Origin of the sequence: Pseudomonas sp. Wu6 (assembly GCF_019891515.1) — a bacterium.
Classification (GTDB): Bacteria; Pseudomonadota; Gammaproteobacteria; order Pseudomonadales; family Pseudomonadaceae; genus Aquipseudomonas; species Aquipseudomonas orientalis_A.
On record NZ_JAFLXH010000004.1, the window covers coordinates 1 to 115,343 of the forward strand.

The 115,343-nt window shown below is 57.8% G+C and carries 90 protein-coding genes and 6 pseudogenes (1 of these 96 running past the window's edge); 49 read left to right on the forward strand and 47 right to left on the reverse strand.

Annotated features, from left to right (window positions below):
• Nucleotides 1-329: 329 nt before the first annotated feature.
• Entirely contained in the window at nt 330-683 is a 354-nt protein-coding gene (locus J1G34_RS03465; protein ID WP_003436536.1) for a winged helix-turn-helix transcriptional regulator, read from the reverse strand.
• 103 nt (nt 684-786) lie between these two features.
• Between J1G34_RS03465 and J1G34_RS03470 the strand changes: the two genes are divergently transcribed.
• Nucleotides 787-1,533, forward strand: a complete 747-nt coding sequence (locus J1G34_RS03470) for an NADPH-dependent F420 reductase (RefSeq protein WP_222993314.1) — start codon at nt 787-789, stop codon at nt 1,531-1,533.
• A gap of 24 nt (nt 1,534-1,557) precedes the next feature.
• On the opposite strand, the gene tnpC (J1G34_RS03475) is transcribed toward J1G34_RS03470, so the two are convergent.
• The 3 genes from tnpC (J1G34_RS03475) to tnpA form a co-directional block, all read right to left on the reverse strand.
• Nucleotides 1,558-3,108: an IS66 family transposase gene (tnpC, locus tag J1G34_RS03475; RefSeq protein WP_222993316.1), complete on the reverse strand. Its 1,551-nt coding sequence runs from the start codon at nt 3,106-3,108 to the stop codon at nt 1,558-1,560.
• A gap of 83 nt (nt 3,109-3,191) precedes the next feature.
• Nucleotides 3,192-3,527 carry an IS66 family insertion sequence element accessory protein TnpB gene (gene tnpB / locus J1G34_RS27050; protein ID WP_003436528.1) on the reverse strand — a complete coding sequence of 112 codons (336 nt, stop codon included), beginning with the start codon at nt 3,525-3,527 and terminating at the stop codon, nt 3,192-3,194.
• Nucleotides 3,524-3,856: an IS66-like element accessory protein TnpA gene (gene tnpA / locus J1G34_RS03485; RefSeq protein WP_065093823.1), complete on the reverse strand. Its 333-nt coding sequence runs from the start codon at nt 3,854-3,856 to the stop codon at nt 3,524-3,526. The genes tnpB (J1G34_RS27050) and tnpA overlap by 4 nt, the downstream gene beginning before the upstream one ends.
• A gap of 327 nt (nt 3,857-4,183) precedes the next feature.
• On the opposite strand from tnpA, the gene J1G34_RS03490 reads away from it, so the two are divergent.
• The 3 genes from J1G34_RS03490 to J1G34_RS03500 all read left to right on the forward strand — a co-directional run bounded on the left by J1G34_RS03490 (nt 4,184) and on the right by J1G34_RS03500 (nt 8,812).
• The gene (locus J1G34_RS03490) at nt 4,184-6,100 is read left to right on the forward strand and encodes a methyl-accepting chemotaxis protein (RefSeq protein WP_043205934.1); all 1,917 of its coding nucleotides are present in this window, start codon (nt 4,184-4,186) and stop codon (nt 6,098-6,100) included.
• A gap of 449 nt (nt 6,101-6,549) precedes the next feature.
• A complete protein-coding gene (locus tag J1G34_RS03495; protein WP_056859366.1) occupies nt 6,550-7,332 on the forward strand; it encodes a DUF4253 domain-containing protein in 783 nt (260 codons plus the stop codon).
• 262 nt (nt 7,333-7,594) lie between these two features.
• The gene (locus J1G34_RS03500; RefSeq protein WP_056859365.1) at nt 7,595-8,812 is read left to right on the forward strand and encodes a DUF1444 family protein; all 1,218 of its coding nucleotides are present in this window, start codon (nt 7,595-7,597) and stop codon (nt 8,810-8,812) included.
• Between the two features lie 365 nt (nt 8,813-9,177).
• Here the strand turns inward: J1G34_RS03500 and J1G34_RS03505 are convergent, their stop codons facing one another.
• From J1G34_RS03505 to merR, 4 genes are all read right to left on the reverse strand, one after another.
• Nucleotides 9,178-10,317, reverse strand: a complete 1,140-nt coding sequence (locus J1G34_RS03505; protein WP_222993318.1) for a hypothetical protein — start codon at nt 10,315-10,317, stop codon at nt 9,178-9,180.
• Between the two features lie 253 nt (nt 10,318-10,570).
• Nucleotides 10,571-11,662: a bifunctional transcriptional activator/DNA repair enzyme AdaA gene (locus tag J1G34_RS03510; RefSeq protein WP_012723700.1), complete on the reverse strand. Its 1,092-nt coding sequence runs from the start codon at nt 11,660-11,662 to the stop codon at nt 10,571-10,573.
• Between the two features lie 84 nt (nt 11,663-11,746).
• Nucleotides 11,747-12,583, reverse strand: a complete 837-nt coding sequence (locus J1G34_RS03515; RefSeq protein WP_222993320.1) for an isocitrate lyase/PEP mutase family protein — start codon at nt 12,581-12,583, stop codon at nt 11,747-11,749.
• Nucleotides 12,584-12,952: 369 nt separating this feature from the next.
• Nucleotides 12,953-13,384 (reverse strand): Hg(II)-responsive transcriptional regulator, encoded by a 432-nt coding sequence (merR, locus tag J1G34_RS03520; RefSeq protein WP_003425050.1) that lies wholly within the window; start codon nt 13,382-13,384, stop codon nt 12,953-12,955.
• 71 nt (nt 13,385-13,455) lie between these two features.
• Between merR and merT the strand changes: the two genes are divergently transcribed.
• The 5 genes from merT to merB are packed head-to-tail and all read left to right on the forward strand — an operon-like array spanning nt 13,456 to nt 16,915.
• On the forward strand, nt 13,456-13,806 hold the full coding sequence (merT, locus tag J1G34_RS03525) for a mercuric ion transporter MerT (protein ID WP_003425049.1): 351 nt from the start codon (nt 13,456-13,458) through the stop codon (nt 13,804-13,806).
• Nucleotides 13,807-13,823: 17 nt separating this feature from the next.
• Nucleotides 13,824-14,099, forward strand: coding sequence for a mercury resistance system periplasmic binding protein MerP (merP, locus tag J1G34_RS03530; RefSeq protein ID WP_003425048.1), 276 nt, complete (start codon nt 13,824-13,826; stop codon nt 14,097-14,099).
• Nucleotides 14,100-14,111: 12 nt separating this feature from the next.
• The gene (gene merC / locus J1G34_RS03535; protein WP_003425046.1) at nt 14,112-14,546 is read left to right on the forward strand and encodes an organomercurial transporter MerC; all 435 of its coding nucleotides are present in this window, start codon (nt 14,112-14,114) and stop codon (nt 14,544-14,546) included.
• 35 nt (nt 14,547-14,581) lie between these two features.
• A complete protein-coding gene (gene merA / locus J1G34_RS03540; RefSeq protein ID WP_003425044.1) occupies nt 14,582-16,264 on the forward strand; it encodes a mercury(II) reductase in 1,683 nt (560 codons plus the stop codon).
• 12 nt (nt 16,265-16,276) lie between these two features.
• Nucleotides 16,277-16,915 carry an organomercurial lyase MerB gene (merB, locus tag J1G34_RS03545; RefSeq protein ID WP_003425042.1) on the forward strand — a complete coding sequence of 213 codons (639 nt, stop codon included), beginning with the start codon at nt 16,277-16,279 and terminating at the stop codon, nt 16,913-16,915.
• A 92-nt stretch (nt 16,916-17,007) separates the two neighbouring features.
• Here the strand turns inward: merB and J1G34_RS03550 are convergent, their stop codons facing one another.
• From J1G34_RS03550 to J1G34_RS03575, 6 genes and pseudogenes are all read right to left on the reverse strand, one after another.
• Entirely contained in the window at nt 17,008-17,307 is a 300-nt protein-coding gene (locus J1G34_RS03550; protein WP_003425039.1) for a plasmid pRiA4b ORF-3 family protein, read from the reverse strand.
• Between the two features lie 3 nt (nt 17,308-17,310).
• Nucleotides 17,311-18,816 carry an IS66 family transposase gene (tnpC, locus tag J1G34_RS03555; protein ID WP_003425038.1) on the reverse strand — a complete coding sequence of 502 codons (1,506 nt, stop codon included), beginning with the start codon at nt 18,814-18,816 and terminating at the stop codon, nt 17,311-17,313.
• Nucleotides 18,817-18,853: 37 nt separating this feature from the next.
• On the reverse strand, nt 18,854-19,198 hold the full coding sequence (gene tnpB, locus J1G34_RS03560; protein ID WP_003425037.1) for an IS66 family insertion sequence element accessory protein TnpB: 345 nt from the start codon (nt 19,196-19,198) through the stop codon (nt 18,854-18,856).
• Nucleotides 19,195-19,491 (reverse strand): annotated as a pseudogene (locus J1G34_RS27560) (transposase); the annotation flags it as partial. The gene tnpB (J1G34_RS03560) and the pseudogene J1G34_RS27560, both read right to left, overlap by 4 nt.
• A 498-nt stretch (nt 19,492-19,989) precedes the next feature.
• Nucleotides 19,990-21,312 (reverse strand): chloride channel protein, encoded by a 1,323-nt coding sequence (locus J1G34_RS03570; protein WP_065945817.1) that lies wholly within the window; start codon nt 21,310-21,312, stop codon nt 19,990-19,992.
• Nucleotides 21,313-21,447: 135 nt separating this feature from the next.
• A pseudogene (locus J1G34_RS03575) lies at nt 21,448-21,593 on the reverse strand (potassium transporter TrkH); the annotation flags it as partial.
• Nucleotide 21,594: 1 nt separating this feature from the next.
• Between J1G34_RS03575 and J1G34_RS03580 the strand changes: the two are divergent.
• Nucleotides 21,595-22,020 (forward strand): annotated as a pseudogene (locus J1G34_RS03580) (methyl-accepting chemotaxis protein); the annotation flags it as partial.
• A gap of 171 nt (nt 22,021-22,191) precedes the next feature.
• Nucleotides 22,192-22,557 (forward strand): histone-like nucleoid-structuring protein, MvaT/MvaU family, encoded by a 366-nt coding sequence (locus J1G34_RS03585; RefSeq protein ID WP_003191435.1) that lies wholly within the window; start codon nt 22,192-22,194, stop codon nt 22,555-22,557.
• A 42-nt stretch (nt 22,558-22,599) separates the two neighbouring features.
• On the opposite strand, the gene J1G34_RS03590 is transcribed toward J1G34_RS03585, so the two are convergent.
• From J1G34_RS03590 to J1G34_RS03615, 6 genes are all read right to left on the reverse strand, one after another.
• Nucleotides 22,600-22,731, reverse strand: a complete 132-nt coding sequence (locus J1G34_RS03590) for a DUF2256 domain-containing protein (protein ID WP_083221774.1) — start codon at nt 22,729-22,731, stop codon at nt 22,600-22,602.
• Nucleotides 22,732-22,762: 31 nt separating this feature from the next.
• On the reverse strand, nt 22,763-23,158 hold the full coding sequence (locus J1G34_RS03595) for a hypothetical protein (protein WP_032901075.1): 396 nt from the start codon (nt 23,156-23,158) through the stop codon (nt 22,763-22,765).
• Nucleotides 23,159-23,279: 121 nt separating this feature from the next.
• Entirely contained in the window at nt 23,280-23,855 is a 576-nt protein-coding gene (locus J1G34_RS03600) for an SH3 domain-containing protein (RefSeq protein ID WP_347709489.1), read from the reverse strand.
• A gap of 90 nt (nt 23,856-23,945) precedes the next feature.
• On the reverse strand, nt 23,946-24,377 hold the full coding sequence (locus J1G34_RS03605; RefSeq protein WP_065930955.1) for a hypothetical protein: 432 nt from the start codon (nt 24,375-24,377) through the stop codon (nt 23,946-23,948).
• Nucleotides 24,374-24,583, reverse strand: coding sequence for a hypothetical protein (locus J1G34_RS03610; RefSeq protein WP_065945829.1), 210 nt, complete (start codon nt 24,581-24,583; stop codon nt 24,374-24,376). The genes J1G34_RS03605 and J1G34_RS03610 overlap by 4 nt, the downstream gene beginning before the upstream one ends.
• A 51-nt stretch (nt 24,584-24,634) precedes the next feature.
• Entirely contained in the window at nt 24,635-25,696 is a 1,062-nt protein-coding gene (locus J1G34_RS03615) for an SDR family oxidoreductase (protein WP_222993322.1), read from the reverse strand.
• Nucleotides 25,697-25,941: 245 nt separating this feature from the next.
• Here J1G34_RS03615 and J1G34_RS03620 point away from each other — a divergent pair, with 245 nt between their 5' ends.
• Nucleotides 25,942-26,406, forward strand: a complete 465-nt coding sequence (locus J1G34_RS03620) for a DUF3429 domain-containing protein (RefSeq protein ID WP_122528465.1) — start codon at nt 25,942-25,944, stop codon at nt 26,404-26,406.
• A 212-nt stretch (nt 26,407-26,618) separates the two neighbouring features.
• Here J1G34_RS03620 and J1G34_RS27565 read toward each other — a convergent pair whose 3' ends face one another.
• From J1G34_RS27565 to J1G34_RS03635, 4 genes and pseudogenes are all read right to left on the reverse strand, one after another.
• On the reverse strand, nt 26,619-27,134 hold the full coding sequence (locus J1G34_RS27565; protein WP_459077110.1) for a DUF7693 family protein: 516 nt from the start codon (nt 27,132-27,134) through the stop codon (nt 26,619-26,621).
• 27 nt (nt 27,135-27,161) lie between these two features.
• Nucleotides 27,162-27,770: pseudogene (locus J1G34_RS27065) on the reverse strand (histidine phosphatase family protein); the annotation flags it as partial.
• A gap of 68 nt (nt 27,771-27,838) precedes the next feature.
• Nucleotides 27,839-28,840, reverse strand: coding sequence for a metallophosphoesterase (locus tag J1G34_RS03630; protein ID WP_222993326.1), 1,002 nt, complete (start codon nt 28,838-28,840; stop codon nt 27,839-27,841).
• 325 nt (nt 28,841-29,165) lie between these two features.
• Nucleotides 29,166-29,633, reverse strand: a complete 468-nt coding sequence (locus tag J1G34_RS03635) for a helix-turn-helix domain-containing protein (protein ID WP_122681282.1) — start codon at nt 29,631-29,633, stop codon at nt 29,166-29,168.
• A 298-nt stretch (nt 29,634-29,931) separates the two neighbouring features.
• On the opposite strand from J1G34_RS03635, the gene J1G34_RS03640 reads away from it, so the two are divergent.
• A complete protein-coding gene (locus tag J1G34_RS03640) occupies nt 29,932-30,486 on the forward strand; it encodes a hypothetical protein (protein WP_236418337.1) in 555 nt (184 codons plus the stop codon).
• Nucleotides 30,487-31,390: 904 nt separating this feature from the next.
• On the opposite strand, the gene J1G34_RS03645 is transcribed toward J1G34_RS03640, so the two are convergent.
• From J1G34_RS03645 to J1G34_RS03665, 5 genes are all read right to left on the reverse strand, one after another.
• On the reverse strand, nt 31,391-31,945 hold the full coding sequence (locus J1G34_RS03645) for a restriction endonuclease (RefSeq protein WP_222993328.1): 555 nt from the start codon (nt 31,943-31,945) through the stop codon (nt 31,391-31,393).
• Between the two features lie 128 nt (nt 31,946-32,073).
• Nucleotides 32,074-32,442 (reverse strand): hypothetical protein, encoded by a 369-nt coding sequence (locus J1G34_RS03650; protein WP_222993330.1) that lies wholly within the window; start codon nt 32,440-32,442, stop codon nt 32,074-32,076.
• A 134-nt stretch (nt 32,443-32,576) separates the two neighbouring features.
• Nucleotides 32,577-33,344: a hypothetical protein gene (locus tag J1G34_RS03655; RefSeq protein ID WP_222993332.1), complete on the reverse strand. Its 768-nt coding sequence runs from the start codon at nt 33,342-33,344 to the stop codon at nt 32,577-32,579.
• 86 nt (nt 33,345-33,430) lie between these two features.
• The gene (locus J1G34_RS03660; protein WP_222993334.1) at nt 33,431-34,846 is read right to left on the reverse strand and encodes a UvrD-helicase domain-containing protein; all 1,416 of its coding nucleotides are present in this window, start codon (nt 34,844-34,846) and stop codon (nt 33,431-33,433) included.
• A complete protein-coding gene (locus tag J1G34_RS03665; protein WP_222993336.1) occupies nt 34,836-36,566 on the reverse strand; it encodes an ATP-dependent nuclease in 1,731 nt (576 codons plus the stop codon). Before J1G34_RS03665 ends, J1G34_RS03660 begins: the two co-directional genes overlap by 11 nt.
• A 267-nt stretch (nt 36,567-36,833) precedes the next feature.
• Here J1G34_RS03665 and J1G34_RS03670 point away from each other — a divergent pair, with 267 nt between their 5' ends.
• The 4 genes from J1G34_RS03670 to J1G34_RS03685 all read left to right on the forward strand — a co-directional run bounded on the left by J1G34_RS03670 (nt 36,834) and on the right by J1G34_RS03685 (nt 41,271).
• Complete coding sequence (locus J1G34_RS03670; protein ID WP_222993338.1) at nt 36,834-39,092, forward strand: nSTAND3 domain-containing NTPase; 2,259 nt, start codon at nt 36,834-36,836, stop codon at nt 39,090-39,092.
• 38 nt (nt 39,093-39,130) lie between these two features.
• Nucleotides 39,131-39,634, forward strand: coding sequence for a 3'-5' exonuclease family protein (locus J1G34_RS03675; protein WP_222993340.1), 504 nt, complete (start codon nt 39,131-39,133; stop codon nt 39,632-39,634).
• On the forward strand, nt 39,627-39,881 hold the full coding sequence (locus tag J1G34_RS03680) for a hypothetical protein (protein ID WP_262411693.1): 255 nt from the start codon (nt 39,627-39,629) through the stop codon (nt 39,879-39,881). Before J1G34_RS03675 ends, J1G34_RS03680 begins: the two co-directional genes overlap by 8 nt.
• A 106-nt stretch (nt 39,882-39,987) precedes the next feature.
• Nucleotides 39,988-41,271: a HEPN/Toprim-associated domain-containing protein gene (locus J1G34_RS03685; protein WP_222993342.1), complete on the forward strand. Its 1,284-nt coding sequence runs from the start codon at nt 39,988-39,990 to the stop codon at nt 41,269-41,271.
• Between the two features lie 566 nt (nt 41,272-41,837).
• Here J1G34_RS03685 and J1G34_RS03690 read toward each other — a convergent pair.
• Nucleotides 41,838-42,848: a hypothetical protein gene (locus J1G34_RS03690; RefSeq protein ID WP_222993344.1), complete on the reverse strand. Its 1,011-nt coding sequence runs from the start codon at nt 42,846-42,848 to the stop codon at nt 41,838-41,840.
• A 479-nt stretch (nt 42,849-43,327) separates the two neighbouring features.
• Between J1G34_RS03690 and J1G34_RS03695 the strand changes: the two genes are divergently transcribed.
• From J1G34_RS03695 to J1G34_RS03710, 4 genes are all read left to right on the forward strand, one after another.
• A complete protein-coding gene (locus J1G34_RS03695; RefSeq protein ID WP_222993346.1) occupies nt 43,328-44,494 on the forward strand; it encodes a restriction endonuclease in 1,167 nt (388 codons plus the stop codon).
• Nucleotides 44,495-44,524: 30 nt separating this feature from the next.
• Nucleotides 44,525-45,028: a TIR domain-containing protein gene (locus J1G34_RS03700; RefSeq protein ID WP_003191404.1), complete on the forward strand. Its 504-nt coding sequence runs from the start codon at nt 44,525-44,527 to the stop codon at nt 45,026-45,028.
• Between the two features lie 61 nt (nt 45,029-45,089).
• A complete protein-coding gene (locus J1G34_RS03705) occupies nt 45,090-46,553 on the forward strand; it encodes an SIR2 family protein (RefSeq protein WP_222993348.1) in 1,464 nt (487 codons plus the stop codon).
• A gap of 23 nt (nt 46,554-46,576) precedes the next feature.
• On the forward strand, nt 46,577-47,128 hold the full coding sequence (locus J1G34_RS03710) for a toll/interleukin-1 receptor domain-containing protein (RefSeq protein WP_262411694.1): 552 nt from the start codon (nt 46,577-46,579) through the stop codon (nt 47,126-47,128).
• 427 nt (nt 47,129-47,555) lie between these two features.
• On the opposite strand, the gene J1G34_RS03715 is transcribed toward J1G34_RS03710, so the two are convergent.
• From J1G34_RS03715 to J1G34_RS03750, 8 genes and pseudogenes are all read right to left on the reverse strand, one after another.
• Nucleotides 47,556-48,515: a hypothetical protein gene (locus tag J1G34_RS03715; protein WP_222993352.1), complete on the reverse strand. Its 960-nt coding sequence runs from the start codon at nt 48,513-48,515 to the stop codon at nt 47,556-47,558.
• A 14-nt stretch (nt 48,516-48,529) separates the two neighbouring features.
• The gene (locus J1G34_RS03720; RefSeq protein WP_222993354.1) at nt 48,530-49,654 is read right to left on the reverse strand and encodes an AAA family ATPase; all 1,125 of its coding nucleotides are present in this window, start codon (nt 49,652-49,654) and stop codon (nt 48,530-48,532) included.
• Nucleotides 49,651-50,793, reverse strand: coding sequence for a DUF262 domain-containing protein (locus J1G34_RS03725; protein ID WP_222993356.1), 1,143 nt, complete (start codon nt 50,791-50,793; stop codon nt 49,651-49,653). Before J1G34_RS03725 ends, J1G34_RS03720 begins: the two co-directional genes overlap by 4 nt.
• 758 nt (nt 50,794-51,551) lie before the next feature.
• Nucleotides 51,552-52,154, reverse strand: a complete 603-nt coding sequence (locus J1G34_RS03730; RefSeq protein WP_222993359.1) for a DUF262 domain-containing protein — start codon at nt 52,152-52,154, stop codon at nt 51,552-51,554.
• Between the two features lie 512 nt (nt 52,155-52,666).
• A complete protein-coding gene (locus J1G34_RS03735) occupies nt 52,667-53,125 on the reverse strand; it encodes a thiol-disulfide oxidoreductase DCC family protein (RefSeq protein ID WP_222993361.1) in 459 nt (152 codons plus the stop codon).
• Nucleotides 53,126-53,138: 13 nt separating this feature from the next.
• Nucleotides 53,139-53,614: pseudogene (locus J1G34_RS03740) on the reverse strand (endonuclease); the annotation flags it as partial.
• 47 nt (nt 53,615-53,661) lie between these two features.
• Nucleotides 53,662-54,054, reverse strand: a complete 393-nt coding sequence (locus J1G34_RS27075; RefSeq protein WP_262411696.1) for a hypothetical protein — start codon at nt 54,052-54,054, stop codon at nt 53,662-53,664.
• Between the two features lie 1,121 nt (nt 54,055-55,175).
• Complete coding sequence (locus J1G34_RS03750) at nt 55,176-55,718, reverse strand: tyrosine-type recombinase/integrase (RefSeq protein ID WP_222993363.1); 543 nt, start codon at nt 55,716-55,718, stop codon at nt 55,176-55,178.
• Between the two features lie 1,121 nt (nt 55,719-56,839).
• Between J1G34_RS03750 and J1G34_RS27080 the strand changes: the two genes are divergently transcribed.
• Nucleotides 56,840-57,349 carry a hypothetical protein gene (locus J1G34_RS27080; protein WP_241088492.1) on the forward strand — a complete coding sequence of 170 codons (510 nt, stop codon included), beginning with the start codon at nt 56,840-56,842 and terminating at the stop codon, nt 57,347-57,349.
• Nucleotides 57,350-57,442: 93 nt separating this feature from the next.
• Here the strand turns inward: J1G34_RS27080 and J1G34_RS27570 are convergent, their stop codons facing one another.
• The 3 genes and pseudogenes from J1G34_RS27570 to J1G34_RS03765 form a co-directional block, all read right to left on the reverse strand.
• Complete coding sequence (locus J1G34_RS27570) at nt 57,443-58,324, reverse strand: methyl-accepting chemotaxis protein (RefSeq protein WP_370671682.1); 882 nt, start codon at nt 58,322-58,324, stop codon at nt 57,443-57,445.
• Nucleotides 58,301-59,068 (reverse strand): annotated as a pseudogene (locus J1G34_RS27575) (MCP four helix bundle domain-containing protein); the annotation flags it as partial. The gene J1G34_RS27570 and the pseudogene J1G34_RS27575, both read right to left, overlap by 24 nt.
• Before the next feature lie 272 nt (nt 59,069-59,340).
• Nucleotides 59,341-60,276, reverse strand: a complete 936-nt coding sequence (locus J1G34_RS03765) for an AraC-like ligand-binding domain-containing protein (RefSeq protein ID WP_065935917.1) — start codon at nt 60,274-60,276, stop codon at nt 59,341-59,343.
• Between the two features lie 333 nt (nt 60,277-60,609).
• Here J1G34_RS03765 and oxdA point away from each other — a divergent pair, with 333 nt between their 5' ends.
• The 8 genes from oxdA (at nt 60,610) to J1G34_RS03805 (ending at nt 68,646) form a co-directional block, all read left to right on the forward strand.
• Nucleotides 60,610-61,668, forward strand: a complete 1,059-nt coding sequence (oxdA, locus tag J1G34_RS03770; RefSeq protein WP_065892816.1) for an aliphatic aldoxime dehydratase — start codon at nt 60,610-60,612, stop codon at nt 61,666-61,668.
• An 81-nt stretch (nt 61,669-61,749) separates the two neighbouring features.
• Nucleotides 61,750-62,616 (forward strand): transporter, encoded by an 867-nt coding sequence (locus J1G34_RS03775; protein ID WP_065892817.1) that lies wholly within the window; start codon nt 61,750-61,752, stop codon nt 62,614-62,616.
• A 152-nt stretch (nt 62,617-62,768) separates the two neighbouring features.
• Complete coding sequence (locus tag J1G34_RS03780) at nt 62,769-64,283, forward strand: amidase (RefSeq protein WP_222993365.1); 1,515 nt, start codon at nt 62,769-62,771, stop codon at nt 64,281-64,283.
• A 93-nt stretch (nt 64,284-64,376) separates the two neighbouring features.
• Nucleotides 64,377-64,970: a nitrile hydratase subunit alpha gene (gene nthA, locus J1G34_RS03785; protein ID WP_065892819.1), complete on the forward strand. Its 594-nt coding sequence runs from the start codon at nt 64,377-64,379 to the stop codon at nt 64,968-64,970.
• Nucleotides 64,971-65,008: 38 nt separating this feature from the next.
• The gene (gene nthB, locus J1G34_RS03790; RefSeq protein WP_222993367.1) at nt 65,009-65,665 is read left to right on the forward strand and encodes a nitrile hydratase subunit beta; all 657 of its coding nucleotides are present in this window, start codon (nt 65,009-65,011) and stop codon (nt 65,663-65,665) included.
• Nucleotides 65,662-66,891, forward strand: coding sequence for a GTP-binding protein (locus J1G34_RS03795; RefSeq protein ID WP_222993368.1), 1,230 nt, complete (start codon nt 65,662-65,664; stop codon nt 66,889-66,891). Before nthB ends, J1G34_RS03795 begins: the two co-directional genes overlap by 4 nt.
• A 205-nt stretch (nt 66,892-67,096) precedes the next feature.
• Entirely contained in the window at nt 67,097-68,341 is a 1,245-nt protein-coding gene (locus J1G34_RS03800; RefSeq protein WP_222993370.1) for a hypothetical protein, read from the forward strand.
• A gap of 14 nt (nt 68,342-68,355) precedes the next feature.
• On the forward strand, nt 68,356-68,646 hold the full coding sequence (locus tag J1G34_RS03805; RefSeq protein WP_065892823.1) for a hypothetical protein: 291 nt from the start codon (nt 68,356-68,358) through the stop codon (nt 68,644-68,646).
• 176 nt (nt 68,647-68,822) lie between these two features.
• Here the strand turns inward: J1G34_RS03805 and J1G34_RS27085 are convergent, their stop codons facing one another.
• Nucleotides 68,823-68,957 carry a hypothetical protein gene (locus J1G34_RS27085; RefSeq protein ID WP_256095189.1) on the reverse strand — a complete coding sequence of 45 codons (135 nt, stop codon included), beginning with the start codon at nt 68,955-68,957 and terminating at the stop codon, nt 68,823-68,825.
• A 233-nt stretch (nt 68,958-69,190) separates the two neighbouring features.
• On the opposite strand from J1G34_RS27085, the gene J1G34_RS03810 reads away from it, so the two are divergent.
• The 3 genes from J1G34_RS03810 (at nt 69,191) to J1G34_RS03820 (ending at nt 72,626) form a co-directional block, all read left to right on the forward strand.
• Nucleotides 69,191-69,931 (forward strand): hypothetical protein, encoded by a 741-nt coding sequence (locus J1G34_RS03810; protein ID WP_065892825.1) that lies wholly within the window; start codon nt 69,191-69,193, stop codon nt 69,929-69,931.
• Nucleotides 69,932-70,071: 140 nt separating this feature from the next.
• Nucleotides 70,072-70,353 (forward strand): hypothetical protein, encoded by a 282-nt coding sequence (locus tag J1G34_RS03815; protein ID WP_065885006.1) that lies wholly within the window; start codon nt 70,072-70,074, stop codon nt 70,351-70,353.
• Between the two features lie 155 nt (nt 70,354-70,508).
• The gene (locus tag J1G34_RS03820) at nt 70,509-72,626 is read left to right on the forward strand and encodes a TonB-dependent receptor family protein (protein ID WP_222993427.1); all 2,118 of its coding nucleotides are present in this window, start codon (nt 70,509-70,511) and stop codon (nt 72,624-72,626) included.
• Between the two features lies 1 nt (nt 72,627).
• Here J1G34_RS03820 and J1G34_RS03825 read toward each other — a convergent pair whose 3' ends face one another.
• Nucleotides 72,628-74,445 (reverse strand): sigma-54-dependent Fis family transcriptional regulator, encoded by a 1,818-nt coding sequence (locus J1G34_RS03825; protein WP_222993372.1) that lies wholly within the window; start codon nt 74,443-74,445, stop codon nt 72,628-72,630.
• A gap of 359 nt (nt 74,446-74,804) precedes the next feature.
• Between J1G34_RS03825 and J1G34_RS03830 the strand changes: the two genes are divergently transcribed.
• From J1G34_RS03830 to J1G34_RS03880, 11 genes are all read left to right on the forward strand, one after another.
• Entirely contained in the window at nt 74,805-75,899 is a 1,095-nt protein-coding gene (locus J1G34_RS03830; protein WP_065885009.1) for an ABC transporter ATP-binding protein, read from the forward strand.
• Nucleotides 75,899-76,996, forward strand: a complete 1,098-nt coding sequence (locus J1G34_RS03835; protein WP_065892828.1) for an ABC transporter ATP-binding protein — start codon at nt 75,899-75,901, stop codon at nt 76,994-76,996. The genes J1G34_RS03830 and J1G34_RS03835 overlap by 1 nt, the downstream gene beginning before the upstream one ends.
• The gene (locus J1G34_RS03840; RefSeq protein ID WP_003174635.1) at nt 76,993-77,859 is read left to right on the forward strand and encodes a carbohydrate ABC transporter permease; all 867 of its coding nucleotides are present in this window, start codon (nt 76,993-76,995) and stop codon (nt 77,857-77,859) included. Before J1G34_RS03835 ends, J1G34_RS03840 begins: the two co-directional genes overlap by 4 nt.
• Nucleotides 77,860-77,869: 10 nt before the next feature.
• A complete protein-coding gene (locus tag J1G34_RS03845; RefSeq protein WP_003192012.1) occupies nt 77,870-78,670 on the forward strand; it encodes a carbohydrate ABC transporter permease in 801 nt (266 codons plus the stop codon).
• A gap of 11 nt (nt 78,671-78,681) precedes the next feature.
• Nucleotides 78,682-78,954: a DUF2160 domain-containing protein gene (locus J1G34_RS03850; RefSeq protein ID WP_003232363.1), complete on the forward strand. Its 273-nt coding sequence runs from the start codon at nt 78,682-78,684 to the stop codon at nt 78,952-78,954.
• 161 nt (nt 78,955-79,115) lie between these two features.
• Nucleotides 79,116-80,858, forward strand: a complete 1,743-nt coding sequence (locus J1G34_RS03855) for an ABC transporter substrate-binding protein (protein ID WP_065885013.1) — start codon at nt 79,116-79,118, stop codon at nt 80,856-80,858.
• 157 nt (nt 80,859-81,015) lie between these two features.
• The gene (gene relB, locus J1G34_RS03860; protein ID WP_065892829.1) at nt 81,016-81,210 is read left to right on the forward strand and encodes a type II toxin-antitoxin system RelB family antitoxin; all 195 of its coding nucleotides are present in this window, start codon (nt 81,016-81,018) and stop codon (nt 81,208-81,210) included.
• On the forward strand, nt 81,210-81,485 hold the full coding sequence (locus tag J1G34_RS03865) for a type II toxin-antitoxin system RelE/ParE family toxin (RefSeq protein ID WP_222993374.1): 276 nt from the start codon (nt 81,210-81,212) through the stop codon (nt 81,483-81,485). Before relB ends, J1G34_RS03865 begins: the two co-directional genes overlap by 1 nt.
• Before the next feature lie 198 nt (nt 81,486-81,683).
• Nucleotides 81,684-83,063: an iron-containing redox enzyme family protein gene (locus J1G34_RS03870; RefSeq protein WP_122463390.1), complete on the forward strand. Its 1,380-nt coding sequence runs from the start codon at nt 81,684-81,686 to the stop codon at nt 83,061-83,063.
• Between the two features lie 12 nt (nt 83,064-83,075).
• Nucleotides 83,076-84,020 carry a methyltransferase gene (locus tag J1G34_RS03875; RefSeq protein WP_122560412.1) on the forward strand — a complete coding sequence of 315 codons (945 nt, stop codon included), beginning with the start codon at nt 83,076-83,078 and terminating at the stop codon, nt 84,018-84,020.
• 93 nt (nt 84,021-84,113) lie between these two features.
• Nucleotides 84,114-85,358, forward strand: a complete 1,245-nt coding sequence (locus tag J1G34_RS03880; protein ID WP_222993376.1) for a zinc-dependent alcohol dehydrogenase — start codon at nt 84,114-84,116, stop codon at nt 85,356-85,358.
• A 120-nt stretch (nt 85,359-85,478) separates the two neighbouring features.
• Here J1G34_RS03880 and J1G34_RS03885 read toward each other — a convergent pair whose 3' ends face one another.
• Nucleotides 85,479-85,910: a hypothetical protein gene (locus tag J1G34_RS03885; protein ID WP_222993378.1), complete on the reverse strand. Its 432-nt coding sequence runs from the start codon at nt 85,908-85,910 to the stop codon at nt 85,479-85,481.
• A gap of 97 nt (nt 85,911-86,007) precedes the next feature.
• On the reverse strand, nt 86,008-86,796 hold the full coding sequence (locus J1G34_RS03890; RefSeq protein ID WP_065892835.1) for an AraC family transcriptional regulator: 789 nt from the start codon (nt 86,794-86,796) through the stop codon (nt 86,008-86,010).
• An 84-nt stretch (nt 86,797-86,880) separates the two neighbouring features.
• On the opposite strand from J1G34_RS03890, the gene J1G34_RS03895 reads away from it, so the two are divergent.
• From J1G34_RS03895 to aqpZ, 3 genes are all read left to right on the forward strand, one after another.
• On the forward strand, nt 86,881-87,879 hold the full coding sequence (locus J1G34_RS03895) for a bile acid:sodium symporter family protein (protein WP_222993380.1): 999 nt from the start codon (nt 86,881-86,883) through the stop codon (nt 87,877-87,879).
• Nucleotides 87,880-88,051: 172 nt separating this feature from the next.
• Nucleotides 88,052-89,236, forward strand: coding sequence for a sugar transporter (locus tag J1G34_RS03900; RefSeq protein ID WP_065892836.1), 1,185 nt, complete (start codon nt 88,052-88,054; stop codon nt 89,234-89,236).
• A gap of 622 nt (nt 89,237-89,858) precedes the next feature.
• A complete protein-coding gene (gene aqpZ, locus J1G34_RS03905) occupies nt 89,859-90,563 on the forward strand; it encodes an aquaporin Z (RefSeq protein WP_065892968.1) in 705 nt (234 codons plus the stop codon).
• A gap of 208 nt (nt 90,564-90,771) precedes the next feature.
• On the opposite strand, the gene tal is transcribed toward aqpZ, so the two are convergent.
• Together tal and J1G34_RS03915 are read right to left on the reverse strand one after the other, a co-directional pair.
• Nucleotides 90,772-91,695, reverse strand: coding sequence for a transaldolase (gene tal, locus J1G34_RS03910; RefSeq protein WP_065892969.1), 924 nt, complete (start codon nt 91,693-91,695; stop codon nt 90,772-90,774).
• A 280-nt stretch (nt 91,696-91,975) separates the two neighbouring features.
• Nucleotides 91,976-92,227, reverse strand: a complete 252-nt coding sequence (locus J1G34_RS03915; RefSeq protein ID WP_065935908.1) for a DUF6124 family protein — start codon at nt 92,225-92,227, stop codon at nt 91,976-91,978.
• Between the two features lie 599 nt (nt 92,228-92,826).
• Here J1G34_RS03915 and J1G34_RS03920 point away from each other — a divergent pair.
• Nucleotides 92,827-105,795 carry a non-ribosomal peptide synthetase gene (locus tag J1G34_RS03920; RefSeq protein ID WP_222993382.1) on the forward strand — a complete coding sequence of 4,323 codons (12,969 nt, stop codon included), beginning with the start codon at nt 92,827-92,829 and terminating at the stop codon, nt 105,793-105,795.
• Nucleotides 105,792-115,343, forward strand: partial view of a non-ribosomal peptide synthetase gene (locus J1G34_RS03925; protein WP_222993384.1) — the 5' portion only. The gene runs 4,920 nt beyond the window's last position; only the first 9,552 of its 14,472 coding nucleotides appear in the window; it begins with the start codon at nt 105,792-105,794; the stop codon falls past the right edge of the window. Before J1G34_RS03920 ends, J1G34_RS03925 begins: the two co-directional genes overlap by 4 nt.

The following is a 115,343-nucleotide window of genomic DNA, read 5'->3' on the forward strand; positions in this document are numbered from 1 at the left end:
CGGAGCACCCATCATAGTGATAGGTGATCAGGTTTCTTAGCCTTCATTCGGCGATTCGGAGCCGCTTTTTTGGGCCGGAAGCTTTCAGTTGCGTACCGCAGCTCCCGGCCAATAGCTGCGCTTCGCGATTGACGACTTTCGACCCATGGCGGACGTTCAGCAACCTTTCGGCTAAGTACGTACGGTCAAAACGGCACAATCAGTTGTAGCCCTAGCGCCCGCTTCAAGCCGAACGCTTAGACTAAAACGTAAGCGTCCGGCGATCTCGCCTCGACAGTCGAAGAGCGCCGCATGCTGAGGCATGTGAGTGCTCCAATGCACGGTTGCGCTCAGGCGTGGTTGCGCCTCATTTCCGCCCATTCTATCAATGCCTGTATTGAGGGCCCGAGTGCGTGGCCGATATCCGTGAGCCGGTACTCCACTTTAGGAGGCACCTGCGGGTACACCGTCCGCAGCACGATGCCGTCCCTTTCTAGCTGCTTGAGCTGTTGAATCAGCATTTTCTGATTGATCCCTTCAATCAACTTCTCTATATCCGAGAACCGAAGTGCCCCCTTCGCCGCGAAAAGCTGGCACAGGATGATAATCTTCCACTTACCCTCCAGCACGCGAAGAGTCTCGGTCGTTGCCTCAGCCCAATTCCGACGATTTTGCGGATCACCGCAATTCCAGTCCCGTTCCATTTCTTTCTCAACAGTGTGTTACCCACCTTTTGGTAGGTACTTACCATTATCGCATCAGCGCTCTAGAATCGGTGCAAGACATACGATTATTGAGGCTTAGTTCATGAAAATCGGCATCATTGGAACTGGTAACATCGGCGCCACCCTCGCCCGTAAGCTTAAAGTTGCTGGCCATGAAATTCGCGTAGCAAATTCGGGGGGCGTCAGCGGCGTTCGCGCGTTTGCCGAAGAGATAGGCGCCGAACCTGTAGATGTTCGGGGCGCGGTCGACTGGGTCGATCTGATCGTACTGTCCATACCGCTACCTGCTTTGAGCGCGCTTCCTTCTAATCTGTTCAGCGCCGTATCTGACAGCGTCCCAGTGGTAGATACCAGCAATTATTACCCTGGGTTGCGCGACCCTCGCATTGCAGAACTTGATGAAGGGATGACAGAAAGCGTCTGGGTTGCCAAACAGATTGGACGGCCTGTGATCAAGGGCTTCAACAACGTGCTGGCTTATACTTTGGCAGAGCTAGGCCTTCCAGAAGGTAGCCCTGGACGCTTGGCAGCAGCGGTGGCAGGTGACGATCCCAAAGCGAAACAAACGGTAATGTCTCTGGTGAGTGAAGTTGGCTTCGACCCGGTCGATGGAGGTTCACTTGATGTGTCCTGGAGGCAACAACCATGCACACCAAGCTACTGCTGCGACTATGACGCGGCGACTATGCAGAAAGCGCTTTTGATGGCTGTTAAAGGGCAGGCAGCAGCGAAGCGAGATGAGTTGCCCAAGCACTTTGCAAAGCTCGGGGCCAACGCCAGTCATAGCGAGGTTGTAGCCATGAACCGCTCGTTCAACCCTCTGGATTGATGCTTTCGGGCAACGAGAGCGATCTCAGACAATACGGGGCCTCCTTGAATGAAGATGAGTCCAGTTATGAGGCAAAAGTAGATCGATCTCGTTCGCCCGGTGCGTTGGTAGGCGAGTAAGAACATCCTTCAAGTAAGCGTACGGATCATGTCCGTTGAGCCGCGCCGACTGGATCAAACTCATAATCGCCGCCGCACGTTTACCGCTGCGTAACGAGCCAGCGAACAGCCAGTTTGAGCGCCCAAGAGCCCATGGCCGGATTTGATTCTCGCACCAGTTATTATCGATGGGCACAGCACCGTCATCGAGATAGCGCGTCAGCGCTATCCAGCGTTTTAGGCTGTAATCCAAGGCTTTCGCGATGGCCGATCCCTCAGGCACAAGCTGTCTTTGGGCGATCATCCAGGTATGAAGTGCGTCGATGATCGGCGCTGCTTTTTCGTGCCGTATTCGCTGTCGATCACCCGGTTCCAGCTCGCGGACTTCTCGTTCAACTTCGTACAAGGCCGCGACGTAGTGCAGCGCTTTTTCGGCGATCTGGCTCTTGTTGGTCGCGTGCAAGTCGAAGAACTTTCGGCGTGCATGAGCCATGCAGCCGATCTCCGTGACGCCCAGTTCAAAGCCTGCCTTATAGCCAGCAAAGTCATCGCAGACCAGCTTCCCGTTCCAGTGGCCGAGGAAGTTTCGAGCATGTTCGCCAGCACGGCTCGGGCTGAAGTCGTAAACGACCGCCGCCAGATCGGAGAACTGACTGGTGGCGTAGGCCCAGACATAAGCGCGATGAGTTTTCTTCGCGCCAGGCGTCAGCATTTGTACTGGCGTTTCGTCGGCGTGGACGACGCCGTGCGTCAGCACGGCTTCGCGCAGCGCATCAACCAGCGGCTGTAATTGCACGCCGCAGTTGCCCACCCACTGCGCCAAGGTCGAGCGAGCAATAGGCAGTCCAGCGCGGCCGAAGATTTTCTCCTGCCGATACAGCGGCAGATGATCGGCAAACTTAGCCACCATGACGTGGGCCAGCAGGCCCGCTGTCGGTATGCCTTTGTCGATGACGTGCGCCGGTACCGGCGCCTGGATCAGCGTTTCGCACTGTTCGCAGGCCCACTTTCCACGGATGTGGCGCTCGACGGTGAACACGCCTGGCGTGTAGTCGAGCTTTTCGCTGGCATCTTCGCCGATGCGCTTGAGGGCGCAGCCGCACTGGCAGTAGCTGCTGTCCGGTTCGTGATGGATCAGTGTGCGAGGGAACTGCGGTGGCAGCGGTGCGCGCTTGGGTTGCTGGCGCACTTTGGCTTCGACAGGTGCCGGTTGCAGCGCCTCAAGTTCGGCTTCGATAGCGGCGATATCCGTATCGATCAAGTCGTCAAGCAGGCTGGCTTGATCAGGGCTCAACTGCTCGCTGCGCTTGGCAAACTTGAAGCGTTTGAGCAGCGCGATCTCGTGGGCCAGTTTCTCGTTGACAGACTTGTGATGAGTGATTTGCTTGTCCATCGTCTCGACGTGCTGGATCAACTGCGCCGCCAAGGCACGCAGTTCTTCAGGGTTTAATTGATCGAGATTCGGATGCGAAGTCATGCCGCCGATTTTGCCAGAGAGGGCTAGTGGCGGCGATAGACTGATGGGCCAATTGCGCTGGAAAGCGCGCCATGGCAGACAAGTTAGAGCACCGTGATGGCTCCTCCGGAACCGACGCGTTGCCAAGGTAAGCCGAGCACCAAGGCTTGAAGTTGCTCTGCATCCAACTCGACTTCAGAGCCGTGCCGCACACCCGGCCAGAAGAAGCGTCCTTGATTCAAACGCCGGGCGGCAAGCCAAATCCCCACGCCGTCATGCACCAGCACTTTCATTCGATTGGCGCGGCGGTTGGCGAACAGATAGGCACAGTGCGGCTTCGCCGCACCGAACACCGCCACGACCCGTGCGAGCGCGGTTTCGGTGCCGGCGCGCATGTCCATGGGCTCGGTGGCGAGCCAGATGGAATCGACGCGGATCATCGCAGCAGATCTCGCAGGAAAGCAGAACACGCCGCTGCGTTTTCTGCTGGCCAACTCACCACGACTACACCTTTTGGATGCGGCACTTCGATTCGGATCGTGGCAAGAAGGGCCTGATGCATCGGCACCGGCGGCGAAGTATTGACCGGGATGAAGGCAGTTTGCAGTGCCAGGTTTTTCTGCGCATGCACCCGAATCCATTTATGGACGAGGTTTGCATTGAGGTTGTGGGTCAAGGCGACATTGGCAATTGAAGTGTCAGATTGGGCGCACTCAGCAATGACCTGGGCCTTGAAGGACTCTGAATAGGAACGGCGTTCTTGTGGCATGGGCGTCCGCTTAAAAAGGCTAAAAATGGTGTCCACTTAAATTTAGGTGGACACCATCGCCTCAAGCGACGGTGTTAGGAAGGTGTGTTGCCCGGACGGTTACCCTAATCCTGTGCAGATACAGGTAAAGCTTTGCTGGTTTCAGCCGAAACATTCCGAACGGAGAAAAAACTGGCTACGGCAGGCTACTACTGAACCATCCTGGGCTCTATCAGACGTCGACTTCATAGAACGTTCGCCTTGGATAGCTTTAAACAACATCTTCAAGCCCTGAGGCCTGCCATGCTTAGAAATGCTCCTTTGAGTACAAAGCTACTGCTTATTTTGATGTTTCCCCTGTTGGGCTTTCTGGTCTTCGCCGGGATTTTTGTAGCTGACAAACGAGAGACACTGAGCGAGATGAACCGAGCGGTCACCGCTACCGGCACCGCGCAGAAACTCAGTGACGTAGTAACCACTATCCAGCGTGAGCGCGGCGCAAGCGGCGTGTTTCTGGGCAGCGGTGGTAAGACGATGCAGGACAAGTTGAAAGTCTTACGCCAAGAAACCGACCGTGCGGTGAGCGCGATGCATGCGCAATCGACCGAGGGTCTTATCGCGCCTGACAAGATGCTGCGCGCAATTGATGGTTTGGCCGGACTGCGTCAGCAGGTGGACACGCTCGCAATCAATAACGGCGAGTCCGGCACCCGATTCACCGATCTTATCAAAAATTTGATCGGCTTCTCTTACTCACTGGAAACCAGCATTGAGGATCCGGAAATCCTGCGTGGGCTGAGTTCACTCAATCAGTTCGTAGACATGAAAGAGCGCTCTGGTCGAGAGCGTGTACTGCTTGGCCTGGCATTCAACCAAAACCGTTTTGATGCGCCGCTGTTGTCACGTTTCAGCCGCAACATGGGCGAGTTCTCCGGCTATTTCGAGGCCTTTCAACGCTGGGCTCCTGCCGTGTTCAAAAATAAGCTGGATGCGGTTCTACAACAGCCCGCATCCGTCGATGTAGCTCGCCTGCAAAAACTCGGATTTGATACGCCTCTAGGCGATCCGCTTAATATCAAACCCGAAGACTGGTTCAACCTTTCCACCAGCCGTATCGACATGATGGCTCAGGTCGAGGCTGAACTGGGCCAGACGGTCGTGAGCCTAGCCAATGTCGCGCGTACCGATGCCCAGCGCAGTCTGTATGTCGCAATAGCCACCGTCATTCTGATGTTGATTGCGGTGCTGTGGCTCGCTTCGGTGATTATTCGCAATATCAAAATCGCTGTGGTCGACGTGAACCGCACCCTTATTTCGCTATCCACGCGTGACCTAACTGCCAGAACCCGTTACACCGGCAGAGACGAGTTTGGCGAGATCTCGCGTAACCTGGATAACATGGCCATACAGATCGGTGAAGTGATCCGTGAGATCGGGAGTGCCACGGCGCAGGTCGCGACCGCCGCCGAGCAGTCTTCGGCTGTGGCCCTGCAAACTAGCAATAACGTCGTCCAGCAGCGTCAAGGCACCGATCAGGTGGTCACTGCCATCAGCGAGATGAGCGCCACGGTCAAAGACGTGGCGCGCAGCACTACCGACGCCGCAGAGATGTCGCAGCGCGTTAATGCCAGCACTATGCAGGGCAAGGCTGAAATCGAGAACACCATCAGCTTGATCAAAGGGCTTGAGGTTCAGGCCGAACAAACATCCCGAATCATTGAGGAGCTCAAGGGTGAAAGCTATTCCATCTCCTCGGTTTTGGATGTGATTCGTGGTGTAGCAGAGCAAACCAATCTGCTAGCTTTGAACGCTGCCATTGAGGCTGCCCGTGCCGGTGAGCAGGGTCGTGGATTTGCCGTGGTCGCCGATGAGGTGCGGAATCTGGCCAAAAAGACTCAGGATTCCACCGTCAGTATCCAGAAGATGATCGCCAATCTGCAATCCGGCTCCGACCGTGCCGCCACTTCCATGCAGGAAACTCTAGGGAAGGCTCAAGAAGGCGCGAGCAACGTAGTGCGCGCAGGGGAGTTGCTAGAAGAAATAGCCGAGGGCATCGCGACCATCAGCGACAGCAACATACAGGTCGCCTCGGCGGCAGAACAACAGAGTCAGGTTGCCGAGGAGATCCACCGCAACGTAAACGACATCAACACTCTGGTTATCCAGGTCAGCGCCGGTGCTGAACAAACCGCCGTCACCAGCCGCGAGTTAGCCCGCTTGGCCGAGCAACAGCAGGGGCTGGTGGGACGGTTCAAGGTGAACTGAGTTACAAGTTTTTTTACCGGATGCTCAAATGCCCGAGAGAATGACTTTCGGGTATTTGAGGATTGGTAGGTGAGAGGGTGACGCGCCTATAAGGGCTACTTTGCTCAACGCGATAAACGAGGCTTTTCATGACGCCGGATGAGGTCAGGCCATGGATTATCAGCCGTCCTACGGCTTTCTGAAGGACTGCTTATACCGTTCTGAGTCATACAAGGTGACTTTGGCAGACGCTTACATCAGTTCTTCCCTGAGTCGATTAGAAATTGCATGGTAGGCCAGTTTCGGACATCAACATTACCTCGAAGTGCGAACGTCAAAGTTAGCGTAGCGCGCTGCTATGTGATGGCAGGAAGACTTATTGTCGCTTGGCGGCAGACCTTCAATGATGATCCTGAAACGCTTAGGATTACTCACTCAATTCAGTACCAAAATGGAGCAGGCCACGGTTTATGGATATCGAATTTCGCGGTAACGGCAAGCGTGATAATCCGTCTGTAGGTACATGCGATGAGTACGGCGTGAGCGGGATTACCAGCTTTGACGATCTGACCGAAGCTCGTCGTAAGATTGCTGAGGCGCATCCAGGCTTTAAACCTCTGTTCTCGCTCGATGATCTGCACCAAGCCCGCTACACCTCGGGACATGTGCGCAATAATTTAGGGATGGACGATGCATCGGAGCAGGACATAGCGGGCTTGCCTCCAGAGTGCTTTGAGAATGGTGAATACATAGGCTATCCGACTACAAAAGAGGAGTTCGCAATCTGTCTTCGCAATTTCATGACCCTGGTTGCAGCCACGTCTTTCGAGGATGCTTGTACTCATGGTTTGACGCTAGATCAGCAGGCCCTCCAGGAGTGGATCGGTTACCAGAACAACCCTATCTCTCTTCTAGAGCAGCCTCTTTCAGCGCTCCTGGTACCCGTTCAGCAGTCCTGCCAGGCACTCGCGGCTTTTCCGAATGGCTATTTCACTTCGGATCTGGATCCCGCGAAAAACTTTGCCGTTGCGCGTCATTTTTCAGAAGCGCATGGCTATGAGTTGATGGGCGTAGGTGCTTCTTACATCGGCTTCATTCGTGCTGAACCGCCTGATACATCACTTGCTAACGTCGTAGCCAAAGACTTCTGTGCGCTCTATAACACTAGCGATGAAAACCTACAGGGACGTGTTTCCAAAGTTGCGCAGGCGATCTCCGGTCGGACGCATCTTTGGCTCCGTTACGTGGAGTGAGCTTCGTCGCATCCAAAGTCCGGCTGAATAGTTAACAAAGCTTGTGAGAGGTCTGGAGCTTTTTGCCGCCTCGTAGGAGGGCAGTATCCACACATCCACTACAATCAGGCACATGATTGGCGCTGCTCGTTTTCCGCTACGTAACGTCAATTTCGTCTGATAGCTGTCGATATGGAGAGCAGCCGTCCCAAGCGCTGAACAAGTTTAAGCCTGCCCAATTCCCGCTGTTTACAATTGCCTGCTGACAAAAAGGATTCTGTACATGCTTTTTTCCCTGCTCGACAAATTTTTCAATCGACCGCTAACTGATGAAGCATTTGCCAAAAAATTTATGGATTCGACTCGTAAAGCTGGATTCAGCGAGAATCTGAATTTTGAGAAGAACGAGTTCCGCATCCGCCATGGGGATGGATCGTACTTCAATCTCCATAATGCCTTTCGCGACTATCAAAATGCAGACAAAGCACAGAAATCCGCCGTTCTGACCGGATACGTATCGACGCTGTTAGAGGCGGGTAGAAAAACCGAGACTGTGTTTGATAATGTCAAAGCACAGCTGCGTCCGGTGATTCGCAACCTTGCCATGCTTGAAGAAATTCGACTGGAACACGCCCGTAAAAATGGCGACAAGCAGTACGATTATGTTTCACAGCCTTTGGGCCGAGACTGCGTTATTCTGCTTGCTGTCGATTCGCCCGAGTCCACTGCCACCCTTACCAATGGCCCCGAAGCACATTGGGGTGTGACGATGGAAGAGGCGGTAAAGATCTCCATCGAGAACCTGCGTGATACGACAAACGAAGCCTTCGGGGAGATTATTCCAGGCCTATACGCTGGGGAGTGGGCGGATGGGTACGACACCAGCAGGGTGTTGTTGCCAGATGTCCTTCAGCGCGTGCCAGTTAAAGGTCGGCCAGTGTTCATGGTGCCCAGTCGAGACGTCCTGATGGTCACTGGAGACAAGGACGAACAGGGAATTCGTCAGATGGTAGAGCTTGCTTTCCAGGCTCTTGAAAGGGGGCGTGCTGTCTCTACCGATATTTACACCTACGAAGGTCGCGATATCATACCGTTTAACTGTGATGATGAAGGGGTCAGCAGTCGGTTGGTTACACTGGAGCATTTGCTGCTGCAGAGTAATTATGCCAATCAGAAAGAGTTGCTCGACAAGCTCAATCTGGAAAAGGGCATCGACATCTTCGTCGCCTCCTACAATCTCTTCCAAATGGCTGACCAACCAAACCAGACGGTATCGATGAGCGCCTGGACAAAAGGTGTGCTGACGCTGTTGCCCAAGACAGATCGCGTCGCGTTGGTTGAACCTGTTGAGGGTGGGGAAGCGACAGTCAAAACCGTCTCCTGGAGTGAACTTGAATCCGAGCTTGGCGATCTGCTGGCTACAGAAGCGGGCTATCCACGTCGCTATCGGACACTGGGATTTCCTTCGGTTGAGCAGCTTAATCGCCTGACTACCTTGTGATCAGTGCTCTACTACTCTGGCGCACTGCAATGGAGGTATCGCTGAGCTGGCAAAGCAGCAGTCGCAATTTATCATTACGATACACTCCCCATTTTGATTGCTTATCCTGGTGGGAAAATTTGGGAGTTTACCGATGTGGGGTTGGTGGCTTCTCTAGCGCTACTGAGTCGGGCCGCAAGATCTGACTGACTTACTTCAGTTGGCGAGCCGCTGTGCGCGGGCAGGCTGTGGCGAACCGAGCTCCCGCGTCCCGCCGTATCTCGGCCCTGCGGGCGTCCATCCTTCACGCCTTCGGCTGTGCCAGCCTGCGCGCTCCGCTTGCGTTGGTTACTCAGTGCGATATGGTCGATACGCCAAGCAGCTCGTCATTTCTCCGATGGGGAAACCACATCTTGCCAGCCATCAATCAACTCCATATTTTGCGCAACGAGCTGGCAGGGCTTGCCAGTTGCCTTGCGACAATTGCTAAGCGCCTGCTTTCGTGCTGTCTTGAGTGAGCGCGCGCCGTAGTACCAGTAAATGCTGCTACTTTCCTTGGACATGGCCATGGCTTTCTCGGTAACGCTCTGAAGATAAGCCTCAGCGCTCGCACGGTCTTCGGGCGCCAGCTTCGAAAGCAGCAGCATTAATGCGCTGTCGTCCATGGCAGGAAGCCGGTTGCTCCTGAGAAAATCTTCGATATGAGGCTTTAAAAGGGTATTGGCCTCTTGTTTGTAGAGCGAGTGCCCATCCCTACCGAATGGGGGTAGCAGCGCCAGTTCAGTATTACCTCCCGCCGAGCGGTAGCCCGCGATCATCCGACCTACAAGATCTGGGCTGAAAAACGGATCATTCTCGGCGTAAATCCAGAGCGTTGGCGTTGGGTTGCCTTTGCCAAATTTCGTGAGGTTTCGCACAAGATCAGTTTGATATAACGAGCAATTAGAGTCCGCAGAGCCCACATTTGTGTAGTGGTAAACGCCGCCAGAGATGTTAACTACCGCCGTCAATGGGTGACTTGGTTGAGCCGCGAGGTCTAGCATTGACGCTCCGCCGATAGAGATACCAACACCTACTGCCAAGGATGGATCTACATCTGGACGCTCACGCACAGCCGCCAATGCGGCGCCAAGCTCTCTGCCATGCGCATCGAGAAATCGTGCCACGTTGGGATTGGTGCAAGTTCCCCCTTCATTCATGAAGTTTCCGGTCGAACGACCATAGCCGGGCCATACAATAGATGCGGCAAGCCAGCCACGGTGCGCAAAGTCGTGAGCGATATGAGCAAGCCAATCGGCATGTGCGGCGGACGGAGATGTTGCCGCCGAGCCGTTAACAATCAGTGCAATGGGGTACTTACCCTCCTTTACGGGACGAACGATTAATGCTTCGATTTTCTCAATATGTGAGTCAACCTGGATGGGCAGTAAGAGTTGTTCTTCGCTTACCAGTGAGTCTGCACGGGGTTGGCTTGCAAAAAGCATCAGACCAAACGTGATAGTCCTGAAGCGTAGTATTGATTGCATTTAGAACGCTCGCTGATACGTTAGAAGCCAAGCTTAAACTGGTGCGACAATAGCTGATCGTAAGGTTCTGTCCAACACGTCTTGTGGTTAGCCCGGGATGTCTCATCGCGTATCACTCAATCCAGCACCGTTGGGAAATAGGTGATGTGGAATTAACCTGCTGACACGTGGGGACTTACGCCATTAGTTCTGGAGTTCGGAGGGGCTGTTTCCGGAACTCTTTAGTTGTGTCTGCATATGTTCCGATTAGCAGCTAATCCAACAGGAATTCGTCCTGTTGAGTTATCTGCAAAGCAGTCTTCTCCAAACGCAGTAAAAATTCTTTTCGGGGCTGTCCTCCGCCATATCCGGCGAGTGCTCCATTCGTCGCTATGACACGGTGACAGGGAACGATAATGGATAAGCGATTGTGTCCATTTGCATTGCCCACTGCTTGGCTTGCACCTGGCTTACCGATGGCCCCAGCGATGGCACCGTAGGTTGAAATGGTTCCATAGTCGATTTTTAAAAGCTCTGCCCACACAAGCCTGTCAAAAGAACTGCCTGGCATATGGAGCGGTACTGAAAATTTCTTTAGCTTTCCCTCAAAATAAAGTTTTAGTTGCACTTCGATTTGCTTGATGTGGAGATGCTCGCCAGGCGCAATTGAATACCCATGACGCCCACGCAGTTCGTTTAATTCAGCGGTTAGCGCTGGACGGTCAAGAAATTCGAGGAGTACCAAACCTCGTTCCTCTGCCATGGCAATCATTGGGCCCAACGGTGTAGTCAGATGGCGATAAAGCAGGAGGGACGTTTCAGTTGCCTTACCGGGGGGCATTTGAAATGTTTTTTTGAAAGCATCCCTAAAGCCACTCAATGACTCGTATCCTAAGTCAAATGCTGTGTTATCCAGGGTTTCGCCCGAAGAAATCCGGCCTAGGGCGACACCGAGCCTTCTAGAGCGCATCCATGCATGAAAAGTCATGCCAAAATTTTGTTTGAACCACCTGCGTAAGCGTAACGGATCGATACCACGCGTAGTTAGTTCAGCATCACTCCAGCGAGCGTCAGGTGATGCAGATACAGAGGCCAGTAGCCCCTTGACCCAATCTGGCGCGGAAGCCGCGAGATCTAATGGCTTGCATCGTAAGCAAGGCCGATAACCTGCAGCCATCGCTTCGTTGGCCTGCGAAAAGAACTCTACATTCTCGGGCTTTGGCTTACGTGCACCACATGTAGGGCGGCAAAAAATACCTGTAGTTTTGACAGCAGTGAAAAAAACGCCTTCATAGGCGGTGTCGCTGCATAGCATCGCATTTACCATCTCGCTTCTGGGCGGAAGAGCGTGATTGTAAGATCTCATTAGAGCGTAGCCTCGTCTTCGAATGGGTGTGAAAATCGCTTTCGAGGTGCGGAAAACAGCGGCGATTTTCATGCGGATCACAGATTAATAGGGCGAAGATAACTTTTCGCTTAGGTGTTTTTTTGCTGCCATAAGGTTATTCAGGTCGCTGTAGGTATATGCGTCCAATGGATACTCGAAAAGCTTTCCCGTTCGCAGGAAGCTCTTGGCGAACGCCTTGTTGGCGCCGCATAAGAATTCAGCAATGCTGGAACCAGCGCTTAGCCGTTTGACGCCTAGACTCGTTAATTCATCCATGCCGGGTTGGCCGTTCCAGGCAAGCAGGTTGACGGGTAGCCGTGTTGCCTCGCACAGTGTAGCAATGTCGTTTTCCTCAACCATTCCAGCCGCAAAGATGCCGTCTGCACCTGCTTGCTCGAACAGCGATGCACGGAAGAGGGTCTCTGGCAATTGTCGCGCTGGCTCTACCAAACATCTCAGATAAACGTCAGTTCGTACGTTCACGAACAAGTCTATTCCATGCTTGTTTGCTACCTTCTTTGCCACTTCGATTTTTCGCAAAATCAGATCAGTGCTGCCTGTTCCGTCCTCAATGTTGATTCCAACGGCTCCAGCCCTAACTACGCAGTCAATAACTTTAGCAACCGACTCAAGGTCGTCGGAATAGCCCCCTTCGACATCGACCGTGAGGGGGACTGTAAGCACTCGAACCATTGACTCAACTGTAGTAGTCAGCAGTTTTAGGGGAAGTTGATTGCCATCCTGGTATCCATGCGCCCAAGCAACGGCGGCGCTGCTGGTCGCGACTGCCTTACTCCCTACGCTCTCGGCAATACGTGCGCTGCCAGCATCGCTCACGTTGGCGAGTACCAACAAATTATCTTGGTGAAGGTTGCGGAAAACCGCACTTAGTGGCGTCATTCAGTGGTGCCCCGGAGAGAGAAGACTGATGCAGATCGCGCTATCGTAAGCTGACTACACAGACGTCTCCACCGAGAAATCGTAAGCGTCCGAACTACACCGCCTTGCATCTCAGACCTTAATCCCCTTTAACCGCTGATTGACGCGCTCACACTCAAAAACTGCGAAATTGCACCCCACTTGACCACCCATTTGCGTTGCAACTGACCAATCATTTGCATTCGAAGTGATCAGGACTCTCGGCTCTGTAGGGTAAGAGCGTGGCTAAAAGCAGACCGTAGGTTTGGCCAGTCAACGGGGCTCATTGAGCGCCGCTCTTTTCCTGTTCAAGCCGACAAACAGGGGGGCAATGAAACGGGAAATCGTAGGCTAAGGCGCGAAGTTTTCGTGGCTATCTATTCCATGCAGCGAATCGATCAGCGGGCAGCTAACCGTCCCGTGGCTCGCGCAACAGTCATCAACCAACTGCGCCAGGACCAACTCGATCCGCCGCAGATCCGCAAGTTTCCCCCGCACGTCTTCGAGCTTCTGCTCGGCGTGCACACGCGCATCATTGCAGTGCGTACCGTCATCGAGCCGCAACAGTCCGGCCACTTCATCGAGGCTGAAGCCCAGCCGTTGTGCGGACTTCACGAATTTCACCCGTGCAATATCCGCCTCGCCGTAGCGACGAATGCTGCCGTAGGGCTTGTCCGGTTCGGGCAACAGCCCTTTGCGTTGATAGAACCGAATGGTTTCCACGTTAACCCCGGCTGCCTTGGCAAAGACGCCAATGGTCAGGCTTTCCGCAGTGTTTTTCATACCGCTTGACTCCGTACCTGACTACGGAAATAACCTTAACCCATCGATCAAACATTCGAAAGGTTGAACCCATGTCTGAATCACAAAAGGGCCGTGGTGCACTCCTCGCTGGAGGTCTGGCGGCGATCCTTGCGTCCACCTGCTGCCTGGGCCCGCTGGTGCTAATTGCCCTGGGCTTCAGCGGCGCCTGGATCGGTAATCTCACCGTTCTGGAGCCCTACCGCCCGTTTTTCATCGGCGCGGCATTGTTGGCGCTGTTCTTCGCTTACCGGCGCATTTTCCGCCCGGCTCAAGCCTGCAAACCCGGTGAGACCTGCGCAATTCCGCAGGTACGAACTACCTACAAGTTCATTTTCTGGCTCGTGATGGCACTCGTGCTGGTCGCGCTCGGTTTCCCCTACATCCTCCCGTTGTTTTACTGATCAGGCAGGAGTCTCCCATGAAAAAGCTGTTTGCCGCTCTCGCGCTCATTGCCGTGGTTTCCCCGGTGTGGGCCGCCATCCAAACCGTCACCCTGTCGGTACCGGGCATGACCTGCGCCGCCTGTCCGATCACGGTCAAGAAAGCGCTGACCCAGGTCGAGGGCGTGACCAAGACCGAGGTGAGTTTCGAGAAACGCGAAGCCATCGTGACCTTCGACGATGCCAAGACCAACTCCGAGGCCCTGACCAAGGCGACCGAGGATGCCGGCTATCCATCTACCATCAAGCAATAGGAGGAAATACCAATGAGAAATCCTCTCAATCTGTTCACGCGGATCGGTGACAAAGCCAGTTCCGTCGGTGTGCTGGTTTCAGCCCTAGGCTGCGCCGCGTGTTTTCCTGCTCTGGCTAGCTTAGGCGCTGCAATCGGTCTGGGCTTTTTGAGCCAGTGGGAAGGCCTGTTCATCACCACGCTACTGCCCTTGTTTGCGGCCCTGGCGCTGCTCGTCAATTCCCTTGGCTGGCTCAAACATCGGCAGTGGCAGCGAACTGCACTCGGCCTGATAGGCCCTGTCCTGGTCTTGGCTGCGGTGTTTTTGATGCGGGCTTATGGCTGGCGGAGCGGTTGGCTGCTCTATATCGGTCTGGCCCTCATGCTTGGGGGCTCGATCTGGGATCTCGTGTCGCCCGCCCACCCCCGGTGCGCCCCGGGTGCCTGCCCACCACAGCCAAAACAGTAATGCCGCAAAGAGACCCATTTGAGGAAGTAAACGCTATGACCACACTGCGAATCCACGGTATGACCTGCGCCTCCTGTGCCGACCGCGTCAGAGATGCTCTGGAGGGAATCTCCGGCGTGCACCGGGCGGACGTCTCCTACGCCGGTGGGAAGGCCGAAATGACGGCCGACGCGGCTGTCAGCCGTGAACAAATGCAAGCCGCCGTCGAGGCCCTTGGGTATCAAGCGTCGTTCGAAGTCGCCTCGCTACAACCGCGCCCCGGCCAGCTCGATAAGGCGCTGGGCTGGTTGCGCAGCGACACCGAGGTCGGCAAAAACGGCGACGCGCTACACATTGCAGTCATAGGCAGCGGCGGTGCGGCAATGGCGGCCGCCTTGAAGGCGGTGGAAGCCGGCGCCCGCGTCACTCTGATCGAGCGCGGCACCATCGGCGGCACTTGCGTCAACGTCGGCTGCGTGCCGTCGAAAATCATGATTCGCGCCGCGCATGTGGCTCATTTGCGCCGCGAGAGTCCGTTCGATGACGGAATGCCCGCCACGCCGCCGACCGTCCTGCGCGAGCGGCTGCTCGCGCAACAGCAAGGCCTTGTCGACGAACTGCGTCACGCCAAGTACGAAGGCATTCTGGAGAGCACACCAGCCATCACCGTGCTGCGTGGCACCGCTCGCTTCCAGGACGGCCACACGCTCAGCGTCGAACTGGTCGAGGGGGGCGGGCGCGAAGTCGCGTTCGACCGCTGCCTGATCGCTACCGGCGCCGGTGCGGCCGTGCCGCCGATTCGCGGGCTGCAAGACACCCCCTATTGGACCTCGGAGGAGGCACTGGCCAGCGCCAGTATTCCGCAACGGCTCGCCGTGATCGGCTCATCCGTGGTGGCCTTGGAGCTGGCGCAAGCCTTTGCCCGGCTGGGTAGCCGCGTCACCATCCTGGCGCGCAACTCGCTGTTCTTCCGCGAAGATCCGGCCATCGGCGAGGCGCTGACCGCAGCCTTCCGCATGGAGGGCATCGACGTGCTTGAGCAGACACAAGCCAGTCAGGTGACCCACGCCAACGGCGAATTCGTACTGACCACCAACCACGGTGAACTGCGCGCCGACCAACTGTTCGTCGCCACCGGCCGCACGCCCAACACCCAAAGCCTGAACCTGGAAGCGGCGGGTGTACTGTTGGATGAACGCGGCGCCATTCAGATCGATCAGGGCATGCGCAGTAGCGCAGTGGATATCTATGCAGCCGGCGACTGCACCAACCAGCCGCAGTTCGTCTACGTCGCGGCGGCGGCTGGCACCCGTGCGGCGATCAACATGACCGGCGGCGAAGCTACGCTTAATCTCGATGCCATGCCGGCGGTGGTGTTCACCGATCCGCAGGTGGCCACCGTCGGTTACAGCGAAGCGGAAGCACAGCGCGCAGGCCTCGAAACCGACAGTCGCACGCTGAGCCTGGACAACGTGCCGCGTGCGCTGGCCAACTTCGACACGCGAGGGTTCATCAAGCTGGTCGCCGAAGCGGGTTCTGGTCGGTTGCTCGGCGTGCAGGCGGTGGCCCCGGAAGCGGGCGAGCTGATTCAGACGGCGGTGCTGGCTATTCGCAACCGCATGACCGTGCAGGAGCTGGCCGACCAGTTGTTCCCCTACCTAACCATGGTCGAGGGCCTGAAGCTCGCGGCGCAGACTTTCACCAAGGACGTAAAGCAATTGTCCTGCTGCGCTGGATGAATGGAGAGCACCATGAAATTTGCCCGCTACATTACCGAGATCGCCGAACGTCTCACCCCGACCAACCGGCCCAAAGGTTTTGCGGAGTTCTTGGTCGCGCTACTGGGTGAACTTGCCAAGGGACGCCCGATTTCGCGAACTACGCTTGCCAGGACTCTTGGCTGGCCCGCTGAGCAAGTGGCGGCTGTGCTCGAACAAGCCACCAGTACCGAATACGACAACGATGGGAACATCATCGGCTATGTCCTCACCTTGCGCGAGACGTCGCATGTCTTGGAAATTGACAACCGCCGGCTGTATGCCTGGTGCGCGCTGGACACCCTGATGCTCCCGGCGTTAATCGGCCGTACAGCTCGCGTCTCGTCGCATTGCGCTGCAACTGGAGCACCCGTTTCGCTTACGGTTTCACCCAGCGAGATACAGGCTGTTGAACCTGCCGACGTGGCAGTGTCACTGGTATTGCCGCAGGAGGCGGCCGACGTTCGTCAGTCCTTCTGTTGCCATGTGCATTTCTTCGCATCTATCCCAGCGGCAGAAGATTGGGCCTCCAAGCATCAAGGATTGACTATCGTAAGCGTCCAAGAGGCGTTCGGCGTGGGCCAGGAGCTTAATCGACATCTGTTGCAGACCCTTCCAATGAGAACATCGTGATTGGATTTCGACTCAATGTCCTACGGAGTGGGCATCGGATTTCTCTTTCCGACTTTGATCCGGTGATCCCAGCCATCGCCAAAGTCATAGACCTAGCGGAATGTCCTTTTCCCGTTCAACGCTTTGATCAGAGTCTTGCGGGTCTCCGAGTTCACGGGAGGCCCCCATCCATCGGAGTCGGGAATACCGTAACTCTCACCAGCTATTTCAAACTCATGCAGATGGTCATCGTGCCAGCCCATTGCGATCTGGATCACCGCGTGCAATTTGCCTAAGGTGATGTTCTCGGGCACCGCCACACGGCGCCAGATGGCAGGTTCGATCCACTTCAATTCAATGTGCAGTAGCAACAAATCAGGTTCGGGTTTTGGCAAGCGAACAGTTTTGACCATGGATCAGGCGGCCTCGCAGAGTTCCGTGGAGGCGAGAGAAACGTTCCAGGGCAGCAGTTCGTCGACCCGATTGATCGGGTGGTCGGCGATGCGCTCCAGCACGTGTGTCAAATAGGCTTGCGGGTTCAGGTCGTTGAGTTTGGCTGAACCCACCAGGCTGTAAATCGCAGCCGCTCGTTCGCCGCCGGCGTTGGAACCGACGAACAGATAATTTTTTCTGCCTAGCGCGACAGCACGTAGCGCGCGTTCGGCAGCGTTGTTGTCGATCTCAATTCGCCCGTCATCGCAATAGCGCACCAAGGCCTGCCACCGATTGAGGGCATAGAGAATCGCACCGCCCAATGCCGATTTTTTCGACAGTTGAGTCAGCGTCTGGTTGAGCCACGCGTGGAGTTGTTCCAGCAGCGGACTGGCTCGGCTTTGCCGAACCACTTTTCGCAGGTTGGGCGGTTGCCCTCGAATCTCGCTTTCGATGGCATACAGGGCCGCAATCCGTTGCAGCGCCTCGGCGGCAAGTGGTGAAGCCAGGTCTTTGTAGACCTCGTAAAACTTGCGCCGGGCGTGAGCCCAACACGCCGCTTCCTCAATGGTGCCCGTGGCATATAGTTGAGCAAAACCGGCATAGCCGTCCGCCTGCAAGATCCCGCTGAAGCGCTTGAGATGCGCGCGGGGATGTTGCCCCTTGCGATCCGGCGAGTAGGCAAACCAGACCGCCGCCGGTGTCGCGTCCCCCGTAGGTCGGTCGTCCCGCACGTACGTCCACAGGCGCGCCGATTTGGTCTTGCCGTTGCCCGGCGCGAGCACGCCAATCGGCGTGTCGTCGGCATGGACTTTGTGTCCGCTCATGACGTGGTGCTCAAGGGCGTTGATCAGTGGTCGCAGCAACTGACTGCTCTGGCCAACCCAGTCGGCCAGGGTTGAGCGCTCCAGCTCCACGCCCTCACGGGCGTAGATCTCGGACTGCCGATACAACGGCAAATGATCGACAAACTTCGAGACCAGCACATGGGCCAACAACCCTGGGCCGGCAAGACCTCGGGCGATCGGGCGACTCGGTGCCGGCACCTGGGCGAAGTGCTCGCAGCAGCGGCAAACCCACTTCGGACGGACATGGCGAATGACTTTGAAACGTGCCGGAACGTACTCCAGCACTTCGGACACATCCTCACCTAAATGGCGAAGCGTCCCACCGCAGCCAGTGCATTGCGACTCGGGCTGATGAACGTGGGTTTCGCGAGGTAGGTGTTCAGGCAATGGTTTACGGCGCGAAACTGCGCGAGGTGCCGGCTCGACTGGAGGTGTCATTTCGGCTTGGCTGATTTGCAGCTCATCAAGGCTCAACTGGAGCTGGTCGATCATCGCTTCCAGTTGCTCGGAGCTGCGACCGAACTGCGTACGACGCAGCTTGGCGATCATCATCTTCAAGCGCTCAATCTCTGCGTGCTGGGCAGCGATCAGCGCCTTCAAGGCTTGAAGATCATTCGGCAGGGAGTCGGTCACGAGGGTCATGCCCGAATATTACTGGGGATTTTTTCAGCGCGGCAAGTCAGACCGCGAGGACGGGTGCTGTACGAATTGGCCGGCGCCAATCAATGCCCTCCAACAGCATCGACAACTGCGCGGTCGTCAGCGACACGCTGCCGCTGGTTGCTTGCGGCCAGACAAAGCGTCCTTGCTCCAACCGTTTGCAAAACAGGCACAAGCCGTCGCCATCCCACCACAACAGTTTGATCCGGTCACCACGCCGTCCGCGAAAGGCGAAGATCTGACCGGAGAAGGGATCGGCTTCCAGTTGAGTCTGCACCATGGCCGCCAAACCGTCGAAGCCACGACGCATGTCCGTGACGCCAGCGGCGATCCAGATACGGGTTCCAGCGGGAGGGGCAATCATCGCACTAACTGCTGCAAGACGAGTTGCAGCGTCTGCGGGTCTGGTGCTCCGGTGATACGCAACTTGGCTTTTCCTACCTCAACTGCGATCTCGGAATGACACTCTGCCTGTGGCTGGAAGACTGGCGGCAGATCCATTGGCGCCTCGATCACCTGGACTGGCAAAAACGAAGCACTCTGGCTGACCGGGCCGAATAGCCCTTCTTGGTATTGCTGCCGCCAGCGAAAGACCAGATTGGCATTGACGTCATGTTCGCGAGCGATCAATGACACGGAGGCGCCAGGCTGGAAGGTGGCCTCGACGACTTGGCGTTTAAAGTCCAGCGGAAAGTTGGGGCGGCGACCGGCTCGACGGGCTGGGGCAACTGTATCCAAGATAGTGTCCACTAAAAAATGGTGTCCACTATCTTGGCCAATTTGGAGGGCTGTCAGGAGAGGGTGCTGGCCGGACGGTTACGAGAAATCGACAGTGATTTAAGAGCTAGCGAATATAGTTTCTGCGGGCTAGGAATGGGTGAATACCTACTCAAAAGCCTGCTGAAAGACGTTGCCGTACACATCCAGTCATTGCAGGGATCGGATAGATGATTACGATCTTCTTCCATCGCCAACGCTGCACTGAAAGGCAAAGCGATGCAGGTGCATCAGTCTCGCTGGAATAAACCCAGCGATCTTTAAGGATGCATGCGGCAGGCACGTGGATCTTCTTATCACTCGTGCAGAGGACACGTTAGCGCTGCAGCATGAGAAGGATAAACTGAGCTCACTGGCTAGAACGACCACGCGGTAGGCTTATCGAGTAGGAATCTTTGGCTTAGTGGCAGGTTCTGCACTCTCGAGAAAGCCTCGCGCCAACTGCTGATACAACTCAGGGCCCATTCTTGAACTGACAGCCTTGGCGATCAGGGCTACCGCCATGAGACTGATCACCATGCTGTGGCTATTAATCATCTCCATCACAATGATTGCGGAGGTGATTGGCGACTGAGTAACGGCAGCCAGAAATCCGACCATGCAGAGTGCAATAGTGGGCTGCGCGGCCAGATGGAATAGCTCTGCGGTATTGGCGCCGACTGCGGCCCCTACAGCGAGCGAGGGGGCGAAAATACCTCCTGGAATACCAGAGAAGTAGGTCACTACGGTCGCTAAGAAGCGAGTAATGGGGGCGTGCCATGGCAGGACTACATCGGATGCGATGACCTGAGAAGTAATGCCGTACCCACTACCGAACGACATTCCGCCGCTCAACCAACCTAAGATGGCGACGACCAATCCACAGATGCCGGCAAACCACACCGGGTGCAGGCGCCGCCATTGCCAGATGATGAAGTGTGGATGCCGCTGCGGCCATAACAACATTCGACTAAACAAACCACCCAATAGCCCGCATCCAATTCCTATGACTAATGCCGGGACGACAATGTCGAGGTTTATGTCCTGAATGCCGAAGTGACCGAAATAGTTGTAGTTTCCCTGCAAGGCAATGGCAACCATCCCAGAGAGGATAATGGTGCTGAGAAGAACCCCGCTGGTACGGGTCTCCAGCTTGCGTCCAAGTTCTTCTACCGCGAATGCGATCCCTGCCAAGGGCGTGTTGAATGCTGCCGCAATACCCGCTGCACCTCCCGCCAGAATGAGATCCTCGCTGCGCACGATTCGCGCATTGGGCAGGAAGCGGTGAAAGAATTGCATGATGGATGCGGCAACTTGCACTGAGGGGCCTTCACGCCCCGCCGAAAAGCCGCCCGTCAGCGCCAGAGTTCCAAGGCTTATCTTGGCGAAAGCAATGCGCAATGAAACCAGTCTGTTAATGGGCTTACCTTGACGCGCAAGTCGTGTTGCTGCGATTACCTGAGGAATTCCGCTACCTTGGGCGCCCACAAAAAAGCGCGTTGTCAGCCAGACTACGAGCATGCCGATCATTGGGGTGTAAACAAGCGGAAGCCACGCTCGCTCAGCGGTCTGTTGAGCAAACTGCGCCAAGGCCATGTCTGCCAGCCTAGCGAAAGCCACCACCAGCAGCCCAGCAATGGTTGCTGCAATCCATAGCGTTACCCTGGTGCGCCAGCGTATGGAGGCGAAGCCTCGGCGTAACAGCATTATCGGCTTGATCACCCGAGGAGCTCCTCTTGAAGTCGCTGTATTGACCGCAAGACTAACCAAATAAGCAGCTCGTTCCAAACAGCTTTGGCGGAGTCGCTCGACAGGCTTTTTTCGCGCCCATGGGTATTCACCTATTCATTGATAGGACTAATACCTCCAAAAAACCGGTTTTACGAGTACCAGGACGGTGAGTATCTCCAGCCGTCCCAGCAGCATGCCAATGGTAAGCAACCATTTTGCAGCGTCAGGTAATGACGAGAAGTTACCAGGGGGCCGATGATTGTGCCTAAGCCTGAGCAGGGTCGAGGATTCGCGGTGGTCGCCGACGAGGTCAGAACTCTGGCCTCGCGCACACAAAACTCCACTGAAGAGATCCGCCGGATTATCCAAGAGCTGCAACTGGCAACAGGCGACGCCGTCGAGCAAATGAAAACGGGAAAACTACGCGCGCAGGAGTGCATCGAATCCGCTGATCAGGCCTCTACCAGCCTGGATGCAATCAATGACGGCGTTGAGCAAATCGTAGGAATGAACACCCAGATAGCCAGCGCGGCGGTTCAGCAGCACGCCGTCTCGGAGGATATAAATCGCAATGTGACCGAGATTCGTAACGGTAGCCTTGCATTGATGGAGGGGATAGAGGACAACGCTGTGACTGCGGAAGAACTCTCGCTGCTGGCTGGGCAACTGCGTACTGTCGTTTCGCGTTTCAAGCTGTAACGCGACAGAAGGGGAGCTCAACTTGTTGCCTCCCTCCAGCTTTTGCTTACGCTCCTACCGATAGCGCGTTAACACCCAGCATTTTATAGGGGTCTAAGAGTTGAGTCTTCTCCTTCCTGCGAGTGTCTATTCTCTCGTAACGTGACAATACTAATTACTCAGGAAACTCCCATGTCCAAACTCGCAGAATTCCGCCAACTCGAAAAACATCTAGCTGAACAACTCCAGGCGCTCGAAGCTCTCAAGGGCGATGCAGGCCTCAAGAAAGAAATTGAGTTTGAAACGAAGCTCCGCGATTTGCTCGCAAAATACAGCTACAGCTTAAAAGACGTGATCAACCTGCTTGATCCGCAAGCCGGTCGACGCGCTCCGGTAGCGGCGCCGAAAGCGGGTACGCGTAAGGCCCGTCAGGTAAAGGTCTATAAGAACCCGCATACCGGCGAGGTCATCGAAACGAAGGGCGGCAATCACAAAGGTTTGAAAGATTGGAAAAGTGAGCACGGCGCGGCGACTGTAGAGTCTTGGCTCGCGAAGTAATCTCTATTGATAGAAAAGGGCCCCTAATGGCCCTTTTTTGGCTCAACTTTTTGTGCGCCGGCAGCGCTCCGAGCAATAACGAACTTCCTCCCAGCAGCGCGCCCATTTCTTCCTCCAAGTGAAAGGAAGGCCGCACGTAAGGCATGTTTTTACCGGAAGCTCGCTCTTTTTCACACTGGCACCCACGTTGATGATGGTCAGCAGTTTACTTCGATAAGAAGTATCCGGTGGTGCGCAGTTGAAGGCTGTAAACCCAGATCCCGAAAACCAAAGCGTACTCCTTGAACATCGGAAGGGTGAGCAGGTGGACTATAGAACCGCTGCCCATTCGGCTAATGGAAAACGTTACACCTAACGCCAAGGCAAGAATGAAGCAAAGCGAACTACTCTTTTTCCTGGCTAATAGCATCAAGCCGCCAACGAACATCAGCAGCGCTACTACGCAGATATTGAGAAACACCGAGATAGAAATGTCACCAAAGCGAGTTTGCTCGAAACCTTCCTCCACCACCCAGACGCCAGCTTGAAGCAGGACGATGAAACAGTAGAAGACGATCATGAAGACGGGGGCAGGACGAGTGTTGTACCAAGGCTGAGGCATATTCGCTTCCATAGTGATTAGCTCCTGGGGAGATTGCAGGCACGGATTATAGGATGGTGGCTATGGACTACACCATCGAGGTCGCTGTGCCCATTAGCTCCCTGCGAGTCGCCGCAGCCCATTAGGACTGGTGTGCTGTGATGGAGATGGAATCAAACACCGTAACGTTTGTTCCCCCCAGAAGTGATGCAGTACCGACCGCCTCTAGCCCGATACAGACGTTTCCGCATGAACAAGGGCAAGAGGATCCATAGCTCGGCGTTTGCCGAGGAATAGGCTGAGGAGCAGGTCTCGTCTGACGCACTGGTTCCTGCTTGGAGACTGCGTAGCAATTCGCCCCGTCACAGAGGCTTTTAGATGATAGCCATTTAGCTGGCTGACCATCCACGCTGATGCGAACCCAATCATTTTTCTTTTCGAAGACTTGAATCCTGTCGCCACGTTTCAAGGTCGAGATAACCTTTCCTCCAGGCTGGTTCCGCAGGTTCAACCTATCCGCATTTACAAACTGATCGACTGGTACGCTCTGTACTGGCTGGATCGCTGGTAGCGGAGCAGAAATTAAGGCGTTCGGCGTGGGCTGCTTGTTGGGCGGAACCTTAGCGGGAGGCGTGTCTTTCTTGCTTATTGCCCAAAAGACCACGAAGAGAATTACAAGCGGGACTAACCATGACTGGGATTTTTTGCGCATATCCATTGCCCTCGTACAGTTCGCACCAAGCTGCTGGTTGCGTGCCGGTATTCACTGCAAGCTTAGCCAAGCCTCCACTTTCTGCAGCCTGCCAACCTAGAAGAGCTCCGGCTCTGCCACGTCGAGTACCTTAAGGAGTTGTTGTTTCTCTGATGGGGATGGGAACCACTCATCAACCTCGAGATTGCAGTTAGCAGACTCACTAAATGCCCACCGCTTGATCATGTCGGCGGCGGCTCGATAGTGATCCGCCATGTGTAACTGTCGACCTTCTACAGACCAGCCAGGCTTCGCCATTTGCTCAGTGACATCGATGATGCCCAGGTCGCTAAAGAAGGCGGTGGTGTCAGGATAGTGAATACCCGCGAGAGATACCTTGGCTACGCCGGACACTCGGTCAAAGTAGGACAGGTAATGCCAACCACCCGTTGTGCTTCCTGAATGCGGAAAGTTGATGGCTGCTTTCCCTGTGACGTAGTGCTCGCGTGAGACACGTTTGAGATCAAAATCAAAAAGCGGCTGCCTCATGGGAGTTTTTTGAGCCGGGCTAGACCTTGCTTGATATGTCCGGCGTTTTCGCCAATGGTTTCAAGGGCACCACGGACGTTGTTTCCTACATCCGCATGTCCGTGAGCCTCCACATGGAGGGTCAATTCCATGAGTGCAGCTTCGAGAGCGAGCTGATTTTGGTACATTCTTTCCAGAACGTCTGATAACGAATATTCGCTTGCCATTTTCCCTCTCCTCTCCTTGGAATCATCTGAGCATATCCGTTGTGGCACGACCTAGGGTATCAAGCGCATCTCGCGTAGTTTGTCGAACACATCGAAAAATGCTTGATCGCTCGCTTGGTAGGCAGTGAAGCCCATGACACGGCTTTTCGACATATCCGTTACTACTTCGATTGGTCGACCGAGGTCTGCATCGGTATGCCATGGGGATATCAGGCGACCAATATCGGATTCTTTCAAGCCGTTCTCCGCGACTATTTGCGTCCATAGGGCTTGATCGTCAGCCATCTGCTTCTCAAGAGGGGAGAGTGAAGCGGGATAATCGGCGGCAGGCAAGTCAAAGTAGTCGGCAATTCGGCTCCACATCCATTTCCAACGAAATACATCGCCGTTAGTGACGTTGAATGCTTGATTGGCCGCAGCCGGTGTGGTGGCCGCCCACATTTGTTGTTTCGCCAACTGCCGGGCGTCCGTCATATCGGTGAGGCTGTCCCACTGCACCCTTGATCCGGGAAACACAAAAGGGCGATTGGTCTGTTTGCAAATCGAGGCATAGACGGCGAGGGTAGTTGCCATGTTCATAGCATTACCTACAGCAACCCCGGTGACGGTATGCGGGCGATGAACGCTCCATGTGAAACCGTCCTTTTCAGCAGCAACGAAGAGTTCGTCTTCTTGGGCGTAGTAGAAATTCTCAACGTCCAAACGACCCTGCTCTTCGCGGAACGGCGTTTGCGGGAGGCTGCCTTTTCCATAGGCTTCGAATGGGCCGAGGTAGTGTTTCAGGCCAGTGACCAATGCTACGTGCTCGACGCTCTTGGCTGGGCGAATGGCGGTGAGCACATTGCGAACCATGGCGGCATTAACGCGAATGTTTTCGGCCTCCGTAGCTTGCCGTGACCATGTGGTGATGAACACATGAGTAGGTTTCAGATCCGCAAGCGCATCTTCCAGCGAAGCTGGATCTTGGAGATCTGCCGCGACGGGGATCACGCCTTGCGATTGCGACGGGTGCCTCGATAGCGCGGCGACCTGCCACTTGTTGTCGATTAGTGACTGAGTGATGGCGCTGCCGACGATGCCACTGGCGCCCACAACCAAAGCTGTCTGGGTCATACGTTTATCCTGGATTTAGATTTGGGAGTCCTCCTAAGTAACAGAGGTTCAACCTAAACCGGATCCGTACGGGGGGCCGTCGTAAGAGGATGTCGAACACACCTCCCGAACTCCAGTATTTGTAGCGATGGTGTCTCCCGTTTTTAAGCGGGCTCTCATGTAGCCCACCTTGCCATCAATATTTCGCCCAAGCAGGGCTTTTGGGCCTAGAGTCTTGAGTGTCGCTCACTGCGTAAGGAATACAAATGAACGCGTTGCCTTTAACCTCTATGCCAAAGCGCGTCAGCCTGCTGGGTTATGGCGGTCTGTTGCCGTTTATTTTTCTGGCGCTGCTGATCCCGTTCTCTCTCGACTATCGGCCATTGTTTGAAATTGCGCTTGTTAACTATGGCGCAGTCATCCTGAGCTTCGTCGGAGCCTTGCACTGGGGCTTCGCCATGAGCGTGCAAGACATAAGCGCCGAGCAACGCTCCGACCGGTTTATCTGGAGTGTCACTCCTGCACTTATTGCTTGGATTGCCACGTTATTGCCAATGCCATTGGGTTGCTTGCTGTTGGTCATCGGCTTTGTTATCCACCTCCGGCAGGACAGGCAGCTGTTGCGGGTTATGAGCTTGCCCGCCTGGTACCTGCCGATGCGATTACGGCTTACCTTCGTGGCGAGCGTCTGCTTGCTGCTTGCCGCGCTCGTTGAGGCGCTTCATTCGTGAAGTCTCGTGTGCCCGACTCACTTCCATCCAAGCACCGCGTCTGAATTAAGGCGAGGCTGTTGGGCCTCTTGGCTCGTGGAAAGGTGACATGGGGTCAGTAGCAAGCGGAGCGCGCAGGCGGGAGGATGGAAGCCCACAGGGCCAAGACTCGGCAACGGCGAGGCTTGGTTCACGACAGCCGTCCTCGCAGAGGCCCGCTCGACATTGGCTCCCTAGAGCGCCTTCAGGAGACGCTTAAGCGTCTGATGTTCCCATGTGCTGAGCAACGCAATGGGATCTGTTCCAAATCTATCCCCCGCGTCAAACGACCATCGCCGTCCATCCGGACTGACGCATTCTTCGCAGTAATCCAGCTGATCGCAGTCGTTATAAATCGACATCTGCCAATCATCTACATTGATCTGGAAGTGGCCGGAATAAATCTCGTCCCACGATTCATGACCAACCTTACTCATAACGCTTCGACCGAAAATCGCCTCCCTCAGTACCTGAGATACCTCTCTTGCGGATAGCTCAGCCGCAGTGTTTTCGCTAACGCTACCTACCTGGGATGAACGAGCTGCCGTTCTGGCAGCTTTCAGCCTTTGCTCAGCGTACATAGCCGGATCATCACCTGGCAGCGGATAGCCTGCGACTGAGAGAGCTTCGGCACGATCTTCAATGAGCAGGCGCTCAGGATCACGAGCGACTTGATAGGCTCTGCCCGGCACGGGCCAAGCGGCATCCATTCGTGGCTTCTCAGTGGCTGACCGGCTTACTCTCCAGCCGGATTCCTCCGGATCTATCGAAAGCAGGCACCCACCACAATTGGGCACGTGGTTATCGATCTCATAGTCACGCCAGTCCAACATAGCTGCGCCATCAATGCCGAGCGGCTTGCGCTCAATCAGCCAGGCTACAGCGTTGATAACCTGACCATGCGAAAAAGCTACGATGTCTTGGGCGGCATGTTCAGCAAGACGTTCCAGGAACGATTGAGCTCTAGCTATGAAATCTAGAAATGACTCAGCGCCTTCACCATCCCTGAAACGAGGATCTGCTTTGGCCCAATACGCCTCCACCCATTCGCGCCGATCAGCGACGGTTGTGCCAGTGCACCGTGCGGGTTCAAGGTAAGTGAATTCTTGGATGGGCCAAGTTTCAAAAGGGATATGAGGAAACACCGCTGCGGTCGCCATAGCGGTTGAGTGCGCTCGGGTGAAAGGCGAGGCAACGATCAAAGCCGGAGCATGGTTGAACGACAATGCCACCAGCTGCGCTTGCTCAACTCCTTTCGGGGTGAGAGTAATAGTCGCGTGATCTAAAGTGGCTTCGCCCGCGTTCGCAGCGCTTTCTCCATGTCGTATTAGTCTCACATGCTTCATTTACGAACTACTCGCACAGATTCGGCCATCATTTCTCTTAGATCCCAAAGGTTACTGGTACTCAACCTTCAATCAAGAAGCCTCGACAGCAATCCCTCAATCTGGGTGCCTGCATGCTTGAATTTCAGTTCTTCGAGTTTAGCTTCCCTTCGTTCGCCGGTGAGCAAGCTGAGTCCGTGAAGCGCATTCAGCAACTTCTGAGACTCACCAATTTCCGAACGCAAAGTCTGCCAGGTAGTGTTCACTCGACGAGCTAACTCGTCGGCCTCATGGCTCAAGCGTTGTGACTCAATTAGCTTGTTAGCGTTGGTGGTGGCCTTAAGATGACCTAAAGCCTGCTCAGGTTCGTCCAGTAGCTCGGTAACAGCCTCCGACTGGTCAAGTGACACGGGGCGCCCCTCCACATAAATCGTGTCCGCCTGAACGCAATAGACAGCTAGTGGCCCTTCACCCCCTCCGGTGCAATCAAGTGCAAGAACGTTCCCTAGCCGAACAGGCTCTGGAATCCAGGTGTGCCCCGTGCACACACGCCAGACCCCTTTGACACCTTCTCGATGGTGCTTTTTGATCCGCTCGCGCCCCCATAGCGCGATCTCTTCTACAGCAGGGATTGATATGTCTCGAGTAAACTCGACCCATGACATCCCGGCAGGGACATCAGCATGAACAACGCCAACCAAACCGCGAGGGGACTCGATTTCTATGACTGTGGGAAGGCTCTCGAGCTTCCCAATGACCATCTCTTTTGATTCGTCAGCGATGGTCGACCACCAGCCTGCACCATGAGCTACATAACGAGCGCTGGGGTTTTCCCTGTAAGCGTTGATAAGCATCTGCTCATGGTTACCTTGAACAGCGAAGAACCACGGCTCACCAAGAAGCTTCAGACCGTCGAGGACTCCCGGCCCGCGATCTATGAGGTCACCCACTCCGATGACTCGGTCGATAGTTTTGTCGAAACCTAGCTTCAACAATCCTTTATGAAGATCAATCGTCTTGAAGTGGATGTCACCGACGACGAAGTCGCGACCGGCCTCGTTCCGGGGAAGCCTCAGGACTTTCTGACTCATGCGCGGGTTTCCTTCCTCAATGGCCACCTACCAAGTGACCAAACCCGTATTGTCCACCCCGCGACCGCACCTTCCAACAGAAATATGGACAGACAGGATGACTAAACTCCAGTGCGCAGGGCTGAGGAATCCCGAGTTTCTTCCGTCGATTGAAATGACCAGAGCAAGCGGAGCGCGCAGGCCAGTAAGGCCGGAGACGCGAGGATGGAAGCCCAGAGGGCCATAACTTGGCGTCAGCCATGGCATGGTTTACGACAGCCGACCCGATAGGGCGCGCCATAAATCGCGATTTGCTCAGATTGAAGGTTGCTGATGTTCTGCAGACTTATGTATTCCAATATTTTTGGACTGTGCTTCTGGCAATGCCGAGTTTTTCAGCGATTGTTTTTTTGTCGAAACCTTGCGTTTTCAGGGCTCGAATGTAATTCGCATTAACGGGCCGCTTTGGCTTGCCTTGGGAGCGCTTGATGAGCTTTCCGTCACTAAATTGCTCCTCCACCAACTGCCACCCTCCAGACATCTCGAATTCCCTGACGCGCAAGGCAGTACGCTGTAAAGCCTCTGAAGGGAGTTCTTCACCCTGCGCAGCAATGGCGAGAGTGACCATAGTCAAAAGGTCGAGTCCTAGGTAGTCAGCGATCTCGTCCAGTTTCTCCAACGTCGCATTCGCTCTGGCTTGCTCAAGCTTCCCCACGTACGTTCTGTGCGTTGCCCCCGCCAACTCTTCGTAACTCAACCCCTGATGAGCACGAGCTCCTCGCAATGCTCCTGCCAGCGCTTCTTTCAGATGCATGAGTCGGATCCTCAAAACTGAGGATAGAGCCACGGCAAGCGTGTTTCGATAAACAGACTATGGTGATATTATCGTGGCATTAGGTTTGTCAGGCGGTCGTCGATCAAGGCGCCACGGTGTCAGGGGCGATGGTTTGATCAGGAGAGCGGGTGGTGGGACATGGCTCGGTGGCCTTGATGCGAGCCGCTCCATAGAGCGTGCATTGGATAGCCTCCGCATGCCTCCCTGCAACCATCATAGAAGGCTTCCTGGCATGAACTGAATGCGGTTTTTTAAGCGAAGGCAGGGATAGTGAGTGATGAAGTTCGATTGCGTGAAAGTTTCAGGAAAAGTTGACTACGTCCGATCTGTTGATCGAATGAACGGCGGACATAAAGCTAAAGTCAGCATTGATGGTGCAGTTATCCCGAATTTGCAAGTGTCGAACAAGTTTTACGAAGAGTTAGAGGTCGGCGAGAGTGTAACTCTATATGGCTTGTTTAAAAGAAATAATGACAAAGAAAAAAACACAGGCATTTTGTACGGCTTAGCAAAGCAAAACGGCGAGAAATCATTTGCAACCCAGTATAGATATCAAGTCCCGCTTTTCCTGACGGTCACTGCGGCCATCGCATTTTGCTTAACTTTCGTCGCCGGCTGGATAGCTTCGATATTTCCAGTGCTGTTTTTCTTCGGGGAAAATTCAGATTATATGTATACCACTACGGTATTTGCAGTAATTGAGTCGAGCTTGGTTGCCGCCTTTTTCCTGTGGAGGGCATGGGTGATGTTCAACGCTACGTCTGACCCTGAAGCTTGGGAGACTACCGAAGCTGCAGTGCTATCGAGTCGTTTCAGTAAGCTCCATAAGTAATAATCCTGTACCTAGGGGACGGTTGCACCTGCCCCGGATTCGGACTCGCTGCGCCAGTATTTCCTTTCCATGCGAGTATCAGGCAAGCGGAGCGCGCAGGCGTGCTGGATGAAAGCCCGGAGGGCCGAGACGTGGCTTGCCACGGCTCGGTTCACGCCAGCCACCCGCCGCAGGCGGCACGCCATAGCTACTGCCCGATATCAAATCAACAAGGATGCGGCTGAAATGACCCACGATGAACTCCGTCAGCTTGAGGGCGCTAGGCGAAGGGCTCTGTGGGCGCTTGCCAGCCTCCGTCCTGGCGATCCCACTGCATCCGAGCTCCTTGCCACCCTTGATAAGCTCGACGACCTAGATCTAAACGCTACGTCCTCTACTCAGAAGCCTCTCGAACTCATTGAGGTTCGTAATTCTGTCTCGGTGGAGCGTCATCACTCCGGAATCGATATCATCTTGGAACATACCATTCCGCAACCCTGGAGAGAGCGTTTCTACCAGGCAAGCGTCGGGTCGACCAGGTTGGTCGATGGGCCATACGCCTCAGGCTGGGATAAATTCCTTGCGAGTTGGGAAGCAGAGATGCGACACCTGGAGCAGCATCGGGCCGCAAGAAATAAATCTAAAAAAGACTGAGCGGGTGAGGGCATGGAAAAGACGATGACACAGTGTACTGCGATATCCAGATGCCGCTAGCCCAAGGGCGAGAGCTTCTGGCGTTAGTGAATGCACTGCGAGAATCGAAAGCACATTCAAGTCTCGATAGGGTCTTCGAACACATGCAGCACGAACTCAGTACATCCATTGATATCATCGAGAATCCACCATCTTGGGGCCCTTGGTGCCAATGAGGGCGGTAGAGCCTTCAGAGCTCTGCATCCCAAGAATCCTTACTCGAGATAGATATCTAGTCGCCGAAGATCTCCTTGAGCTCCGTATCAGCGCGCCCTAAGGATTTCATCGTGATGTTGCCGGCATCATTTTCACCGACGTGCCAGAGCGCAAATTTTGGAAGGTTGAGCCAACTCGGTGGCTTCGCCGCAACTGAATACGCAGAGCGAGTTTCATAGGTAGCTACACCATCGATTATCGAAATCAAGGCTATTCCGTGTGCCGTTGCATACTTGATCGCACCCGATTGAAACCCTGATGTGGTGAACAGCATTCCTTTATGAGCGCCGACGGATCTCACCTTGTCGTGCAGTACCTGAACCAGCTCCCGTTCGACTGCGTTGCGGTATTTTTTGCACTCAATCAGCACGATGAATTCGGCGCCTGCAAAAGCTTGGAATTTCGCCAGCACGTCGATCTGGTAGGTCGAGTCGTAGGCCTCGACTTTTGCGTCGTGCGTAACCTCTAGGGATGTCAGCTCACCACCCTGTTTGAGGATCCAGTCCCTGACCAACCGCTCGAATTCGGTGGCTTTGATTTCGAGATTGGGGTTCGCCATCGGTGGAAACATTTGTCGTCCTTAAACTGAGAGGTTGCCGTCCAGCTTGTGGCTAGTGAGCGATGAAGTTATAAAAGAGTCGAGCACATCCGTTGTGTAGCCGGTAAAGGGTTATGCGTTGCTTTCAGCCAATGTGTAGCCTATTTTCCTACCGGCTTAGGCTTGGCGTCCGAGCTGACCTGCTCACCGCGTTTAATCTCTTCTCTCGTCAAGGACATGCCTCTGGTAAGGCCCATATAATTGATTTCTGGCCGTGATTTATAAGCGAAAAAACCCCAGGTTAAGCTAGCCAGCATGGTGATTGCGCCGAAGCCACCGGCAGTAATCTTGATGCTCGGGGACTCAAACCAGATGACCTGCTCTCCGGCAACTCCGACGAAAAGCATCACAATTCCGGCAATTAAGGTGATCATCCCACCAGCAACCATCGAGTAGCAAATCAGAGCTCGTTGCTTCAGGTGCATCAAAAACAAGTTGACCTCTGCCAACGCGACCTTCTTTCTTTCCATCGATACCTCCATGCAACAGAGCTGATTGTTAACGCGAGGTTGTAGCAGTATCCGGGGCAGCCGAAGCAAACCCACTATTTCAACTTAGTCTCGTACTGGGCGGTACCGCTTGTTGCGTCGAGTAATCTTTCCAATTAGAGGCCCGAAAGGTTCGGAAACTCTTTCGCCATGAAATCCTCCACGAATGAATTTACAGGCGGTTGCTCGACATAAACACCAGTCAAATATCCAGGATCAAAAATTACGTCATTTTTTGAAGAAATGTTCACCTCTTGGAACGTTCTTGTTTTTCCAGGAAACTCATATTTAACCTGCATGAGACTTCGGCGGCCCTCAGGCAGATTCCAATACTCATTTGTATTCGAAACGCTGCCCTTATAGAAAAATCTGAAGCCGTAATCCCGAAGATAGCGCTTATCTTTCGGCAATGGCATGAAGTCCATGAGGGTCAGCAGCACAGCCAGCACATCTTGAAGGCGCATTCCTCGGTAACCCCACATGCCATGGCGGCTAGCGTATTTGAGTATCTTGCTGAAGTCGTAAATCGAGGCGTACTTAATGATCCGGTTAAACTCCACCCAGTGAAATTTCCAAGTCTTGAAAAATGCGTTTTTAAGTGCGAGTGCTGCTTGCGGGTCAGCGTCGACCGGATTGAGCCTTCGATATGCCTCAGCGTTGAAGTCTTTTGCAGGACAGAAGCTGCTATTGCCTAGGTGGCTAAAATTAGGGATGCGGTGCTGGCTATGCTCAGCGCGAAGGTAAACGTCCTGGTCACAGATATCGCATAGCGCGTAATCACGGTGCCGCTCATTACCTGCCCCGTCAATGGGCTTACCATAAATTTCTTCATACCGAGCAGCGGTCAGAACTTGGCGTGTGATTCGATGTAGCGCGGTGCGCATAAGATTTCCATATCAAAGACCTGATCTTCTCAGCAAAGCGGAAGCTCATCAATCCGGAACTGGTACCACTGCGTTGTCTTTGCAGTTCAGGCCGGCTGCAGAATAGGTGTGCCCGAGCAAATCAGAATTTTTTTGGCTCCTCGCGTCAACGCGACGTAGAGGTGGTGAGCATCCATCCCTTGAGGTTCAAGGATCACCGCTACATCCGCCTCAAGCCCTTTCAGCAATAATGTGCTGCCTACAGCTCGACGGTTTAATGGCCTACCTGAAAATCTGGCCTTGTCACGAATTTGAAGAACTGCCTGATGGAAGGTGTGCGTTCCTGACATAGCCATTCTTAACGCAGCTACGCAACATCTCAGCATTTCTGGGCGATACAAATGGGTTTCAGGTAGTCGCGAATATCGCTCTAGAAGCTCAGCGGCACTTCCTAAGCTCGGCGCTTGACCATATGTGACTGTGGCGTGTTCAAGCGGGGAGGGCGCAGTACGGTTCCTACCACTTAGGATGCTTTGAATTCTAGGTAACAAGGCAGCTGGGCCGATGCCGGTCATTAGGCTTGCAGTAAATCGAACCAGGACATCCAACGCTCCCGCCACGCCCGGATCGAAGTTTCTTGAGAAGCTGACGAGATCGGTCAGCTCCACGTTTTCGACGACTGTCGCACCTGGTATCTGGCTTGTCAGTCGATGGCGGCTGTTTACGTTAATGGGGTCTGCAATAATCAGTACGTTTTCCCCTTCCTGCACGCGCACCATGGCAGCATTCCGGCGTTGCTGATCTGCGTTTGCATGCGTCGTTTGAATCCACTGGATATCGGCAGGAGCACCCCGCAAATCGACTGAGTGCCCGGCCTCCAACAGCCTTCGAGCTTGGAGTAACCAAGTGCCGATATCTTCCCTGCCTACACGGCGCCAACGCCATGGGGTGTTCAGCATCCCGATAGCAGGAAAGTGAGGTAGTACATCGTCATTCCAATCGACCAGCCGATTACCGCCGAAGCCGAAAATCGCTTGCATAGGATCGCCTAGAACGTAGGTAGGTAGCGCTTGGCCAAGCCAGGCGACGATCACGTGCTGAGCTTGGTTGCAGTCCTGATATTCATCGACAATTACTCGCGAGTAGGTGGCCCTCAACACTCCGCTGATGTGACCTGCGCTCAGCAACTGCCCTGCAGCTGCTCGAATTGCGGGATAGTCATTGCGACGATCCAGCAGCAAAAGAATCGCTGGATTATGCCCGCTTCGCATCGGAAACTTGCTGATGATACGAATGCAGAATCCGTCCAGAGTGCGGATGTCATAGGACGCGCCGGGTATTCCTGCCCGTTTCAAACGGTTCCGCAAAGCAGCGACGCCGGCGTTGGTGTGGGTGAGCACGAGTACCGGCTTGGCTTCTCGGTGCTCGGCTAGGGTATCGGCAATAAGCTGGGTCTTTCCGCAGCCAGCTGGGGCAGTAACTGAGCCACGAGGGAAGTCGAATAGGCGGATCTCAGGCGGCATGAATCCAATCCTTTATCCCGTTGATGATTTGCTGGAAGCCGACATTTGAGTTGGCCAAGTGGGGCCCGATGATGTCTTTCGCTACGTATTGATAGGACGTCACCGACTTGAACCATCCATTCCTCCTGATCCGCGAGGCGATTCCCAAAAACCTGCGCTGCTCAGGTTGATACGGGTTGAGCTGTTGGCGGCTATCAAGCACTTCGTTCAGGGACAGCCGGCCTTCTGATTTCGACCGGATATGTTCAGCTACCAGCTCTTGGCCTGGGTCTTCGAGCGCCTTGGTGATCAGGGCATCCAAAGCCGCGTCGGGCAGGCTGGCAAAAAGCTCATCCTCCAATGCACGGCCAACTCCCCAGGTTATCGACCGTCCTCCGGCAGCGAGAAAGCTTTGTAGAACCCCTGGGGTGGGTGGTTTGTCAGCGTCAACGATGGCGAGGACGCGATAGCCCAGTCCGAGTAAAGCGAGACCCCGGTTGTAGCAGTTGTCGGTAGAGCCGCCGTTAACGTCGACATAGGCTCCTCCCAGCGCCATGAATGAGGGTAGTCCCTGTGTTCCCCAGTAAAGATCCAGGCCACGGACGAGACCAACCTCGCTAGCGCCTTCGCAGACAATCACATGCTTTGCCAAGAAAGCCTCAGGATCAGCCCTCAGCGTGCTCTGGACGTCGTTTGACGTTCCTGCCAGGCGTACTTCGTGCTGTTCACCTCGCTTACGCACGATATGAAGTTGATTGCCCGATAGCTCTCGTAGAGCCACCGGGGAGTGAGTTGTCACGAACACCTGGAGGGGCGGTACACTTTCCTTTGCCCCCATTGAGTCCAGAAAACGTATCAATCGATGTGGTTCGAGGCCGAACTCCACTTCGTCTACCAGCGCGATGGAGGCCGCTTGAGCTGCTCGCCGTTGAAGACCTGCAACCAGAAGTCGGGACGAGCCGGTACCAAGCGATCTAAGAGGGATACCGTCCGCATCGTGTAAGGCTATGGCGCCGTCTCCAATTGATACAGAGTGCGCATCAAGCAGTGCCTGAGCACCACCACCGATGGGTACACCAAGACTGTTTGCGGTTTCGGTGACGATTTGCAACGGCTGTTGAAGCTCTACTCCTGCCTGGTTCCCAAAGCTTGCTCGAGCTTCTCGGGCCGCTGCGGCTAGCGCTCCACCGAGCGCAGCGCGCTCCTCCGTCAGCTTGTTCAATATTGAGTTACGACTCCAGGACAGATTCATACTGGCAAAGCTACCGATGCGAGCAGGCGCGAGACGGGCCCGATCCTTCCACGCGAGACCACGCTCCAGTCCTTGCTCGGCGGCTCGCTCTGAATGGAGAGTCCAAACGGGCTCCAAGTCACTGTCGACTTTCAGTCGGAGTGTTAGAACGGTTTCTAGACCCATCCTAGGTTCGTCCTCGATATTGCCTGTGGCGGGATCGAATCCGCGCAGGAAATCTCCATACGTGTCCAGATTGATCAGATCATCTGGGAGGGCGCCAATGGTCGTATTGATTACAATTGGCGTGGTGACATTCAAACCATAAAAGTCTGTGTCCCCGATGGGCACGCTTCGGCGTGCTCCTAAGCACATATCAATGGCATCTAGAATGCTGGATTTTCCGCTATCACCTGGGCCTATGAGGCAGTTAATGCCTGGAGAAGGTGTCCACGTGAGAAGTCTGATAGATCGAAAATTTTGGATCTCAAGCTTGCGAATCCTTGCCATTGTTTTGGGCCTCTCTTCCCAGCATCCGTTCTAATGTCTCCCTGAGCATAGTCTTGTGCCTGCATGTCACCACTCGGTGGAGATATGAATTTTTCAGGATGTTGCGCAGATAAGTTGCAAGTGCCCCGAGGCTGCAAAGACCACGTGTGGAACGGTGGGTCGCGGTTGTCTAAGTGCGGCTTCTGCTACCACAGCCCAGGATTATTGCAGTTCCGCTATGATGGCTTCTGTCCTACCTCTAGATTTTGCTGCAAGGATCGAATGCCCATGACGCCCCCAAAATACGACCTTCATCTCTTAGGTTGGCATAGTTTTCAGCAACTGTGCATGGCGGTAGCTTCAACCGTTTTGGGCCAGACAGTCGAGACTTTCCTTGAAGGAAATGACGGAGGCCGCGATGGTGGGTTCAAGGGAACGTGGTCTCCTCAACCAAACGAAGTGTATGCAGGCGAATTCGTCATCCAGTGCAAGTTCACATCGCGCCGTGATCACAATCTCACTTTATCTGATGTGAATGGTGAGCTTGAAAAGGTGCGCAGACTCGTCGCCAAAGGAAAGTGTGATGTCTATGTCCTGATGACAAACGCAGGCTGGACAGGGGATAGCAATCTCAAAATACGGTTGGCGTTTGAGGATGCTGGGGCCAAGCACGTGCTTTTGCTGGGCTCGACCTGGATCTGCGAGAAGATCCAGGTGAACAGTGATCTGCGCATGAATGTGCCCCGACTCTACGGCCTTGGCGACCTTAGCCAGATCTTGGATGAGAGACGGTACAAGCAGACGAAGGCGTTGCTGACGGAGCTTCCCGACCTTTCAAAGCTCGTGGTGACGGGCACCTATCGCAAAGCGCTTCAAGCCCTTCAGCAGCATGGCTTTGTTCTGTTGGTTGGAGAGCCCGCAGCAGGTAAGACAACGATTGCCTCACTCATGGCCATGTGTGCGATGGATAAATGGGGAAGCCTAGTATTGAAGCTGGAGAGGCCTGAGCAGATTAGAGATCACTGGAATACCGAAGAAGCATCGCAGTTCGTATGGGTTGATGACGCCTTCGGGGCGATGCAGTACGAAGCAGACTTGGTGATGGAGTGGAACCGAATTCTTCCTGCTCTCACGGCCATGATCCGAGGTGGGCATCGGATAGTTCTGACCAGCCGTGACTACATTTACAACAGCGCACGGCGTGACCTCAAGAAAACAGCATTTCCTCTGATGGAAGAGAGTCAGGTTGTCATCGACGTGAAAGAGCTAACCTCCCAGGAAAAGTCTGAAATCCTCTACAACCATGTGAAGCTTGGAAACCAACCACAGCGGGTTCGGACGATCTTGAAGGGGTTTCTTCCTGGAGTGGCAGCTCACAGTCGGTTCGCTCCCGAGACTGCTCGGCGCTTGGGAAGCGTTGAATTCACCAAAGCGCTAAAGATTGACCAGAAAAATATCGACGAATTTGTCGCTAAGCAGGAGCGATGGCTCGTCGAGACGATGCAGGGCATGGATGACGAGAACCAGGCCGCACTTGCTCTTCTCTACATGAAGCATGGAGCAATCGAAAGCCCGGTGAGTCTGTCTAGCGGCGAGATGCAGACAATTGAAAGGCTGGGCGGTAGCCAGGCCGGGTGTATCCGAGCACTGGAGAGCCTCCGGGGTAGTTTTCTTCAGATGGCAGATACGGCTGATGGACGTTTCTGGCGATATAAGCATCCTACGATTGGGGATGCTTTTGCGTTGATACTCGCCCAGAGTCCTGAACATCTGCAGGTTTTTGTGGATGGAACACCGATTGAGCGGTTGATGGAACTGGTGATATGCGGCAACACAGGGGTTCAAAACGCTACGATTTTACCTTCAAGTATGTTCGCAGAAATCGCGAACCGGTGCTGTGAATACGTTGCATGCGAGGGCGACATGGAGCGCACGAGGCGGGGAAGGTTGTATTCTTTTCTGCAGCGCAGGACAAATGACGTGTTCTTAGAGCTCTATTCGAAAACCGATGGAAAGCTGCACTCCAGCTTGGTTCGTGACTTCGCGATAAACCTGTTCACGAGGTCGTCTGATCTAGCTCTCCGTCTGTTACGGCAAGGGCTCTTACCTGAGTCAGCGAGAGAAGCGATTTCCACCAAGATTCGGGATTTTGTATTTGATCATGATGAGCTCGGGCACATCTACGATAACGATATGCATGAGTTCTTCACTAGCCACGAGCGTGAAGACTTTTACAGCGATGTACAGAAATATGTACTGTCTGACCTGGACAGAGTTCGCCAATCCCTGCAGGAGTCGTATTCCTATGAAAACGATCCTGATTACCACTTTACTGATTTCATTGATGAGCTAGAAGGGATCTGTGCGGCCTTCCCGGAATGGCCCGGGGTCGAGGATGTGGTCGATATCCAAAGGCGTCGAGTTGACGATTGGATAAGTGAGGTTTCGCAGGAGCGGGGCGAAGAACCTGCAGTCGGACGCAGCGATTTAATCCGGCCCTCTGCGCAAGGGGGAGGGCGGAATATCTTCGACGATGTCGATCTTTAGACCAGGTAAACCAAGGTTAAAGGACTACGGAGGAGAGGATGAAGCTATTTTTGGACTGTGAGTTCACTCGGCTCAACCGAGACACGAAGCTGATTTCCCTGGCACTCGTGTCCGAAGCCGGCCATGAATACTACGTCGAACTCACAGACACCTACCTAGTCGGAGACTGCAGCGACTTCGTGATCCAGAACGTCCTGCCTCAGCTCAATCTAGCTGCGCACGGGCAAACCTTGGTCGAAGCTCAAACCTCACTGCTCGCTTTCCTGAGCAACCTTGAAGGCCTGCTCGAGATTTGCTCGGACGCTCCGGATTGGGACTGGGATCTCTTCTGCCGATTGGCCTACGTAAATCATCGTTGGCCAGCTAACGTCGCCAATCGTCCAACCAACCTGATCCTGCTGTGCAGGCATCTTGAAGCGGATGATATCGGCAACGGGACGCTCCCCGAACTTCCACATCACGCGCTGCTGGATGTTCGCCTCTTAGCCGACCTTTATCGTCGACTGACTGCCGGTTCCAATCGAGGCACTGAACATGGCTGATGATCTTCGTACACGTGAGTCTGTCAGGCGCAAAGCTCTCTGGACACTGTCGCACCTGATGCCAAGCGATCCGAAGGCTGCCGCGATTCTGGATGTCCTAGACGACATCGAAGACCAAGAGCGCGTCGACTTGAACCGGAATCATCAAAGCGTCGATATCGATGCTGTCCGCAAAGCAGTTCTGATTGAGCGCCACAGTACCGGGATGAGCATTGTGCGCGAGGCAGTATTCACCAGCATGGCGTGAGCGTACTTTGCAAGCGAGCATCCTAATGTCAGTCACGCGCCGTTGTGCGATGGGTCAGATGCCGTTGACGATTAAGAATTGATGGATTTGAGGAGAAATATAGAAGATGGGCACGGAAGTTACATTGAAAATGGGAGGCGTGTGCATCGATTGGAGCAAAAATGGCCCAGGTAATGATCATGGGCAGCTATTTCAAAGTCACCACCAGAAGCGAGTCACTTGCGACCAGCTGGATTACAGCTATCCAGACCTTCCTTCGGAGTTCGTTGCTTCCATGGAGAGATCGATGTGTGCCTTGCTTAAAGACGTATTCCCTAGACTAGAGCTTCTAGGATTCACACTGGAAGCGGTACGAGAACAATACGACTCCTATGTTTCGGAGTGGGAAGAAACTCTGTATAGAATTCTTGAGGCCGAGGAAGCAGAGCTCATTGGCAGTTTCTTGAGCTTTGACGAGTTTTGCGAATTTGTAAAAAGTCATCCTCTTAAAGCTCTCGACGGATCGTACGATTCTAAATTCGTGATGACAGAACAATTCGTTAACGACCCCAGAACCTCAAAAGTGCCCGTTAATATCAATAATCTGGCTTATTCCGAGACGAGTCTATTTGGCGCTCTTGTTGGCTTTCTTCATCCTTATGCAGTATTGCGAGTGTGTGCGGAGTGTGAGGAAAATTTGGATTCAGAAATCCTTTGGAATTGGGGGCCAGTTGTCGAGGAAGGTTATGCTGAAGAAGCTGATTTTCAACCAGGAGCTGGCCGAAAGCATGCGTTCCTAATCGCCACTGAAGGCAGTTCTGATGTTCATATAATAAAACATGCCCTACATCTGCTAAAGCCTGAGATTGAGGATTTTTTTAGATTTATCGATGTTAGCGAAAGCCATCCATTTCCGGGGACTGGAGGCTTGGTGAAGTTTGCTGATGGTCTAATAAAGATTGATATCCAAAATAATGTTATTTTTGTTTTCGATAATGACGCTGAGGGCTATGAAGCATATTTGAAGATAACAAGAATGCCGTTGTTGGCAAATATGCGAGTAATGCTGTTGCCAGAGCTTAAGGCCTTCGAGTCATTCTTAACGAAGGGGCCAGGCGGGGAGTCGATGGCTGATATTAATAAGAGAGCAGCTGCAATTGAGTGTTATTTGGATTTGACAATAAGTGGTTATCCTCAGGCTAAGGTAGTGTGGACGACTTACAAAAAAGACTTGAATGCATATCATGGAGCTCTTGAGCATAAAGAGAGCTATGCTAGAGACTTTTTTAAGCAGACCGACAAGTCCATTTTGAACGGCGACTACGACACTTCTAAGCTCAGCGCACTTCTAGATGCTTTGATTCAAGAATGCTTTGCGATTGGAAAGATTTCAGCGCAAGAGTATGGTTGAAGAAGCTTTAACTGGGACGCATTTGCTGGGTCGGCTCTCTGTTAACAGCAGCAGGAATGATTTCAATCGCTAAGCTGGATGATCCTGGGCCGATGGGCAATCCGATAGTTTCGTTGCGTTTCCCGGTAAGCTTTTTCGGGCCGTGTACCTTTTCGATTTCAGTGGTCGACCGATCTACATTATTTCCCATCAATCGTACGCTTATCGACAAGTGAGCTTGAAAGTCGAATGCTCGAAGTATCATCTGTAAGTGGGAGCGTGCAAGCAAGTATGCACGCCCCACACCCCTAAGCATTAGTCTCGTATGTACCCGCTGACATAGTGCTCATGGCAATCGTCGCAAACGAACCCTGACTCAACCTCATGCGTTGCCGGCTCGCCACATTCGCATTCTTCACGGGAGATCCGGTGCGCGCTCTGACAACTAGGGCAGCGCGGGCTTTGCCGGTTCAGCTCATCGTCGACTGACTCGAAATCAGCCTCTGACGTGATGCACCCGCAATCGAGGCACTCGAAATCTTCCAGCTCTTCGTCGGATCCGTTGCTATCCCACATCTGAACGCCGCTCATGACCGACCCCCTTTGAGAAAAACAGGAATACGCATTTGCGGTTGTGGGTCAGGGTTGAACTCGCTGAAGTGCTCCCCCAGGATTGAGTCGAACCCGTGTGCTCGAAGGGTCTCAATGATCACGTGGCTAAGCGGCACCATACCATGACTCGTCTGCATCATCCGGTGAGTGGCATCGCCGAGCACATCGCGGAAGATTTCCGTCGAATAGTCATCGCCGCCGTCGATAGACAGAAGCGCACACTGCGCAGCACCGTAGTAGTCTTTCTTGAAATGCAAAAACTCAGCGAGCACGCGTATAGCTTCGGGTTGCTTGTTTTCATACGCCATAAGCAGGTACTCAACACACTCAACCTTGTAGCCACCAGCGTCCGAAGCTAGGAAAAGGCCTGCCAGGTACTGAGAGTACACGTGACCTTTTTTTGCGAGTGACTTGTATTCCTTCAGGGTGGCTTCAGGCGTCCACACAGGAAGGTGCAGGAAAATATCCTTGTCCTTGTGGTACTCATCGCTCATCGGATGCTGACTAAGGTTCTCCGAAAACGCGGCCTTGAACCGGGCGATGACCTTTTTACGGGCATCGCTGACCAGATCAGAATAGGAGTGACCGTATTGCTCTTTAGCGTAGGTATCGAAGGCCACACCTATCTTCGTACCCTCCGGTGCAGCCTTGAGAGCAGCCTCGCGAAGGTCTTTTACCTTGACCTTGATGCCCTTGTAGGGAATCGAAAGTGTGAGCTTAGAGGTATCAATCGCCTTGACGAGATGATCGAATGGGTTGCGCAGATGCATGAGATTTGAGATCTCGATGTCATGCTCACTCAGAGGGGCTCGTGCCCAGGCGTTCATCTTGTCTTTGCGGGTTTTTGGCTCATGGTTGTCAAAGCCAACCCGTGTGCCAGGCAGGATAAAGTCATTGCTGTCAAAGACTTTCTGCTGAATCGGTGTCCGTTCTTTACCCAGGATTGTGAGGGTGAATTCTTGCAGGCTTTTTGATTTCGTGTTCATAAGCACATTCTCCAAAATTTTGGGTTTTGGACAGTGTCAGGCCACTAAACAAAGTCCCTTTGCCAAATTGGAAAAGCGCTTCATTTGCATTGCTTTACATCAGTTCTGCTTTTACGACTGTTTGATTCCCACAGGTGGCCTATGGACATGGGGTCAGCCATGTGGGTAGAGAAAATATCCCCACTCTCCATAGCTGTCAAACGGAGATAGTCGCTTGTCGCCATATGGTCGGTGGTTCGGCAGAGCACGGCACTAGGAAAGGAATAGCTACCCTTAAGCGAGGCGGGCTTGCTGTAGGCGGAGCTAGCAGAGCCATCGAGTAGCTGAAGAAGGGCATTGAATGGGCGGAATACTTCTAATCCTGACTCGAGCGCGTTGCAATGAAGATAGGCTGATGGACTGAGTGATGGCAGTGAGCTATTTTCGCTTGCACGATAAAGCGCGAGACCGCGCGATGACTCAGGAAAGGAATCGAAGCGATGATTTACCAATGCAATGGATGCAATAGGACTACCTTAGAGACAGCGTGCCCATGGTGCATGGGCTCTCAGGTGTCGCCATCATCAGAGCTCACGCTGCGCCACCTTACGCCACTGGATCCTTCCTTTTACCCCGACTTTCAATACAGATCCAAAGGCTTGATTCAAGACTTTTTCGGGAAGAAGAAGGAGCAAGCCCAGCTCAACGATCTTCTCAACAACGTATTGAGAAAATATTCGGAGCTAAAGCAGCCGTACTTCACGAACTTCATTCACACCACCCGCGAGCGCGCAGGTAGCAGCGATGACGCAGGCGTACCCGGCCCACGGTTGGATGGTGTGTACAGCGAGAGGGAATTGTTCAGGGAAGTCTTGATTCGCAAAGGCTTTGACGAGCTTGAAGGGCTTCCATCTCTTCTGGACAAGCTGTTACAGACCACCGCCTTCAACTCTGCCTATCTGGGGTTCTCCAGAGAGTTGACGCGACACATTCGAACTGACCTTGCCGACACCTTACGTTCTTGGATTGAAGAGGCAGGAACGACCTTCAGGTCTGACTTGGCCTTGTTCTATTACTACCTGTGGGAAAATGACGTAGCTTTCCCCAATGTGCAATTCAACCCCCAAGCGGTTTCGACATCTGGTGTGCCACTCCTCCCGCTACCGGTTTTTCGGAATGGCCTGAGCCTCTGCGAAGAGATTTATTTCGATATTCTCGTCGAGCGGCTGGGATCTCAGCTAGAGCATTTTAATCCGAATCAGTTCATCACTATGTACCTGGTGGATGCCATGGATGGGTTTCAGTTTGAAGCCTTCTTGGTTGAGATCTTCCAGACCATTGGCTATGACGTCAAAGAGACCAAGAAGACGGCTGATCAAGGCGCCGACCTTTTCGTTACCCGATTCGGTAAAAACATGGTCATCCAGGCTAAGAACTACTCTGGCTCTGTAGGAAACGCGGCGGTGCAGCAAGCCATCTCTGCTAAAGCGTTCTACGGGTGCGACGAGGCTATGGTAGTCACGAATTCCTATTACACAAAGTCTGCAAAAGAATTGGCCAGCACGGCGGGCGTGCGGCTGATCGACCGGGATGGGCTTCAGAGTTATCTGGATGATTACAACCAGAAACTCATTGAGGCCTTCCAGGCCGAGGAAGAAAGCGCCTAACCTTTTCCATAAGTCTAGAAGGAATTATCCATGGCTCGAAATGTGTTCTTCAGTTTCCACTTCGCTAACGACTTCTGGCGTACTCAGCAGGTACGCAATATCGGCGCTTTGGAAGGGCAAAAGCTCTATACCGCCAATGAATGGGAGGAGGTCAAAAAAAAGGGTGACGCGGCGATTAGGAAATGGATCGACGATAGCCTGGTCGGAAAATCATGTGTAGTTGTCCTCGTGGGCTCAGAAACCGCTACCCGGCCTTGGGTATTGGAGGAGGTCATTAAGGGGTGGAACGCAGGAAAAGGCGTTGTCGCCATTCGGATCAACCGTCTTTTAGATAACCATCAGAATACCTCCGTCGCTGGCTCTAACCCCTTCGATTCCGTCACGCTAAAAAATGGCACGGTGAGGCTATCCGGCTATGCGAAGCTGATGACTCCAGCGGGGAACGATAGCAAAGAGGTTTATGCTTCCATCCAGGCCAATATCGAAAGCTGGATCGAGGACGCCATCACTATTCGTAAAAATTACAAACCTTAAAACCTCACTACTCGTCCGTATGGGTGGTTTAGCTTGCCAATTGCACATATAAGAGCCCGATATGACCAAAGTGGCCATGAATCGTTTTCTCACCGAGTATCCTGACGCTTTGAATGATGGGCTCGGAGCTGTATTTATAGGCGCTGGTGTCTCCATGGCTGCAGGCTACCCTTCGTGGTCAGGCCTACTGAGTGACATCGCCGATGAGCTGGAAATCAATTCAAGAAATGTACACGACCTCGCCGCTCTTGCTCAGTGGAGCATCCAGGAGAGCGGTGGTGCCACTCGTGTCCGCAATGTCATCAGAAAAGAGATTGGCCCAGACAAGCCTATTCCTGAAACTTTGGATATCCTCGCCCGACTGCCTGTCAGGCATATTTGGACGACTAACTATGATCGGCTCGTGGAGCGCGCATTTGCGGCCATTTGCCGCCCGCTCAACTCTATTTCCGCCCCAAAAGATCTTGCTCTGAGAACCACCCCTGGCGCGGCATTGCTCTACAAAATGCACGGTTCGGTGGATCGTCTCGACGATATTGTGATATCCACAGATGACTACGAGCTTTTCCGATCCCGGCGTGGCCAATACCTCCCGCTATTCCAAGCACATCTGACCAGCATGTCGATGCTGTTCATCGGCATCAGTTTCACTGACCCAAATGTTAGACATGTGCTTTCGCTGATCAGAGAAAGTTTCACTGAGTCGCCCCCAGAGCACTTTGCCATCGTCAGAGCGCCGAAAAGATCAGATTTCAAAACTAAGGATGAGTTCTTAGCCAGGCTCGCTCAGCATAATCTTTGGACTAAAGACCTGAAGCGCTATGGTCTGCTTGCAGTAGAGATTGATAACTATGATGAGGTGCCCGCTCTCCTTCGGCAGGTCGAAAGGCGGGTAGCCGCGCGCAGAATTTGGGTAAGCGGTAGCTGGCCACTTGAACACGGAGGCACCGAACCGGCGAATATTTATGCCTTGGCCGAAGAAGTTGGCCGCAAGGTAGGTGAGACCAATAGATATCTGGTTACGGGTGCTGGCTTATTGGTCGGCTCTGCGTCTCTGTCTGGCTTTCTTGCTGCTCTGCGCAACGGTGGAGGTTGGGATTTAGATCGCCGACTGATCGCTAGACCGTTTCCTCAGCCACTTAAGGGAGGAGTTCCCAAGGACAAGGAGTGGGCTGCCCTTCGTCAGGAGTTAGCACGCCAGGCCGGTATTGCGATTTTCATTGGTGGTGCAAAGTTAGTTAATGGCCTCCCCATACCTGCAGAGGGAGTTGAACAAGAGTTCGAGTTTGCAAAGGCCGCTGGCGTTTTCGTTCTGCCTGTTGGTGCTACAGGCGGGGCTGCCGAAAAAATATGTAACCAGCTTCAAGGTTCAGCACTTTCCTACAAGGGGAGCTCACCGATGCGACCTACCGATAAGGAGCTAAAAGCTCTGGCAGATACTAATGCTTTAGCTACCGCAGAAGGCCGGACATCCTTGGTGAATTTAGTCTTTCAGATCATTAATAGGGTCGCCCGTGTGGGTTGATATCATTATCTCAGGAAAGAAGTATGGCTCGTAATGTAACTAGGGCGGAGCTAGTAAATAGCTCTGCAAACAGCTCCCAAGCTAGTCGCGATCACCTATTCAAATCTCTGGCAGCGACGGCTTCTATGAGCACGTTTCTATCGCATTCCAGTAAAGACAAGGAAGTTCTCCCCGGCGCGATACAAGTGCTTCAGAATCATGGAGCCTCTGTGTACATAGACGAAATTGACCCTGAAATGCCACCCTACACATCTGAGGAGACAGCCGCATTACTAAAGCAACGTATAGCTCAGACGAAAAGATTCGTGCTCCTTACTACCAAAAACAGCAAGGAAAGCCGCTGGGTACCTTGGGAATTAGGTATTGCTGACGGTACGAAGGGGCTTTCAAAGATCGCAATATTTCCAGCATCGGACACTGCATACGACGATAGCTGGGTCAGCTGGGAATACCTGGGGCTTTATCAAAGAGTCGTCTGGGGGTTATTAAAGGGACACCCACAGGAGCTTTGGATGGTGCTTGATACAAAGGCAAATACTGCTATTCCGTTGAGAGACTGGCTATCGGGGTACTGACCGAACCTCGCTGGCAGGGTGTGCTCAAGTAAGCTGTGCCTGGATGAGTGCTGGCGATAAACGCGCAGAAGATCAAAATCAAATAGCTGCACGTTGCGCACTAGCGACCCGACCTCAGAAATTGGAGCTCCTAGAGTCGTGCTGAGCCACAAAGCCTCACAGCGCGAGGCTGAGCGGAAAAATTACAGCTATGCACACATCCATTAGGTGAGCGTCGGACGGAAGAAGTGTGGCGGACGGCGTCGGTGCAGCCGCTCATCGAAGAAAATACCTCCCAAGCCGCTGAGTAATGCGAGACCTCCACCTATATCCGATCTGCTAGTCATAAATCCTATTCAAATGTTAGAATGAGTGGTTGTCCGATGAAACTGGCAAGTAATGACATGTTTTGCTAATGCTTAGAAAGTTGATGTTAATTGCCGTTAATTTAAAATAGCTTAGTATCTAAGTGAGGGCCAATATACCCGATTTCAATTTTTTTTAAGTTGTCATGTTTGAATAGATGGATTCGAGTCCCACTACCGACCCACACGTGTAGTTCAAAAGTCCGATGCTCTCCGTCATACCCTTTCCTATTCCGCTGGTACCCATATCTGTTCATTGTAAACTCTGACTCATTTTGGAAGGTTATGCAGTTTTCGGGCAGAGTACCATTTTGTTGCCAATGCTGAGAAAGAGAGTCAATATCTTTAAGTCGTGTGAATAGCAATTTGATGAAATTACTTGGAAAGTTAAGGATTTGATCGTCAGTTTCTAATCCAAAAAGTAAATTTGGAAAGATATCATTTTTGAGTTGCGGAAAATTTCTCGCGGATAGCTGGGCGAAAGCGTCATGAGTTAACCGCTCGCTAATGCTTGAACTGGTCAGTGGATTGGAAGTGTGGTCGAATTTATAGGTCTTTCCATTGCAGATAAATCCGATCTGAGAGGCCGAATGCGCTGCATTACGACAAAGGCTTGCTAATACGGAGCCGGTCACTGCGCAGACGAGCGCTTCTTCTCCTGCTTCAGTTGCTAACAGGTGCGTGCCTGGAACTTCCGGATGTTCTAACAGTTCATCAAAGGTGATAATGCTTTCGATCACGGCTTCATCGAGTTCATCCCAAGATGGAGTCATCAGCGCAAGATCTAAGAAATAGCTTCCTTCGTCAACATGGTTAGAGCGGAAAAGTAACTCTACAGCTTCCCCCAACTTATGGCTGACATCATTTGTGGTGGCAATTTCGATTTCCCAAGGATTATCCCTTAGTCTGAAGTTTGGTCGCTCTGGAAAGTGCGCCTCTAATGTGGCCATCGCTTTGAGCATAGCTGCCAAAATTGGAATAACATCTTGGATGTTTCTAAACGGTGGCTGCGTCGATGAATGGTTGAACACAAAGTCAGACATTTTCCATCCTTGGATTAAGGTTTTAGCAACTGAACTGCATTTTTGCGATGCTGATCATTAAAGCCTTCCGGCCACTCGCTCAGTTTTCCTTTTTCGTCAATATCGGGTGACTTAATCTCCGTTTCAGTCCCTTGGCGGTGAAAGTAATGAAACTTTACCTGGGATGGAGTCAGCGTTTTATCTTTGACAGAGATTCTCACGCCATCCATAAAGTGGTCAGAGTGAGTTTCAATAATAACCTGTATCCCAGCTTTTGCTGCCCTAGCGCATAACTCACCCAGATGAGTTTGGCCTTGTGGGTGCAAGTGCGCTTCGGGGTTCTCAATAATGATGAGTCCGCCGGTGGGGGTCGCGAGTAAGGCTACAATCACAGGCAGTACATAACTTATGCCGAAGCCCACATTGGTAGCGCGATATGTTCTGCTATTTAAAGAACCTGGCGAGCTAAAACTAAATCCCGCTTGGATCAGGTCAGCTTCGTACAGTGTCTTGAGTTGAAGGCTGACTCCAGGGCTGACCAATTTGAGCCATGCTTCTGTTTGGTCAATCAGTCGATGCCCGTCCCCAGATATAACCCTGGGGTCTGCTAAGTCTAATGGGCTTGACCCGTGTATATCTAGCAGGTGGAGCACAAATTCACCCTGAGAGCCAATCTCGAAACTCTCACTTTGATCATCTCCCACGGGAAGATATTTTCTTGGGCCACTTCTCTCAGCCTGAAGGTATTGGAATTTTGAAATACCATTTTCTGATGAGGGTGCACATAGTGGATCGCTAAAAGTTTCAAGTCGCAGTGTGCTGAAATTGTTGTTGTAAACGTAATTGTTCTTTTGAGTTGCTTTGGCTCGAAGCTTAAATGTTGCTCGAGAGTTAGCTCCAGAGATCCTGATGCCAATGGAATTGGTTTTTGCGTTGTCGTGAAGGATGTCTGATGATGTGCCTAGATCTATATATTTTCCCTTCGTCAGCAAACGGCCTTTGTTTGAGTCGTCGGCGATGGATTGCGCAACTATCAACAAAGCTTGGATGGCACTGCTTTTTCCCATGCCATTCAAGCCGGTCAAAACTGTCAGGTTGCTTAAGCTAACAGATGCTCTGCGGAAACACTTGAAATTTAGTAGCCCTATGTTTTGGATCATGTCCTATTTCCATTCAGAGTGGCATGTATAATGTTTGCGATTGTCATAAAGCGCTTTAATATTTTCGCGTTATGGCCTGTAGATGTAGTAATGGCTTCCACGAAGAATTTGTCATTTTCATATGTTGTAAAGTAATTTTCTTTTAGAAGTTCTTTTTGTCTTAGAATGATTTCTATATTGTTTTTTGAAAGCGCAGCAAGATTGACTCCCCAGCTTTCAAATAGAGCTTTGTTTATAGGGTTTTTTTTGATCTCTGAAGGCTTTCTAAATGCGTCGGTTCCAAATATTTCATACGCCAATTGCATTGCGCGTTTGAAGTGCACTTCCAGATCAAATCTCTCAAATTCATCAATCGAGTTGAGTCGCTTCATCGCGGAATTTAAAACGTTATCTAGGTTCTTGGGGTTGTCACGGCTGCTCATTTTAAAAAATGCAATGAATCTCAGAACAAGCTCCTGGGCTGCCATCCGCGTATCATTTATACTATCGTCCGTAGCAAGCAGAAACTCCTCCGAGGTGGACAGTTTTCGAAGAAATTCTCTTGCTGGCCCTTTATGGGTGGCATTTCGAATTTCCTGACCATTTAGAGCAATACCTCCAGTATTAATGCGCTTGAAAATATTCATCATGACTTCATCAGGTGTGCCTGGTTGAATGATGTTTATCACAAGCTCGGTTTCTTCGATGCGCCGCTTCATTGCACGGTCTAAATCAGCGTAGTAACAGTTCTCTAAGTCGGACAGGTATTCAAGGCCACTCAAGGCGAATTCGTTGCCTAGAAAGTCGACAATAGTTGTAATGCGCTGTAAACCATCAACAACCGCCCAATGATCTGATTGGTCGGCAGCGACATAAAAGACCGGTAAAGGAATTTTGAGTAATAATGATTCGATCAGTTGGCTGCGTCGGAATAGCGGCCAGAGCCTCGCTCGACGCTGAAAATCAGGTGCTAAATCAATTTCTTTATGAACATACCTTCTAAATATTAAATCTATGGTTTTACGCTCGGTTTGCACGCGTATTTTTGATGGATCAAAAGGTTCCGACATACTTGCCGAGGTTTCTATCTCAGGCTCGAGCCCATGGTTTTCGTCTACGATTTCAGATCGAATCTTATGGCTGCGGGGGGGTTCACTCATTTCCTAGTCCTATTTGCATAGCCAAGCGATGACTTTAGCATGTGCTCCCTGTAACAGTCTCAACTACTCCTGCTTCGTCTTCTGACGAACAGTGCCTTTTAGGTTGCAGCTTGGAGTAGGTTGGCCAGTCGGCACCACTATCTTTACTAATCCTATGGATAGATCCCACGTGCAACCTCCGCACCCCGATTTCCTCCGAATTGAGCTTCCTTCCCGAGGCATTGAGTGTGAAGTGTTTAAGCATCACTGCTCGGTTCACGACAGCCATTCCCCGCAGAGGTACGCACCAATCCGCTCATGAGTGGACAGCTGCGTCAGGCATCCAACCAGTTGACACTTCGCATCGCTACCTCTTCACCAGTTCTTTGTATCGTTCTCGTGACTCTAGGATCTGATCCCTGAGCTCTTCAGGATCAATCCTCATCCCGCCACCAGGAGTTGTCTGCAGCGTTTGCAGGCTGTTCACCGCTTTGATGAACTCTCGCTCTTCAGCCTGTACCCAGGCAGGGCGTTTATCTTTCCAAAAGAGCCATGACATAGCCGGCCTCATCTCCGATTGGTTCGAGATCAGTATGTGCGAGCTAAAGGTAATGTCCAAGCAAGGAAGTGACCTCGGGCAGTATGCAAGCGGAGCGCGCAGACCATGATGGTCGAAGAGCGTAAGGATGGAAGCCCGAAGGGCTGAGCCCCAGCGTAGCGGGGCTCGGTTTACGACAGCCGCTCCCGAAGGGATACGCCCGACCGCCTTGATTAAACGCTTACCGAACAGCTCGTTGATCAAATGACCGAGGTACTACGCCGTGCGCGCAAAGATCGTATGTCCTGCGCAATGCCGCCTCGTCACCAGACGCCACCCTGACATGAGTAAAGATCGTCGACAGAAAGCGCTTCCTTTCGCCGTTGCCGAGCTCAGACCAAATCCTCGGCTGTCCTTGTGCATCAGAGATCGCCAGACGGTCGAGGAAATACTCTTCCAGGCTGTGAAGGCGTTGCTGGCCATCAATCAAAATTTCACTGTTTTCGGCTAACGCCCTGCTACCGATCACTGGCTCGTACCAGTCATTCGTGAGGTAGCTCCCCAGATCCCCGCCTGACCAAACTGCGGAGATGAAGCGAGACTTCTGACCGAGGTTCCACTCCAGTCCGCGCGCCCAGGTTGTAACGGGCATGCCCATAACGAATCGCGCAGCCCATGGAAAATGCTCACGAGCGGAGGAGGGGTCTACCAGATAGTTTTCCCAGTTGCCCACTAAGACCTCGAGGGGACAATGACTGACGGTCGTGGGCAGAAGACGCTGTGGCATATGGATGTGCCGGTCTGATGTTCCGCCGTCGGCGTAGCGTTTAAAAAAGGAAGTCATGGTTTTCCTGGGTAGCTCAGGTTGGTCGAAGTATTCGTGTAAGTACGGGCGCATCGCCAGGCGTCGACCGTTTCGATGATCAACAGATCTCGTTCGATAGAAACGTGGATCTGGTCGCTATCGACAAGCGCGTGCACATAGCCTTCGACGTGGGATGCTGCCTTATCGAATGCGGAAGGTGAGTCGGATGACTCAATGTAACTAATCAGTCGTTCCCAGGTTCTCCGCTGACGGTTGCCCAGGATCGTCTCGGGAAACGATATCGCTCCCCGCAGAATCTGAATGGATGCAGGCTTTGATTTGGTCAAGGCTGGTTTCTCACCGTGTACATACAATTGAAAACGGTGTGTTTTGGCGAAACTTGAGCTGGATGGAGGATTTTTGTGCAGATGCTGCAGAGACGCGAATGCCCCCTTCAGCAATAGAAGGCATTCGCGATATCTGTAAAGTGGAAAGCGAAAAGACCATGCGTTCGATCATATATCACCGACCCTGACGCCTGAATCTGAGGTCTAGTGAACCAATGCGACGTTTGCTTTCAAAAAGCGCTTATCGTGATCTGACGCTGGAAGGTGGGTGGAGTCGTACTGACCAAACAACCGATAGCGATTTACCGCGATTTTGTCGTACATCCAATCTCGCATTGCTGCTGGTACAACACGTGCAGCCGTGAGCCAGCGCCACGGGGCATTTAGGCGACCTAAGATCTCGAACATCGCCTCAGAACGTATGGACACCTTGTTGTTTGAGATGAGAACAATGGTGTTGAATTTGTCCTGCGGCAGTCCGGCCCACCTCAAAAGCTCTTGGCCCTCAGGCGACTGAACCGCAGCGAGCTGAATTCGGTGAGCCTTGTCATAGTGGATGATGAACTTAGCCCACCCGTTGCAGAGCTTGCATGTGCCATCGAAGAGAACTGCCGTGTCGCCCGATTGTAGGAACGGGGCAGGGGATTCGGTTTTCGTGGTCATTCAGTCTGCTGTTTCATTTACAGTTCCCTGCCTTTCGGTAGCCCGCAGATTTAGCAGCGGATTCTGAGTCGAAGGTTACCTGGTTCTTCGAGGACACCTTGTCGTAGCTTGGGCAACCTTCAGGTGGATTGTAAACATGGCTTTTACCATTCCTGATGATGCTTCCAACTGATGTGGAGGGGGATACCGATGTCGGTTTTTGTGATTGCGCCGATTTTGCCGTAAGGCCGATGGCTACTTCGTCGCCCACCGTCTTATAGCCTGGATTCCAAATGCTTTCTTGAGTTACGAAAGGGTTGGGATGCCCCATGATCGCGGTGATACGTTTATTTCGCTCCTGTTCCCAGGGCGTAACTGGAAACTGCTTGCCCCATGCCATTAGTAGCTGTTGCTGCTGGCGAGACATCTTAAGGTTGTACCGGTCGAACATGTAGAACGTCGTCCTTGCTACCGATCCTTCACCTTGTCTCGCGGTTCAGTCGCACGCTTTCGCCGACTGGAGCCACGAATCCAAGTCATCGTCGAACAGGGCTGTCTCATCTCTGCTGCTCTGAGGCGGCGTCCGCTTCCTCGGCAGGAGGCCGCCCGAAGATATTTTCAGGCGACCAGTCATCTTTGAAAAGGAACATATCACGCGTAAATTCAGCGATTCCGACTTCGCTGTCGTCCAGGATGTCACGAGCAAAATGTCTGAAAATCCTGCCTCCATCAACGCCACGTCCGGCATCCGTATCTTTGATTAGAAGGACAGTCCAATTCTCATACCATGCGCCGGCAGCAATTTTCGCCCAGGCGAGGTGAAACAACTTATAACTCTCGTCGACAAGCACAGAGTCATACACCACGACAAGCATCCCTTTGGACGCATGCAAAAGCTTCACGGGGGAGAGAACTGCCAAGGTAATAGACTGCTCGATCAAATCGATCACCCTTGTGTCAGGTTGTCCTTCCCAGAGCACTACGAATCTCTGAATGCACACGACCTCGAGTGGCATGCAGTCAACAGCCGAATAACTGCTTTGTAGAAAAAATCGTGTACGCGCCCTCACCATCATCGTTGTGAGGCTGCTCATGTTCGGTATAAAGCCAGCGGGAATAAATCATGTCGGATACCGTTTTGGCGAAGGATTTTCAATTTATATGTGGGGCGTCACTGTGGTGCGCCGAGACATCGATTGGTAATGGCTGGAAGTTAGCGGCAGAATTTGCTGTGGTATTTTGATGCTTTATCATTGGTATAGCGTCTAAAGAAACGAGGGAATGGGTTTCCCAGAAGCTACCGATAGTTCGAGGTGCTTGAGTCAAGAAGAGTGCGGCTAGGAACGTCTGCCGTGTCGACGATCCGCAAGATTTCGTTTTATGAAAATATCGATCTAGCCTTCTACAATTCTCAGTCCAAAGCTTTTTCAAATTTAAGGCTTTGAAGTCTCATTGGTAGAACTTCAGTAGGGCACCAATCAAGCGCAGCAGAGATGCATAAATGCCAGATCACCATTTGGATGCGGAGAACATCTTCCGTGGGGTGCCGCCACATCAGCTTGCGTGGTTTCAGAATTGATTGGAGAGTATTGACAACCCCTCTGGGGTAGCGCCCGCGACCGTCTCTGTCCGCAACTACAGCGAATGCGAAACAACCGCAATCTTGGTAGCTGTCCGAAATCTTTCTTAAGCGATTTCTAAGCTCTTTCTTGCTAATTCTAGAGGCAACAATCCACCAGATTAACTCAACGTCTTCAAGATCGATCCATTCGGGCGGTATATCACAGTTGTTTTCATATTGCTCAAATGGAAGCAGGTTGGTTGGATTCAGTCTCCCTCGTGACGGCTGTCCGAAAGTTAAATCAGCTTGTTGGTTGTTAATTCATTTCTTCTTAGTTAAGGCGTAGGCGTAACAGGGCTATGAGGTGCGAAAGACGCCATTTTTTGGGGTGTGGGCAATTGACTAACTTGTCAGGTGTCTTTCGGCAAGAATTTCGGGTAGGTAAGCCCCACTAAAGACTATTCCTTAAGCTTAAAAGCTTGACCCGGTCTAGCCCTTTCACTGTTCGTATTAGTTTTGCGGCGGGCGCTTGTTGATAGCGTAGTGATGGGTCATGTTCCGGCTGATTGTGCCCATGGCAGGATTGAAACGCTTGAATACCTGCATCGCCGCTTCTGCCTTAGCTATAATTACCGAACGACGTACGACGTGTGGCGAGCGTCCACCATGGCTTACGTTCGCAGCCTTCAGCCAGCTCACAAGCTTCTTACGAAGTTCTTCAGGCTTCATCGGAGAGTTTGAAACTGAGCCGCTGGGAAAAATGTAGTCGTTCTTTGAGCTGTTCCTCAGGTTCAGTATCTCTACTGCAAGATCTATGTCTTGCTTTGGCAGTGAAACTGCTCTGAAGTTTACTGTTTTCTCGACTCCAAGCACTAAGTCTCGCGATTTGATCGGCAAATATTCGCTGGGCCTCATGCCTGTGAGCATTAGGGAGAAAAGTAACCGGTCTGTAAGCGAGCCTTTCTGTTCGAGAGTTTCTTTTATTTGCATCAGCTCACCTCGACTAAAAGGCCTGGTCGCTTTGCTTTGCATATCTTCTTTTGTTTGACTCATCATCAATAACCGTCATGAGAGGGCTGCCATTTAAGAGGAGTGGCTGCGCTGATGTCAAGGTATTTTTGCACTTTTCTCGGCGTATGGTAATCCTTTAACAGTATATTAAAAGTAGACTCTTAATTTGATTTTGTAGTTTTTAGAAAGTTTCTGGTACGGCTTTTTTTATTGGCTTTTCGGTATAGTTCTAGTGGCGGGGGCTTTATTTTTTGCTTAAGTTTTAAGTGTTGTTGCTGCTCAGCGATTACCTCGAATGCAATTGATTAAAAGTTTGTTGATGGCTTTTGCTTTTGAATTGAGTGGCGGTCAACAATTTATATTTATAGCGGAGGCCGGTTATCCATTGTGCGAGTTTCCGTAAAAGACCGACGCCGAAATTACAAAATGTGGAGTTAGCGATTGCAGAGCATGAGTGGTGACTTGAGTAGTGTTTCGGTAGATCAAGTCCTTGGTGAGGTTACGATGCGGTGGGCAGCCGGTGAGCATAGAGTTTCACAATGCTGATCCTCCAACTCTGGGAGCCGCCTCCTCATGCCAGCACGCTCTGAGACTGCAAAGTACCGCAAGTGATCGTCAGACCGAACCGGGTGGCGGGCTTGGCTCAGGTATTTTGTCCTGAGTTTCTCCCCTCGTTAAGGTGCAACGCTTAACATGCAACGAGTTGCACCTTTGCAAACTTTGGGGCGACGACGGGCTACGGTAATATTTCATTGGCAGAGAGCCCGGATTCATTGATGTTGACTAAGGTGCAGCTTAAAGCTATCGTAATGGCTCTTGAGGAGGTATTGGGTTGAACCTTATATAAGAGTTCGAATCCCTGGTTTCCCGCCAAACACATAAAAAAGTCCCGCGAGCCAAACGCCCAGCGGGATTTTTTTGCCTGCGATTGCGTAATACCACGACTGCCAGTGCCATTGCCCCATAAAATCCGTGGTCTTTCTGACGAGCTTTTACTCGTCACCTCGCTGTTTTTTTACTACCATCGTTAATCTGCGTACTCAAGGAAGAGCGGCTGAGCGCCTTGAGGCTGGTAGAAATTCATGCTCGATCATTGAATGAGTCATGGCTTTTACCCAGAACCTAACGACTCAGCTAACCGAAATGACCTGTTGGTGGAACCGATGAATAAAATGTGTGGCATCGTTGCAGTGCTAGGGATTGCCCTCTCGGGATGCGCTATTAAAACTCCAGAAAAACCTGAAGTGACACCACCTCCTGCCGTCGTCCAGCAAGAAGCGCCTGAAGCCGCAACTCCGGCACCCGCACAATCGCCTGCGCGATATGAGGCTGCACCTGCGAACGCCAGTGCTTACGCCGCAGTGCCTTACGCACCGCAGGCGGCAGAGCCAGAGCAAGAGCCGGAATCAGAGACAAAACTCAACCAGAATCGCGCTGAGCAGTGCCGTAAAGAGTTGGATGTTCTGAAGGTTTACAACAAGGCGTCTTACGACAAATACGAGGTCGAATACCAGGCCATTGCCAGCAAGACCGCTAAATACATGGAAGTTAAGGATTCACTGGGCGCCGATTTGAACTATATGGTCATGCCTGCCTATCAATTTCAAATTCGTGAGTTCTGCTTCCGCGTTAAGACCCGTCTGTCTGAGCTTGTGCTTCGCCAAGCCAAATAAATCCCGGGTTGCACGCCAAAACATCCAAGAGAAATCCCGCGAGCCAGCTGCTCTGCGGGATTTTTTTTGCCTGTGATCGGTGTTGATCCAGCTTCAAGTCTTGAACCGCAGCACCAAGTCGTTCAAGTTGACGGCCAGGCGTGACAACTCATTGCTTGCCATCAAGGTCTGGCGGGTGCCTTCAGTGCTCTGGATGGCCAGGTCGCGAATGCTGATGAGGCTGCGATCCACGTCGCGCGCTACGTGAGCCTGTTCCTCGGAAGCGGTTGCAATCTGGATATTGCGGTCGTTGATTTCCAGTACCGAATCAATGATTTGGCGCAGCGAGTGGCCTGCTTGCTCTGCGGTATCTCGGGTGGTGTAGACCTCTGAGGTGCTCTTTTGCATCAACTCGACGGCGGCTGAAGAACCGGCCTGAATCGTGGAGATCATCTGTTCGATTTCCTGGGTCGACGTCTGGGTGCGGTGCGCCAGGGCCCGAACCTCATCGGCCACCACCGCAAAACCACGGCCTTGCTCGCCTGCACGTGCCGCTTCAATGGCGGCATTCAACGCCAACAGGTTCGTTTGCTCGGCAATCGCCCTGATCACGCTGAGAACTTTGGAGATGTCTTGAGCCTGGCCTGCCAGTTCTTTTACCTGGCCTGACGAGACTTCTACCAGTTCCGTCAGTCCACGCATTGCCGTCAGCGTTTCAGTCACTTTCTGATTGCCCAGATCAGCCGAGACGCTGGACTGCATGGCCGCTTCGGAGGTGGAGTTGGCATTCCTGGCGACCTCTTCAACCGCCGCGCTCATTTCGGTAACGGCGGTGGCCGCTTGCTCGATTTCGCTGTTCTGCTGTTGCAGGGTGCGGTCGGCACTCTCGGTGATCGAGGTCATTTCAACGGCTGCGGTACTCAGTTGAGCAGACGCTCCCGAGATTTCTGAAATAGTGCTCCTGAGGTTGTTCTGCATCAGATTGAGTGCCTGCATCAAGCGCGAGGCTTCGTCCGAGCCTGTCACCTCAAGGTCGTGGGTGAGGTCGCCAGACGCTATATTTTCCGCCAGCTCAAGCGAGGAGTTGATGGGGCTGACAATGCTTTTGGTAAACAAGCTCGCCAAGACGATTGTCAGGATGAATGCGACGACCAGTACCGAAATCAGCACGCTCACGCTATGGGTGTATACCGCTGTCGCCTCTTCGCCGGACTCCACCGCCTGACGCCCATTCTGCTCACGCAAGATGGTGAGCTGATCCTGATAGGCGATTGCTCGCTGCGCCTGCTCGGTGTTTGCAAAAACAACAGCCTGGTCATGATCGGAATTATCGAGGGCAAGCACTTGCTTGAGGCCGTCGATGTATACATTCATCGCCTGGATGGTCTTCGCAAACTGGATTTCATCCTGCTGGCCGGAGATGAGGTGTTCACGGTAAAACGCGGTCTTCGACTGAAGTGCCTGTATGGCGTCTTCGACCAATGACTGCGATTTGTCATGCACCTCCCTGGTCGTACTCGAAAGCATGCGGATGCTTTCAAGGCGCGCGTGGAGCAGGGCGATTTGAATATCGTCAATGACCTGGACGCTGGGCAGTGAGTTTTGCTCGATGTCCTGCTCTGCGCTACGCAGGTGATCGATCTGTACATAGGAGAAACCTGCCAGGCTGATCAGCAGCAGTGTGATCAGCCCAAAGCAGACGAAAGCCCTGCGCGCGATATTCAAGGATCTTAATTTCATAAAGGCCTCCGGGGGCCGGGATTCAGTGGCGTGGCTTCTCCACGTCCATTTGTGGAGCGCGGACAAAACATCCACGCGGCGCAGTGACGCTCACTCGCAGCTTGGGGGGCAGGTGCACATTCAGGAATACAAAAGAATGAATCGATATAATAGGCGCGCTAAATAATTGCGCGATTACTAATCGCGCAGGCCTTGCTGGAAGGGGTACAGAGGCAGTTCAACCAGGCGCAGGCGCGCAGGGGTGGCGGTGCCGAAGATGACTGCCGTGCGCTTCAGCCGCGGTGTAACAGCGTGTTCGGTGCCACACCGAATGCCTTGCGAAACGCGTGGCTGAAATGGGAGAAGTCGGAAAAACCGAAGTCCAGTGCCGCCTGGGACACACTGCGCACCTGACCGCGCTCGATCGCTTCACGGCTGGCGTTCAGGCGTTCTTTCCAGATCTCTGCAACGGGGGTCTTCTGGTAGCGCGCGAAGGCGCGCGTCACGGTGCGGGTCGATACGTGGTGAGCCCGTGCGATGCCCTCAATCGACAGGTCCGGCTCGGTCAAATGCCGTTGAATGTACTGCATGATGCGGCCGTACAGGTCGAGTTCCTGGTGGGTGGTTGTCAGGTCCTGCAGCTCAAGGCTGATCACCAGCAGGTCAAGCAATGTCGCGGCATAACGCTTTGCGATGTGTTCATCCTGCATCGACGTCGGCGTGCTCGCGGCCTGGCGCAGCATTTCGCGCAAGGGGATGACCCCTGGGCGACGGTCGTCGAGGACCATCGCGGTGTATTGCGCAATGCGCGGCAGACGCTCGGTGAGCAAGGCCCGCGGAATACGCACCAAGTGATTTTCGGTACCACCGAAGCTGAAGCGAAACGCCTGGGTTGCGTCGTAAAGAAACAAATTCCCCGCTGCGAGGTTGGCTTTGCGTGCACCTTGTTCAATTTGACCATGGCCATTTCGGGCGAAACCCAACCATAAGTCTTCCGCCGGACCGCTGCGCAGATGCCGCTCGGATCGCTCCCAATAATGCAACGGCGAGGACAGCGAGCAGAGGTCCAGATCGCCGACGGTGTTGACCGTCAGGGCGCCATCAAAACTGCTCTGGGACAAGGGTTTGCTGTCGGCCGCCAGACAGTGGCGGCAGACCACTTCTTTCCAGTAATCAAAGCGACGCGGCGCAGGAACGGCAAGGGTCGAATAGTGAGTGCTCGGATTCATGGCACGGACCTCGGTACAGCGGGCTCGAGAAGGGGTAACGGGCGTTTTTTGGCAAGCAATTAGCAGGCCAGGCGTTTGCACGCCGGCTTGGCGTGCCTGCCGCCTCGGTTATCTGTAACCGCAGGGGGGCGAATTCGCCCTGGTCATGCCCACTGAAAGTACGGATGCACCATCGCCGATCACGGACGGCCCGGCGGCCGCCGCCTGTCTTGCCCAACCAAACGGTTGTCTCGACGAGCCAAGCGACCCTTGGTCGTCCCGGTCTAATTTGCACCTCGCAGCCGCTCATACCGCCCATCCGCAGGCCTGAACGAAAATAACGAGGAGCTCACTATGGAATCTGCAATCGACACCCATCTCAAATGCCCACGCAGCCTGTCGCGCCGGGTGCCCGAGGAGTATCAGCCACCGTTCCCGATGTGGGTCGCCCGCGCAGACGAGCAGCTTGAACAAGTGGTGATGGCGTATCTCGGTGTGCAGTATCGAGGCGAGGCCCAGCGCGAAGCCGCGCTGCAAGCCATGCGTCACATTGTCGGCAGTTTCAGCCTGGCCGACGGCCCGCAGACCCATGACTTGACCCACCACACCGACAACAGCGGCTTTGACAACCTGATGGTCGTTGGCTACTGGAAAGACCCCGGCGCGTATTGCCGCTGGTTGCGCTCGGCGCCGGTGAACGACTGGTGGGCTTCACCGGACCGGCTCAATGACGGCCTTGGCTATTTCCGGGAAATCAGCGCACCGCGCGCCGAACAGTTCGAGACGTTGTATGCCTTCCAGGACAACCTGCCCGGCGTCGGCGCCGTCATGGATGCGACCAGCGGCGAGATCGAGGAACACGGTTACTGGGGCTCGATGCGCGACCGTTTCCCGATCTCCCAGACGGACTGGATGAAGCCCACCAGCGAACTGCAAGTGGTCGCCGGTGATCCGGCCAAGGGTGGCCGGGTGGTGATCATGGGGCATGACAACCTCACGCTGATTCGCTCAGGCCAGGACTGGGCGGATGCCGAGGCGGACGAGCGCTCGCTGTATCTGGACGAAATCCTGCCGACCCTGCAGGACGGCATGGATTTCCTGCGTGACAACGGCCAGGCCCTGGGCTGCTACAGCAACCGGTTCGTGCGCAATATCGACCTGGAGGGCAACTTCCTCGACGTGAGCTACAACATCGGCCACTGGCGCTCGGTGGAGAAACTCGAACGCTGGGCCGAGTCGCACCCGACCCACCTGCGCATTTTCGTGACGTTCTTTCGTGTGGCTGCGGGTTTGAAAAAGTTACGCCTGTACCACGAAGTGTCGGTGTCGGACGCCAAGAGCCAACTGTTCGAATACATCAACTGTCATCCCCACACCGGAATGCTGCGCGACGCGCAAACCGCAGCCGCCTGAGCCTGGCCACACGCAAAGCCCTGACTTCACCGGCTTGCCATCTCATCAGGTGGCACGGCACCCGTTTGCGAGGAATACACCATGAACAAGCTCCGCCTGCTCACACTCACCACGGTATTGCCGGTGTTACCGGCGCACGCCGTTGAGGTCGCCCCCGGCGACTATGAGCAATACCCCGTTGGTGCGACTATCGGTGCGCTCTATTACCAGCACTCCACCACGGACTCGGCCTACGCCAAGGGGCATAAGGCGAGTTCGGATTTCAGGCTGAATTCGGATGTCGGCATCCTGCGTCTGCTGCATGTGTACGCCCTGAGCGACACGGTCACCATCGACCCGCAATTCCTGCTGCCCTTCGGGCACGTCTCCAGCGCCGGTGACGCCTCGGCGCTGGGCAGTACCCGCGGGATTGGCGACCTGATCCTGACCGCACCGGTGAAGTGGCGCTTCAACGACGCCCGCGACACCCTCAGCATTGCGCCCTACGTCTTCGTCCCAACGGGCACCTATGACAAGGATGACGGGCTGAACATCGGTGAGAACCGCTGGAAATTCGAACTGCAGAGCGCCTACGTCAAGCACTTCACGCCTCACTGGGCAGTGGACGTGGTGGGCGGCGCGACGTGGTATGGCGACAACACCGACTACGGTGCCAATGCCGATCGGCTCAAGCAGGATGTTTCCTACGCAGCGCAGTTGATGGGGCGCTATATGCCTGACGCCACCACCACCTTCGGGATCGGTTTTGGACGCACCTGGGGCGGTGAAACCAACGTCGAGCACGTCAACCAGGATAACGAGCTGGGCACCACCAACTTCCGGCTGACGGCCACCAAGTTCGTCACCGCCCAGGACCAGATCCAGCTGCAACTGGGCAAGGACCTGTCGGTGGATAACGGGCCCCGGGAAGATTTCCGCATGAACCTGCGCTACGCCCGCGTGTTTTAAGGTCGCCGTCTTGCACGGCAGTGGCCGGCTGCCCTCGAGGGTTGCGCGGGGTGTCCGGCCCAGCCAAGTCGCTGTCCGTTTCAACCAAGCCTGTGCCCACTGGCGCAGATTATCTTGAGCGCCAGGCCACCCAACGATAAGGACTGCCCTCCATGGCAATCGTTCGCCCCACCCTTGAGCAGCTATTGGACATTACGAGCCGCCTGCATATGCGGCTCAGCCCCGAGCAAGCCAGTGAATACCTGGCCCTGATGCAGGGGAGCTTTGACGCTTATGACCTGATCGACGAACTGCCCGACTTCATTCCGCCGACGCGCTACGAGCGCAGTGCGGGCTATCGCCCCTCGGCGGTGCACAACCGGCTTAACGCCTGGTATTACCGCACCGAAGTCAGCGGTGCCCGTGAAGGCAAACTGGCAGGCAAGACGGTTGCGCTCAAGGACAATATTTCACTGGCCGGCGTGCCCATGATGAACGGCGCCAAGCCCCTGGAGGGCTTTGTGCCGTCGTTCGATGCCACCGTCGTCACCCGTTTGCTGGAGGCGGGCGCAACCATCCTCGGCAAAGCCACCTGCGAGCATTACTGCTTGTCCGGCGGCAGCCACACGTCCGATCCGGCGCCGGTGCACAATCCCTACCGCCAGGGCTATGCCTCGGGCGGCTCGTCTTCCGGCAGCGCGGCGCTGGTGGCCGCGGGCGAGGTCGATATGGCAGTGGGCGGCGATCAAGGCGGCTCCATCAGAATTCCTTCGGCATTCTGCGGCACCTACGGCATGAAGCCGACCCACGGCCTGGTGCCGTACACCGGCATCATGGCCATCGAAGCAACCCTCGACCACGCCGGCCCCATTACCGCAACGGTGCGCGACAACGCCTTGATGCTGGAAGTCATGGCCGGCGCGGACGGCCTCGACCCGCGCCAGGCCGCGCCGCAGGTCGACATCTACAGCGATTACCTGGACCGTGGCGTGCAAGGGTTGAGGATCGGTGTGTTGCGCGAAGGCTTCGAACTGGCCAACCAGGACCCGCGTGTCGCCGCCTCGGTGCGCACGGCCATTGCCCGGTTCGAGCAACTGGGCGCACAGGTCGAAGACGTGTCGGTGGCCGAACACCGGATTGCAGGCTCGCTGTGGCACCCGATCGGTTGCGAAGGCCTGACCATGCAGATGATGCACGGCAATGGCGCCGGGTTTAACTGGCAGGGGCTGTATGACCTCGCCTTGCTGGACAAGCAGACCGGCTGGCGCGAGCAGGCGGATGACCTGTCGGCCTCCCTGAAGCTGTGCATGTTCGTCGGCCAATACGGGGTCGAGCGCTACAACGGGCGTTACTACGCCAAGGCACAAAACCTCAGGCGCCTGGCGCGCGCCGGTTATGACGCGGCCTTGGCCCGCTATGACCTGCTGGTGATGCCCACCGTGCCGATCATCGCCCAACCCCACCCGGAACCGGGTTGCTCGATCACCGATTACGTGGCCCGCGCCCTGGAAATGATCGGCAACGCCTCGGCCCAGGACATTACCGGCCATCCGGCCATGTCGATTCCCTGTGGCCTGGTGGACGGTTTGCCGGTCGGGCTGATGCTCGTGGGCAAACACTACGCCGAAGGCACGATCTACCAGGCGGCCGCCGCGTTCGAAGCGGCCGTCGACTGGAAAACCGCCTAGCCGCTCCCGTGCAGCGCAACAACAATGCCCCGTGCAGCGCAACAACCATAACGCCAGGCGCTGCTTCGACCTTCACTGATGAGGAACTCACCGATGACCACCCTTGAAAAAACCACATCAACCCCGGGGGAACGCGCGCAGGCGTTATTGCAGGTGCTCAAGCAAAAGGACCTGATCCCCGAGGGCTACATCGAACACATGACGCAACTGATGGCGCACGAATGGAGCCCGCAGAATGGCGCCAGGGTGGTCGCCAAGGCCTGGGTCGACCCGCAGTTCCACGCGCTGTTGCTCAAGGACGGCACCGCCGCGTGCGCGCAGTTCGGCTATACCGGCCCGCAGGGTGAGTACATCGTCGCGCTGCAAGACACGCCGCGCCTCAAGAACGTCATTGTGTGCAGCCTGTGCTCCTGCACCAACTGGCCTGTGCTGGGCCTGCCGCCCGAGTGGTACAAGGGCTTTGAGTTCCGCGCACGCTTGGTCCGGGAAGGGCGCACCGTGTTGCGCGAGCTGGGCACGGAGCTGCCTGACGACGTGGTGGTCAAGGTCTGGGACACCAGCGCCGAAACCCGTTACCTGGTGGTGCCGGTGAGACCTGAAGGCTCCGAGCATATGACTGAAGAACAGCTTCAGGCACTGGTCACCAAGGACGTGCTGATTGGCGTCGCCGTACCTCGGGTTGGCTGAGCCCAGCCCCTTTTTGTTCAATTCCCGGAGGTTTCAGTATGGATGGCTTTCACGATCTCGGCGGTTTCCAGGGCTTTGGAAAAGTCCCCCACACCATCAACAGCTTGAGCTACCAACCGGTGTTCAAGCAGGACTGGGAACACCTGGCCTACAGCCTGATGTTCATCGGTGCCGATCACTTGAAGATGTTCAGCGTGGACGAAGTGCGCCATGCCGTCGAACGCCTGGACGTTCGCCAGCACGTCGGTACCCAGTACTACGAGCGTTATGTAATTGCGACCGCAACCTTGCTGGTCGAGAAAGGTGTGATCACCCAGGCGGAGCTTGATGAGGCCCTGGGGTCGCACTTCAAGCTGGCGAACCCTGCCCAGTCGAGTGGGCGTGCGGCACTCACCGGCCGCGCCCCCTTCGAAGTGGGCGACCGGGTGGTGGTGCGAAACGAATACGTGGCCGGGCATGTGCGCATGCCGGCTTACGTACGGGGCAAAACGGGCGTGGTGCTGCACCGCACGGCAGAAAAATGGCCGTTTCCTGACGCAATTGGCCATGGCGATACGCGTGCGGCGCATCAGCCGACCTACCACGTCGAGTTTCGCGTTAAAGACCTGTGGGGCGATGCGGCCAATGAGGGGTTGGTGGTGGTTGACCTGTTCGAAAGCTATCTGGACCACGCCGACGGCACGGTGAGCGCATGACGGACGACGCCTTGACAGGCCGACTGCCGGTGACGGTGCTGTCCGGTTTCCTCGGCGCCGGCAAGACCACGCTGCTCAACCATATCCTGCGCAACCGCGAAGGCCTGCGGGTGGCGGTCATTGTCAATGACATGAGCGAGGTCAACATCGACGCCGCCGAGGTGCAGCGCGATGTGTCGCTGCACCGGGGGCGCGACGAGTTGATCGAGATGAGCAACGGTTGCATCTGCTGCACGCTGCGCGCCGATCTGCTGGAGCAGATCAGCGCCCTGGCACGCCAGCAGCGTTTCGATTACCTGCTTATCGAGTCCACCGGCATCTCTGAACCGATGCCGGTCGCGGAGACGTTCGCCTTTCTCGACGCCGACGGCTTCAGCCTCAGCGAACTGGCACGGCTTGATACCTTGGTGACGGTGGTCGATGGCAGCCGTTTCCAGGGGTTGCTGGAGTCGTCGGACAGCGTCGCCCGCGATGACGCACAAGGCACGACCAGGCGGCCTCTGGCGGATCTTCTGATCGAGCAGGTGGAGTACGCCAACGTCATTCTCGTCAACAAACTGGACCTGCTCGATGCGCCGGGTTACCAGGCCGTGCAGGCGATCCTGGCGGGGCTGAACCCCAGCGCGCGGATCGTGCCGATGACCCACGGCAACACCGCGTTAGCCGGCATTCTCGGAACCCGCCTGTTCGATTTACCCAGCCTTGCGGCATCACCGGGCTGGATGAAACAGATGGAGGAGGGCGACGCAGCGGCCTCCGAGTCGCACACCTATGGCGTGACGTCCTGGGTCTACCGCGAGCGCGCACCTTTTCACCCGCAGCGCCTGCTCGACTTTCTCAGCCGTCCCTGGAGCAACGGACGCCTGTTGCGCAGCAAAGGTTATTTCTGGCTCGCCAGCCGGCATCAGGAAACCGGTCTGCTGGCACAGAGCGGCAGGCAGTTTCAGTGGGATTATGTCGGGCGCTGGTGGAATTTCATCGACCCATCGCAATGGCCGCAGGACCACTATCGGTTGCAGGGCATCATGGCCAAATGGGACAGCATTGTCGGCGATTGTCGCCAGGAACTGGTCTTCATCGGCCAGGACCTGGACACCCCCGCACTGCAACGCGCGCTCGACACCTGCCTGCTGAGTGCCGAGGAAATTGCCGCCGGCCCCGCCGTCTGGCAGGCCCTGCCGGGGGCGGCAGTCTTTGATTCACGGGCGTTGTCGACATCGACGTAAGCGACCGGCGCAGACAATACCAGGCGTTCGTAATTTGTCGCCGTTATCCACAATTTAAGGGCACGGTTAAAGATGAGTTGGCAATGGGTGAAGACAACTCGGGTATCGCCGGGGCCGTTAAAACCAGGTCGATGATTTATATGAGGAAATAAGCGGTTTTGTGTTGGTGTTTGTGAAGTTCTGCAACTGCCTGGGGAGGGTGGATGTGGAATTGCCCCCACTTTTTAACCTTGCCGTCTGTCAGATTGCCAGCACGCTGTCCGGTTCGCGACTAGTTTCTCCTTGGCAGGATGTTCAACAAGGAGATGAAAAAATGTCATGGACTTTCTATTTAACAATTACCAATGGTACGGACCGAACACTGGAAGTAACTAGCCAGTCAATCGAGTGGGGCACTTGGTATCGTGACTCTCAAGATGACAATGGCCCTTGCAGTATTGCGCCCAACACTACGATTCAAGCACTTGGTATCCGCGCAGCGCGAGGCACGTGGACGGGCTATGAGTGTCACGCGCAGTGGAAAGATAAGGTGCCGCCGGGGGAGAAAGGTTACGGGGCGATCACCTTGATGATTGATGTTCCGTTCTCGGGCTCCAACGATTCGAGCCTGACCAGTGGCGGTGCGCTGACCTCTTATGGTTGGCAAAACCTGCCTTCGGGTGGGCATGATTTCAACCGTTCAATCACTATTCGTGCAGGGCGAGACAAGAAGCTGGTACTCGAAGAAGAAGCGCTTGATCCGGTCGAGCAGGAATATCGTGAATATCTGCTGGAGCTTGCGGCAAGGAACCCCGATGTACGCGATTGGGATCAGGTTGAGAAAGACCTGACGCAAGTGGATGATTTCAATCCATTACAATATATCCCGGATGGCCCGACCCTGAGCCGGCGCCTGCTGGCCCGTTCCGAGCCGTTGGTCATCGAGCCTGAACTCTGGGATGGCATTGGCGATGTGGACTATCCAACACCTTATGCTCAGGATTTGTTCCTCGACGAATATTTTGCTGTTGCGATCTACAGCGTCGGGACTGATCCCAGAAGCTTCATCAATATCCCTGCAGGCTCTTCACGCAAGACCAGCGAGAAGATCACCGTCACGTCGGCAATAAAGAATGTGTTGACCGTCAGCTGGTCGCTCAAGACCTCCCTTTCAGAGAAAGCCGTCGAACCGGTATCCGGTTCTGAAGTGGCCTCCACACTGGATATGGAGTTCGGTGTGACCGATGTGCTGGAGGTGAGCCGGGAGTCGGTTACCGAATCGATTGTCGAGCAGGAGTTCAAGGCGCCGGAGGACAGTGATGTATTGATTGTGCCTTGGGTATTCAGCACGGCGGTTATTGTTTACCGGCGAACCAAGAAGGGCAAGGTCAGTCTGGTAGCGGTGTCTGAATGGGCGCAGATGCAGTTCTTCAAAAGTTACCGTGTACATACCCAATTAAAAATGTCCTGAACAGGAATGTCGACATGAAAATTTCCAGCGTCTTACTGATGAGTATTGCGTTTGTATGTCAAGGCATGGTCTTTGCTGATACACAGAAGTCCAATACTGAAACCTTGTTTTCTAACGATAAGCCACCGCTGATACAGACGGCACAAGAACAGGAGCAAAAAGATGTTGAGGCTGACCGCAATCAATGTTGGTCGGCCAAGAATTGCTCTGGAAAGATCCTGAACAATAAAGATGCACATAACTGTAAGTTGTCCGGCGGTAAGTCTTGGCGGAGCAAGACTACAGGGCAGTGCACCAATCTGTAAGTTAAGGTATCGAGTGTTTTTTTAAAGCGTGTTACCCGCATCGTAGGGTGAACACATCGGCAATGAGCCTCCACACCTTAATAGGCGTGGGGGCTCTTTTAATGGTGCGACTGAACAGATGCATGCCCGCGTATGGGCGCTTCGTGCGTGAGGAGCGTAGCGGGTGTCTGGACTCATCACTCCACCGTGCAGATCCAGCGGTGATTGTGCCGATAGGGCGCGCGGGTGAAGTGCACGTCGGACACCAGATTCAGGCCACGCTCTTTCAGGGCTTGGGTCAGTTGTACGAGTGTTTCTGCCTGGATAGTCATTTCGCTTACCTCGTCAGATTGACTGCGTTCATAATTCTTGACCGAGAGGGCAACTCGCTAATTCAAATTTTCTACAGCGGCGATTGATGCGCTCTGAAAGCCATCGTCGCAACGCCCTGTAGTCCATTGCTTATCTGAACCCGTGGGGCTGCACTTTTTTCCATTCTCCTGATCTACCTCTGTCCCAGCCACCCGATTCCTGCGGGTGGCCAACAGCCATAGACCCGGTGCCGATGGATCGAACGTCAATTGCTTTTATCACCCGCTGGCCGCTGTTGCTGGCTGCGCTGTTAGCGTTGTGTACCACTGGCTGCAGCCAGCAACAGGGCCGTGACATCGCCAGGCAGTTCAGCGACGGCAAGCCTGATGAGTTTTTTCAAACCAGCGTGGATCGCATGGCCACCCTGGGCATGCGCGACAATCTGCAAAGCCTTTATCTGCTGATGAGCAAGCTGTACCTGCGCAACCCCAGCCAGTGGCGCCAGTCCGGTTACCCGGATGCGGTGACCGCTGCGCGGACTATTCGTCAGGCGATCGAGAACCGTCAGCCGTTGCCAGCGCTGGGGGAGCGTCGTGACCTGGCGGCCCTGAGTTATTCCTTGAGCCCGGAGTTTCGTGGTGATCGGGTGGGGGCGTTTATCTATGCGATTGGCAGCATGCTCGTGACCGCCCACGGTGGGCGCACGCAGTTTTACGTGACCGACTCCATCAACCCGCAGTTCGTCAGCAATGCCGCACGTAATATCGAAAAAGCCACCTGGCTGCTCGGCCAGCGCCAGGACGCCAACGGCGTGTTGCTGCTGTTTTCCAATGAGATCTCGGAGGAGGGCAGCAACCTCAGTTTCGCCGTCGAGTTCGGCAAGATTGTCGCGCGCCTCGACCTGCTGACCCAGATACTCGATGAGCGCTACCGACGCATTGGCCTCAACTACGCGCAAAGTCTGCTGCTGATGAATTTCTTGCCTGTGCAGTGACACGCCGGCGCCAACGAACGATTAATCGGTACGGTGCGTCCCTTTCCTCTGTAGGAAGTTGCCTATCCTGCCCTCGACCGCTTGAAACCTGCCCCCGGTCGGCCCTAGCCTCGGACTTTTCTTAAACATGAGGGCCTACCTTGGGTAAGCGAAAAACGGTTTGGCCTACTGATCGCGAAATCCGCCTGCGATTTATCCTGTTTGCCGTCATCGACGCCGCGAGTGTCCAAGGGGTCGCTTCGGAGGTGCTGATACCCGCGCACAAACTGCTGCGCGACGCGCCGACGGAGGCGCAGCTATGCGACACGCTGGCCGACATATTGGCCACCGATCAGATGTACGGTTTCAGGTTTCCCGTCGGCTCAGACGCTGACGATCTGATGCAGACGCTGGAGTGGTCGGGCAAGCGGGGCAGCGATTGATCAATGGGTTTTCATTTAAATAATCCTGGTCCTATACGGTTGTGGGAAGAGTCCGTGACTTGAATCGCGCGTGACTTGGCGGGTGTGGGAGTCTTCCCATGACTGCTCGCGTGCCGGCATTGCCGTGCCCGCTCCCGTATTTCAAGGACCTGCCCATGCTGTTGCGCCAACCCCCGCTGCTGTTCGCCGCCCTGACCCTCAGTTCACTGGTACAGGCCGAAGACCTGCAGTTGGCGCCGGTCGAAGTCACCGCGTCCGAAGCCAGCGCCGGCGAGATCGCCCAGGCACAGCTCAACAGCGTGCCCGGCGGTACCAACTTCATCGACATGGACAGCGTGCAGCAGGGGCGGGTGAGCACCAACGAAGATGTCTTCAAGTATCAGGCCGGGGTGTACGCCAAGGCGGCGAATAACGAAGGGGTCAAGTTATCCATTCGCGGTTCGGGCTTGAACCGCAGCCCGGGTTCCCATGCCTCCGGGCTGTATGAAATGTTCGACGGCCTGCCGCTGACCGGCCCCGGCGGCACGCCCTATGAACTCAAGGACCCGTTATGGCAGAGCCGGGTGCAAGTGCTGCGCGGCGCCAACGGTTTCGATCAGGGCGCGTTGGCCCTGGGCGGCGCCGTCAACTATGTGACCCGCACCGGTTATGACGCGCCCAAACTGCAAGTGCGCTATGAGGCGGGCAGCCGGGGTTACGCCCAGCGCGAAATCAGTTCCGGCCAGGTGCTCGGTGATGCCGATTACTACATCAGCCTCACCGATTCGCAGTCCGACGGTTACCAGCAGCAAAGTGCCGGGACGGGCAAGGGCATCGCGGCCAACTTCGGCTATCGCTTCAACCCCAACCTGGAAACGCGCTTCTATCTGCGCTACCGCGAAACCACCAATGACACGCCGGGCAAGCTCACCCGCGAGCAGATCAGCCATGACCCGCGCGCCGCCAACAGCCTCAACGCCGCCCGCGATTCCAAACGCTTGCAACCGGGTTCCACCTGGCTTGCCAACAAGACCACGTTGCAGCTGGATGATACGTCCCGCGTCGAGGTCGGGCTGGCCTATCACGACTACCCGATGGACCTGCGCGAAGGCACCAATCGCCTGAAAGTCGCTTACACCGACATCAGTGGCACGCTCAATTACATCCGCCAGGACAGCCTGTTCGGCCATGACAGCACCACCACCCTCGGCCTGCGCACCACCCAGGCGATGCCCAACAACGGCGCCTCGGAGTACGTGCGCGTCCCGGCCGGCAACACGGCGGGCTACGCGCCCGGCACCAAGACCCGTGACTACACCTACCTGGGCTCCGACACGGTGCTGCATGTCGGCAACGAGCTGGAGCTGGTCCCCGACCTGTGGCTGACCACTGGCGTAGCCGCGATTTATACCCGCCGCGAAACCCAGGTCACCTATCCGGACGGCCAGGCACCGACGCGTCAGCACGATTGGGACTACGCGCCACGCATCGGCCTGCGCTATGACGTCACCCCGCAATTGCAGGTGTACGGCAACCTGAGCCGCTCGGTCGAGCCGCCGCACGCCTGGTCGATGATCTGGGGTTCCAATAAATATTTCGCTGCCGGCAGCGGCGCGGCCACCGGCTTGCAGCGCGAAGGCGTGAAGTTGCGCAATCAGACCGCCACCACCCTGGAAATCGGCGGGCGCGGCGAGGCCTGGCTTGGCCAATGGGACCTGGCGCTCTACCGCTCCGAAGTGCGCCACGAACTGTTGACCGTGGAAACCCAGGCCCAGACCGCGACCGCCAGTGCCATCGTCGCCGAAGCCAATGCCAGCCCCACCGTGCATCAAGGCGTGGAACTGAGCCTGCTCAGCCCGTTGTGGGAAGGCGGCCGCAATGGCCGGCTTGCGCTGCGCCAGGCCTATACCTTCAATGACTTCCACTACCGCGACGATGATCGTTTCGGCGACAACACCTTGCCCGGCATCCCCAAGCACTATTACCAGGCGCAACTGCGCTACAGCCACCCGAGCGGTTTCTACACCAGCCTCAACACCGAGCATGCCTCGCGGGTGGCGGTGGACTACGCCAACTCCTATTACGCCGCGGCCTACACCACCCTTGGCGCAACGTTCGGCTACGACGCGCCCAGGCAGGACTGGCAAGCCTGGGTCGATCTGCGCAACCTGACCAATCGGCGTTATGCCAACACCGTTACGCCGGGTTACGACGACAAAGGCATGGACGTAGCCCGTTCCACACCCGCTGACGGGCGTGGTGTTTACACCGGCGTGTCGTGGCGTTGGCGCTGAATCAACCTTCGTGCTGGCGCAGGCGCTTATAGAGGGTATTTCGGCTCACGCCCAGCTCCCGCGCCAGGTGGGAAATGTTCCCGCCAGCGGCGGCCAGGCGTTGGTTGAGGTCAAGGTTGTCATCCAGGCGTTCGCGGCTGGACAGCGGCGCCGCCTGTTTCAAGTCGGAAAAAAAGTCATCGGGCAGGTGCTCCGGGCGAATCGGCTGTTCTTCGGCCATCGCCAACGCCACCTGCAACACACTGCTCACCTGACGCAAATTGCCCGGCCACGGGTGCTGGTCGAACAGCTTGAGCACCTCGCCACTCAGCCCGGCCCACTGGGTGGGCTCACGGTGTTGCTGCCACAGTTGCTGGAACAGCGCCTGCTTGTCGCTGCGCTCGCGCAACGGCGGCAGCTCCAGGGTCAGGCCGCCGATGCGGTAGTACAAATCCTCACGAAAGCGCCCGGTTTGTACCAGCTCCCGTAGCGCGCGGTTGGTCGCCGAGATGATGCGCAAGTCCACCGCGAACACCTCGCTGCTGCCCACCGGTTGCACGCACCGCTCCTGCAGCACACGCAGCAGGCGGGCCTGGGTGGGTAACGGCATGTCGCCGATTTCATCGAGAAACAGGGTGCCCTTGTCGGCCTTGCGGATCAGGCCGATGCTGCCTTTTTGATTGGCGCCGGTGAACGCGCCTTTTTCATAGCCAAACAGTTCCGATTCCACCAGCTCAGCCGGAATCGCCGCACAGTTCACCGCGATCAATGCCTGGCGGCTGCGGGAGCTGGCCTGGTGCAGGGCTTTGACGAACACCTCTTTGCCCACGCCGGTTTCGCCGTGGATCAACAACGGAATGTCTTTTTCCAGCAGGCGCTCGGCCTGGCGCACGGCTTTCTCCACGCGCGCATCGCCAAAGTGCAGGGTGTTGAGGCTGACGGCGGTCGGCTTCGACGGCGCAGGCTGATTGAACAGCCGCGCCTGTACCGGCGTCTGCCTGGGCCGCTTGAGCAGGCACTGGAAACGATTGCGTCCCGGCGCCTGCAGGGAAAACGGCAGCCCCTGCGGCTGATTCAACAACTCCAGCAGCGATACCTTGAACAAGCTGTCGATCATCACCCGCGACAAACTGATGCCCAGCAGGTTGTCTGCGCGGCGGTTGGCCGACAGCACCTGGCCGCTTTCATCGAAGATCAGCAGGCCCGCCCACTGGCTGTCGAGGTTGCTCAGCCCGGTGTTGAACGTCAGCTGGAAATGCTCGCCGCGAAACAGGTTGAGGATCAGCCGGTTCTCCACGGTCTGGCTCATCATCTTGACCATGCCCAGGGTGTGGGAGGGCGGCAGGTAGCTGTCGCTGGACACATCCAGCACCGCAATGATCTCGCGTTGGGCGTCGAAAATCGGCGCCGCCGAACCGGTCATGAAGCGGTTGGCCTTGAGGAAGTGTTCGTCGTGTTCGATATGCACCGCCTGGGCGCAGGCCAGGGCGGTGCCGATGGCATTGGTGCCGCTGGCGCGCTCCATCCAGCTGGCGCCTGCGCTGAAACCACGGGCCAGCCCGGGTTCGATAAACCGCTGGGTGCCCCACGACGTCAGGACCTGGCCCTGGTTGTCGGCGAGCATGATCAGGCAGTTGGAATTGCTCAGGATGTTTTCGTAGTAGGGCAGCACCTCCTGGTGGGTGGTCTGCACCAGTGAATGCTGGCTCTCCAGCAACTGCCGAATGCCCTCGGCGGGCAACTGATCGAAGCTGGGGACGCTTTGGTGATCCAGTCCGAACGCGCGGCAACGGCGCCAGGAGTCCTGGATGATGGTGTCGTGAGCCAGTGGTTCGGCCATGGGTGACCTTCTTTTTATTGTTATAGGGCTTACACAATTCAACTATTGGAATGGTTTCAAGTGTGGGAGGGGGCTTGCCCCCGATAGCGGTGGGTCAGTCAGCACTTCCGTTACTGATGTACCGCCATCGGGGGCAAGCCCCCTCCCACATTTAATCTTCATCGCCCATAAAGTGTTGTTCACAACTGTTCATTGTCAACTGCAAATCTGTTCAATTGTTCAGCCTGAACTGTTCATTTTATTCACGCTTGAACATGCCTCTGAGCCCATTCCCTTGTGAATCAATCACCTGCCATCCTTGGCACGAAACTCGCTCTGACAACTGGCCAGATTCATTCCAATAATAAAAAGGTCGTGTCATGTCATTGACCCTGGAACATGTCTCCCGCGTTGTTGAAGGTCAAACCTGGATCGACGACGCCACCCTGCGTTTCGAACCCGGTTCCTTCAACGTATTGCTCGGTCGCACGCTGTCCGGCAAGACCAGTCTGATGCGCCTGATGGCCGGGCTGGACAAGCCCGACAGCGGCCGCATCCTGATGAACGGTGTGGATGTCACGCAAAAGCCGGTACGCCTGCGCAACGTGTCGATGGTCTATCAGCAGTTCATCAACTACCCGACCATGACCGTGTTCGAGAACATCGCCTCGCCCTTGCGCCAGGCCGGTGTGTCCAATGAGCTGATCCAGAGCAAGGTGCTGGAAACGGCGCGGATGCTGCGCATCGAGAAATTCCTGCAACGCCATCCGCTGGAACTGTCCGGCGGCCAGCAGCAGCGTACGGCCATGGCCCGGGCCCTGGTCAAGGACGCCGAGTTGATCCTGTTCGATGAGCCGTTGGTCAACCTGGACTACAAGTTGCGCGAAGAACTGCGCCAGGAAATGCGCGAACTGTTCAAGGCGCGCCACACCATCGCCATTTACGCCACCACCGAACCCAACGAAGCCCTGGCGCTGGGCGGTACCACCACCATTCTTCACGAGGGCCGGGTGATCCAGAGCGGCAAGGCCGCCGAGGTCTATCACCAGCCGCAGACCGTACTGGCGGCCGAGCTGTTTTCCGAGCCGCCGATCAACCTGATGCCGGGGCGCATCAGTGGCAATGAAGTGAGCTTCGCCAACTTCGTGCACTTTCCGCTGAATGTCGACCTGCGTCCCATCGGCGAAGGCGAATTCCGTTTCGGCGTGCGCCCCAGCCATATCAGCCTGGTACCCAGCAACGACGATGACCTGGAACTGGCGGTGACCGTGGAGGTGGCTGAAATCAGCGGTTCGGAAACCTTCCTGCACGTGCGCAGCGAACATTTCCTGCTGGTGCTGCACTTGCCTGGGGTGCATGAGTACGACGTCGACGCGCCGATCCGCGTGTATATCCCCACCCATAAACTGTTTGTGTTCGATGGTCAGGGTCGTTTGGTCCAGGCCCCCGGGCGCCGTATTGCGAGGGTTGCCTGATGGCCGAGATCCATTTGCGCAACCTGGCGCACAGCTACAGTCCGACGCCGAATGGGCCGGAAGACTACGCCATTCGGGAAATGAATCACGTGTGGGAGCAGGGCGGTGCCTACGCCTTGCTCGGGCCGTCGGGCTGCGGCAAGTCGACCCTGCTAAATATCATCTCCGGCCTGCTCAGCCCGTCCGAGGGCCAGGTGTTGTTCGACACCCAGGTGGTCAACGACCTCACCCCGGAGAAGCGCAACATCGCCCAGGTGTTCCAGTTCCCGGTGGTGTACGACACCATGACGGTGTTCGACAACCTGGCGTTTCCGCTGCGCAACCAGGGCATGGCCGAGGCGAAAATTCACAGCAAGGTGCAGGAAATCGCCGAAGTCCTCGACCTGCAGAACCTGCTGAGCAAAAAAGCCCGCAACCTGACCGCTGACGAAAAACAGAAAGTCTCCATGGGCCGTGGCCTGGTGCGCGACGACGTCTCGGCGATCCTGTTCGATGAGCCGCTGACGGTGATCGACCCGCACCTGAAGTGGAAACTGCGGCGCAAGCTCAAGCAGATCCACGAGCAGTTCAATATCACCATGGTCTACGTCACCCACGACCAGTTGGAAGCCTCTACCTTCGCCGACAAGATCGCGGTGATGTACGGCGGGCAGATCGTGCAGTTCGGCACGCCGCGCGAATTGTTCGAGCGCCCCAGTCACACCTTTGTCGGCTATTTCATCGGCAGCCCCGGGATGAATCTGATTCAAGTGCAGGCCGAGGCGGGCGGAGTGCGCTTTGCCGGCACCCACCTGCCACTGTCCGAAGCCTTGCAGCGACGTCTCGAGGCCACCGATTACAAAAAACTGCAGGTGGGTATTCGTCCGGAGTTCATCCACGTGTGGGACGAGCCCAACCCTGACGCGCTGCAGGCCGACGTCACCCACGTGGAAGACCTGGGCACCTACAAGATCATGACCCTCAACCTCGACGGCGCCACGCTCAAAGTGCGCCTGGCCGAAGACAAACCAGTGCCCGAAGGCCGCGCCTGCATCAGCTTCCCGGCGCAATGGCTGATGCTCTACGCCGATGATTACCTGCTGGAGGTGCTGCCATGAACAAGGTGCAGAACAACAAGGCCTGGTGGCTGGTGCTGCCGGTGTTCCTGCTGGTGGCGTTCAGTGCCGTGATCCCGATGATGACCGTGGTCAACTACTCGGTGCAGGATATTTTTGACCAGTCCAGCCGCTACTTCGTCGGCGCCGACTGGTACAAACAGGTGCTGCTCGACCCACGCCTGCATGACTCGCTGCTGCGCCAGTTCATCTATTCGGCCTGTGTGCTGCTGATCGAAATTCCCTTGGGTATCGCCATCGCCCTGACCATGCCGACCAAGGGGCGCTGGTCGTCGCTGGTGCTGATTGTGCTGGCGATCCCCTTGCTGATCCCGTGGAACGTGGTCGGCACCATCTGGCAGATCTTCGGGCGCGCCGATATCGGCCTGCTCGGTTACAGCCTCAATGCCCTGGGCATCAGCTACAACTACGCGGCCAACACGGCGGACGCCTGGGTCACCGTGCTGGTGATGGATGTGTGGCACTGGACATCCCTGGTGGCGCTGCTGTGCTACTCGGGGCTGCGCGCGATTCCGGACGTGTACTACCAGGCGGCGCGCATCGATCGCGCATCGGCCTGGGCGGTGTTCCGACATATCCAGCTGCCGAAGATGAAAAGCGTGCTGTTGATTGCGGTGATGCTGCGCTTCATGGACAGCTTCATGATCTACACCGAGCCGTTCGTACTCACCGGTGGCGGGCCGGGTAATGCCACCACGTTCCTGAGTCAGACCTTGACCCAGATGGCCGTGGGCCAATTCGATCTCGGCCCGGCGGCGGCGTTTTCCCTGGTGTACTTCCTGATCATCCTGTTGGTGTCCTGGCTGTTCTACACCGCCATGACCCACTCCGACGCCAACCGCTGAGGCCGCCAACATGAGCAAGCGCAAACTTATTCCGCTACTGGTTTACATCCTGTTCCTGCTGGTGCCGATCTACTGGCTGCTGAACATGTCCTTCAAGAGCAACACCGAAATCCTCGGCGGGCTGACGTTGTTTCCGCAGGATTTCACCCTGGCCAACTACAAAGTGATCTTCACCGACCCGAGTTGGTACACCGGCTATCTCAACTCGCTGTACTACGTGAGCCTGAACACGGTGATCTCCCTGAGCGTGGCGTTGCCGGCAGCCTACGCGTTTTCGCGCTACCGTTTCCTCGGCGACAAGCACCTGTTCTTCTGGCTGCTGACCAACCGCATGGCGCCGCCGGCGGTATTTTTGCTGCCGTTTTTCCAGCTGTATTCGTCCATCGGCCTGTTCGATACCCATATCGCGGTGGCGCTGGCGCATTGTTTGTTCAACGTGCCGCTGGCGGTGTGGATTCTTGAGGGTTTCATGTCCGGCGTGCCCAAGGAAATCGACGAAACCGCCTACATCGACGGCTACTCGTTTCCCAAGTTCTTCGTGAAGATTTTCATCCCGCTGATCGGCTCCGGCATCGGTGTGACGGCGTTTTTCTGCTTCATGTTTTCCTGGGTCGAACTGTTGCTGGCGCGCACGCTGACCTCGGTCAATGCCAAGCCCATCGCGGCGGTGATGACCCGCACGGTGTCGGCCTCGGGTATCGATTGGGGCGTGCTGGCGGCGGCGGGGGTGTTGACTATCCTGCCGGGCATGCTGGTGATTTGGTTTGTTCGTAACCACGTGGCCAAGGGCTTCGCCCTGGGCCGGGTCTAGAGGAATCAATGATGGAATGGATGGCCTGGACCACCCCCACGGCGCTGTTCTTTGGCGGCATCGCGCTGATTCTGGCGGGCATGACCACCTGGGAGTTGCGCTCGCCGAGTATCCCTCGGCGCGGTTTTCTGCCGATCAGCACCACCCGTGGTGATCGCTTGTTTATCGGTCTTCTCGGCAGCGCCTACCTGCATCTGCTGGTCATCGGCGTTACCGACTGGAGCATCTGGGTGGCGTCCGCGCTCTCCCTGGTATGGCTGTTGAGTGTGATGCGTTGGGGCTAGGTAGGCACCACCCTGTAGGAGCGAGCGTGCTCGCGAAAATCGTCAACGATAACGCAGTGCTCCTGGTAGCCCGCGGTGTTTGTGAGTTTTTCGCGAGCAAGCTCGCTCCTGCAAGAAAGGGGTGTCTGCGAGTCCCGTGTGAAATTAACCTGGAGGTCTCTATGTTGAATAAAAACAATAAGCTGCGACATAGCATTTCATTGGCCGCAGTACTGGCCCTCAGTGGTTTGAGCGCTTCGGCCTGGGCGGATGCGTATGAAGATGCGGCGAAAAAATGGATCGGCAGCGAGTTCAAACCGTCCACGCTCACCGAAGCCCAGCAGCTTGAGGAATTGAAGTGGTTTATCAAGGCCGCCGAACCCTTCCGTGGGATGAAGATCAACGTGGTGTCGGAAACCCTCACCACCCACGAATATGAATCCAAGGTGCTGGCCAAGGCCTTCAGCGAAATCACCGGGATCAAGCTGACCCACGACCTGCTGCAGGAAGGCGACGTGGTGGAGAAGCTGCAAACCCAGATGCAATCGGACAAGAATATCTATGACGGCTGGGTCAACGACTCGGACCTGATCGGCACGCACTTTCGCTACGGCAAGACCGAATCCATCACCGACCTGATGGCCAACGAAGGCAAGGACTTTACCTCGCCAACCCTGGACCTCAAGGACTTCATTGGCCTGTCTTTCACCACTGCGCCGGACGGCAAGATCTACCAGTTGCCCGACCAGCAGTTCGCCAACCTTTACTGGTTTCGCGCCGACTGGTTCGAGCGCCCGGAGCTGAAAGCCAAGTTCAAGGAAAAATACGGCTACGAGCTCGGCGTGCCGGTGAATTGGTCCGCCTATGAAGACATCGCCAAATTCTTCAGCGAAGACGTCAAGGAAATCGACGGCAAGCGCGTCTATGGGCACATGGACTACGGCAAGAAAGACCCGTCCCTGGGCTGGCGTTTCACCGATGCCTGGTTCTCCATGGCCGGTGGCGGCGACAAGGGTTTGCCTAACGGCCTGCCGGTCGACGAGTGGGGCATTCGCGTGGAGGACTGCCACCCGGTGGGTTCCAGCGTGACCCGCGGCGGCGACACCAACGGCCCGGCGGCGGTGTTCGCCACGCAGAAATATGTGGACTGGATGAAGGCCTATGCGCCACCGGAAGCGGCGGGCATGACCTTCTCCGAATCCGGCCCGGTGCCGTCCCAGGGCAACATCGCCCAGCAGATCTTCTGGTACACCGCGTTTACTGCCGACATGGTCAAGCCGGGCCTGCCGGTGGTGAACGCCGACGGTACGCCGAAATGGCGCATGGCGCCGTCGCCGGTCGGGCCGTACTGGGAGAAGGGCATGAAGAAGGGCTATCAGGACGTGGGTTCCTGGACCTTCCTCAAGTCCACGCCGGAGAAACAGAAACTCGCGGCCTGGCTCTACGCGCAGTTCGTCACCTCCAAAACCGTGTCCTTGAAGAAAACCATCGTCGGCCTCACGCCGATTCGTGAGTCCGATATCAACTCCCAGGCCATGACCGACATGGCCCCCAAACTCGGCGGGCTGGTGGAGTTCTACCGCAGCCCGGCGCGCACCGAGTGGTCGCCGACCGGCACCAACGTGCCGGACTATCCACGTCTGGCGCAACTGTGGTGGAGCAACATCGCCGCCGCCGCCAGCGGCGAGAAAACCCCGCAACAGGCGCTGGACAACCTGGCCAAGGAGCAGGACGCGATCATGACGCGCCTGGAACGCTCCAAGGTGCAACCGGTGTGCGGCCCGAAAATGAACCCCGAGCGTGACGCGCAATACTGGTTCGACCAGCCGGGCGCGCCAAAACCGAAACTGGCCAACGAGAAGCCCAAAGGCGAGACCGTGAACTACAACGACCTGCTCAAACAGTGGGAGGCGGCGCGTAAATAACAACGCAGCAACCCAGGATGTAAAAAATGTGGGAGGGGGCTTGCCCCCTCCCACATTTTCACCGCTCGGATAAGCTGGCCTGCATTTCATCTGGTGGTCCGAGACAGCATGCCGGGTTGCGACTAGACTGCTGAGCATTCATACAGGAGGTCATCTGATGGGTGTTCCACTTTCCCCAATTGTTTCGGAGTTTGAAACCGAAGAACAGGCGAGTAGCCATGATCGCTGGTTTCGTAAAAAGGTCGAAAAAAGCCTGAGCAGTCCCGGCCCTGGTGTCGCGCATGATGAGGTCATGGCGAGGGTTGAAGCGATCATTCAGGAAGCGGAGCGTAAACAGAGGGCGAATGCCTGATGCTGTCCGTTGTTTGGCTTGATGAAGCCATCAGCGACCTGATTGATATCGTGACCTTTATCGCAGCACACAACCCTGGCGCCGCCCGACGCCTCAAAACCCGCCTTGAAGGTGCGCCGTTACCGCTGACGGAACATCCGTACTTGTATCCGAACGGTCGAGTTCCAGGGACTCGCGAGATCGTCGTTAACCCTAATTACGTGCTGGTTTACCGAGTCACCGCAGAGCGCATTGAGATCGTCAGCGTATTGCACGCCCGGGAAGAGTATCCCTGATTTTCTGCGCCTCAAATCTTATCGGTAGGAAAAGCCACTAACCCAGGCATCACGACCGCTTATCCCCCCTTCAACAACCTCATTTGAATTTTCCGCACCTCCCAAGGCTCTGCATTTTATAGGCGCGTGGTTCAAGCGCTTTTGCGGGGCCGCCTTGCAGGCTGGCCCGTTGTAACGGACTTTGCGGAAACTGCCACCATGACACTCCTCACAGCGCTGTCGGGCCAACCGGCCTCTGTCACAGACTCGGCCCAGGGCCGCCATCAACGGGTCTACCAACAGCTGTATGGTGAATCTGCGGATGCCACGCAAGTGGCGCGTGACTACCTGCAGGATCAATTGGCGCAGGTGGAAGCGACCGTCAGCGACCTGCCGGAGGTGCCCGAGCAGTTGCCGGCCTGGGTGGAACAGCGCTGCGCCGCCGTGGCCCAGGCCTACGCCGAGTACCTGGAGCAACGCCAGCAAGGCCGGCCGCGCCGCTACTTCCACAGCAAGGCGCACGCGCTGTATGTGCTGCAACGCGTGGCCCCGACCAAACAGGTCGACGGTGCGTGGCTCTACGGCCTGCTGCGCTATTGGCAGGATCAGCGCTTCGACGGCCTGCTGACCACTTACCTTGAAGAGTTGGGCGACGGCGAAGCCGCACAGAACCATGTGGTGATCTATCGCAAGCTGCTCAGCGAGCATGATGCCGACAGCGAGGCGGGGCTCGAGGACGGCCACTATCTGCAAGGCGCATTGCAACTGGCCCTGGGCCTGTGTGCCGAGGAGTTCCTGCCGGAAATCATCGGCTACAACCTGGGCTATGAGCAGTTGCCGCTGCACCTGCTGATCACTGCCTACGAACTGAGCGAGCTGGGCATCGACCCCTATTACTTCACCCTTCACGTGACCATCGACAACGCCAGCAGCGGCCACGCCAGCAAAGCCGCGCAGTCGGTACTCAACCTGCTGCCGCTGGGGGAGGGCAGGGAAGACTTCTACCGTCGTGTCGCCGCCGGCTATCGCCTCAATGACCTTGGCCCAGGCACCACTGCGGTCATCGAGGGCTTTGATCTGCAGGATGAAGTGATGGCCATGCTCGAACGCAAGCGCAGCTTTGGCCAGCATATGCATTCGGACTACTGCCGCTTCGAAGGCAAGACAGTCAATCAGTGGCTGGCCAAGCCCGGGCAGATGGGGGAATTCCTCAGGGCGATGGAGGAAAAGGGTTGGATCAAACGCAACCAGGACCCCGCCGAGAGCCGCTTCTGGCAGTTGATCGAAGGCGCGGGCGCGGCGATGTTCGGGGTGTTCAGCGGCTATGAAAAACAGGTGCTGCATGACTGGATCGCCGGTGACTGGATCGGCACCCAGCGTGTGGCCCCGGTACGACCGGGGCGCGGCAGCCGTTTCAGCCGCGAACAGCACCGCCCGGCTGATCCGGATACCCAGGCCCTCGTCGAATCACTCTGGAGCCTGCCCGATGAGCAGCAACTGGGCGCGCTGATCCCGTGGATGTCGGCGCGGCGCCACTGCAGCCCTGCCGGGTTGTATGCCACCCGCCGTTTTATCCAACTGCGCGCGCGTCTGCGCTAAGGAAATCTGTCCATGTCTGCACAACAACTGGCTGATCGTGCCCTGCTCAACCTTGGCCGAGGCTTGAAGGAGAGCGGTTACCGTTTTATCACCCCGACACCACTGACCCACGAGCGCGTGTTCCGGCGCTTGTCGACCCCGCTGGCGATGAACCTGCGCGATGTGTTCGGCTGGTCCATGCCGTTCGACAACGACCTGCTGCCCGAGGCCTTTCGTGAAGAGCTGCAGCAGGCCGGAGTGATTGAAAAACACGACGCGCTGTGGCGCAGCAGCGTGCGCTGGTCGAGCCTGGGTGACCTGTTGTTTGCCCATTCGCCTTATCCCACGGTCGAGGCGGACGCGGTGTTTTTCGGCCCTGACAGTTATCGATTCGCCCAGGTGATCGAAGCCTATTTGCAGCAACGCTTCGAGCCGCTCAAGCGCGCGGTGGACATTGGCTGCGGGGCGGGGGTCGGTGCGCTGGTCGTCGCCCATGCGCGGCACGACGCCGAGGTGCTCGCGGTGGACATCAACCCGCGCGCCCTGCGCCTGACTGCGGTGAATGCCGAGCTGGCCGGCCTCGCGAATGTAAGTGTCTACCAGAGTGACGTGCTGACCAGCGTCGAAGGCGAATTCGACCTGATCGTCGCCAACCCGCCGTACATGAATGACGACCGCCAGCGCGCCTATCGCCATGGCGGTGGTGCGTTGGGCGAGCAGTTGTCGGTGCGCATCGCCGGCGAATCCCTCGGGCGTCTGGCCGTTGGCGGTAGCCTGTTGCTGTATACCGGCGTGGCGATGGTGGCCGGCGGCGATCCGTTCCTGGACGCGGTCAAGCCGTTGCTGGCCAGCGATGCCTATGGCTGGACCTACCGTGAGCTGGACCCGGACGTCTTCGGCGAAGAACTCGACAAGCCCGGGTATGAACGCGTCGAGCGGATCGCTGTGGTGGCGCTCACGGTCACGCGCCTGCGCTGAACGACCATTTATCGCTTACCGCCGCACGGTGATGGAACACCCGGCGCGGGGCGTGCCCTTAACTAGTAAGTCCCCATCACAGGAGTGCAGCCCATGCGCGCGATGACCTACCAAGGCGCCCATAAAGTCCAGGTCGATACCGTCCCTGACCCGATCATTGAGCAACCCGACGACATCATCTTGCGCGTCACCGCCACCGCGATCTGCGGCTCGGACCTGCACCTGTACCGGGGCAAGATCCCCACGGTGGAGCATGGCGATATCTTCGGGCATGAGTTCATGGGCATCGTCGAGGAAACCGGCCCGGCGGTTACGGCGGTGCAGCGCGGTGACCGCGTGGTGATCCCCTTCGTGATCGCCTGTGGCGACTGTTTTTTCTGTCAGTTGCAGCAGTACGCCGCCTGCGAAACCACCAACGACGGGCGTGGCGCAATCCTGAATAAAAAGGCGATCCCATCGGGTGCCGCGTTGTTCGGCTACAGCCGCCTGTACGGCGGCATCTCCGGTGGCCAAGCGGAGCTGGTGCGGGTGCCCAAGGCCAATGCCGGGCCGTTCAAGGTGCCTGGGTTGCTGGCGGATGAAAAGGTGTTGTTTCTCTCCGACATCCTGCCCACGGCCTGGCAGGCGGTGACCAATGCCGGTATCGGCAAAGGCGCAAGCGTGGCGATCTATGGCGCCGGCCCCGTGGGTCTGCTCAGCGCGGCGTGCGCGCAGATGCTCGGTGCAGAGCAAATTTTCATGGTCGACGATCATCCCTATCGCCTGGCCTACGCACAAAAGATGTATGGCGTGATCCCGATCAACTTTGAAGAGGACGACGACCCGGCCGACACCATCATCCGCCAGACCGCCGGCATGCGCGGCGTCGACGGCGTGGTGGATGCGGTGGGTTTTGAGGCCAAGGGCAGCACCACCGAAACCATTCTCACCACCTTGAAGATCGAAGGCAGCAGCGGCAAGGCCCTGCGCCAGTGCATCGCGGCCGTGCGCCGTGGCGGGGTGGTCAGCGTGGCCGGGGTGTATGCCGGCTTTATCCATGGCTTCATGTTTGGCGATGCGTTCGACAAGGGCCTGACCTTCAAGATGGGCCAGACCCACGTGCAGCGCTACTTGCCGGAATTACTTGAGCACATTGAACTCGGGCATTTGAATCCCGAGGCAATCGTTACCCATCGACTGTCTCTGGAACAGGCCGCGCGGGGCTATGAACTGTTTGATAAAGCCGAGGAGGAATGTCGCAAGGTGATTCTGCTGCCGGGGATTAGCGAACGGCCGCTGACCGAGCCGCTGGAAGAACTGTCTCCCGAGCTCCGCATGCAAGGCGTCCCCGGTTTTTAATCGGCGAATACAAAACCAATGTGGGAGGGGGCTTGCCCCCGATTGCGGTGAGCCAGCTAAGCATTGGTTGGCTGACACACTGCTATCGGGGGCAAGCCCCCTCCCACATTTGAAGTGTGTTCAAGCCAATGCTTGTGGCTGAATGTGCAATTGGCCGTCCATGTCCTTGACCAACCCACTGGCCAACAGCAGTGGCGCCACGCGCTTGTGCAACTGCGGCTCGACAAATTCCTTCACCGTCTCCAACGCCAACACACCGCTGAGCGGCAGCTCGGCCTTGGTGTACGACAACCAGGCCTTTTTCAGCACCATCAGCACATCACTGCCCGCTGTCGAAGCAAAGCGACGGTGCATCGGCTTGCCGTCGAAGTTGAACGTGTGCTGGAAGCCGTAGCCGGTTTCATCGCCACCGCTGGCGGTGCAGCGTATGCAGGTGCAGGGGCCGTCGCCAAACGCGTCGCGCAGGTAGGCGTTGAAGTCCACCACGGGTTTGAGTGACAGGCGCTTATCGACCTCGAACAGGTCCCCGGTCATTTTTTCGTCAGTGTTCAACGTCCATTCCTCGCAAGTCGGTAGCGGTGTTCCAAAGCGCGGCACAATACCAGCCGAGCGCGCGTTTGGGGATTTTTTGCAGTGGGCGGGCCAATCCTCAACGGAAAAACTCCCCCGGCGTGGCGTCGAATTGCTGGCGAAACGCGTTGATGAACGCCGACGTCGATTCATAACCACAGCCCAGCGCCACGTCCGTTACCCGCTCGCCTTGCTCCAGGGCGGGCAGGGCGCTCAGCAGGCGCAGGCGCTGGCGCCACGCGCGGAAGGTCAGCCCGGTGTCACTCAGAAACAAGCGGCTGAGGGTTTTTTCGCTGATCCCCAGCTTGCGGCTCCAATCCCCCAGGGTGGTCTGCTGCTCCGGATGCAGGTGCAGGCTGCGGTAGATCTGCCGCAAGCGGGCGTCATGGGGCAGGGGTAGCATCAAGTCCACCTGGGGCGCGGCGGCGAGTTGGTCGAGTATCACCTGGGCCAGGCGGCCATCGGGGCCATCTTCGGCATAGTCCGCCGGCCGTTCGCTGAAGCTGCGGATCAACTCGCGCAACAGGCTGCTCACCTCCAGCACGTGACAGTGCCCGGCCGCCCACGCCGTGACGCTGCAATCCAGGTACAGGCTGCGCATCTCGGTGTGGGGCGCGCTGTAGACGCGGTGCGGCATGCCCGCCGGAATCCACACCGCACGCTGGGGCGGTGCGACGAAGCGGCCGGCACTGGTCTGGATCTCCAGCACCCCGGAAATGGCGTAGGACAACTGCACCCACGGATGGCTGTGCCGCCGCGTCAGCGCACGATCAGGCAACGATTCGGTGCGCCCATACACCGCTCGCGGCAGGCTGGACAGCCCGGGAATCGTGCGTCGGACGGTTTTGTGCTGTCCTTTAGGCGGCATTTACTGGCTCATTGGCGTTAGTCGGTAATAGGACGTTACGTTAGAGTCGCCCCATGCGCTTGGCAACCCCTGGAAGATTTGCTTATGACCCGTCCGCGTTTCCTGCCCGATAACTTCACCCTGGCCCTGATCGCCACGGTGATCCTCGCCTCCCTGCTGCCGGCCAGCGGCCAGACCGCCGTGGCCTTCGGCTGGGTCACCAACCTTGCTATCGCGCTGCTGTTTTTCCTGCACGGCGCCAAACTGTCGCGCCAGGCCATCGTCGCCGGGGCGGGGCACTGGCGTTTGCATCTGCTGGTGTTCAGCCTGACTTTCGTGCTGTTCCCGCTGCTGGGCCTGGCGCTCAAGCCGCTGCTGTCGCCGCTGATCGGCAACGACCTGTATATGGGCATCCTCTACCTCTGCGCGCTGCCGGCCACCGTGCAATCGGCGATTGCCTTCACCTCCCTGGCGCGCGGCAATATTCCGGCGGCCATCTGCAGCGCGGCGGCCTCGAGCCTGTTCGGCATCTTTCTCACGCCCTTGCTGGTGACCCTGCTGCTCAATGTGCACGGTGATGGCGGCTCCACCGTCGACGCGATCCTGAAGATCAGCGTGCAGTTACTGCTGCCGTTCGTCGCCGGCCAGATCGCCCGGCGCTGGATCGGTGACTGGGTTGGCCGCAACAAGTCCTGGCTCAAGTTCGTCGACCAGGGCTCGATCCTGCTGGTGGTCTACGGCGCTTTCAGTGAGGCGGTCAACGAAGGCATCTGGCACCAGATTCCGCTGTGGGAGCTGGGCGGCCTGGTGCTGGCGTGCTGCGTGTTGCTGGCGCTGGTGCTGGTGGCCTCCGCGCTGCTGGGCAAGGCGTTCGGCTTCAGCCAGGAAGACCGCATCACCATCCTGTTCTGCGGCTCGAAGAAAAGCCTGGCCACCGGCGTGCCGATGGCCCAGGTGTTGTTCGCCGGGGCGAGCATGGGTGTGCTGATCCTGCCGCTGATGCTGTTTCATCAGATCCAGTTGATGGTGTGCGCGGCCTTGGCCCAGCGCTATGCCAGGCGCCCGGAAAGCATTCCCGAGTTGATGACGCAGGTGGATCCGTGAGTCGGGGCTGATCAGGTCGATTCAACCGGGCGCTTAGGGCGTCGCGCTGACCCGTCATGCGATAACCGGGCAGGATCAGGGCCAACAGCGCCGCGAGAAACCTATAGAATGCTCAACGGCCCCGTGTGTCCTGCGCGGCCGTTTGATCACTGTCAGAGTACCTCGCCCCGCAATGAGCCTTTCAGCCGCAACCCCCCAAGCCAATTGGCAACCGGTCATCGCCCTGGCGTTGGCCGCCTTTGTATTCAATACCACCGAATTCGTGCCGGTCGGCCTGCTCAGCGCCATCGGCGCCAGCTTTGACATGCCCGTGGCCAGCGTCGGCCTGATGCTCACTATCTATGCGTGGATCGTGTCGCTGACGTCGCTGCCGGTGATGCTGCTCACGCGTAACGTCGAACGGCGCAAATTGCTTATCGTGCTGTTCGGCCTGTTTATCGTCAGTCATATCCTGTCCAGCGTGGCCACCAGTTTTGGCCTGCTGATGGTCAGCCGGATCGGCATCGCCCTGGCCCATGCGCTGTTCTGGTCGATCACCGCCTCCCTGGCGGTGCGTCTGGCACCCCAGGGCAAGCAAGTGCAGGCCCTGGGCCTGCTCGCCACCGGTACGTCCCTGGCGATGGTGCTCGGTATTCCCCTGGGCCGCCTGCTGGGCGAGGCCATGGGCTGGCGCACCACCTTCCTGGTGATTGCCGCGTTCGCCGCCGCGCTGGTGTTCTGGCTGTGGCGCACCTTGCCGCCGTTGCCGAGCCAGAACTCCGGCTCCCTGCGCAGCCTGCCGCTGCTGTTCAAGCGCCCGGCACTGGTGGCGCTCTACGTGCTCACTGCGATGACCGTCACCGCCCAGTTCACCGCCTACAGCTACATCGAACCCTTCGTCGAAGGCGTTGCCGGCCTGGGTGGCAGTGCGGTCACCCTGATCCTGCTGGTGTTCGGCGGCGCCGGCATCATCGGCTCGCTGCTGTTCAGCCTGGTGCATCGCTTCAACCCGCACGTCTTCGTGGTCAGCAGCGTGTTCCTGCTTGCGGCCTGCCTGGCACTGATGTTGCCGTTGAGCGGCGCCGAGTCCTATCTGGTGGGCCTGAGTGTGTTCTGGGGCATGGCGATCATGGGCTTCGGCCTGGCGATGCAGTCCAAAGTGCTGGTGCTGGCACCCGACGCCACCGACGTGGCCATGGCGATGTTTTCCGGCATCTACAACATCGGCATCGGCGGCGGTGCGTTGATGGGCAGTTGGGTCGGCAGCCACTTCGGCTTCGCCTGGATCGGCGCGGCGGGCGGGTTGCTGGCGGGGCTGGCGCTGGTGGGGTATTGCCTGGCGATTCGGCGGTTTGGGACGGGGGTGGTGCAGGGCTGAATCGACGGTTATCCATCTGATACACCTGGGTCCAAATGTGGGAGGGGGCTTGTCCTGATGCCGATCAGTTGGCGAAGATCCCTTGTGGGAGGGGGGCTTGCCCCCGATGGCGGCCTCTGGGCCGACCAGGATGTTGGATTGGACCGAGTACATATCCGTTTCTGCGGTGATGGCTGCTTAGGGTTCCGCTTTTACAGCGGCTCACTTTTGAAAAGCGCAAAAGTAAGCAAAACGCTCTTGCCCCACCACTCGGCACCTCGCCTGGGCTCGCTGTGCCAGCGTGGTTTAACGGGGCGCCCAGATCAAAAGCAAAAGCGCGGCGGCCTTAGAGCCGACCGGTATTTCGTGTCGACCCCGATCCAAATGTGGGAGGGGGCTTGCCCCCGATGGCGGTGTGTCAGTCACTGATGCACTTGCTGACTCTCCCTAGTCGGGCAAGCCCCTCCCACACAAAACCAACAGCGTATCCACCGGTGCTACAGATTTGGATAGTTTGCCCAGACACCGGACATCGCTGATCCGGCGCCTGACTAAAATCGGACAATTCCTACAGGAGCCATCAATGCCCATTGCTACCGTCTCGCGGGACCGCCCACCTCCCGTGGTGACGGCATGAACAGCAATGGAGTCGATTGTGCAAAAGCGTTTGATCGCCGAGTTTATCGGTACTTTCTGGCTGACGTTCGGCGGCTGTGGCAGCGCCATTCTGGCGGCGGCCTTTCCTGGGTTGGGCATTGGTTTCGTGGGTGTTGCGCTGGCGTTTGGTCTCACTGTACTGACCATGGCCTACGCGGTCGGGGGTGTCTCCGGTGGGCACTTCAACCCGGCGGTGACTATTGGCCTATGGGCAGGGCGGCGGATCGCTGCCGGTGATGTGCTGCCGTACATCTCGGCGCAGGTTGCTGGGGCGATTGCTGCCGCGGCGGCGCTGTACCTGATTGCCAACGGGCAGCCTGGTTTCACTGTGGGTGGTTTTGCCGCCAACGGTTACGGCCCCTTGAGCCCAGGCCTCTTTGACCTGAAGGCCGCACTGTTGGCTGAACTGATCGCCACGTTCTTCTTCGTATTCATCATTATGCGTGTGACTGCACCGGGGGCTGCTCCGGGCTTTGCGCCAATTGCCGTTGGCCTGGCGCTGACCTTGATTCACTTGGTGCTGATCCCGGTGACCAATACGTCGGTCAACCCGGCACGCAGCACCGGGCCAGCATTATTTGCCGCAGGTGAGTACCTTTCGCAGCTCTGGGTGTTCTGGCTGGCGCCGATTGTTGGCGGGGTTTTGGGGGCGTTGGCAGCTCGCACATTGGGCGAGCAAAAGCCGGCTTGATGCCTTATACGGTGGCGAGTGGGTTGCTCTCCACTGTAGGAGCGAGCTTGCTCGCGAAGAACTCACAGACACCGCGTTCATCCAGGATGCACGTGTTATCGTTGACGTTTTTCGCGAGCAAGCTCGCTCCTACAGTGCAAGGCAAGCTCCCTCGCCACAGGCCCGTGCAACGCCGAAGTTGTATCGGTAACGGTGGCGATAGGGGGCATCACAGCGCAGCCAGTACCTTTTCGAGTTTTTCCTGGTCACGCGCAAACTGGCGGATGCCTTCGGCGAGTTTTTCGGTGGCCATCGCATCTTCGTTGGAGGCCCAGCGAAACTGCGCCTCGTTGATGGACTGGCGCGCTTCGCCGGCGGCACCGGGCACCAGTTTACGATCGAGGGTGCCCTGGTCTTCATCGAGTTTTTGCAGCAACTCGGGGCTGATGGTCAAGCGATCACAGCCCGCCAGCTGTTCGATCTGGCTGAGGGTGCGGAAGCTGGCGCCCATGACCACCGTCTTAATGCCGTTGGCCTTGTAGTAGTTGTAGATCCGTGTCACCGACTGCACGCCCGGGTCGTCCGCGCCGGTGTAGTCCAGGCCGGTGTGCTTGCGATACCAGTCGTATATGCGGCCCACGAACGGTGAAATCAGAAACACACCGGCATCGGCGCAGGCCTGGGCCTGGGCGAACGAGAACAGCAGGGTCAGGTTGGTCTGGATGCCGACTTTTTCCAGGCGTTCGGCGGTGCGGATCCCTTCCCAGGTGGATGCCAGCTTGATCAGCACGCGGTCGCGACCGACCCCGGCCTGGTCATAGAGGGCGATCAACTGATTGGCTTTGGCCCACAGCGCGTCTTCATCGAAGGACAGTCGTGCATCGACCTCAGTGGAGATGCGTCCCGGAATCACCTTGAGAATGCCGCAGCCCACCGCCACGGAAAACTGATCGCAGGCCAGGCCCAGATCGCCTTTGGACAGGTCGAGCGCGCTACGCAGGATATCGCCGTAATGCGCGATGGCCGAGGCCTTGAGCAGCAGAGAAGGGTTGGTGGTGGCGTCCACCGGGCGCAGGCGGCTGATGGCTTCCAGGTCGCCGGTGTCGCAGACCACGGTGGTGAATTGCTTGAGTTGTTCGAGTTTGGACGTCATGCGTGCAGGCCTCCGATAAGGATTGGCGCAAACCCCTGTTGTACCACTTTCCGAGCAGTCATCGATGCATTCAGACAGGCGACACAGGCCAACTGTGGGAGGGGGCTTTTGATCGTTCCCACGCTCCGCGTGGGAATGCATCCCGTGACGCTCCGCGTCACCTGTACGCATTGAGTTGTCGGCGGGACGCGGAGCGTCCTAGGCGGCATTCCCACGCGGAGCGTGGGAACGATCAATTGGCTGACCCACCGCATCGGGGGCAAGCCCCCTCCCACATGGGTTATGGGTTGCTGGCTGGGCCGGTTTGCAGGCAATCCAGTGCGCGGTCGGCGAGGGTGCGGGCCATGTCGATCAAGTGCGCGGTCGAACAGGCCATGTCGCGCCGGGTGCCTTTGAGGCCTTCGGCGGTTTCGGTGGCCGTGGTGGCGGCGCAGCGTAGCAGCGAGGAAATGTTGGCGATGGCGTCTTCGAAGCTCAGGTCTTCGTGGGCAACAAAAACAGGATAGGGTGGATCGGGGACGATTTTGCTCATGGATATAGCTCCTACTCGGTTGGGGCGCCATCCGGTGCCGTTTCCACACGGCAGATTGGGTGGCAGCCATACGCGGGGTGGAAACCGGGGAGTAGGACCCAGTCAGACCGAAGTCTGCCCGCGTACAGCCGCCATTGAGCGTTTGCATACGATCATGACGCCTACTCATTCCCGGGTTTCCACACCCGATCGCTGATATGCAGCGACGAAGCGAAGGCTAGCCAGTGGATTGAGCAGGCGCAAGGCCGAAGGATTGTCTAGGAAACGTCCTGCAAATTAAAGGGATATGGCTTGCTGGCCTTTAACAATGCATGTCGAGCAGGCGATGCAGGTGTGGGAAACGACGCTCAAAAGTGGCTCTCACACCACCGGATCAGTATTGGCCCTCAACCAACCCGGAACCATTCCCCATTTCCCTTGTCCCCGCTTCCCATGTCACCCCCCGCCCCGCAAATCCCTTAATTTTCCAAGCCTGCCGGAAGCCTCTCCAGGCCCCCGGCTGCGCCCGTTGTTTTTTCAGGGCGCAGAGCAGCCGATTCAAGCGGCACAACGGAATACGGACATTCTTTTCAACCGTGACTTATCAGGCGGGTTTCCCCATGCAGTTCAGCGAATTACTGGCAGCGATTTCCACCCATGCGATCCGTCTGCAGACGGAAGAGGGCGACCTGATCGTCCTGGGCGATGACGACGCGCTGGATGACGCGCTGTGGGACCAACTGATCGCGCATAAACCCCAACTGCTTGAGTGGGTCGCGGCGCATGGCGGCGACTGGTCGAGCCCGGCTTATGGCATCACCCCGGACATGCTGCCCCTGGTCACGCTCGACCAGCCGGCCATCGACCGCATCGTCGCGGCGATCCCCGGCGGGGCGGCGAATGTGCAGGATATCTACCCCCTGGCGCCGCTTCAGGAAGGCATGCTCTACCACCATCTTCGCGCACAGCAGGGCGACCCCTACGTGCTGCACGCGCAGTTCGTGTTCGACAGCCGCGCACGTCTGAACAGCTTTGCCCAGGCGTTGCAATGGGTGATTGATCGCCACGATATCCTGCGCACGTCGATGGCCTGGGAGCGCCTCGACGAGCCGTTGCAGGTGGTGTGGCGCAAGGCAACCCTGGCCTGTGAAGAGGCGCATCTGGACGGTGCCGACCGCCTGGCGCAACTGCTCGCACGCTACGATGCGCGCACCTATCGCATGGACCTGGGCCAGGCGCCGTTGCTGCGCCTGGTGTTCGCCGACGACCCGGCCAACGAACGCGTGGTGGCGATGCTGCTGTTTCATCACACCATCCTCGATCACACCGCCCTCGATGGGGTGCGCGAGGAAATCCAGTTGTACCTCGCCGGCAATCAGGCGCAGGCCGCGCCGCCGGTAGCGTTTCGCAGCTATATCGCCCAGGTGCGCCAGGGTGTGAGCGAGCAGGCCCACGAAGCCTTCTTCCGCGACATGCTCGCCGACATCGACGAGCCGACGTTGCCCTTCGGCCTGCGGGACGTGCAGGGCGATGGCCTTGGCATCGACGAAGCGCGCCTGCCGGTTGAGCATGCCCTCAGCCTGCGCCTGCGCAGCCTGGCACGTCCGTTGGGCGTGGGTGTGGCAAGCCTGATGCACCTGGCGCTGGCCCGGGTGCTGGGGGTGGTCTCCGGCCGGGAGTCGGTGGTGTTCGGCACCGTGATGCTCGGCCGCATGGGCGCGGGCGAGGGCGGTGAGCGCGCGTTGGGCATGTTCATCAATACCTTGCCGCTGCGCGTGGATGTCGGCGAGCAAGGCGTGCGCGCCGCGATCAAAGCCACCCACGAGCGCCTCACCACCTTGCTTGAGCACGAGCACGCCTCCCTGGCGCTGGCCCAGCGTTGCAGCGGCGTAGCGGCGCCTGCACCGCTGTTCAGTGCGATGCTCAATTACCGTCACAGCGCCGCCAGCGACATGCACGCGGTGATCGACGTGGCCGAAGGCATCCAGGTGCTCGGCGCCGAAGAGCGCACCAACTACCCGCTGACGGTCAACGTCGATGACCTGGGTGAAGACTTTGCGCTGACGGTGATGGTCGATGCGTCCATCAGCGCGCAACGCGTGGCCGGTTATCTGCACACGGCGCTGGAAAGTCTGGCCGATGCGCTTGAACAGCGACCGGATATGCCGCTCAGCGGCCTGAACATCCTGCCTGACTCCGAACGCCATACCTTGCTGCACCGCCTGAACCAAAGCTCAGTAAACCAAAGTTCAGTAAACCAAAGCTCCGTAAACCAAAGCCCCGCGCACTACGCCGACACCGTCCTGATCCACCAGCAAGTCGAAGCCCACGCCGCCACCCGCCCCGACGCGATTGCCGTGCGTTTCGAACAACGCTGCCTGACCTACCGTGAACTCAACGAACGCGCCAACCAGGTCGCCCATGCGCTGCTGGCCCAGGGCGTGCGCCCCGACGCGCGCGTGGCGATCTGCGTGGAGCGCGGCCCGCAGATGATCATCGGCCTGCTCGGCATCCTCAAGGCCGGTGCCGGTTATGTGCCGATCGACCCGGCGTACCCGCAGGAACGCATCGCCTACACCCTGGGCGACAGCGCGCCGGTGGCGGTGCTGGTGCAAGCCGACACCCGGCACTTGGTGGGCAACCTGGCGCAGATCGACCTCGACGCCCTGCACCAACAGGCCACGGTCAATCCGTGCCTGCACCTGAGCCCGGCCAACCTGGCCTATGTCATCTACACCTCCGGTTCCACCGGCCAGCCCAAGGGCGTGATGATCGAACACCGCCAGGTGGCGCGCCTGTTCAGCGCCACCCAGCACTGGTTCGGCTTCAACCAGCACGACGTGTGGGCGCTGTTCCATTCCTTCGCGTTCGACTTTTCCGTGTGGGAAATCTGGGGCGCGCTGATGCACGGCGGTCAGTTGCTGATCGTGCCGCAATTGGTCAGCCGTTCACCGGATGAGTGCTACGCGCTGCTCTGCGAAGCCTCGGTCAGCATCCTCAACCAGACGCCGAGTGCGTTCCGCCAGTTGATCGCGGCCCAGGGCAACAGCGACCAGGCGCATTCGTTGCGCCAGGTGATTTTCGGCGGCGAGGCGCTGGAACCGGGCATGCTCAAGCCCTGGTATGCACGGGCGGTGAATGCCGGTACGCAACTGGTGAACATGTACGGCATCACCGAAACCACCGTGCACGTGACCTACCGCGCGCTGGAAGCGGCCGATGCGCAGTTGGTCGGCGTAAGCCCGATTGGCGTGCGCATTCCGGACTTGCAGTTGTACATCCTTGACGCACAGCGCGAGCCGCTGCCGTTCGGTGTGGTCGGTGAGCTGTATGTGGGCGGCGCCGGGGTGGCGCGCGGTTATCTGAACCGTGACGCGCTCAACGCCGAACGCTTCCTGCACGACCCGGCCACCGGCCTGCGCATGTACAAGACCGGCGACCTTGGCCGCTTGTCGGCCGACGGCAGCGTCGAGTACCTGGGGCGCAACGACGACCAAGTGAAGATCCGCGGTTTCCGTATCGAACTGGGTGAAATCCAGGCCCACCTGGCCACCGCCAACGGCGTGCGCGACGCCGTGGTGATTGCCCGGGAGGACACCCCCGGCGACAAACGCCTGGTGGCCTACGTAATTGCCGACGGCGCGCCCACTGCGGCCGCCTTGCGCGACCATTTGCTGCAGAGCCTGGCCGATTACATGGTGCCCGCTGCCTTTGTGCTGCTGGAGCGGTTCCCGCTGACCACCAACGGCAAACTCGACCGCAAGGCCTTGCCCGCACCTGATACCGACGCGTTGGCCCGGCGCGGTTATGCACCGCCCCAGGGCGTGGTGGAAACCACCATCGCCACGCTCTGGCAGGACTTGCTCAAGGTCGACCGCGTGGGGCGCGAGGATAATTTCTTCGAGCTCGGCGGCCACTCGCTGTTGGCGGTCAAGCTGATCGAGCGCATGCGCCAGGTAGACTTGAGCGCCGATGTGCGCGTGCTGTTCGGCCAGCCGACCTTGGCGGCACTGGCGGCGGCGGTCGGCGGGCACCACGAAGTGCAGGTGCCGGCCAATCTCATTGAAGAACACAGCGCGGCCATCACCCCGGACATGCTGCCCCTGGTCGACCTCGACCAGGTCGCCATCGACCACATCATCCAGGCGATACCCGGCGGCATCGCCAATGTGCAGGACATCTATGGCCTGGCGCCGTTGCAGGCCGGGATTCTCTACCATCACCTGGCAACCGCAGAGGGCGACCCCTACGTGTTGCAGGTGCAGTTCAGTTTCGCTGACCAGACGGCGGTGGACGGGTTTGTCCAGGCGCTGCACAGCGTGATCGAGCGCAACGACATCCTGCGCACCGCGATCCTCTGGGAAGGCCTGGATGAACCGGTGCAGGTGGTGCTGCGCCAGGCACCGCTGGCGGTCGAGCGGGTCGAGGTCACGGGCGACGATGCCCTGGCGTCTCTGCAACAGCGCTTCGACCCTCGTCACTATCGCCTGGACCTGTCACGCGCGTCGCTGATGCGCCTGGCGTACAGCGAGGAAGCGGGGCGCCTGGTCGGCATCCTGCTGTTGCACCATATCCTGCTCGACCACACCGCCCTGCACGTGCTGGTGCAAGAGATGAGCGCCAGCCTGTGCGGCAACAGCGCGCAGTTGCCCGACGCGGTGCAGTACCGCAACTACGTGGCCCAGGCGCGCCTGGGTGTGAGTCAGGCGCAGCACGAAGCTTTCTTCAGCGAGATGCTCGGCGATATCGACGAGCCAACCCTGGCCTTCGGCTTGCAGGATGTGAATGGCGACGGCAGCGGCATCGTCGAAGCCCATCTGCCGCTGGAGTCGGGGCTGAGCCTGGCCCTGCGCGAACAGGCGCGGCAATTGGGCGTGAGTGCCGCGAGCCTGGTGCACCTGGCCTGGGCGCAGGTGCTGAGCCAGGTGTCCGGCCAGCGCGACGTGGTGTTCGGCACCGTGTTGCTGGGACGCATGCAGGGCGGCGAGGGCGCCGATCGGGCGCTGGGGATGTTCATCAACACCTTGCCGCTGCGGGTCAGCCTCGGCGCCACGGGCGTGCAGGCCGGTGTGCGCGCCACCCACGCACGCCTGGCGCAATTGCTCGGTCACGAACATGCCTCGTTGTCCCTGGCCCAGCGCTGCAGTGGCGTGCCGGCGTCGTTGCCGCTGTTCAGTACCTTGCTCAACTATCGCCACAGCGCACCGGATGAAGCACCGGGTGACAGCCCGTTCGCCGCGTCCGGCATCCAGGTACTCAGCTCCGAAGAGCGCAGCAACTACCCGCTGGTGCTCAACGTCGATGACCTGGGCGCAGGCTTCGCCCTCACCGTGCAAGGCATTGCCACGCTGGACGTGCAGCGCGTGGCGGACTACATGCTCACCGCGCTGCGCCACCTGGTGACGGCCCTGCAACAGGCGCCGACCACCGCGCTGCAAACGCTGTCGATCATACCGCCGGTAGAGCGCCAGCAACTGCTGGTGGAGTTCAACGCCAGTCGCCGCGACTACCCGGCGCATTTGAGCGTCGCCCAGCTGTTCGAAGCCCAGGCGCTGGCACGGCCTGAAGCAGTGGCGGTGGTGCAGGGCAAGCTGTCCTTGAGTTACCGCGACCTCAATCGCCGCGCCAATCGCCTGGCCCACTACCTGATCGGCCAGGGCGTGCAGTCCGGCGAGCCGGTGGCCCTGGCGCTGCCGCGCGGCATCGACCTGGTGGTCAGCCAAGTGGCCGTGCTCAAGTGCGCGGCGGTGTACGTGCCGCTGGACGTCAATGCGCCGGCCGAACGCCAGGCCTTCATGGTGCAGGACAGCGGCGCCCGCCTGGTGCTGGACGACCTGGCCGGGCTGAACCTCGACGGGCTGCCGGCGGAAAACCCCGAGCGCGAACAGTCCGCCGACAGCGTGGCCTACATCATGTACACCTCCGGTTCCACCGGCACGCCCAAAGGCGTACTGGTACCCCAGCGCGGCATTACCCGGCTGGTGATCAATAACGGCTACGCCGACTTCAATGCCCAGGACCGCGTGGCCTTTGCGTCGAACCCGGCGTTCGATGCGAGCACCATGGACGTGTGGGGCGCGCTGCTCAACGGTGGGCAGGTGCTGGTGATCGACCACGCCACCTTGCTCGACCCGCAGGCATTCGGCGCCGAGCTGGCGGGTGCCACGGTGTTGTTCGTCACCACCGCGCTGTTCAACCAGTATGTGCAACTGATCCCCGAGGCACTGGCTGGCCTGCGCATTTTGCTGTGCGGCGGCGAGCGCGCCGACCCGGCCGCCTTCCGCAGCCTGCTGGCCCAGGCACCGGCACTGCGCCTGGTGCATTGCTATGGCCCGACCGAAACCACCACCTACGCCACCACCTACGAAGTGCGCGCACTTGCCGATGACGTGGAGAGCGTGCCGGTGGGGCGGCCCATTTCCAATACGCAGATCTATGTGCTGGACGCGCAGTTGCAGCCGGTGCCCCTGGGCATCACTGGCGAAATCTGCATTGGCGGCGATGGCGTGGCCAAGGGCTATTTGAACCGCCCGGACCTGAGCGCCGAAAAGTTCGTGCACGACCCGTTTTCCGAACAGCCCCACGCCTTGATGTACCGCACGGGTGATCTTGGGCGTTGGTCGGTGGACGGCTTGCTCGAATGCCTTGGGCGTAACGACGACCAAGTGAAAATCCGTGGTTTCCGTATCGAGCTGGGCGAGATCGAGGCGCGTCTGGCGAGCTGCGCGGGCATCCGCGACGTCGCCGTGCTGGCCCGTGAGGACGTGCCGGGGGACAAGCGCCTGGTGGCCTATTTCACTTGGGCCGACGCCGCGCTGGGCATCGATGAGGTACACGCCCACCTGCAAGGCCTGCTTCCCGACTACATGTTGCCCTCGGCCTATATGCCGCTGGCCCATTTACCCTTGACCAACAACGGCAAGCTCGACCGCAAGGCCTTGCCCGCGCCAGACCCGCAGGCCCTGCTCAGTCGTGCCTACGAGGCCCCCCAGGGCGAGGTGGAAACCCTGCTGGCACAGATCTGGCAGGACGTGCTCAAGCTCGAGCGCGTCGGCCGGCATGATCATTTCTTTGAACTGGGCGGGCATTCGTTGCTGGCCGTCAGCCTGATCGAGCGCATGCGCCGCGTCGGCCTGAGCGCCGATGTGCGCGTGCTGTTCAGCCAGCCTAGCCTCGCGGCATTGGCGGCGGCGGTGGGCAGCGGGCGCGAAATCGTGGTGCCGGCCAATGGCATCCCGGCAGGTTGCACGCACATCACCCCGTCGATGCTGAGCCTGGTGCAACTCGACGCGGCCGCCATTGAACGCATCGTGGCCAACGTGCCGGGCGGTGCGGCGAACGTGCAGGATATCTACCCGCTGGCGCCGTTGCAGGAAGGCATCCTCTATCACCACATCAGCGCCGAACAGGGCGACCCGTACCTGCTGCAATCGCGCATGGCGTTCGACAGCCTTGAGCGCTTGCACGCTTTCATGGGCGCGCTGCAACAGGTGGTGGCGCGCCACGACATTCTGCGCACCGGGGTGGTCTGGGAAGGCCTGGACAGCCCGGTGCAAGTGGTGTGGCGCCAGGCGCAGCTGGTGGTGCAGGCCGTCAGCCTGGACCCGGCCGACGGCGGCATCATCGAACAACTGCATGCGCGCTTCGATGCGCGGCACTACCGGCTGGACATCACCCAGGCGCCGCTGCTGCGCATGGTCTACGCCCAGGACCCGGCCAATCAGCGTGTCGCGGCGATCCTGCTGTTCCACCACCTGGCCCTGGACCATACCGCCATGGAAGTGGTGGGCCAGGAGATGCGTGCCTTCATGCTGGATCAGGCCGATGACTTGCCCGAAGCCGCGCCGTTTCGCAACTACGTGGCCCAGGCGCGCCTGGGGGTCAGCGTGGCCGAGCATGAGCAGTTCTTCCGCGACATGCTCGCCGATGTCGACGAGCCGACGTTGCCGTTCGGCTTGCACGATGTGCAGGGTGACGGCCGCAGCATCGAAGAAGCCGAACGGCAGCTGCCGGCCGAGCTGGCGCAGCGGGTGCGCGAGCAGGCACGCCACTTGGGCGTCAGCGCCGCGAGCCTGATGCACCTGGCCTGGGCACAGGTGCTGGGGCTGGTGTCCGGGCGCGACGACGTGGTGTTCGGCACCGTCCTGATGGGCCGCATGCAGGCCGGCGATGGTGCGGACCGCGCCCTGGGCATGTTCATCAACACCTTGCCGCTGCGGGTCGATGTGGCGGCCGCTGCCGCCGACGCGGTCAAGGCCACCCATGCACGCTTGAGCGCCTTGCTCGGGCATGAACATGCCTCCCTGGCCCTGGCCCAGCGTTGCAGTGGGGTGGCGACGGCCACGCCGCTGTTCAGCGCCTTGCTCAATTACCGCCACAGCAGCCCCGGCGAAATGGCCCGCGACGGTCAGGGGATCTGGGAGGGCGTACAGCTGCTCGGCGGCGAAGAGCGCAGCAACTATCCGCTGACCCTGAGTGTGGATGACCTGGGCGAAGGCTTTGCTCTCGCTGTGCTGGCGTTGCCGCAGATCGGCGCCCAGCGCCTGTGCGACTACATGCACAACGCCGTGGCGCAGTTGGTCGACGCCCTGGAAAACGCGCCGGACACCCGCTTGCACCACCTGCCGATTCTGCCGACGGCGGAACGCGACACGCTGCTGCGCGAATTCAACGCCACCGCCCATGACTTCCCGCGCGGGCACACCCTGCACGGCGCCTTTGAAGTCCAGGCCGAGCGTCAGCCCGAGGCCATTGCGGTGATGCAGGACGGAGTGGCGCTGACCTATCAGCAGCTCAATCAACGCGCCAACCAACTGGCCCATCACCTGCTCGGGCTTGGCGTGCAGCCGGATGACCGCGTGGCGATCTGCTGCCGTCGCGGCCCGCAGATGCTGGTGGGCCTGCTCGGCATTCTCAAGGCCGGCGCGGGCTATGTGCCGATCGACCCGGCGTACCCGGCGGAGCGGATCGCCTACCTGTTGCAGGACAGCGCACCGGTGGCGGTACTCTCGCAAGCCTGCACCCGCGACCTGCTCGGCGGCGTCGCCAGTGTCGACCTGCACGACCCCGGCTTGCAGCAATACCCTGTGAGCAATCCGCAACTGGGCGCACTGACCCCGGCGCACCTGGCCTACGTCATCTACACCTCCGGTTCCACCGGCCAGCCCAAGGGCGTGATGGTGGAGCATCACCACGTGGAAAACCTCGTGCATTGGCACTGCGAGGCCTTCGGCCTGCGGGCTGCCAGCCATACCAGCAGCGTCGCCGGTTTCGGTTTCGATGCGCTGGCCTGGGAAGTCTGGCCGGCGCTGTGCGTGGGCGCGACCCTGCACCTGCCGCCCGCCGAGGTGGGCAATGAAAACATCGACGAACTGTTGGCCTGGTGGCTGGCGCAGCCGCTGGACGTGAGCTTTCTGCCCACCCCGGTGGCCGAGTACGCCTTCAGCCTGAACCTGCAACACCCGACCTTGCGCATGCTGCTGATCGGTGGCGACCGCCTGCGCCAGTTCAGCCAGGAACGACGGTTTGCCCTGATCAATAACTACGGCCCCACCGAAGCCACGGTGGTCGCCACTTCCGGGCGTGTGCGTGCCGGGCAGCCTTTGCATATCGGCCGGCCTGTGGCCAATGCCACCAGCTACGTGCTGGATGCGCACCTGCGTCCGGTGCCGGTGGGCGTGGCCGGTGAGCTGTATGTGGGGGGCCGCGGCGTGGCGCGCGGTTACCTGAATCGCCCGGACCTGACCGCCGAGCGCTTCCTGCAAGACCCGTTCAACCCCGGGCGCATGTACCGCACCGGCGACCTGGTGCGCTGGCTGCCCGATGGCAACCTGGAATACCTGGGGCGCAACGATGACCAGGTCAAACTACGCGGCGTGCGGGTTGAACTGGGCGAAATCGAAAGCCGCCTGGCCGCGCTCGACGGCGTCGCGGAAGCGGTAGTGCTGGTGCGCGAAGGCCGCTTGATCGCCTGGTTCACCGAACGCCAGGCGCTGTCGATCGACACGCTGCGCGCGCAACTGCAGGCGCAACTGCCCGAGGCCCTGGTGCCGGTGGCCTACGTGAAACTTGCGGCCTTACCCCTGACCGCCAACGGCAAGCTGGACCGCAAGGCTTTGCCGGCCCCCGATCAAGCCGCGCTGCTGACCCGTGACTACGAAGCGCCCCAGGGCGAAGTGGAAACCCGCCTGGCGCGGATCTGGGCCGACGTGCTGCAGGTGGAGCAGGTGGGGCGCCATGACCACTTCTTCGAACTGGGCGGGCATTCATTGCTGGCCGTCAGCCTGATCGAGCGCATGCGCCAGGTCGGCCTGAGCGCCGATGTGCGCGTGCTGTTCAGCCAGCCGACCCTGGCCGCGCTGGCCGCCGCCGTGGGCAGTGGTCGCGAAGTGCAGGTGCCGGCCAACCGTATTCCTGACGGCTGCCAACGCATCACGGCGGACATGCTGTCGCTGGTGACGCTGGAGCAATCGACGCTGGATCAGGTGATCGATCAAGTGCCCGGCGGCGCCGCCAATGTGCAGGATATCTATCCGCTGGCGCCGTTGCAGGAAGGCATTTTCTACCATCACATCAGCGCCGAGCGGGGCGACCCGTACCTGCTGCAATCGCACCTGGCGTTTGACAGCCTTGAACGCCTGGACGCCTTTGCCCAGGCGCTGCAGCAGGTGATCGATCGCCACGATATCCTGCGCACCGCAGTGGTCTGGGAGGGCCTGGTGCAACCGCTGCAAGTGGTGTGGCGCAAGGCTGAACTGGCCGTGCAATGCGTATCGCTGCAAGGCAACGTCATCGAGCAGTTGCACCAGCGTTTCGACCCGCGCCATTACCGGCTGCCGATGTCCCAGGCGCCGCTGATCCGCCTGGTGTATGCCGAGGACCCCGGTCAGCAGCGGGTCGTTGCGATTTTGCTGTTCCACCATATTGCCCTTGATCACACGGCACTCGACAGCGTACGTCAGGAGATGCAAGCCAGTTTGCTCGGGCAGCCCCGGATCGCTGAAGCAGCCATTCCTTACCGCAACTATGTGGCTCAGGCGCGCCTGGGCGTCGAAGAGCACGAACATGAAGCGTTCTTTGGCCAGATGCTGGGAGACATCGACGAGCCGACGCTCCCGTTCGGCTTGCAGGACGTCCAAGGTGACGGCAGTGCAATCGAAGAGGTGCAGCAGAGCCTGGCCCCGGCCTTCAGCCAGCGTCTGAGGGCGCAGGCCCGCCTCTCGGGTGTCAGCGCCGCCAGTCTGTTTCATCTGGCGTGGGCCCGGGTGCTGGCCAGCACCAGCAGCCAGCACCGCGTGGTCTTCGGCACGGTACTGCTCGGCCGTATGCAGGGGGGCAAAGGCAGCGACCGTGCACTGGGGATGTTCATCAACACCTTGCCATTGCGCGTGGATATTGATGAGACCGGTGTACGCGCGGCCGTCAAGCGCACCCATGAGCGCCTGACGGCACTGCTCGGCCATGAACATGCCTCCCTGGCTCTGGCCCAGCGTTGCAGTGGCGTCGCCGCGCCGTTGCCGTTGTTCAGTGCAGTGCTCAATTACCGCCACAGCGCCAGCCAGGAGGCGACGGTGTCGCAGGCATGGCAAGGGATTCACACCCTGGCCAGTGAAGAACGCACCAATTACCCCTTGACCTTGAACGTCGATGACCAGCGCGAGGGTTTCCGCCTGACCGTCATGACCCCCGCGCACATTGGAGCGCAACGCGTCTGCGGTTATATGCAGACGGCGTTGCTTGGGCTGGTCGAGGCGCTGGAACAGGCGCCGCACCTGCCGATCAGCCGCGTGTCGATCCTGGGGCAGCAGGAGCGCGAGACACTGTTGCACGGCTTCAACGCGACCGCAGTCGATTACAACCTTGACCAGACCTTGCACGGCTTGTTCGAGGCGCAGGTCTTACGCACGCCGGATGCCGAGGCCGTGAAAGCGGGGGATCAACGCCTGAGCTATCGGCAACTCAACGAGCGGGCCAACCGTCTGGCTCATCACCTGCGTGAACTGGGCGTACGGCCCGAGTCGCGGGTTGGGGTGTGCCTGGAGCGTGGCCTGGACATGGTCATCGGCTTGTTCGCCATCCTCAAGGCCGGCGGCGGTTATGTTCCGCTCGACCCGGCCTATCCCCACGAGCGCCTCGCCTACATGCTGCACGACAGCGCACCGGTGGTGGTGCTGGCCCACGGCGCAACCCGCGCCTTGCTCGGTGATATACCCACCCTTGATCTGGACTGCGACACCTGGCAGCACCAGCCGAGCACCAATCCCAGCGTGCCGGAGCTTACCGCCCGGCATCAGGCTTATGTGATCTACACCTCCGGCTCCACCGGCCAACCCAAGGGGGTCATTAATGAACATGCCGGGGTGGTCAACCGCCTGCTGTGGATGCAGGACGCGTATGGCCTCAACGCGCAGGATGCGGTGTTGCAAAAAACGCCCTTCAGCTTCGACGTGTCGGTGTGGGAGTTCTTCTGGCCGCTGATGACCGGCGCCCGCCTGGTCATGGCACGTCCGGGCGGCCACAAGGACCCGGCGTATCTGTGTGAAGTGATTGAGGCGCAGCGCATCACCACGCTGCACTTTGTGCCGTCGATGCTCGACGTATTCCTGGCCCACGGCGATGTCAGCCAGGCCGCCGGGCTGGTGCGCGTGATCTGCAGCGGTGAAGCGCTGCCGGGCAGCCTGGTGCGACGCTTCAAGCAGCAACTGCCGGGCATCGGGTTGTACAACCTGTATGGCCCGACCGAAGCCGCAGTGGATGTGACCGCATGGAACTGCGCACGCAGCGACGTGCCGGACAACACGCCGATCGGCAAGCCGATTGCCAACACACGCATGTACGTGCTGGACGCCCAATTGCAGCCGGTGCCGCTGGGGGTGGTCGGTGAGCTGTTCATCGGTGGCGTGCAGGTGGCGCGGGGGTATCTCAACCGTGCGCAGCTGACCGCCGAACGCTTCCTTGAGGACCCGTTCAGCGCGGGCCGGATGTACCGCACGGGTGACCTTGGCCGCTACCTGCCGGACGGCAATCTCGAGTACCTGGGCCGCAACGATGACCAGGTGAAAATTCGCGGCCTGCGCATCGAATTGGGGGAAATCCAGGCGCGACTGATCGACCATCCAGCGGTGAAAGATGCCGTGGTCGTGGCCTGCGAAGATCGCCTGGTCGCCTACTACACCGGCGCGGCCACCGCCATCGACGCCCTGCGCAGCCAGCTCTTGCAGCACCTGCCGGACTTCATGGTGCCCGCGTTGTTCATGCACCTCGACGCGCTGCCCCTGAGCCCCAATGGCAAGCTCGACCGCAAGGCGCTGCCGGCCCCGGGTACGGCGTCGTTGAGTGTGCGTGAGTACGAAGCGCCCGAAGGCGACTGCGAAATACTGTTGGCCCGACTCTGGGCCGAGCTGCTGAAGGTGGAGCGAGTAGGGCGCCATGACAATTTCTTTGAACTGGGCGGGCATTCGCTGCTCGCCGTGAGCTTGATCGGGCGCTTGCGCCAGGAAGGCATGGAAGCCGATGTGCGAGGGCTGTTCGAGCAACCGACCCTGGCCGGCTACGCCGCAATGACCGAACGAATGGAGATCGTCCTGTGAACATCCAACAATTGCTGGCAACCCTGAAAACGAAGGATGTGCAACTGGCGCTCAAAGGCGAGCAACTGTCCGTACAAGGCAACAAGCAAGCCTTGAGCGACCCGGCGATCCTCGCTGCGTTGCGCGAACACAAGCCGGCCCTGATCGAACGGATCAAGGCGGGTGAATACTCGGCCGGCAAAGCCGGTGAGGTGCAAGTACCGGCCAACGGCATCGCCCCGGGCGCCGAGCGCATCACCCCGGCCATGTTGACCCTGTCCACCCTCAGCCAGGACGAGATCGAGCGGATCGTCGCCACCGTCGAGGGCGGGGTGGCGAATATCCAGGACATCTACCCGCTGGCGCCGTTGCAGGAAGGCATTCTCTACCACCACGCGAGCACGGAGCAGGGTGACCCGTACATCATGCAGTCGCAGTTCGCCTTCGACAGCCTGGCGCGCTTCGAGCAGTTTGCCAACGCCTTGCAGAGCGTCGTGGATCGGCACGATATCCTGCGTACCGGCGTGGTTTGGGAAAGCCTCGAACAGCCCTCGCAAGTGGTCTGGCGCCAGGCCCGGTTACCGGTGCAAGCCCTTGAGCTGGACCCGGCTGAGGGCGATATCGCAGAGCAGTTGCGCCAGCTGTTCGATGTTCGCCATTACCGCCTGGACGTGACCCAGGCGCCGATGTTGCGCCTGGTGCGCACCTGGGACGAACCCGGCCAGCGCGTGGTGGCAATGCTGCTGTTTCATCATATGGCCCTGGACCACAGCGCGCTGGACGTGGTGCGCCATGAACTGCAGGCGCTGTTGCAAGGCCGTGGCGAACAATTGGGCCAGCCCATCCCGTTTCGCAATTACGTGGCGCAGGCGCGACTGGGCGTCAGCGAGCAGGAGCACGAGGCGTTTTTCCGTCAGATGCTCAGCGATATCTGCGAGCCGACCTTGCCTTTCGGTCTGCAGGATGTGCAGGGCGACGGCCGCGATATCGTCGAAGCGGACCTGCCGCTGTCGGCAGCGCTCAATCAACGTGTACGCGAGCAGGCACGCCATCTGGGCGTAAGCGCGGCGAGCGTGTTCCATATGGCCTGGGCCCAAGTGCTGAGTGTGTTGGCAGGCAAGCAAAGCGTGGTGTTCGGTACGGTGTTGATGGGGCGCATGCAGGGCGGTCAGCAGACCGACAGAGCACTGGGGATTTTCATCAATACGTTGCCGTTTCGTGTGGACGTCGGTCATGCGGATGTGCGCACCGGCATCAGGGACACCCATGCACGGCTGACGACGTTGCTGCGCCATGAGCATGCCCCTTTGGCGTTGGCGCAGCGCTGCAGTGGGGTGACTGCGCCCACGCCACTGTTCAGTGCGTTGCTCAATTACCGGCACAGTGGTTCCGGCAATCAGGCCGAGGCGGTGGCGGCATGGAACGGCATCGAAATGTTGAGCTCGCAGGAGCGTACCAACTACCCGCTGACGCTGAGCGTGGATGACCTGGGCGATAGCTTCATCTTGCGTTTGCTCGCCTGCACCCAGGTCGACCCGCACCGCGTCTGCGCCTACCTGCAAACCGCACTGGAAAACCTGATAAGCGCCCTGGAGCAGGCCCCGCACACCGCGCTCAACCAGCTGCCGGTGGTGCCGCTGGCCGAGCAGCGCCTGTTGCTCGAGCAGTTCAACGCAACCCAGGCGGTGTTCCCTCAGGGCAGCACCTTGCACGCGCGCATCGAGGCCCAGGCCGCGCTGACCCCGGATGCCATCGCGGCGGTGTGCCTGGACCGCACGCTGAGCTACGCCGAACTCAATCAGCAAGCCAACCTGCTGGCCCATCACCTGCTGGCGCTGGGGGTCAAGCCCGATGACCGCGTGGCCATCGTCGCACGCCGTGGCCTGGACACCCTGGCCGGGTTGCTGGCGATCCTCAAGGCCGGCGCCTGCTACGTGCCGGTGGACCCGTCCCACCCGGCCGAGCGCCTGAACTACCTGCTCAGCGACAGCGCCCCGGTGGCCGTGCTGACCCAGCACGCGTTGCTCGAGCGCCTGCCGGAGCTGGAGGTGCCGGTGATCAACCTGGACCGCTACACCTGGCACCACCACGCGGCGAGCAATCCCGAGGTGGCCATGACGGCGTCGAACCTGGCCTATGTGATCTACACCTCCGGCTCCACCGGCCTGCCCAAAGGGGTGATGGTGGAGCATCACACCGTGGCCAACCTGGTGGACTGGCATTGCAGCGCCTTCGACCTGCGCGCCGGGCGGCATACCGCCAGCGTGGCCGGTTTCGGCTTTGATGCGATGGCCTGGGAAGTGTGGCCGGCGCTGTGCGCGGGCGCCACCCTGCACCTGCCGCCGGCCCACGACGGCGCTGAAGACATCGACGCGCTGCTCGCCTGGTGGTGCGCGCAACCGCTGGACGTGTGCTTCCTGCCGACACCGGTGGCCGAGTACGCCTTCAGCCAGAACATCGAGCACCCGACCCTGCGCACGCTGCTGATCGGCGGCGATCGCCTGCGCCATTTCGGGCGGGCGCAGCGCTTCGAGCTGATCAACAACTATGGCCCCACCGAAGCCACGGTGGTCGCCACCGCCGGCAAGATCGAGGCGGGCCAGCCGTTGCATATCGGCAAGCCCATCGCCAATGCCAGGGTCTACCTGCTGGACGAACAGCTACGCCCGGTGCCGTTGGGCGTGGCGGGTGAACTGTACGTGGGCGGTAAGGGCGTGGCGCGCGGCTACCTCAATCGCCCGGAGCTGACCGCTGAGCGGTTCCTGCGCGACCCGTTCAGCAGCGGGCGCATGTACCGCACCGGCGACCTGGCGCGCTGGCTGCCCGACGGTAACCTGGAGTATTTGGGGCGCAATGATGACCAGGTAAAGATCCGTGGCATGCGCATCGAACTGGGCGAAATAGAAACCCGGCTCAACCAACTGCCGGGCATCCTGGAGGCGGTGGTGCTGGTGCGTGAAGAGCGGCTGGTGGCGTATTTCACCGAAAGCCCGCAACTGGATGCGCTGGCCGTCGCTGATATCCGCGCGCACCTGGTGGCCCATCTGCCGGACTACATGGTGCCGGTGGCGTTCATGAAGCTCGACACGCTGCCCCTGACCGCCAACGGCAAGCTCGACCGCCAGGCGCTGCCGGCGCCGGATATGGCTGCGGTGTTCAGTCGTGAATACGAGGCACCGCTGGGCGAGATCGAAAGCGTGTTGGCGCAGATCTGGGCCGACGTGTTGCAAGTGGAGCGGGTTGGGCGGCGCGATCACTTCTTCGAGCTGGGCGGGCATTCGCTGCTGGCCATGCGCATGGTGTCCCAGGTGCGCCAGCGCCTGGGAGTGGAGCTGGTGCTGGGCGACTTGTTCGCCAACGCCGAACTGGCGGCGGTTGCTCACGTGCTGGCCCAGGCGGGTCGCAGCACCTTGCCGGATATTCTGCCGGCCAATCGTGGCGAGGATGTGCCGCTGTCGTTCGCCCAGCAGCGCCTGTGGTTTCTGGCCAACATGGACGGCGGCAACAGTGCCTACAACATCCCCATAGGCCTGGCCCTGCGTGGGCAATTGCACGTGCAGGCGCTGCAAGAGGCGTTGGCCTGCATCGTCAGGCGCCATCACACCCTGCGCAGCCGTTTTGTCCAGGTGGGCGATGACACCCAGGTGCTGACCGTGCCCGCCGACGATGCCATGCCGCTGCAGTCGCTGGACCTGCGCGGTCATCCCGAGCCGCAACAGGCCCTTGAAGCGCTGATCCGCCACGAGGCCTCGGCCACGTTTGACCTGGAGCGCGGCCCGCTGCTGCGTGGGCACCTGGTGATGATGGCCGACGATCATCATGTGCTGCTGCTGACGTTGCACCACATTGTCTCCGACGGCTGGTCCATGGGCGTGCTGACCCGCGAACTGATGGCGCTGTACCAGGCGTTCATCCACGGGCAGCCCGACCCGCTGCCGCCGTTGACGATCCAGTACGGTGATTTCGCCATTTGGCAACGTTTGTGGCTCAGCGGTGAAGTGCTGCACCGCCAGAGCGATTACTGGCAGCACGTGCTGGCGGATGCGCCGGCCTTGCTCACGCTGCCCACTGATCGTCCACGTCCGGCGCAGCAAGACTATGCCGGCAGCAGCGTCGAGGTGCATGTGGACGAGCGCCTGACAGCCGCGCTGAAAGCGTTGAGTCAACGCCATGGCGTCACGCTTTACATGACCCTGTTGAGCGCCTGGGCAGCGCTGCTGGCTCGGTTGTCCGGCCAGCATGACCTGGTGATTGGCTCGCCGGTGGCAAACCGGACGCGCAGTGAAGTGGAAGGGCTGATCGGCCTGTTCGTCAATACCCTGGCCCTGCGCATCGATACCTCGGGTGAACCGAGCACCGAAGTGCTGCTGGCGCGGGTCAAGGCGGTGTCGCTGGCGGCCCAGTCCCATCAGGATCTGCCGTTCGAACAGGTGGTGGAGATTACCCAGCCGGTGCGCAGCCTGGCCCACACGCCGCTGTTTCAGACACTGCTGGCCTGGCAGGACGCCAGCGCGCCCACCCTGACGTTGGGCGATCTGGTGATTGAAGGCGTTGCTCAAGAGAGCCTGTTTGCCAAGTTTGAGCTGACCCTGGACCTGGGTGAAGACCAAGGCAGGATCCGTGGTGCGCTGCAATACGCTGTCGCGCTGTTCGATGAGGCGACGGTGCAGCGCTACGTCGGCTATTTCACCCGCCTGTTGCAGGCCATGGTCGCCGACGACCGTGCGGTGCTGGCCCATGTGCCGCTGATGGAGGAACCTGAGCGCCAGCGGGTGCTGGTGGACTTCAATGCGACATCGATGCCCAACAACGTCGAGCAGACCGTGCACGGGCTCGTCGCCGCTCAGGCCGAGCGCACGCCCAATGCCATTGCGGCCAAGGCCGGCGAGCACCACCTGACCTATGCCGAACTCGACAGGCACGCCAGCCATCTGGCAAATCACCTGCGCGGCCTGGGCATCAAGCCCGACGACCGCGTGGCCATCGTCGCCCGTCGCGGCCTCGACACCCTGGTCGGGTTGCTGGGGATCCTCAAGTCCGGCGCGTGTTATGTACCGGTCGATCCAGCGCATCCCGCCGAGCGCCTGGCCTATCTGCTCTGCGATTGCGCCCCCGTGGCAGTGCTGAGCCAGCGCGCGCTGCTGCCAAGGTTGCCGGCCCTCGACGTGCCGGTAATCGAGCTGGATGGCGATGGCTGGCGTACCCCCACGCCACATCATCCCGAAGTCGCTGCCGGCCCGTCCAATCTGGCCTATGTGATTTACACCTCCGGCTCCACCGGCTTGCCCAAAGGTGTGATGGTGGAGCACCACAGTGTGGTGAACCTGGTGGACTGGCACTGTCGTGCTTTTGATCTGCATGCCGGGGACCATACGGCCAGTGTCGCCGGCTTCGGGTTCGATGCGATGGCCTGGGAGGTCTGGCCGGCGCTGTGTGTCGGCGCGACCCTGCACGTGCCGCCGGCCCATGACGGCGTCGAGGATGTCGACGCGCTGCTCGCCTGGTGGTGCGCGCAACCGCTGGACGTGTGCTTCCTGCCGACGCCGGTCGCCGAGTACGCCTTCAGCCAGCAGATCGAACATCCGACGCTGCGCACCTTGCTGATCGGTGGCGACCGTTTGCGCCAGTTCACGCGCCCGCTGCGTTACGCATTGGTCAATAACTACGGGCCCACCGAAGCCACAGTGGTCGCCACCTCCGGCCAGATAGAGGTCGGCCAGCCGCTGCATATCGGCAAGCCTGTCGCCAATGCCACGGTCTACCTGCTCGACGAACAGCAGCGTCCGGTACCGCTGGGTGTAGCCGGGGAATTGTATGTCGGCGGCCAAGGCGTGGCGCGCGGTTACCTGAACCGCTCGGAACTGAGCGCCGAACGCTTCCTGCATGACCCGTTCAATGCGGGGCGCATGTACCGCACCGGTGACTTGGCGCGTTGGTTGCCCGACGGCACCCTGGAGTACCTGGGCCGCAACGACGATCAGGTGAAAATCCGTGGTGTGCGCATCGAACTGGGCGAAATCGAAACCCAACTCAACCAGTTGCCGGGTATCCAGGATGTTGTGGTGCTGGTCTGTGACGAGCGGCTGGTGGCGTATTTCACCGCGCATCCGTCGACGGGTTCCTTGGCTGGCGCTGATATCCGTGCGCACCTGGTCGCGCGTCTGCCGGGCTACATGGTCCCGGCCGCGTACATGCGGCTCGATGCGCTCCCGCTGACGGCCAACGGCAAGCTCGATCGCAAGGCCCTGCCAAAGCCGGATCTGTCGGCCCTGTTTATCCGTGAGTACATTGCGCCCGAGGGCGAGCTTGAAAGCGTGCTCGCGCAGATTTGGGCCGATGTGTTGCAGGTGGCGCAAGTAGGCCGGCGCGACAACTTTTTCGAGCTGGGCGGTCACTCGCTGCTGGCCATGCGCATGGTGTCCCAGGTGCGTCAGCGCCTGGGCATAGAGCTGCTGCTGAGCGATTTTTTCGCCAATGCCGAACTCAGCGCCGTCGCCGCCGTGCTGGCCCGGTCCGGTCGCAGCACCTTGCCGGATATCCTGCCGGCCAATCGCGAAGAACACGCTCCGTTGTCGTTCGCCCAGCAACGCCTGTGGTTCCTGGCGCTGATGGAAGGCGCCAATACCGCCTATAACATTCCCATCGGCTTGCGACTGCGCGGGCAGTTGCACGTGCAGGCGCTGCAACGCGCCTTGGCACGTATTGTTGCGCGACATGAAACCCTGCGCAGCCGCTTTGCCCAGCACGGTGACGACGCGCGGGTGCTGATTGCACCGCCTGAAGAGGTGTTGCCGCTGCAACTGCAGAACCTGCGGCATCACTCGCATCCTCAGCAGGCTTTGGATGCATTGATCCACGGCGAAGCCTCGGCACCGTTCGACCTGGAACAAGGTCCGCTGATACGTGGACGCCTGGTGGCAATGGCCGACGATCACCATGTGCTGCTGCTGACCCTGCACCACATCGTCTCTGATGGCTGGTCCATGGGCGTGCTCACCCGGGAACTGATGGCGCTGTACCAGGCCTTCAGCCATGGCCTGCCCGACCCGTTGCCGCCACTGCCGATCCAGTACGTCGATTTTGCCGTGTGGCAACGGCGCTGGCTGAGTGGCGAAGTCCTCAACCACCAAAGCGCCTACTGGCAGCAAACCCTGGCTGGCGCGCCACCATTGCTTTCCCTGCCTACCGATCGGCCCCGCCCGGCGCAGCAGAGCTATGCCGGCGATACGGTCCAGGTGCGCCTGGATGAGCGTCTGACCGCCGGGCTCAAGGCGTTGAGCCAGAGGCACGGGGTGACGCTGTACATGACAGTGATGAGCGCCTGGGCGTCACTGCTTGCACGGTTGTCCGGTCAGCACGACCTGGTGATCGGCTCGCCGGTAGCCAACCGGGCCCGCAGTGAAGTGGAAGGGCTGATTGGCCTGTTCGTCAACACGCTTGCCGTGCGCGTCGACACCTGCGGCGAGCTGAGCACCGAGGCACTGTTGGCGCGGGTCAAGGCGGTGACGCTGGCCGCTCAGTCTCACCAGGACCTGCCGTTCGAAAAAGTCGTGGAGATCCTCCGACCGCTGCGCAGCCTGGCACATAGCCCGATCTTCCAGGTGCTGCTGACCTGGCAGGACAGCAGTGCACCGGCGCTGGCCCTCGGCGACCTGACGCTGGAGGCGATCGTCGAGAACAGCCACTTTGCCAAGTTCGATCTGGCGCTGAGCCTTGGCGAAGTCGACGGCTGCATTCTGGGCACGTTGGAATACGCGGTGGCCTTGTTCGATGAGGCGACGGTACAACGTTACGTCGGCTACCTGATTCGTCTGTTGCAGGCGATGGTCGAAGACGACCAGGCGGTGCTGGAGCATGTGTCGTTGCTGGGGGCGCGCGAGCGTCAGCAAGTGCTGTTTGATTTCAACGCTACGGCAGTCGACTACAACCTCGACCAGACCCTGCATGGCCTCTTCGAAGCGCAGGTTGAACGCACGCCGGATGCGATTGCGCTCAAGGCCGGCACGCAGCAATTGACCTATGCCGAACTCAATAGCCGCGCCAACCAATTGGCCCATCATCTGCTGGCGCTCGGTGTGCAGCCGGATGCCCGCGTAGCCATCTGCGCAGAGCGTGGCCTGGACATGGTTATCGCCCTGTATGCGGTGCTCAAGGCCGGCGCGGCCTATGTGCCGCTGGATCCGGCGTATCCCCAGGAGCGGATCGCCTACATGCTGCAAGACAGTGCACCGCAGGTGGTGCTTGCCCAGGTCGCTACGCGTGGTTTGCTGGGCGAGGTGGCGGTGCTTGAATTGGACCAGCCGTGCTGGCAGCACCAGCCGGACGATAACCCTGCGGTACGCGGTGCAAGCGCTTACGTGATCTACACCTCAGGCTCCACCGGGCAGCCCAAGGGGGTGATCAACGATCACGGTGGGGTGGTCAACCGCCTGCTGTGGATGCAGGACGAATACGGACTGACCTGCGACGACGCAGTCCTGCAGAAAACCCCGTTCAGCTTCGACGTATCGGTGTGGGAATTCTTCTGGCCGTTGTCCATCGGTGCTCGGCTGGTGATGGCGCGTCCGGGCGGTCACAAGGACCCCGCTTACCTGTGCGAGGTCATCGAAGGTGAAGCGATCACGACGTTGCACTTTGTGCCGTCAATGCTCGATGTCTTCCTTGCCTATGGCGATGTCAGCCAGGTAGCGGGCCTGCAACGCGTGATGTGCAGTGGTGAAGCGCTGCCAGGCAGCCTGGTGCGGCGCTTCAAGCAGCAACTGCCGGGCGTCAACCTGTATAACCTGTACGGTCCGACTGAAGCGGCGGTGGACGTGACGGCGTGGTCCTGCCTGCCTTGCGACGTGCCGGAAAACACGCCCATCGGCAAACCGATCGCCAATACCCGCATGTACGTGCTGGACACGCAGATGCAGCCGGTGCCCCTGGGTGTGGTGGGCGAGCTGTTCATTGGCGGCGTGCAAGTGGCGCGGGGCTATTTGAACCGTCCTGAACTGACGGCCGAGCGCTTCCTTGATGACCCGTTTACCCAGGGACGCTTGTACCGTACCGGTGACCTCGGCCGTTATCTGCCCGACGGCACACTCCAATACCTGGGGCGCAATGACGACCAGGTGAAAATCCATGGCTTGCGGATAGAACTGGGGGAAATCCAGGCGCGACTGACCGAGCATCCCGCGGTCAACGAAGCGGTGGTGGTGGCCCGTGAGCAACGCCTGATCGCTTACTACACCGCCGACGCGTGCGACATCGATGAGCTGCGCAGTCATTTGGCGCAACAGCTTCCGGCGTTCATGGTGCCCGCTGTGTTTGTGCGCCTGGACGCGTTGCCGCTGAGCCCCAACGGCAAGCTCGATCGCAAGGCGCTGCCGGCGCCGGACGTGGAGTCGGTGAGCGTGCGCGACTACGAAGCGCCCCAGGGCGATACCGAAATCGCCTTGGCCAGCGTGTGGGCCGAGTTGCTGGGGGTGGAGCGTATAGGGCGGCAGGATAACTTCTTCGAGCTGGGCGGGCATTCATTGATGGCCGTGAGTCTGATGGGGCGCCTGCGCCAGCTCGGATTGTCGGCG

What these genes read in the sequence shown, in the direction of transcription:
- J1G34_RS03465 (WP_003436536.1), bottom strand. Translation starts at nt 683, where the DNA reads ATGGAACGGGACTGGAATTGCGGTGATCCGCAAAATCGTCGGAATTGG.
- J1G34_RS03470 (WP_222993314.1), top strand. Translation starts at nt 787, where the DNA reads ATGAAAATCGGCATCATTGGAACTGGTAACATCGGCGCCACCCTCGCC.
- tnpC (WP_222993316.1), bottom strand. Translation starts at nt 3,108, where the DNA reads ATGACTTCGCATCCGAATCTCGATCAATTAAACCCTGAAGAACTGCGT.
- tnpB (WP_003436528.1), bottom strand. Translation starts at nt 3,527, where the DNA reads ATGATCCGCGTCGATTCCATCTGGCTCGCCACCGAGCCCATGGACATG.
- tnpA (WP_065093823.1), bottom strand. Translation starts at nt 3,856, where the DNA reads ATGCCACAAGAACGCCGTTCCTATTCAGAGTCCTTCAAGGCCCAGGTC.
- J1G34_RS03490 (WP_043205934.1), top strand. Translation starts at nt 4,184, where the DNA reads ATGTTTCCCCTGTTGGGCTTTCTGGTCTTCGCCGGGATTTTTGTAGCT.
- J1G34_RS03495 (WP_056859366.1), top strand. Translation starts at nt 6,550, where the DNA reads ATGGATATCGAATTTCGCGGTAACGGCAAGCGTGATAATCCGTCTGTA.
- J1G34_RS03500 (WP_056859365.1), top strand. Translation starts at nt 7,595, where the DNA reads ATGCTTTTTTCCCTGCTCGACAAATTTTTCAATCGACCGCTAACTGAT.
- J1G34_RS03505 (WP_222993318.1), bottom strand. Translation starts at nt 10,317, where the DNA reads ATGCAATCAATACTACGCTTCAGGACTATCACGTTTGGTCTGATGCTT.
- J1G34_RS03510 (WP_012723700.1), bottom strand. Translation starts at nt 11,662, where the DNA reads ATGAGATCTTACAATCACGCTCTTCCGCCCAGAAGCGAGATGGTAAAT.
- J1G34_RS03515 (WP_222993320.1), bottom strand. Translation starts at nt 12,583, where the DNA reads ATGACGCCACTAAGTGCGGTTTTCCGCAACCTTCACCAAGATAATTTG.
- merR (WP_003425050.1), bottom strand. Translation starts at nt 13,384, where the DNA reads ATGAAAAACACTGCGGAAAGCCTGACCATTGGCGTCTTTGCCAAGGCA.
- merT (WP_003425049.1), top strand. Translation starts at nt 13,456, where the DNA reads ATGTCTGAATCACAAAAGGGCCGTGGTGCACTCCTCGCTGGAGGTCTG.
- merP (WP_003425048.1), top strand. Translation starts at nt 13,824, where the DNA reads ATGAAAAAGCTGTTTGCCGCTCTCGCGCTCATTGCCGTGGTTTCCCCG.
- merC (WP_003425046.1), top strand. Translation starts at nt 14,112, where the DNA reads ATGAGAAATCCTCTCAATCTGTTCACGCGGATCGGTGACAAAGCCAGT.
- merA (WP_003425044.1), top strand. Translation starts at nt 14,582, where the DNA reads ATGACCACACTGCGAATCCACGGTATGACCTGCGCCTCCTGTGCCGAC.
- merB (WP_003425042.1), top strand. Translation starts at nt 16,277, where the DNA reads ATGAAATTTGCCCGCTACATTACCGAGATCGCCGAACGTCTCACCCCG.
- J1G34_RS03550 (WP_003425039.1), bottom strand. Translation starts at nt 17,307, where the DNA reads ATGGTCAAAACTGTTCGCTTGCCAAAACCCGAACCTGATTTGTTGCTA.
- tnpC (WP_003425038.1), bottom strand. Translation starts at nt 18,816, where the DNA reads ATGACCCTCGTGACCGACTCCCTGCCGAATGATCTTCAAGCCTTGAAG.
- tnpB (WP_003425037.1), bottom strand. Translation starts at nt 19,198, where the DNA reads ATGATTGCCCCTCCCGCTGGAACCCGTATCTGGATCGCCGCTGGCGTC.
- J1G34_RS03585 (WP_003191435.1), top strand. Translation starts at nt 22,192, where the DNA reads ATGTCCAAACTCGCAGAATTCCGCCAACTCGAAAAACATCTAGCTGAA.
- J1G34_RS03595 (WP_032901075.1), bottom strand. Translation starts at nt 23,158, where the DNA reads ATGCCTCAGCCTTGGTACAACACTCGTCCTGCCCCCGTCTTCATGATC.
- J1G34_RS03600 (WP_347709489.1), bottom strand. Translation starts at nt 23,855, where the DNA reads ATGGATATGCGCAAAAAATCCCAGTCATGGTTAGTCCCGCTTGTAATT.
- J1G34_RS03605 (WP_065930955.1), bottom strand. Translation starts at nt 24,377, where the DNA reads ATGAGGCAGCCGCTTTTTGATTTTGATCTCAAACGTGTCTCACGCGAG.
- J1G34_RS03610 (WP_065945829.1), bottom strand. Translation starts at nt 24,583, where the DNA reads ATGGCAAGCGAATATTCGTTATCAGACGTTCTGGAAAGAATGTACCAA.
- J1G34_RS03615 (WP_222993322.1), bottom strand. Translation starts at nt 25,696, where the DNA reads ATGACCCAGACAGCTTTGGTTGTGGGCGCCAGTGGCATCGTCGGCAGC.
- J1G34_RS03620 (WP_122528465.1), top strand. Translation starts at nt 25,942, where the DNA reads ATGAACGCGTTGCCTTTAACCTCTATGCCAAAGCGCGTCAGCCTGCTG.
- J1G34_RS27565 (WP_459077110.1), bottom strand. Translation starts at nt 27,134, where the DNA reads ATGGATGCCGCTTGGCCCGTGCCGGGCAGAGCCTATCAAGTCGCTCGT.
- J1G34_RS03630 (WP_222993326.1), bottom strand. Translation starts at nt 28,840, where the DNA reads ATGAGTCAGAAAGTCCTGAGGCTTCCCCGGAACGAGGCCGGTCGCGAC.
- J1G34_RS03635 (WP_122681282.1), bottom strand. Translation starts at nt 29,633, where the DNA reads ATGCATCTGAAAGAAGCGCTGGCAGGAGCATTGCGAGGAGCTCGTGCT.
- J1G34_RS03640 (WP_236418337.1), top strand. Translation starts at nt 29,932, where the DNA reads ATGAAGTTCGATTGCGTGAAAGTTTCAGGAAAAGTTGACTACGTCCGA.
- J1G34_RS03645 (WP_222993328.1), bottom strand. Translation starts at nt 31,945, where the DNA reads ATGTTTCCACCGATGGCGAACCCCAATCTCGAAATCAAAGCCACCGAA.
- J1G34_RS03650 (WP_222993330.1), bottom strand. Translation starts at nt 32,442, where the DNA reads ATGGAAAGAAAGAAGGTCGCGTTGGCAGAGGTCAACTTGTTTTTGATG.
- J1G34_RS03655 (WP_222993332.1), bottom strand. Translation starts at nt 33,344, where the DNA reads ATGCGCACCGCGCTACATCGAATCACACGCCAAGTTCTGACCGCTGCT.
- J1G34_RS03660 (WP_222993334.1), bottom strand. Translation starts at nt 34,846, where the DNA reads ATGCCGCCTGAGATCCGCCTATTCGACTTCCCTCGTGGCTCAGTTACT.
- J1G34_RS03665 (WP_222993336.1), bottom strand. Translation starts at nt 36,566, where the DNA reads ATGGCAAGGATTCGCAAGCTTGAGATCCAAAATTTTCGATCTATCAGA.
- J1G34_RS03670 (WP_222993338.1), top strand. Translation starts at nt 36,834, where the DNA reads ATGACGCCCCCAAAATACGACCTTCATCTCTTAGGTTGGCATAGTTTT.
- J1G34_RS03675 (WP_222993340.1), top strand. Translation starts at nt 39,131, where the DNA reads ATGAAGCTATTTTTGGACTGTGAGTTCACTCGGCTCAACCGAGACACG.
- J1G34_RS03680 (WP_262411693.1), top strand. Translation starts at nt 39,627, where the DNA reads ATGGCTGATGATCTTCGTACACGTGAGTCTGTCAGGCGCAAAGCTCTC.
- J1G34_RS03685 (WP_222993342.1), top strand. Translation starts at nt 39,988, where the DNA reads ATGGGCACGGAAGTTACATTGAAAATGGGAGGCGTGTGCATCGATTGG.
- J1G34_RS03690 (WP_222993344.1), bottom strand. Translation starts at nt 42,848, where the DNA reads ATGAACACGAAATCAAAAAGCCTGCAAGAATTCACCCTCACAATCCTG.
- J1G34_RS03695 (WP_222993346.1), top strand. Translation starts at nt 43,328, where the DNA reads ATGATTTACCAATGCAATGGATGCAATAGGACTACCTTAGAGACAGCG.
- J1G34_RS03700 (WP_003191404.1), top strand. Translation starts at nt 44,525, where the DNA reads ATGGCTCGAAATGTGTTCTTCAGTTTCCACTTCGCTAACGACTTCTGG.
- J1G34_RS03705 (WP_222993348.1), top strand. Translation starts at nt 45,090, where the DNA reads ATGACCAAAGTGGCCATGAATCGTTTTCTCACCGAGTATCCTGACGCT.
- J1G34_RS03710 (WP_262411694.1), top strand. Translation starts at nt 46,577, where the DNA reads ATGGCTCGTAATGTAACTAGGGCGGAGCTAGTAAATAGCTCTGCAAAC.
- J1G34_RS03715 (WP_222993352.1), bottom strand. Translation starts at nt 48,515, where the DNA reads ATGTCTGACTTTGTGTTCAACCATTCATCGACGCAGCCACCGTTTAGA.
- J1G34_RS03720 (WP_222993354.1), bottom strand. Translation starts at nt 49,654, where the DNA reads ATGATCCAAAACATAGGGCTACTAAATTTCAAGTGTTTCCGCAGAGCA.
- J1G34_RS03725 (WP_222993356.1), bottom strand. Translation starts at nt 50,793, where the DNA reads ATGAGTGAACCCCCCCGCAGCCATAAGATTCGATCTGAAATCGTAGAC.
- J1G34_RS03730 (WP_222993359.1), bottom strand. Translation starts at nt 52,154, where the DNA reads ATGACTTCCTTTTTTAAACGCTACGCCGACGGCGGAACATCAGACCGG.
- J1G34_RS03735 (WP_222993361.1), bottom strand. Translation starts at nt 53,125, where the DNA reads ATGACCACGAAAACCGAATCCCCTGCCCCGTTCCTACAATCGGGCGAC.
- J1G34_RS03750 (WP_222993363.1), bottom strand. Translation starts at nt 55,718, where the DNA reads ATGAGTCAAACAAAAGAAGATATGCAAAGCAAAGCGACCAGGCCTTTT.
- J1G34_RS27080 (WP_241088492.1), top strand. Translation starts at nt 56,840, where the DNA reads ATGAATAAAATGTGTGGCATCGTTGCAGTGCTAGGGATTGCCCTCTCG.
- J1G34_RS27570 (WP_370671682.1), bottom strand. Translation starts at nt 58,324, where the DNA reads ATGCAGGCACTCAATCTGATGCAGAACAACCTCAGGAGCACTATTTCA.
- J1G34_RS03765 (WP_065935917.1), bottom strand. Translation starts at nt 60,276, where the DNA reads ATGAATCCGAGCACTCACTATTCGACCCTTGCCGTTCCTGCGCCGCGT.
- oxdA (WP_065892816.1), top strand. Translation starts at nt 60,610, where the DNA reads ATGGAATCTGCAATCGACACCCATCTCAAATGCCCACGCAGCCTGTCG.
- J1G34_RS03775 (WP_065892817.1), top strand. Translation starts at nt 61,750, where the DNA reads ATGAACAAGCTCCGCCTGCTCACACTCACCACGGTATTGCCGGTGTTA.
- J1G34_RS03780 (WP_222993365.1), top strand. Translation starts at nt 62,769, where the DNA reads ATGGCAATCGTTCGCCCCACCCTTGAGCAGCTATTGGACATTACGAGC.
- nthA (WP_065892819.1), top strand. Translation starts at nt 64,377, where the DNA reads ATGACCACCCTTGAAAAAACCACATCAACCCCGGGGGAACGCGCGCAG.
- nthB (WP_222993367.1), top strand. Translation starts at nt 65,009, where the DNA reads ATGGATGGCTTTCACGATCTCGGCGGTTTCCAGGGCTTTGGAAAAGTC.
- J1G34_RS03795 (WP_222993368.1), top strand. Translation starts at nt 65,662, where the DNA reads ATGACGGACGACGCCTTGACAGGCCGACTGCCGGTGACGGTGCTGTCC.
- J1G34_RS03805 (WP_065892823.1), top strand. Translation starts at nt 68,356, where the DNA reads ATGAAAATTTCCAGCGTCTTACTGATGAGTATTGCGTTTGTATGTCAA.
- J1G34_RS27085 (WP_256095189.1), bottom strand. Translation starts at nt 68,957, where the DNA reads ATGACTATCCAGGCAGAAACACTCGTACAACTGACCCAAGCCCTGAAA.
- J1G34_RS03810 (WP_065892825.1), top strand. Translation starts at nt 69,191, where the DNA reads ATGGATCGAACGTCAATTGCTTTTATCACCCGCTGGCCGCTGTTGCTG.
- J1G34_RS03820 (WP_222993427.1), top strand. Translation starts at nt 70,509, where the DNA reads ATGCTGTTGCGCCAACCCCCGCTGCTGTTCGCCGCCCTGACCCTCAGT.
- J1G34_RS03825 (WP_222993372.1), bottom strand. Translation starts at nt 74,445, where the DNA reads ATGGCCGAACCACTGGCTCACGACACCATCATCCAGGACTCCTGGCGC.
- J1G34_RS03830 (WP_065885009.1), top strand. Translation starts at nt 74,805, where the DNA reads ATGTCATTGACCCTGGAACATGTCTCCCGCGTTGTTGAAGGTCAAACC.
- J1G34_RS03835 (WP_065892828.1), top strand. Translation starts at nt 75,899, where the DNA reads ATGGCCGAGATCCATTTGCGCAACCTGGCGCACAGCTACAGTCCGACG.
- J1G34_RS03840 (WP_003174635.1), top strand. Translation starts at nt 76,993, where the DNA reads ATGAACAAGGTGCAGAACAACAAGGCCTGGTGGCTGGTGCTGCCGGTG.
- J1G34_RS03845 (WP_003192012.1), top strand. Translation starts at nt 77,870, where the DNA reads ATGAGCAAGCGCAAACTTATTCCGCTACTGGTTTACATCCTGTTCCTG.
- J1G34_RS03850 (WP_003232363.1), top strand. Translation starts at nt 78,682, where the DNA reads ATGGAATGGATGGCCTGGACCACCCCCACGGCGCTGTTCTTTGGCGGC.
- J1G34_RS03855 (WP_065885013.1), top strand. Translation starts at nt 79,116, where the DNA reads ATGTTGAATAAAAACAATAAGCTGCGACATAGCATTTCATTGGCCGCA.
- relB (WP_065892829.1), top strand. Translation starts at nt 81,016, where the DNA reads ATGGGTGTTCCACTTTCCCCAATTGTTTCGGAGTTTGAAACCGAAGAA.
- J1G34_RS03865 (WP_222993374.1), top strand. Translation starts at nt 81,210, where the DNA reads ATGCTGTCCGTTGTTTGGCTTGATGAAGCCATCAGCGACCTGATTGAT.
- J1G34_RS03870 (WP_122463390.1), top strand. Translation starts at nt 81,684, where the DNA reads ATGACACTCCTCACAGCGCTGTCGGGCCAACCGGCCTCTGTCACAGAC.
- J1G34_RS03875 (WP_122560412.1), top strand. Translation starts at nt 83,076, where the DNA reads ATGTCTGCACAACAACTGGCTGATCGTGCCCTGCTCAACCTTGGCCGA.
- J1G34_RS03880 (WP_222993376.1), top strand. Translation starts at nt 84,114, where the DNA reads ATGCGCGCGATGACCTACCAAGGCGCCCATAAAGTCCAGGTCGATACC.
- J1G34_RS03890 (WP_065892835.1), bottom strand. Translation starts at nt 86,796, where the DNA reads ATGCCGCCTAAAGGACAGCACAAAACCGTCCGACGCACGATTCCCGGG.
- J1G34_RS03895 (WP_222993380.1), top strand. Translation starts at nt 86,881, where the DNA reads ATGACCCGTCCGCGTTTCCTGCCCGATAACTTCACCCTGGCCCTGATC.
- J1G34_RS03900 (WP_065892836.1), top strand. Translation starts at nt 88,052, where the DNA reads ATGAGCCTTTCAGCCGCAACCCCCCAAGCCAATTGGCAACCGGTCATC.
- aqpZ (WP_065892968.1), top strand. Translation starts at nt 89,859, where the DNA reads ATGGAGTCGATTGTGCAAAAGCGTTTGATCGCCGAGTTTATCGGTACT.
- tal (WP_065892969.1), bottom strand. Translation starts at nt 91,695, where the DNA reads ATGACGTCCAAACTCGAACAACTCAAGCAATTCACCACCGTGGTCTGC.
- J1G34_RS03915 (WP_065935908.1), bottom strand. Translation starts at nt 92,227, where the DNA reads ATGAGCAAAATCGTCCCCGATCCACCCTATCCTGTTTTTGTTGCCCAC.
- J1G34_RS03920 (WP_222993382.1), top strand. Translation starts at nt 92,827, where the DNA reads ATGCAGTTCAGCGAATTACTGGCAGCGATTTCCACCCATGCGATCCGT.